This window comes from Rhodanobacteraceae bacterium (assembly GCA_016713135.1).
Lineage (GTDB): Bacteria > Pseudomonadota > Gammaproteobacteria > Xanthomonadales > SZUA-5 > JADKFD01.
In genome coordinates this window covers 1-115,343 of record JADJPR010000020.1, presented here as the reverse complement: position 1 = coordinate 115,343, position 115,343 = coordinate 1, and the positions used below count along the sequence as shown (strand labels likewise).

Here is a 115,343-nt window from a genome sequence, read left to right as displayed (position 1 = left end):
CGACCGGATCCAGCAGTTCGGCCGGTATACCGAGCTTGTCGACGCCGGTCGCGGCGCTGTCCGGCGCCTGCGCGAGCACATCGTTCATCTCGTGCAGCGCGATCAACTCGATGTCCGGGAAGCGTCCGTGCCAGTCGCGCATCGCCACCTGCCACAGCAGTTCGACGGCACGCGCGCGGTCCGGATTCCGCTGGCGCGCCAACGCGAGTGCCAGGTCGCGATAGCTTTGCGGCTCCTCCGGGCGCTGCTCCAGCGCGTATTCGAACTGTGGCACGGCCAGGTCGTGCAGCGTCCATTGCGCCAAGCGGTAGGCCAGCACGCGCGTCAGAGCGGTGTTGGCGACATCCAGTTCGGCCAAGTTCGACAGTACGCGCAGCGCCAGGCGCGGCGCCTTCGCCTGCTCGCGCAGGAAGTCGGCGACGTCGAGGTAGAAGGCCGGCATGCTGCCGTGGGTCTCGCGTGCCGCCAGATAAGCGCGATACGGGTCGGCGGCATCGCGGATGCCGTCGAGGTAGGGCGTGTCGGGGTTCCAGCCGGTCAGTTCGATCTGCGCCTGGGTGGCTTGCACCGCCGCGATGACATCTTCGCCATCGGCGGCTTCCTTGCGCTCGGCGCCCGCGCGTTCGCGGCTGTCCAGCGCCGCCCCGCCATTCGCGCCCACCGGGGCGGAACTGGCGACGGCCGCGGGTTGCGCCGACGCCTGCGGCGGCGGCGCGGGCGACGGTCGCGGCGCTTCCTCAGGCGCGGGTTCGCCCGCCATCTCGGCCGCGCTGACACTGTCCGCCAGGACCGGCGCATCGTCGCGCGGACCCGCTGAAATCTGCGGCAGCTCCGCGCGCCGCTGGCGCAGCGCTTCCATCGCGTACACCACGCGCGCCACCTCGCGTTCCCATTGCGCACGGCTCGCTGCCTGCGCGCCCGCGACGGGCCAGCGCTCGATCAGGCCGCGCGCCTGCTTCACCAGGGCGTCCGCCTCGATCCGTCCCTGGTCCCAGGCCTTGTCCCGACCCGCCGCCGGCCACGCGGCTGCCTCCGCCTCCACCATCGGCAGCAGCAGGCTCTCGATGCCCGGATAGCTCGCGCCGTGCCAGTCGCGGAACTCGCGCCAGCGGCGGGTGAGGTCAGCCAGGCGCGCATCGCGCCCGGGATCGGCGTCCACCTTGGGCTGGCTGCCCTGCAGGCGCCGGTATTCCGCCAGCAAGTCCGCTTCCTTCGGCTCGACGCCATAGCGGACATAGTCCTCGATGCGGTCCAGCACCAGCAGCGAGGTGGCCTCGGTGACCACGCCGTAGCGCTTGCCGATGACCGCCATCGCGGCGACATCGCGCTTCGCGGCGACCGCGAGTTCGGCCAGCCAGGCCTGGGCCCACAAGCGGTGCACGCTGTCCGCCAGCGCGCCGCTGGCGAGTTCCCCGCGGCCAAAGGCTACGCTGCGCTCGACCACCTGTCCGGCGCCATCGCCGAAGCGCAGCCGGAGCTCGCCCTGGCCACGGCAGCGGGCGGTCACGGTCACCCGGGCGTCGACCGGTGCCGGCGCTGTCGGGCTGATCTCGCGACATTCGCCGCCGGTCGCGCGCGCATCGAGCAGGCGCCAGTCGCGCCGGCGCAGCACCTCGGCGGCCGCCTCGGCGGTGACCGCTGCCAGGTCCAGCATGCGCCCGCCGCCGGCGCGCGCGATCCGCGCCAGCCGCGCCGGGTCCGCCTGTTGCGCGGAGTGCAGCACGAAGACCGGCGGTCGCGCGCCATCGGCGGCCCTCAGTTGTGCCTCGCCGGGTCCGAAGTTGCTCAATCCATCGCCGATCACCAGCACCTGGTCGATGCCTTCGAGTCGCGCCACATCGATCGCGCCATAGCTGCTGCCGCCATCCAGCGGCAGCGCCGTGATCGCATCGAGCAGCGGTGCAGCGTCGCCGCCGCGCAACTTGAAGCGCTGCGGGAGGTCGGCGTCGTTGCGGAAGGCGACCAGCAGCACCTCCACCTCGCCCAGCGCGCGGATATGGGCGCCAAGCACGGCCGCCTCGCGTGCACGGTTGCGCTCGCGCGCGCTGGCCGAAGCGTCGTAGAACAGCGCAATGCGCCGCGGCTTGAGGTAGCCGACTCCACTCGGCCGGCCGCTGTCGGTGAGCGCGATCAAGCTGCGCCAGGCGGGGTCGCGCAGGTCCGCCGCCTCGACCTGGGCGCGGTCGCTGTCCTTGGGAATGCGGAAGGCGAGTTCGCTGCGCGGCAGCACGTTCTCGCGGGTGAACTCGCTGATCCACGCCGAGCCGCTGCGGTCGAAGCGCAGCTCCGGATCGATCTTCAGATCGTCGCCAAGCGGTGCAGCCTCGGACAGCGTGGTCTCGGCGCGCACATGCAAGCGGCCGACGGGTTCCTTGAACTGCATCGGCAGCAGGTAGCGCCAGGAATCGCCATGGTCGGCGAGGGTGCTCTCCAGGTGCAGGCGCACGCGCTTGCTGCCGTTCGCCGGGATCGGGTACAGCCGCGTGCGGAACACATTGCCGGCCGTCAGTTCGGCCAGGCCCGGATCGATCTGTCGCCGCGAGGTTTCCTCGAAGGCGACGCGCGCAGTCTGCTTGTCGACCACTACACCCTCGCGCATCGAGCCGTTCACCTCCAGCGCATAGCCCGCCACGGTCTGGCCGGCTGCCAGCGGGAACACGAACTCGCCTTCGAGCACGCGCGCGTTCGGATTGTCGAAGCGCAGGTCCAGCGTGGTGCGCGCGATGAAACCATGGGTGCGGATCTGGATGTCCAGCTCGCCCAGGCGGATCGGCACCAGGCCCTGGCCGGGCGGGATCCAGACCTGCGGCGGCGGGGGCGGGGGCGGCGGCGGGAGCGGGGTCAGCGCCGCAGCGACGGCGGGCAGCGCGAGGGCCAGCAGCGACAGCAACAGGCGGTTCACCAGCGTTCTCCTTGGAAGCGATCGATCAGTCTGTTCCAGCGCAAACGCTGGAATGCGGCAAACGGGGTTGGCGTGCGAGGAAACTCAGCCCGCCGGGCGAACGCACAGCAGCGCCACGCCACCCACCACTTCCAGCGCGAAGAACACCAGCAGCGGCCCCTGCGGCCATCCATGCCGCGGCAGCGCGAGCAGCCGCCCGAGCGGCTGGCCAAGGACCAGCAAAGCGAGGATGTCGCCAAGCACCGCCTGCTCGACGTGCAGCATCGCCCACAGGCCCAGGCCTGCGTGCGCCAGCCACAGCCCCACGTAGATCGCATGCAGCTCGCTGTAGGCATTCGCGCCGTCGAGCGTGTAGCCGAGTTCGCGCGCCACGCTGTCGGGCACCCACGCGCTGCGCAGCGCGAGCAGCGCGAACACCGCCGCGGTCAGGCCGAGCAGGATCTGGCGCGCAAGATCGCTTTCGAACACGGCATGCTCCCGGTGCTGGCTTGGCCAGAGCATACGGCCGCGCCGGCCGCTCAGGTCTCGCCGAAGTCACCGCGGCGCAGGAAGCGCGCAGTCAGCGCCGCGGCGCGCTCGGAGAACAGCAGCGCAGTGTGTGCCGCATTGACGCACGCGTGGTCGGCAATACCCGGCAAGCGGGTTTCGGCCACCGCCACAGTGCCGTCGTTCGGGCGCGGCAGCGGGCCAAGCAGCAGGCTGAGGCCGAACGCCACCTCGCCCGCCACCACCCCCACCGCTTGCGGGCCGGTCCAGGGCGGCAGCCCGTCGACCAGCGCATCGCGGGCGTGGCCCATGCCCAGCCGGTCCAGGCGCACCTGGCGCAACCGGCGTGCGAGCGCGCTGCCATTGAGTGGCGATCCCAGGCAGACGACGCGCTCGACATCGGCGAGCGGCAGGCCGCTGCGCTGCAGGAAATCCACCGCGAGCACCCCGCCGAGACTGTGGCCGACCAGGTGCACCGGGCGCGGCAGGGTCTGGATGAGCGCGCGCAGACGTGCGTGGTGTGCGCTGAACGGCGCACGGATGCTCGGGTAGTCGAAGCGGGTGACCTCGAAACCGGCGGTTCCCAGCTGCGCGGCCAGGCGCGCGGTGATGCCGGCGCGCATCCAGATCCCGTGCATGAGCACGACCTGCGGCTGCGGCGGCGAGGGTTCAGCCACCGCAACTGCGCGGCTTGAGCGAGAGCAGCATCGAATCCGGCAGCGCGCTGTAGTCTGGCGCGCTGGCGTCCCTCTGCTCGAACTCGATCCAGTAGACGCGCTCGACCTCGGTGCGCTCCTCCAGCCGGGCCGGGAAGCCGAGCGCCGCGATCTGCGCCTGCCGCCGCGCGGCATTGTCGCGGTCGCGGAACAGGCCGAGCGAGACAGTGTTCTCGTGGTCGCCGGCGGTCACCACGTAATAGTCGCGCACATTCGCCGAGTTCAACTGGCGCGCCGATTTCAGCGCCGCATCGCGGCTCTCGAAAGCCGGCAGGTAGACCCAGTAGCCGCGCGTGGTGACGCTGCTGCTCTCCTGGTACTGGATGCGCGCCACCAGCGGCGTCAGCAACTGCATGCCGCGGTTGAGATCGGACTGGGTCTTGAACGGGCCGAGGGCAGCACAGATCGCGGCCGGAGCCGCAGGATCCCGCGGCGCGGCGGCGCTGGTCGCGGCGCTGGCGGCGTCCGACATCGCGTTGGCGTCACGCTCGCTCAGCAGCACCAGGGTCGGCGTGGTAGCTGCGGGCTTGGCCGGCGCTTGGGTGGGCGCCTGGGCACGCCAGTACCACCAGGCGGCGGAAGCCAGGTTCATCGCCAGCAGCAACATGAACAGGATGCGCGGCAGCATGCAGGCCTGGATCGGGGGCGGCCGCCGATTCTATGCGCTGCGCGACAAATTGCGACTCGAATCGCTGCGCCTCAGGCGCGCAGCAGCGTCACCGGGCGGGTGCTCTCGTGGACCACCTTGTACGCCACCGAACCGAGCATCGCGCTGCCCACCGGGCCATGGCCGCGCGTGCCCATCAGGATCAGGGCGGCGTCGATGGCGGCCGCGCGGTCGAGGATGCACGGCGCCGGGTTGCCCATCACCACGTGCAGCGTATGGCTGATGCCGGCCTCCTTGAGCCGGGAACGGCAGCGCAGGGTGTCGGCCTGCGAGACCTCGTCGAGCAGCCGTTCCGCGGCCTCCTTGGCCAGGAAGTCACGCACCAGCATCAGGTGCGGGTCGAAGTGCCAGCCAAAGTGCTGCTGCCACTCGACCACGCGCTCGACCAGCGCATCGCTGACCTCGCTGCCGTCGATCGGCACCAGGATGCGCGGCACCTCGACCGCCGCGGGCACGCCGCAGCGGCGGAGCACACCGACCAGGCGCTGGATGTCATCGCGTTGTTGCAACACTTCGCCGTCGGCGAGCGGCAATTGGATCGTCGGCTTGATCATCACGGGCGCGCGGCAGTCGATGCAGATGAGATCAAGTATGCCTGCCGGATTGTCGCGACGGCGTGGGGCGGTGTATCGCGCAGCGATTCAGTGCCTGCGGCTCCCCGCAAGCACCTGGGGAACGCGCTGCGCGCGTACCCCGGGCTACGCTACTGCACGCTGACGCGTTGCGCCTCCAGCAGCGCCTCCAGCTGGCGCACGCGGTCGCGAGTGAGCCGTGACACCGATTCTGCGTGCATGGGCTGGAACATCGTGCCCTGCATCAAGCCATAGGCCTCCAGCAGGGCGGAGAGCTCAGCATCGCGGAAGGCGATCCACTTGCGCTGCGACTCGCGCAGCGCGGCAAACGCGGCCGGCGGCAGTTCCTGGCGGAGTTCCTTCCAGACCCGGTTCAGCTCCCGGTCCCAGGCCGCGGTGGCGGCATCGATGCAGGCGCGGCCGCCGTGGGTGCTCATCCCTTCCGGCGACTCCATGCAGCGGTCGAGTTCCGCCTCGATCGGGTGGCGGTCGGAGGCGGGGAGGGGCGAAGCCAGCGCCAGCGCGCCGAGCACGAGGGCACGCAAACCGCCAACCCGTCGCGCCACGGGCAATGCTGCCGGGCCTGCCTGCCTGAAGTGTGTCCTGCGATTCATCGTCTCGTGCCCTCGTGCCCTCGTGCCCTCGTGCCCTCATCGCTTCTTCGGCACGTACAAATCCGTGATGGTGCCCTCGTACACCTCGGCCGCCATGCCCACCGACTCGCTCAAGGTCGGGTGCGGGTGGATGGTCAGGCCGATGTCGGCAGCCTCGCAGCCCATCTCGATGGCCAACACCGCTTCGGCGATCAAATCGCCGGCACTTGGGCCGACGATGCCGGCGCCGACGATGCGATGGGTCTCTTCGTCGAAGATCAGCTTGGTGAAGCCCTCGGTGCGGTCGATGCCGATGGCGCGGCCGCTGGCGGCGTGCGGGAACTTGCCGACGCCGACCTTCAGCCCCTGCGCCTTGGCCTCGGTCTCGGTCACGCCTACCCAGGCGATTTCCGGATCCGTGTAGGCCACCGACGGGATCACCCGGGCGACGAACTCGCTCTTGTGGCCGGCAGCCACTTCGGCCGCGACCTTGCCTTCGTGGGTGGCCTTGTGCGCCAGCATCGGCTGGCCGACGATGTCGCCGATCGCGAAGATTTGCGGCACATTGGTGCGCATCTGCTTGTCGACGGCGATGAAGCCGCGATCGGACACCGCCACGCCGGCGTTCTCGGCGCCGATTTTCTTGCCGTTCGGGCTGCGGCCGACGGCGCACAGCACGCGGTCGTACAGCGTCGGCGCCGGCGCCTTGTCGCCCTCGAAGGTGGCCAGCAGGCCGTCCGCCTGCGCGCTCACGCTGGCGACCTTGGTCTTCAGGTGGATGCCGCCGTAGCGCTTGCCCAGGCGCTGCGCCAGCGGGCGCACCAGGTCCGGATCGCAACCCGGCATCAGCTGGTCGAAGAGCTCGACCACGGTGACCTCGGAACCGAGCGCGTCGTACACGCAGGCCATTTCCAGGCCGATGATGCCGCCGCCGATCACCAGCAACCTCGAAGGGGTCTCGGCAAGCTCCAGCGCATCGGTGGAATCCATCAGGCGCGGGTCGCCCCAGGGCAGGCCCGGCAGCTTCACCGCCTGGGAACCGGCGGCGATGATCGCGTGCTCGAAGCCGATCACCTTCGTGCCGTCGGCGGTCTGCACCGTCACCGTGTGCGGCGAGCTGAACTTGCCCTCGCCCTGGACCACCCGCACCTTGCGCTGCTTGGCCATGCCGGCGAGGCCGCCGGTCAGCTTGCCGACGACTTTCTCCTTGAAGCCGCGCAGCTTGGCCAGGTCGATCTGCGGCTCGCCAAAGGAAATGCCGATGTCCGCCGCGTGCGCCGCCTCGTCGATCACCCGCGCCGCGTGCAGCAAGGCCTTTGACGGAATGCAGCCCACGTTGAGGCAGACGCCGCCGAGCGTAGGATAGCGCTCCACCAGGATCACGTCCAGGCCCAGATCCGCGCCGCGGAAGGCCGCGGTGTAGCCGCCCGGGCCAGCACCGAGGACCAGGAGCTGGCAGGAGAGGTCGGTGGAAGCCGGCGTAGCTGCAGGCGCCGGCGCACTGGCTGCCACGGGCGCAGCTGCAGCCGGCGCCGGTGCCATGGCCGAAGCGGCAGGCTGCGCGGCCTTGGCAGCGCTCGCGGCTTCACCGGCCTCCAGCACCGCCACCACAGTCCCTTCGGAGACACTGTCGCCCACCTTGACCCGGAACTCGACCAGCGTGCCGGCGGCGCTCGACGGCACCTCCATCGTTGCCTTGTCCGACTCCAGCGTCAGCAGGCCCTGGTCCACGCGAACCGCGTCACCCGGTTTGGCCAGCAACTCGATGACCGGCACGTCCTTGTAACTGCCGATGTCCGGCACCTTGATCTCGACCTTGGCCATGGCCTACTCCCTCGCTGCGTTGAAACGCGAGCATAGCCGCAGCTTTGGCCCGCATGCGCCGCAAGCCCCCGGCGGCGCATCGCTCCGAGACACACCGCCCTCGGCCGCAAGCCCCCCGCGTAGCCCGGGGTGCGCGCGCCGCGCGTTCCCCGGGTGCTTGCCGCAAGCCCGCGGCAGTGAATCGCAAAACAAAAAGGGCGGGCTCGCGCCCGCCCCTCTTGTTCGCCGCTTGCAGCCGCGGATTACTGCTTCGGCGGCTCGGCGGCCGGCTGCGCGGCGGCGGCGCAGGTCTTGTAGGCCTCTTCCAGGCGCGGGCCGAAGCCCTGGGCGATCTGGCCGGCCTTCTGCATGGTTTCCTGGCCCTGGGCCTGGGCGCCCTGCATCTTCTGCATCACTTCGGGCATGCGGTCGAGCATCTTGACGCCGGTTTCGGAGGCGAAGAACTTGGTCATCTCTTCCAGCTCGGCCTGGGTGAACACCTCGGTGTAGACCACGGCGACATCGCGGCGCACCTTGGCGATCTGTTCGTCGTTGAACTTGACGCCCTTCATTGCCGTCGCGAACTCGTCGAGCACCGGCTTGGCGGACTCGCAGCCCTGGAACTGGGCGATGGTCTGCTGCACCATCGGCGCAGTCGGGTCCTTCATCTGTTCGAACATCTGATCGGTGCGCGAGGCGGTGATCAGGTCGAGGGCCGCCTTCACATGCGCTTCGCTGGGGCTGGCGGTTTGGGCGGAAGACAGGCTGGCAGCCAGCAACAGGGCGGAAAGCATCGGGTGACTCCTGGAAACAGCGGGGGCGTGCCCGCCGGGCGGCGGGAAGGGGCGCGGAATATAGCGCGAAGCCCTTCGGACCGTGCCTCCCGCAAAAGGTTCCCAGGCCATCGCCGCTGCAGGAAATGCGGGCTAAACTCGCCCGACCCTCTTCCCGGTGCGTGAGCGATCGTGGCAGCCGCCCCGCAGATTCCCGGCTACCAGCTCCTGCGCCAGATCGGCGCCGGCGGCATGGCGACCGTGTACCTGGCGATGCAGATATCGCTGGAACGCAAGGTGGCGATCAAGGTGCTGCGCACCCACGGGGACGACGACCCGGAGCGCACCGAGAAGCGCTTCCTGCGTGAAGGCCGCACGCTCGCCAAGATCACTCACAAGAACGTCTGCGGGATCTACGACATCGCCAAAGTCGGTGACATCGCCTACATCGCGATGGAGTACCTCGGCGGCGGCACCCTGGTCGACAAGCTCAAGCAGGGCGTCGCGGTGGGCGAGTCGATCGCGATCGCGGTGCAACTGGCTTCCGCGCTGGACGAGGCGCACAAGCTCGGCATCATCCACCGCGACCTGAAGCCCGCCAATGTGATGCTGCGCGGCGGGCGCGTGCCGGTGCTGACCGATTTCGGCATCGCGCGCGAGCTGACGGCCAGCCAGACCCGCATCACCGCGGAGAACATGATCGTCGGCACACCGATCTACATGAGCCCGGAGCAGGTCTCCGGCGGCGAGGTCGACGGGCGCTCGGACCTGTATTCGCTCGGCATCATGTTCCACGAGCTGCTGACCGGCGAGCCGCCGTACAAGGGCGAGACGCCGATCGCCGTGTGCATGCAGCACCTGACCGCGCCGCTGCCGAAGCTGCCGCCGGAACTGGCCGATCTGCAGCCGGTGATGGATCGCATGCTGGCGAAGAAACGTGAGGATCGCTACGCCAACATGGCGGAGTTCACCCACGCGCTGCGCGATGTGTTCGTGGCGTCGGACGCGATGCGCCATATTGCAATGTTCAGCCCGGACACGCCGTGGTCAGAGCAACTGCGCGACCTGGGTTTTTCCTTCGACACCTTGCGCGATGCCGACGTAAAGGCCGCGCTGGAAGCGCAACGCAAGCGCAGCCAGCCGGCCGCCGCCCAGCGCAAGGTGGACACCGCGGCGCGCACCGGCATTTCTGCCGCGGTGGCTGGGCGTCGCCGCTGGCCGCTGTGGGCAGCGCTGGCGCTCACCTTGGTGCTGGTCGCCGGCGGCGTCGGCTGGTGGGCAATGCGCGTCCGGCCACCCACCGAAACCGAACGGTTGGCGCTGATGCAGCGGCAGCTTGAGTTCAGCAATCGCCTGGCGGCGGACCAGTTGCTGGAGCCGATAGGGCAAAGTGCGCTGGATTCGCTAGAGGCGATGCGCGATATCCACGCCACCGCCGACGAGACGGTGGCAGTGCTGGCGGAACTGCAGCGCGCCTTGCTCGAACGCGCGCGCCGCGAGATCGCGGCGCGCAACCTGATGGCGCTGGACGTGACCCTTGCGGCCATCGACGTGGCCCTGCCGAAGATGGCCGAGCGCGAGGAACTGCTGCGCCAGCGCACCGCACTGGCGACCGAGCTCGCCGGCGAGGATGCAATGCGCGGGCGCCTGTCACGGCTGCGCGCGCTGGTCGAAGGTGCCGCGCCGGCTGCCGGCGAATCGGTGCTCGGGCTCTACCTCGAGTTGCGCCCGGCGCTCGTGGACGACGCGGAGTTCCAGGCCATCGAAGCCGGCGCGCAGCGCGTGGCGCGTGCGGCGATCGAGGTGGCGCTGGCCAGCGGCGAGAACGCGCGCGCGCTGGCGGATGCGCGGCGACTGGCGCAGGTGCTGCCGCAAGACAAGGGCCTTGCGACCCTGGTCGAGCAGTTGGGCGCGAAGGTCGCCAGCAGCGAACTCAAGCGCGCCGCCGCCGAGTGGAGCGAAGCGGTCAAGGCCGAGGTGATCGACAGCAAGCGCCTGGCGCGCCTGCTGGTGGACCTGGCACGGCTTTCCGAGCTCGGGCAGCCCTCCGCCGAGCACGCGAAGATGCGCGAACTGTTGGCGAATGCGGTGTTGTTCGATGCCGACCGGCTGATCAAGGCCGGCGACCTCGACGGCGCGCTCGCCCTGCTGGGACAGGCGCGCGCCGGACTCGGCGACATGCCGCGGCTGGTCGAGACCCAGCAGGCGGTGAGCCGCAACCGCGACAGCGCCCTCGTCGCCCAGCGCCAGGCAGCGGAGAAGGCGCGTCAGGGACAACTGGCGATCAGCTCCGCGCCGTGGGCGCGGATCGAGAAGATCGTCGATTCCGCGGGGCGCCCGGTGGCACTCCCGCGGAATGCCAGTACGCCTTTCCTGGTCACCCTGCCGGAGGGCAACTATCGCGTCACCGTGGTTGCGGGCCAAGGCGGCGGGCGCCGCGAGGAGGGCGTGGTGATCGAACGCGGCAAACTCGCGACAATCAGCCTGCGCTTTCCTTGATTTGGCGCCGAGCAGTTCAAGTGCGAGGAGCCGTGGCGAGCCGCCTCGGGACCGCGGCCGCGGGAGTGCGAGGCCGACCTCGCGCAGTTCGAACGGATCCGGGCCGACGTGCGTTCCGCGCGCCAGATGGCGCCCTCCCTGGTGCCCTCCGAGCGTGCCTGTTCGCCGCGATTCCGTGCCCTGTTTGCTAGTACCCGCTGAATAGCCCCACCGGCACCTGGGTCCGCTGATTTCCGTATTCAGCAGGCGTCGGGCTAAAATCCAACGGTTTGCGGGGGCGGTGCGTCCCTGCCGAAGCCATGCAGCCCATTGGGAGCGACAGAACCTCATGCAGTTTCGTTCGGTACTGGTGACCGCCATCGCGCTTTCCGCGCTGGCCTCGGGCTCCGCGCCTGCCGCAGATAAATCGGTCACGGCCGGTCCTGTCGGTCTCGCGATCAACAATTCCGGGCGCATCGGCCTGGCCACGGCGACCAACATCGACTACCTCAATCGATCGATTGCCGATGGGCGCCGCAACATCTCCCTGCGCCTGTCGCAGCCGATGCTCTGCGTCGACTTCGCCGCCGCACCGGGCGGTGCAGTGAATCCGGTGTCGCTGACCTATGCCGACACCAATCTCGACAACTTCGGCCCGCTGTACGGCGGCATCTCGAGTTTCGACTACTACACCAACGGCGCGTCGGCAGGGCTGTTCAAGGTCAGCGCCAGCAGCGAGCTGGCTTGCTGCGTGATGTCGCCCGCGGCCAATGCCTCGTGTTTCCAGGGCGTCAACGGCGGCGCGATTGCCGAAGCGGTCTACGCCAATGGTTTCGAGGGCTCGAGCTCGGCGCAGGCTTCGTCAGTCAAGGGCAGCTCCGCCGCGAACCTCGAGGTCGCGGTCAACGGCGCCACGTCGGCGTCGCCGGGCAGCAACTTCAACTACTCGATCGTGGTCAGCAATACCGGCGGTACCAGCGCCAGCAACGTGCGCGTACGTGACTGGTACCCGAAGGTTGCGGGCGGATTCCAGGCACCGCTGTCTGCCGGCAGCTGGTCCTGCGCCGCTTCCGGTGGCGGCAGCTGCGGAACGCCTTCCGGCGTCGGCAACCTCGCACTGAATGCGGTGTCGCTGCCGGTGGGCGCCAGTGTCACTTTCAGCGTGTCGCGTCAGTTGAACGCTGGCGCCACCCTGGGCTCGCAGTTCTCGGTCAGCGCCGCCGCCTTCGCGCCGCCGGTTGCCGGCGAAACGGCGCTCGGAAACAACCAGGGCGTGCTGACGGCTACCGTGCAGCAGGCCAGCTTCAGCATCAACGACGTCACTCTGGCCGAAGGCACGGGCGGCAACACCACGTTCCAGTTCACGATCACGCGCAGCAATACCACCAGTGCGGCCAGCGTCGTGGTCAATACCGCGGATGGCACCGCCACTGCGGGCAGCGACTACACCGCGATCAGCAACCAGACGGTGAACTTCACCGCTGGCGGCAGCGCCACGGCGACGGTCAGCGTCACCGTCACCGGCGACGCCGTGCTTGAAGGCAACGAGACCTTCACCATCAACCTGTCGAACCCGACCGGCGCCGGCATCACCGATGGCACCGGCCAGGGCACGATCACGAATGACGACGCTGCCTCGCTGTCCATCAACGACGTCAACCTGTCGGAAGGCAACTCGGGCAGCACCAATGCCACCTTCACCGTCACGCTGAACTCGGCAGTGCAGGGCGGCTTCACGGTGCCGGTGAGCAGCGCCAACGGCACCGCGACCAGCGGTTCCGACTACACGGCGATCCCGGGCGGCACCACGCTGAGCTTCACCGGCACCGCCGGCGAGACCAAGACCATCAGCGTACCGGTGCTCGGCGATACCGTGCTGGAGCCGAACGAGACCTTCAATGTGACCCTCGGCACGCCGAGCAACGCGGCGGTGACGCTGGCAGACGGGACCGGCGTCGGCACCATCAACAACGACGACGCAGCGGCCCTGTCGATCAACGATGTCAGCGTCAGCGAAGGCAACAGCGGCACCACCAATGCCACCTTCACCGTGACCCTGGATGCAGCCGTGCAGGGTGGCTTCACGCTGCCGGTGACCAGCGCCAACGGGACCGCGACCAGTGGTTCCGATTACGACCCGATCCCGGGTGGCACCACGCTGAGCTTCACCGGCACCGCCGGCGAGACCCGGACGATCAGTGTCCCGGTCTTCGGCGACACCACGCTGGAAGTCAACGAGACTTTCACGGTCAACCTCGGCGCGCCGTCCAACGCAGCCGTCACGCTGGCCGATTCCAGCGGTGCCGGCACCATCAACAACGACGACAGCGCGTCGATCGCGATCAACGATGTCAGCGTCGCCGAAGGCAACGCCGGTCCGACCAATGCCACGTTCACGGTCACCCTGAGCGGCAGCGTGCAGGGCGGCTTCACCGTCCCGGTCAGCAGCCAGAGCGGCACCGCGACGGCGGATTCGGACTACACCAGCCTGCCGGGCGGACAGACCCTGAATTTCGCCGGCACGCCGGGCGAGACCCAGACCGTCACCGTGGTGGTGATCGGCGACACCATGCTGGAGCCGAACGAGGACTTCTTCGTCAACCTTGGCGTGCCCAGCAATGGCGCGGTCACGCGCACCGACTCGCAGGGCATCGGCACCATCACCAACGACGATGCCGCCTCGCTGTCGATCAACGACGTCAGCGTGACCGAGGGCAACACCGGGACGATCAATGCCACCTTCACCATCTCGCTGAACGGTTCGGTGCAGGGCAGCTTCTCGGTGCCGGTGAGCAGCAGCGACGACACCGCCACGGTCGCCAACAACGACTACGTGGCGATCGCGCCGGCGACCACGGCGATCTTCACCGGCGCCGCCAACGAGACCCGCACCATCAGCGTGGTCGTCAACGGCGATACGTCGGTCGAATCCGACGAGTTCTTCCAGGTGAACCTCGGCGCGCCGAACAACGCCCAGGTGACCGTGAGCGACAACCAGGGTATCGGTACCATCACCAACGACGACATTCCGTCGGGTGCCGCCAAGCGCCGCTGAAGCGGGCCGTACGGGCTGCCCGCGCCGGGATGCGCGGGCAGCCCGGCCCGATGCATGATCGGGACCCATGAAAGCCCGCAGCCCGCATCGCGCCGAAAACCTCCACGACTGGCTGGCCCAGCGCCACGGGCTGGGCGCCGGTATCGCGGCGCAACTCGGGCAGCTGCACCAGCACTGGGCCGACAGCCTGCGCGTCGGCGCGGCAGAGCAGGCGCTGGTGGCGCGTACGCTCGATGTGCTCTGCGAGCTCAAGGTCGACGACGAGACCTTGCTGGCTGCGGCGCTGTACCCGGAGGCGCGCGCCCAGCCGGAGCTGGTCGCGGAACTGGCGCGGCGTTACGGTCCCGCGCAGGAAACCCTGCTGCAGGGCCAGCTGGAAGCGGACAAGGTCTGGCCATTGCACGAACACAAGGCGGCCAACGCCAGCGCCGAGGGCCTGCGCCGTCTGCTGCTGGTACTGATCCGCGATCTGCGCGTGGTGTTCATCCTGCTCGCGCGCCAGCTGGTGCGCCTGCGCGAGGCGGCCTCCCTGCCGGAGGCCGAGCGCCGCCGGCTGGCGCAGCTGGCGGCGGACATCCACGGCCCGCTGGCCAATCGCCTGGGCATCTGGCAGGTCAAGTGGGAACTGGAGGACCTCGTCTTCCGCTTCCTGCAACCGGATACCTACAAGCGCATCGCCGGGCTGCTGGACGAGCGTCGCGAAGACCGCGAGCGCTACATCCGGCTGGTGCTGTCCGAATTGCGCCAGGCACTCGCCGCCGCCGGCCTCAAGGCGGATGTCGCCGGCCGCCCGAAGCACATCTACAGCATCTGGAAGAAGATGCAGCGCAAGGGCGTGGACTTCTCCGAGCTGTACGACGTGCGCGCGGTGCGCGTGCTGGTGCCGGACGTGCCTACCTGCTATGCCGCGCTGGGCGTGGTGCATGCGCACTGGACACCGATCCCGAAGGAGTTCGACGACTACATCGCCAAGCCCAAGGGCAACGACTACCGCTCGCTGCACACCGCGGTCATCGGCCCCGAGGGGAAGTCGGTGGAGGTGCAGATCCGCACCCACCAGATGCACGAGAACGCCGAACTCGGTGTCGCCGCGCACTGGCGCTACAAGGAGGGCGGCGGCGCCGGCGCCGACTTCGAGCGCAAGATCCAGTGGATGCGCCAGCTGCTGGAAGGCCGCGAGGAGGCTGCCGACGACGGTGCGCTGCTGGCCGGCTTTTCGACCGAGTTGCTGGAGGACCGCGTCTACCTGCTGACCCCGCGCGGTGAGGTGGTCGATTTGCCCAAGGGCGCGACGGTGCTGGATTTCGCCTACACCGTGCACACCGAGGTCGGCCATCGCTGCCGCGGCGCGAAGGTCAACGGCCGCATCGTGCCGCTCACATTCACCCCGCGCACCGGCGACCGGGTCGAGATCCTGACCGCCAAGGAAGGCCAGCCCAAGCGCGACTGGCTGCTGCCGCAGCTCGGCTTCCTCGCCAGCTCGCGTGCACGCCACAAGGTGCGCACCTGGTTCCACAAGCTGGATCGTGAGCACAACCTGCGCGAGGGCCGCGAGATCCTCGAGCGCGAACTGAAGCGGCTGGCGCTGACGCCGGCGCGCATCGAGGCGCTGCTGCCCAAGCTGCACCTGCCGAGCGTCGACGAGTTGTACCTGGCGGTGGCGCTCGGCGATGTGTCGCCGGCGCAGGTCGCGCGCCTCGTCCATGAGGCCGAGGCGCCGAAGGCCGACCCGGCGCAGATCCTGACTCAGCGCCTGGGCGCGCAGATCGGGCCGCGCAGAGACCGGGACGCGATTGTCATCGAGGGCGTCGGCAATTTGCTGGTGGCGATGGCCGGGTGCTGCAACCCGGTGCCCGGCGATCCCATCGTCGGGTTCATCACCAAGGGGCGCGGCGTCAGCGTGCACCGTGCTGACTGCAAGAGCTTGCTGAACCTCTCCGGTCATTCGCCCGAACGCGTGATCGACGTGCAGTGGGGCGGCCGCCGTGACGACAAGTACCCGGTGCGCGTGCGCGTCTCGGCCTACAACCGCACCGGCCTGATTCGCGACGTCGGCGCCGTGCTGGCCGCCGCCGAAATCAATATCGGCGCGATGGACAGCAAGGACGATGCGGCCACTGGCCTCGCCACGCTGCACCTGACGCTCAAGGTCGCCGACTTCGGCCAGTTGGCCAATGTGCTCGGCAAGCTGCGCGCGCTGAGCAACGTGACCGAGGCGGAGCGGGTGGGGTGACCGGGCGCAGCCGGGAACGGTTCAACGCGGAGACGCAAAGCACGCAAAGGAACGCAGAGGAGAGCAGAGGAAAGCAGGTGGAACAGAGAACGGCTTTCTTATGCCTTTCTCCGCGTCCTCTGCGTCTCTGCGTTGAACGGGGCTGCGTCATTACGAGTGAGTGGCACTCTATAATCGCGGGCGTCGTACCATCTGGTTGCCCGCATGCGGCTCGCTCCCCTGATGATCCTGTGCGCGGCGCTCTGCGCTGCGGCGCCGCTGGCGGCTGCGCGGATCGAACCCGCGCCGCTGCTGCAGCCGAGCACGCGCATGCCCGAGGGCAGCGGGCCCTGGGTGGTGCGCGCGCATTTCGATTCGGATCGCGCGCTGGCGCTGCTGCTGCGCCGAGCCGCGCCGTGGCGCGTGGACCGCAAGGCCGGCGTGTTGATCATCGAGGTCGACAACCGCTTCGAGTACCAGCGACTGCTCGACGAGGGCTTCCGCGTCGCGATCGATCCCGATCTGACCCAGGCGGTCTATGCACCCGTGGTGGTGTCGCCCGACCAAATCACCGGCATTCCCGGCTACACCTGCTACCGCACTGTCGAGGAGAGCATCGCCAGCGCACAGCAACTGGTTGCGCAGCACCCGGACGTGGCGGAACTGGTGGATATCGGCGACAGCTGGAAAAAAGTGCAGAACCCTGCGCTCGGACACGATCTGTGGGTACTGCGGCTGACCAACCGCAGCATCGGCGGGGTCAAGCCGGTGCACTACCTGCAGGGCGGACTGCACGCGCGCGAGTACGTTACCGCCGAAACCGTGCTGCGCTACGGCGAATGGCTGGCCGGCCAGTACGGCAACAACCCGGATGTCACCTGGGTGCTCGACCACCAGGAAGTGCACATCCTGCTGCACGCCAATCCGGACGGACGCAAGGTGGCCGAGATCAGCGCCACTCGGATGCAGCGCAAGAACCGCGACGAGAACTTCTGCCCCACCGGCGGCACATCGCTGGGTGTGGACCTGAACCGCAACTTCCCCTTCGACTGGGGCGGCTCCGGCAGTTCGGGCAGCGACTGCAGCGACATCTATCGTGGGCCCACGCCGTCTTCGGAGGTGGAATCGCAGGCGATCATTGCCTACCTGCGCTCGATCTTCCCCGACCAGCGTGCCGAAGGACCGGGCGTCGATCTGGTCACGCCGATTTCGCCGGACGCCACCGGCATCTACATGGACGTGCACAGCAATGCAGCCACCACCTGGTGGTCCTGGGGCAACACCAATGTGCCCGCGCCGAACGCCGTTGCGCTGCAGACGCTTGGGCGCAAGATCGCCTACTACAATGGCCTGACCCCGGAGCAGGGCAGCCTGGGCGGCGCGATTGGCGGAGCCACTGATGACTTCACCTACGGCACCTTGGGCGTGGCTGCGTTCACCATCGAAATGGCCGGCAGCAGCTTCTTCCCCAGTTGCACCACCTACGAGGCGAGCTTGGCGCAGCCGGTGATCAACGGCTTCTGGATGGCCTCCAGACTCGCCCGCGCGCCGTATCGTTGGGCTGCGGGGCCGGAGCTGACCAATCTCTCCGCGGCGTTGGCGGGTAGCACGGTGACCTTCAGCGCGCGCGCCGATGACGCACGCTTCAACAACACCGAAGGCACCGAGCCCGCGCAGTCCGTCACCGGCGTCGCGGTCTACCTGCAGCCGCCGTGGCAGCCTGGCGTCACGCCCCTGTCCCAGATGCAGCCGGTGGACGGGACCTGGAACGCGGCTGCAGAGAACGTCACCGTCGACGTGCCGGTCGCCGCGCTGCAGAACGGCCGCCAACTCGTGTACCTGCGCGCTACCGACGCCGCCGGCAACCAGGGCCCTGTCGCCGCTGTTTTCGTCACCGTCGGCGCGCCCGATCCCTTGTTCGCCAACGGCTACGAATAACCTGATCAAACGCGGAGACGCGGAGGACGCAGAGAAAGGAGATTCGCTCTCCGCGCCCTCTGCGTCTCCGCGTTGAACGGGCCAGCGAGTGCCTCAACCGCCTGGCACCACGAGCACCTTGCCGACCGCATGGCCGGCCTCGACGTGGGCAATGGCGGCGGCGGCCTCGCGCAACGGGTAGCGACGGTCGATCACGGGTTTGAGCGCGCCGCTGTCGACCAGCTTCACCAGTTCCCCGAGCAGCGCGCCATCCGGGCGCATGAACAGGTAGTGGTAGTGCACGCCGCGCGCCTTCGCGGCGGCGCGCTCCTTGCGGGTCATGAAGGCCAGCGCCCAGGTCAGCGGTGCACGCACGCCCCATTCGCGCGCCACTTCCGGAGTTGGCATCGCAGTGATCGAGATGACGTGGCCGCCGCGGCGGGTGATGCCGATGGTGCGCAGCAAGGTGTCGCCGCCCTGGGTGTCGAGGCCGACATCGATCTCGCCCGCGACGTCCTCGAAGCGTACGCTGCGGTAGTCGATCACCTCGTCGGCGCCGAGCGCGATGCAGCGCTCGCGGTTTTTCGCGCTCGCCGTGGTCAGCACCCGCGCGCCTTTCCAGCGACCAAGCTGCAGCGCGAAATGGCCCACGCCACCGGCACCGGCATGCACCAGCAGGCGCTGGCCGGGGCCGAGCTGGCCCATCTCGAACAGCGCCTGCCATGCGGTCAGTCCAGCCAGCGGCAGCGCGGCGGCATCGACGAGGTCGATTGACGTGGGCGCGATTGCGGCATCCGCCTCATCCACCAGCGCGCGCTCGGCGAAGGCACCGATGCGCGACTTGCCCAGCCGCGCGACGATCCGGTCGCCGGGCTTGAAGCGCGTCACCGCGGCGCCGGTCGCGCGCACGGTGCCCGACAGGTCATTGCCGAGAACCAGCGGGAAGGCGAAGGGCAGCATCGCCTTGGCCTTGCCATCACGGATCTTGAAGTCGATCGGATTGACGCTGGCCGCGGCCACGTCGACCAGCAGGTCGCGGGCACCCGGCACCGGCTCCGGGAGCTGATCGACCTTGAGGACCTCGGGGCCGCCGTAACGGCGGATGTGGGCGGTGAGCATGGGGCCGGGTCTCCAGGTGCCTGGCGTGCGCTGAGGTGGGAAGGTGAAACGTCAAACGTGAAACGTCAATTGTGCCTCGTACCGTTGACGTTTCACGTTTCACGTTTGACTGTGGGTGCACCGCCTGCTGTGGGGCTCGGAGGTGAAACGTCAAACGTGAAACGTCAATTGTGCCTCGTACCGTTGACGTTTCACGTTTCACGTTTGACTGTCGGTGCACCGCCTGCTGTGAGGCTCGGAGGTGAAACGTCAAACGTGAAACGTGAAACGTCAATGTGCCTCGTACCGTTGACGTTTCACGTTTCACGTTTGACTGTTCCTCGAACGATTCATGTTCCACCGCAGCTCCAGTAAAGTTCCCTCCCCCGAACCACGCGCGAGCTTGCCATGGCACTGGCTGAACTTTACGGGCAACACCTGGCCGAACAGATGCGCCGTGCCGATGCGGCGCTTGCGCGCGGGGGTTTCGAGCATTTGCTGATCCCGTCCGGGATGGAGCACTACGGCTTCCTCGATGACCAGAACTACCCCTTCCGGACCAATCCGCATTTCCTTGCCTGGGTGCCGCTGAATCACCATCCGGGCAGCTGGATCAGCTACACCCCAGGCCAGCGACCGGTGCTGGCCTACCACCAGCCGGAGGACTACTGGCACGCGCCGCCATCCGCGCCGTCGGGGTTCTGGACCGAGCACTTCGACCTGCGCGTGATCCGCAGGCCCGAGGATGCGCGCGCGCACCTGCCGGCAGATCTCTCTCGCGCCGCCATCATCGGCGAGGCCAACGCGGCCGTCGGCGATGCGCTGCCGAACAACCCCGAGGCGGTGATCCTGCACCTGCACTGGCATCGCGCGTGCAAGACGCCGTACGAGATCGCGCGCATGCGCAATGCCAGCCGCCGTGGCGCCAGCGGGCACCTGGCCGCGCAGGAGGCCTTCCGCGAGGGCGCCAGCGAGCACCAGATCCACCTCGAGTACTGCGCCGCCGCCGGCCACACCGAGCATGACCTGCCGTACCAGAACATCGTCGCGTTGAACGAGCATTCGGCGGTGCTGCACTACCACCACACGCCCGCCCCGCACCCGCACGAATCGCGCAGTTTCCTGATCGACGCCGGCGGCAGCGATGCCGGCTACGCCAGCGACATCACGCGCACCCACGCGCGCGCCCCCGGCGCCTTCGCCGACCTGATTGCCGCGGTCGATGCGATGCAGCAGGGACTGGTGGCGGAGATGCGCGCCGGGCGCGATTACCGCGACCTGCACGTCGAATGCCACCGGCGCATCGGCGGCATCCTGCAGCAGGCCGGCATCGTGCGCATGGACCCGCAGGCGCAACTGGAGCGCGGCATCACCAGCACCTTCTTTCCGCATGGCCTGGGGCATTTCCTCGGCCTGCAGGTGCACGATGTCGGCGGCTTCCAGGCCGGCCCCGAGGGCGGCACGATCGCCAAGCCCGAAGGCCACCCCTACCTGCGCCTGACGCGCACCCTGGAGCCGGGCCATGTGGTCACCGTGGAACCCGGCATCTACTTCATCCCGATGCTGCTGACGAAGCTGCGCCAGTCGCCCGACGCCGGCGCGGTGAACTGGGATGCGGTCGCGGCGATGCTGCCCTACGGCGGCATCCGCATCGAGGACGATGTGCACGTCACCGAGGGCGCGCCGGAGAACCTGACGCGCGATGCCTTCCGCGCAGTCGCTGCCTGAAGCGATTCGCAATTGCAGCATTGACCGGAGTCAACAGCCACCAGCCAGCCACCCGTTAACTTGCAGCCAGAGATCTTCGAACAGCCCGCCACGGTGCGGAGGAAGGCAAGGCGATGGACGGCTGGATGGCAGGTGGTGTACTCACGGTGTTCGCCGCGCTGGCGAGCACCGCGCTGTTCTTCTTTGCGGTGACGCGCGGCGCGCTGATCGTGCGCGCGCTGACGCCCGGCGGCGGTGGCGCCGGGGCGCACGTCTATCCGGTCTACTCGGACATGCGCCTGATCAAGCTGGTGGATTTCCAGCCGGTGATTTCGGCGATCCTGCTGTTCCAGTACGACCGCCTGGTCAGCCGCATCGTCGATGAGCTGCGCGCGATGGACCTCGGCGGCCGCGAGGTGCTGATCACCTCCTGCGCCTTCGGCAACGTGATCCCGCGGGTGGTGGGTGCCTCCCTGGATACCGGCGCGCGCCGTGTGCACGTGGTCGACCTGATCGAGAACGAACTGACGCATGCGCGCGGCAAGCTCGGCGAGCAGGCCGCGCGGGTGCGCTTTTCCACCGACGACGCGACCTCGATGCCGCACGCCGACGCCAGTGTGGCCGCCAACGTGATGTTCTTCCTGTTGCACGAGCTGCCGCACCCGCTCAAGGAAAAGGCCCTGCGCGAGGCGGCGCGCACCGTGGCGCCAGGCGGCAAGCTGCTGCTGGCCGAGTTTCACCGGCCCGACACCTGGTGGCTGCGCGCGTTGAGCTGGCTCTACTTCAAGGTCTTCGAGCCATACGGACTGGCACTGTGGAACCGCCACGATCCGGTCAAGTACCTCGAAAGCCTGGGTGGCTGGAGCTGCAAGCGCAGCACCTGCTGCCTTGGCAATTACCAGGTGATCGTGGCCACGCGCGAAGGGTGAACCCGCGTGGCCCGGGGCACGCGCTGGGCGCGTACCACCGGGCTACTGGCATCCGCTGTTCGATGCGCGAACTGGCGTGTCGAACGACGACCCTGTGATTGGGTACGCAAAGGACGCAAAGGGACGCAAAGGACGCAAAGACAGCAAGTGCCGAGAAGGGCAACGGTGAACCCGCTAGCCGGGGTATGTGGGTTCCCCGGGCACTTGCCGCAAGCACCCGGAGAACCGCTGCGCGGTACTCCGGGCTACGCCTGCTCGCGTGGGTGAAACTTGCGACTCAGCGCGCGATCGCGATCTGACCTTCTGCTTCCTCGCCACTCAGCGTGGCCGCGCGGTTGACCAGTTCGACGAACTCGGCGTGAAAGCCGTACGGATCTCTTCCCTCGGCGCGGCGGGCCAGCTGCGCGATCTTCTCGTAGCTGAAGCTGTCGAGGTACTTGCCGCCGCGCAGCGCCTCGCCGAAGGCGGCGACCGCTGCGGCGAACTGCAGCTGCACCGAGCCCTGGCCGATCTGCGCGGGCTTTGCGATGGCCTGTTCGATCAGTTCGCTCTGGTCGGCGTCCGGCTGCTTGAAGCGCAGCTTGAGGAAGGCGATCTCGCTGGCCTTGCCCTGGGCGGCGTCGGCATCGGCGTAGCGCAGCGGCGGCAGGCGGGTGGCCTGCGAACCCACCGGGGTCAGCTCGTACAGCGCGGTGACGGTGTGACCGGCACCGATCTCCCCGGCGTCGACCGCGTCGTTGTTGAAGTCCTCGCGCGCCAGCATGCGGTTCTCGTAGCCGATCAAACGGTACTCGGCGACCACCGCCGGGTTGAACTCGATCTGGATCTTGACGTCCTTGGCGATGGTCAGCAGGTTGGCGCCGAGTTCCTGCACCAGCACCTTGCGCGCCTCGCGCTCGCTGTCGATGTAGGCGTGGTTGCCGTTGCCCAGATCCGCCAGGCGCTCGGCGATCTCATCGTTGTAGTTGCCCTGGCCGAAGCCGAGCGTGGTCAGCGCGATGCCGCTCTTGCGTTCGCGCGTCACTAGGTCTTCCAGGTCCTGCTGGTCGACGATGCCGACGTTGAAGTCGCCGTCGGTGGCGAGAATCACGCGGTTGACGCCGCCGTCGACGTAGTGCTCGCGGGCCACCTGGTAGGCGAGCTGGATGCCCTGGCCGCCATTGGTCGAGCCGCCCGCTTCCAGCGCGTCCAGCGCGGCCATGATCGTGGCCTTCTCGCTTGCCGGGGTGGACGGCAGCACCAGGCCCGCGGCGCCGGCATAGACCACGATGGCGATGCGATCCTGCGGGCGCATCTGCTCGACCGCCATCTTCAGCGCGGTCTTGACCAGCGGGAGCTTGTTCGGCTCCATCATCGAACCGGACACATCCAGCAGGAACACCAGGTTGCTCGCCGGAATCTGTTCGAAGGGCACCTCGAAGCCCTTCAGGCCCACTTGCAGCAGCCAGCGCTGGCTGTTCCACGGCGCCGTCGCGAGTTCGGTGTTGACCGAGAAGGGGCGCTCCAGCGAGGTCGGGCGCGGATAGTCGTAGTCGAAGTAGTTGATGAACTCCTCGATGCGCACCGCATCCGTCGGCGGCAGCGAGCCCTGGGTCAGGAAGCGGCGCACATTGCTGTAGGCGCCGGTGTCGACGTCCACCGAGAAGGTCGAGACCGGCTGCTCGGCGGCGGCGATCACGGGATTCGCCTCGATCTCCGCGTACTGCTCCGTATCCGTCGGCTGGTTGAGGCCGAGGCGGTCAGCTGGGCCGCTGGGCGGGGCTGGCGAGGGCGCGATCACCGCCGGCGGTGCCGTCGGCGTCGCGATGGCGCCGCTGGCCACGGCTTCCTGGGACACGACGTTCAGGCGCTGGGCCTCGGCCCTGACCTTGGCCGCCACGACCTGGCTGGACTGCGCCCGGGCCACGTCCGCAAGCTGCGCATCCCCTTCCTCGCGGACACTGCTGGCGGTGCCCTCGGACTTCTGCGGCGGCGCCGACTGGCGCGCGCAGGCGCCAAGCGCCAGCGCAGTGCAGATCGCCAGGACCAACGGCAGCGGACGGATTGTGTTCATCGGGAAGGCTCCTCGGGTCAGGTCCGGCCGGAGTGGCCGGTGGTGATCCGAAGAACGTGGCGATGCGGGGAGTGGGGTTAGGAGCGGCAAAAAGTGAAAGGTGAAAGGAAGAGCCGGCACAGAGGGGGAGTGGCTTTTCCCTTTCACTTTTCACCTTTCACTTTTCATCGCTTCCCGCTCACTCCCACAAGGTCACCTTTTCCGCCTTCAACGTGTACGCCGCCTGGGCGATGTCGTTGTCGACTTTCTCGATGGCCAGCGTGCCTTCGATCCAGTAGGCGTCGTAGATCTCGGTGACCGGGATCGGCTTGGCGAGGCGGGCAAGGATGATCTGGTTCGGCGGCGGCGGCGGCACGTGGATGCAGGCGCCGAAGTAGGGGACGATGAAGAACTCGCTCATCTGACTGTCGCCGTCGACTTCCACCGGCACGATGTAGCCGGCGATCTTCGCCTGGATGCCGTCGAGTTCCGGCATGGTGCGCGCGCTGCCGGTCTGTTGCGCCTTCAGGTCCCCGCTGTGGGTCACTGCCGGTGCCTCCATCAGCTGGTCGACTTCGTCCTTCGGCATCAGCTCCAGCCAGTCCAGCTCGCGCGGCTCGGCAGCGTGCAGCGAGGTGGCGGTGCTGGCGAGCAGCAGGCCGGCGAGCAGGGAAAGCAGGCGCATGGGGGCTCCGGCAATGGATATCAGGTGCGCAGGGTGAGGCCGTCAGCGAGCGAGCGATGGTAGGCGAGCAGGGCGGGCACCAGTCCCGCGACCACGCCGCCGGCCAGCACCAGGCCGAGCAAGCCTGCCTCGCGCAGGCTGAACGCCAGCGGCTGCAGGAACAGGCCGTAGCTGGACGCCAGCCATGGCGCCAGCGCCGCCAGCAGGGCGGTCACCGCAAGTGCGCCGAGCAGCGTGCCGGCGAGCGCCAGGCTAGCCGATTCGAGCAGCAGCAGCGCGCCCACCTGCCACGGTCGCGCGCCGAGCGCACGCAGGATGGCCATCTCGCGCCGACGCTCGTTCAGCGTGGTCACCAGCGCGCTCAGCATGCCGAGCAGCCCGGCGACCACCACGCAGGCGCTCACCAGCAGCAGCGCGGACTCGGCCACGCCGGTCAGGCTCCACAGCTGGCTCAGGGTCATCGCCGGCAGGATCGCCAGCAGCGGCTCGCCCGCGTACTCGTTGATCTGGCGCTGCAGCCCGAAGGCGGCGGCGCGGTTGTTGAGTCCGAGGAACACCGCGCTCAACGTCTGCGGCGGCTTGGGCGGGTGCGCGTCGTGCGAGTCGTGGTCAGCCGAGTCGTGATTGTGCGAGTCGTGATCGTGCGCCGTGTGTTCGTCGGTTCCATCCGTGGGCGCCCGCCGCGGAATGCGCACGCCCGACTGCCAGTCGGCGTGGATCGCTTCGATGCTCTCCAGCGAGACGTGCAGCGTGCGGTCCACCGGTGTGCCGGTGGGCGCGAGGATGCCGACCACGCGGAACGGCGCGTCATCGTGTTTCATGATGTCGTGGCGTCCGCCGCCATGGGCCACGACTACGCTGTCGCCCAGGTCATAGCCCAGCCGGCGCGCCACCTCGTAACCGAGCACTACTTCCTGCAGCCCGTCGAAGCGCGTGCCCGCGGCGAAGGCCAGCGCTTGCTGGCGACCGTAGCGGAAGTGCTCGAAGTAGGCCGCGGTGGTGCCGAGCACGCGGTAGCCCTGATGCGAATCACCGAGGGAGATAGGAATCGCCCACTTGACCTGCGGCAGCGCTGCCAGTTCCTCGTAGCTGGCGTAGCGGATGTTGTTGGTGGCGTCGCCGATGCGGAACACCGAGTACAGCAGCAACTGGACCGGGCCGGTGCGCGCGCCCACGATCAGGTCCGTGCCGGAGATGGTGCTGGCGAAGCTTCTCCGGGTCTCGCTGCGCAGGCGCTCCACCGCCAGCAGCAGCGCCACGCTCACGGCGATCGTGAACACCGTCAGCAGCACGCTGAAGCGGCGGTTCCACAGGCTCGCGCGGGCGATCTTCAGCAACATCCGCTGGCCCCCGCCTGGTTGATCGCCGGCAGGTCGAGCACCCGGTCGAAGCGCGCCTGCAGGCTGCGGTCATGGCTGACGAACAGCAACGCGGCGCCGGCGCGCCGGCACTCCTCGAACAGCAGGCCGAGGAAGGCATCGCGCGCGTCGCTGTCCAGCGCCGAGGTGGGTTCGTCGGCGATCACCAGTTCCGGACCGCCGATCAACGCGCGCGCCGCGGCCACCCGCTGCTGCTGACCCACCGACAGCTCCGCCGCGGGGCGTCCGGCCAGAGCCTGCGGATCGAGATCCAGCCGTTGCAACAGGGCGCGCGCATGGGCGGCCGGATCGCCGACGACGCGCGCCGCGCGCCGCCGCGAAAAACCCAGCGGCAGCAGCACGTTGTCGACCGCATCCAGGTAGGGCAGCAGGTTGAACTGCTGGAACACGAAGCCGATGTGATCCGCCCGCAGGTGGTCGCGCGCGGCCGGGCGCAGGCGCTCCAGCGCGGTGCCGTCCAAGCGGATCGACCCGCGCTGCGGCAGCAGCACCCCGGCAATCAGGCTCAGCAGCGTGCTCTTGCCGCTGCCGCTCGGGCCGCGCAGGAACAGGCGCTCGCCCGCCGCGAGCTCAAGCGCGTCGATGCGCAGCAGGGGACGCGCAGGATCCCAGCCGAAGCAGAGATCGGTGATCGAAAGCAGAACGGACACGCTTGGGCTTGTGCACTGTCGATGTTATACAGTTACAATACCACCACGTTTCAACAGGACGCCGTCAATCCATGCACCGTCATCCCCATCACCGCGGAGCCGTCTACTGGGATGGCTTGGGCGCCAGCGTCTCGCTGGCGTGCGCGGTGCATTGCGCGGCCCTGCCGCTGGCATTCAGCCTGCTGCCGAGCCTGCAGTTGGCACTGACCAGTTGGGATCCGCAGTGGCACGGGCTGGCGCAGTGGCTGCTCTGGACCCACGAGGTCGAGCGGCTGGTCGTCTCCACCGTGCTGCTGTTTGCCGCCGTGGTACTCACCCGGGGCTTTCTCGCACACCGCTCGCGTATGCCGCTGGCGGTTGCCGCCGCTGCCGCAGTGATGATGGGCTTTGGTGCCTTCGGGCATTGGCATAGCAATGATTTGTGGCATGTGGGGCTGCAGGTGCTGGGCGGGCTGGGGATTGCCGCGGCACATGTGCTCAACTGGCGCAGCCTGGTGCGCCTGCCGGCGCGCGCGGGCACTGCCTGCGCGGCCCCCGCGTTGCCGCAGGCGCTCTGATTCCTGACGGGTTGGGCGCGCGGCGCGACGCTGGTCGCGAATCGTCTTGCTGATCGCGCAAGTGGCTCTGCCTGCGATCCTTTCGCCGTCGCCGTCGCCGTCGCCGTCGCCGTCGCCGTCGCCGTCGTAGCTGTCGCTGTCGCTGTCGCTGTCGCTGTCGCCTTGGCACTTGTAGGGGCGGGCTCTGCCGGCGATCCTTTCGCTGTTGCTGTTGTTTTTTGCTCTTAACTGAAGAGCAACAGCGTTTCGGCCTGACGGCCGAGTCACTTCTTTCTGGGCAAGCAGAAAGAAGTGACTCGGCCGTCAGGCCGAAACGCTTTGGCTCTTGATCTTGAAGCCAAAAGCCAGAAGCCAAAAGCCAGAAGATCCCGCCCGGAGCCCGCCCCCATAGACAGCGAACGCAAAGGCGAAAGACCGCGGGCGCCCCCAGAGCTACATCGGGAACTCCCGCGCCACGGCGAAACGCCGCGAGCCTTCCCCCGCGAGTCAATAACCCGGTTTCACCGGCAACGCCTCATAGCGTTCCACCGATTCCACGATCTCGCGCTTGGCGGCGTCCACGCCCTCCCAGCCGCGGACCTTGACCCACTTGCCCTTCTCCAGGTCCTTGTAGTGTTCGAAGAAGTGGCGGATGCGGTCGCGCGTGTGTTCGGGCACGTCGTCGATGACGTTCATGTGCGCGTAGGCCGAGTACACCTTGGCCGTGGGGACGGCAATCAGCTTGGTGTCCTCGCCGGCCTCGTCCTCCATCGACAACATGCCGATGGGGCGCACGCGGATGACCGAGCCCGGGATCAGCGGCAGCGGCATCACCACAAGCACATCGGCAGGATCGCCATCGCCCGACAGGGTGCGCGGGATGTAGCCGTAGTTGCACGGATAGCGCATCGGCGTGGTCAGGACACGGTCGACGAAGATCGCGCCGGACTCCTTGTCCACCTCGTACTTGACCGGCTCGGCATTCATCGGGATCTCGATGATGACGTTGACCTCGTCCGGCACGTTGCGGCCGGCAGGCACGCGTTCCAGGCCCATGGGCTGTCCTCGATATTGGCAGGGCCGACAGTATGACCGGCGTTGGCTGTATGAACCTTCGACCTTGGTGTGGGTCAAGGAGGTCGAGCGCGCGCCGGGCTAGCCTGCGCCAGCGACAACCGCAACACCCAAGCATTCCCACCGGCATAATCGCCGCTCTTCGCCATTCACCACCCGAGGCCCGCCATGCTCGATCCTGTGCTGCTGCGACAACACCTGGCTGCCACCGCCGATCGCCTGAAGGCGACCCGCGGGCTGGAACTGCCGATTGCCGACCTCGAAGCGCTGGAAGCCGAGCGCAAGTCGGTGCAGACGCTGACTCAGGATCTCCAGGCCAGTCGCAACCGGCTCGCCAAGGAGATCGGCATGCGCAAGGGCAAGGGCGAGAATGCCGACGACCTGATGGCCGAGAGCCAGGCGATTCCGGACCGGCTGAAGGCCGCCGAGGACCAGCTCGCGGGCTTGCAGGAGCGCCTGTATGCCATCGCGCTCAGGATCCCGAACATCCCGCACGAATCGGTGCCGCTGGGTGCCGACGAGACCGGCAATGTCGAGGTCCGCCGCCATGGGGAGCCGAAGCAGTTCGACTTCGAGGTCAAGGACCATGTCGAACTCGGCGCCCGCCACGGCTGGCTGGATGGCGAGTCCGGCGCCAAGCTCTCTGGCGCGCGCTTCACCGTGCTGCGCGGCGGCGTGGCGCGGCTGCACCGCGCGCTGGCGCAGTTCATGCTGGACACCCACACGGCCGAGCATCACTACCTGGAAGTCAATGTGCCGCTGCTGGTGAGCAGCGAGACCATGCAGGGCACCGGTCAGCTGCCCAAGTTCGAGGACGATCTGTTCGAAGTGCCGATCGGCAGCAATCGCTATCTGGCGATCGACGGCAAGGCCAAGGATGCGCTGCGTGGCGCCATCGTCCGGCGCGACCAGGAGGACGCGCTGGCGATTCTCAACGGCATCGCGAGCGATCTCGGCCTGCAGACGCTGGGCCGGATGCCGGCCTCGCTGTGGGACGATCTGCACAACGCCGATGCGATGGTCGGCACGCTGCATCGTTGGCTGTGGAAGCGCATGTACCTGATTCCCACCGCCGAGGTGTCGCTGACCAACCTGGTGCGGGACGAGATCGTCGACGCCGAGCGCCTGCCGCTGCGCATGACCGCGCATTCGCTGTGCTTCCGCGCCGAAGCCGGTGCGGCCGGCCGCGATACCCGCGGGATGATCCGCCAGCACCAGTTCGAGAAGGTTGAACTGGTCCAGATCGCCCGGCCGGACACCAGCTACCAGCAGCTGGAAGAGATGACCAGCCACGCCGAGAACATCCTCAGGAAGCTGGAGTTGCCTTTCCGTACCATGCTGCTGTGCAGCGGCGACATGGGCTTTTCCTCGACCAAGACCTACGATATCGAGGTCTGGCTGCCCAGCCAGAGGACCTACCGCGAAATCAGCTCCTGCTCCAACTGCGAATCCTTCCAGGCGCGCCGGATGCAGGCCCGCTGGCGCAACCCGGCCTCCGGCAAGCCGGAACTGGTGCACACCCTGAATGGCTCCGGCGTTGCAGTCGGCCGCGCACTGATCGCGGTGATGGAGAACTACCAGAACGCCGACGGCTCGATCACCGTCCCGGAAGTGCTGCGCCCGTACATGCGCGGCGCGACGCGGATCGTTTGACGCGCCCAGAAAGTTGTGGGTTGTGGGTTCTGGGTTGTGGGCAGCGAGGCATCGGATCTCGAGCTTTTGCCGCCCACAACCCAGAACCCACACCCCCCAACCAAAAAGAAGGCCCGCTCGCGCGGGCCTTTTTGCTTTCATCCAACACCAACACCATCAACCAAAACCGGCCTCTCAGTCCTCGCCGCTGAAGAAGGCGAACAGGCGCATCAGGTGCATGAACAGCACCCAGATGCTGCCGAGCAGGCTGGTGGCGATGACGATGTAGTTGGCTTCCGGATCGTGGATCAGTTGGCTGGTTTCCCACAGGATTGCGGCCGAGATCAGCAGCACCGCGGCGCCGGAGATCATCAGGCTCAGGATCGGCAGCTGCAGGAAGAGGTTGGCGACGACCGCCACCAGCATCACCAGGAATCCGACGAACAGGAAGCCGCCGAGGAAGTTGAAGTTGGTGCGCGAGGCCAGCGCGTAGCCGGACAGCGAGAAGAAGATCACGCTGGTGGCAGCCAGGGCATAGACCGGGATGTTCGGATCCATGCGGAAATAGATGCCGACGATCGGGCCGAGGAAGTAGCCCAGCAGCGCCGCATAGACGAACGACAGGCCGAGGCCGGCGATGCTGTTGCGCAGCGCGTTGATGGCGAACGGCATGCCGATCATGAAGGCCAGGAACAGCCACGGGCTGATCATCCCGGCGTTGCTGCTGATCGCATACCAGGCGCTCAGCGCCGACACGCCCATGATCATCGTGAGCAGCAGGTAGGCATTGCGGATGGTCTTGGTGGTGCCGATGGCAGCGACTTCGCTGCGGGTCATCACCGGTGTTGCGGTACTCATGGCGGAAGCTCCGTCGGGTCGTGCGGGGATTGTAGCGATATGTTGCTCGCGAGCGTACGCGAGCCATGTGTGTGCGCGGCGTCAATCCCGAACCATCTCCAGACGGCCGTTTAGCTGGTCGCAACTCCCGCCGCTAGCGCATCCCGGACGAGGTCCGCGAGCGCCAGGCAGGAGGTCAGCCCGGGCGACTCGATGCCGAACAAATTGACCAGGCCAGAAATGCCGTGTACCGAGGGGCCTTGCACGATGAAATCGGCGGACGGTTCGCCCGGCCCGTGGATCTTGGGCCGCACGCCGACGAAGTCCGGCAACAGGTCTTCGTCGCGCAGTGCCGGCCACCACTGGCGGATGGACTCGGCAAACTCGCCACGGCGGCTGTCGTCGAAGCGGTAGTCCGGTTCGTCCACCCAGCGCATGTCCGGTCCGAAGCGGCAGCGCCCGGTGATGTCCATGCCCAGGTGCACGCCCAGGCTCGCCGCGCCTGGCAGCGGATAGATCAGTCGCGAGAACGGCACCTTGCCGCGCGCGTAGTAGTAGTGTCCCTGGCCATAGTGCGGCCGCGGCACCAGCCCGGCAGGCAGGCCCTGGATCTGCCGTGCCAACGCGATGGCGCCGAGGCCTGCGGCGTTCACGAGTTGCCGGCAGCTCATGGCGCCGTCCGGGGTTTCCACGCTGAAACCTCCCTCGATCCGCGCCACCGTTTGCACCGGTGTGCGACAGACCAGACGGCCGGCGTGCGCCTCGATGTCGCCGAGCAGCGCGGTCACCAGCTCCGGCACATCGACGATGCCTGTACTCGGCGAGTCCAGCGCCGCCACGCAGCGCAGCGCCGGTTCCAGCCGCAGCGCAGCCGGACCGTCAAGCCAGTGCACCGGAACGCCATTCGCGGCGGCTTGCGCTTCAATCCGCCGCAGTCCGGGAACGTCCTGCTCGCGCGTGGCGACGATCAGCTTGCCGGTGCGCCGGTGCGCGATCCCGCGCTCGGTGCAGTACGCGTACAGCAGCTCCAGGCCGCGCACGCAACAGCGCGCCTTCAGCGAACCGGTCGGGTAGTACATCCCCGCATGGATCACGCCCGAATTGCGGCTGGAGATGCCCTCGCCGGCGCGGTCTTCGGCCTCCAACACCAGCACCTCGGCACCGGCCCGCGCCAACGCGCGCGCACACGCCAGGCCGACCACCCCGGCGCCGACCACTACGGTGTCGATGTCGACCGACATGCCCGCCTCCACCCGCTCGTTGCGGCCATTCTGCGCGAGCGGATGCCCGACGAACAGGCGCAGCCCGTGGCATGCTCGTTGCGCTCCCATCGCGACGACCCGCTGCCATGCCGCTGATCCTCTCGCTCGACCAGGGCACCTCCAGTTCCCGTGCGCTGTTGCTCGATGGCGATGCGCGGGTGCTGGCCAGCCACAGTGAGGCCTTCGACTGCAGCTACCCGCAGCCGGGCTGGGTGGAAGTGGATGCGGACCTGTTGTGGCAGACGCAGCTCAGCGCCATCCGCAGCGCCCTGGCGCAGGCGGAGGTTCAGGCGCACCAGGTCGACGCGATCGGCATCACCAACCAGCGCGAAACCGTGGTTGCCTGGGATCGCCAGTCCGGCGCGCCGCTGGGTCCGGCGATTGTCTGGCAGTGCCGGCGCACCGAGCCCTTTTGCGCAGACCTGCGGGCGCGCGGGCTGAATGACGAGATCCGCGCCCGCACCGGGCTGGTGATCGATCCCTATTTCTCGGCGAGCAAGATGCGCTGGATGCTCGATCAGTGGCCGCAGGCGCGTGCGCTGGCGGCGCAGGGGCGGCTGTGCTTCGGCACTGTCGACAGCTGGCTGGTTTGGCAACTCAGTGGCGGTGCCGCCCACATCAGCGATGCGAGCAATGCATCGCGCACGCTGCTCTATTCGCTGGAGGCAGGCGACTGGGATCCCTGGCTGCTGGAGTTGTTCGGGATTCCGCGCGACTGCCTGCCGACGGTGGTCGATTCGGCCGGTCGCCTGGCGCAGACCGATCCGGCGGTGTTCGGCGCGCAGGTGCCGGTCGCCGGGATCGCCGGCGACCAGCAGGCGGCGCTGTTCGGCCAGGCCTGCTTCGCGCCCGGCATGGCCAAGAACACCTACGGCACCGGCTGCTTCCTGCTGCTCAACACTGGCGCCACGCGTGTCGATTCGCGCCATGGATTGCTGAGCACGGTGGCCTGGCAACTCGGCGGCCAGCGCACCTACGCGCTCGAGGGCGCGGTGTTCGTCGCCGGGGCGCTGATCCAGTGGCTGCGCGATGGCCTCGGCCTGGTCGGCCACGCCGCGGAAACCGAGGCGCTGGCGCGCAGCGTTGCCGACAGCGCCGGCGTGCACGTGGTGCCGGCCTTCGTCGGCCTCGGCGCGCCGCATTGGGATGCGGATGCACGCGGGCTGATCTGCGGCCTGACGCGCGGCAGCACGCGCGCGCACATCGTGCGCGCGGCGCTGGAGGCGGTGGCGCTGCAGAACGTCGATCTGCTCGATGCGATGCGCGCCGACACCGGGTGCGACCTCGCCGAGCTGCGCATCGACGGCGGCATGAGCGTCAACGACCTGCTGTGCCAGTTCCAGGCCGATGTGCTCGGCGTGCCGGTATGCCGGCCGGCGCAGACCGAGAGCACCGCGCTCGGCGCGGCCCTGCTGGCAGGGCTGGGCATCGGGCGGTGGCAGGATCTCGACGAGGTGGCGGCCCGCTGGCACTGCGCGCGGCGCTTCGACGCCACGATGGACGCCGTCGAACGCGGGCGGCGCCTGGCCGACTGGCACCGCGCGGTGGCGCGGGCGCGGAGCGGCTGACAGAGCATTACTCGAAGCCGTTCCGGAACAACCCGATGCCGGCGCGCTGCTGCGCCAGCTGGTGCAGCCAGCATTCAAGGTTGGTGTAGCCGCTCACCCCGGTGCAGCCCAGCGACAGGCCGGTGCCGTTGCGGTCCGATGGGTTGGCTGGATTGAGGCCGTTGGCCTGTTCGAAGGTATCCGGCATGCCGTCGTGGTCGCCATCGGGCGGCGGGGCGGGTGGCGCTCCCGGCGGGAAGTCGAGGTCGAAAGTGTCGTTGGCCAATGGCGTGCCGTAGTCCGCGGAGGGCGGCAGCCCGGCCAAGGCGCTGTCGCGCCAGCGACGTTCGAGCGGATCAGCCGGCAGCGCCCCAACGCTGCGCGGCAGGGTCGCCGCCAGGCTGTCGCCAGGCTGGTAGGTGATGACGGGGAAGGCGTGGCGCACGGGCAGCCGGGTGGCGTTTCCGGGCGCCGTGTTCGGCGCATTCGCCGGAAAGTCGTTGCAGCAGTAGAACAGCTGGTAGTCGGCCCAGGCCGGGTGAATCGCGATCCGGTTGTCGCTGACATGCAACTGGTTGGCGGCGACATCGAGCAGATCGAACAGGAACAGGCCGTAGGGATAGCTGGCGCGGGTGACGAAGCGGTTGCCGACGGCGTTGAGGCGCACCGCGTAGGCACCGAGCGCCGGGTTCTGGTCGACGTCGCGGTTGTACCAGACCAGGAAGCCTGGATCGACGTAGAGGTTGTTGGCCAGTTCCAGCCGCAGCGGGGTCTGCTGGCAGCTCTGGGTCAGGCCGGGCTGGCCGTCGTAATTGCTCGCCTCGCAGGTGATCTCGGGGGTGCGCCCGCCGACCCGGAACCACAGGTTGCGCACCAGCGCGATCCGGTCCTGCGGGTGCTCCGGGTGCGAGTAGTTGAGCAGCGCGCCACCGCGGTCGGCGTGGTCGCCCACGGTCTCGCCGAGCATCGAATCCTGCACCGTGACGTCCGAGGCCCAGCTGATCTGCAGGGCCTCGTCGGTGGCATGGGCCAGGGTCACATGGTCGAAGATCGCTCGGTTGACGCCGTCCAGCCGCAGCGCATCGTCCAGGCGCTCGCCGCCGGCCGGCACGGGCAAGTTCCAGCCGGGCCGGATGCGCAGATGGCGCACGATCAAGTTGTCGCAGTCGTTGCGTTCGTAGTGGCCGTCGCACACCAGGCCGCGCACGATCACGCCGCCAGGCGAGGTCTGTCCGGCGATGGTGACATCGCCATGCACGACATTGGCAATGCCATGGATCACGCCGCTGACGCGAAAAACGATGGTCCGTGCGCCGTCCTGGCGCAGCGCGTGGTTGAGCGAGCCCGGCACGGTGCCGGCCGGGTCCGGGTCGAGGGTGGTGACTTCGAACACCGCACCGCCGCGGCCGCCGGTGGCAATCGCGCCAAAGCTCTCGGCGCCGGGAAAGGCGGGCGGGGTCTGGGCTGGCAGATCCCACGCCAGCGCGCACAGCAGGATCAGTCCGCACGGTCGCATGGTCATCACTCGAATCCGCTGGTGAACAAGGGGACGGTGCGCTCGAAGGCGCCGATGTCCGAGGCAGCGCCCTGCACCCTGGGCTCGCCGACGAAGTCCATGGCGGCCAGGCCCAGGGGCACCGCGTCGGTCCCCGCGTCGACGCCCGGTGAGCCGGACGGCAGGCGATAGTCGCCGGGTCCGGAGAAGCTGACCGGCGTGAGCAGCAAGTCCGCCCCCAGGTTGTGGTCGCCGCCTCCTACGGGCAGTGGAGACGTCAGCCCGTTGTCCTGCACGATGCTGTTGTGCAGCGTCAGGCTGCCCGCGGGGCCGAAAAAGGCGATTCCGCGAGCGGCGTGCTGGACGATCGTCAGGTTGTGCATGTGCACGCGCGCGCTGGCGCCGACCGAGGTGGCGCTGAGGGCGCTTTGCGGCCCGTCGCGCAGCAGACTCGAAACCAGCCGGATGGCCGCGAAGTCGCTCGCACTCAAGCCCAGTTGGGAGGTGGTCGATGCTGCCCCGGGTGCCAGGTTGTCGAAAACCTCCAGGCGCGAGAGGGTGGCTGTGGCACTGCCGGCCAGCTCCAGGGCCAGTCCGGATCCGAAGACCGAGGGTGCTGTGGTGCTGTTGCCGTGGATCCGGACATTGTGCAGGTCCACGTTCGACTGGCCGCTCCCATTGACCGATATCCCGGTGCCGGTGGTTTGCACGCTGGCCTGGGTCTGGTGCTCGTCGACCTTCACGTCATCCAGGCTCACCCGGCCGCGATCCAGGGTGACCACCCGGATCCCGGTACCGCCTGAACTGCCTGGAAGGGCTGACCCGCTGGTGCAGTGATGCACTCGCGACTGGCTCAGGCTGACCTGGCTGTCGTCACGGGCATTCAGGCCCACACAGCCGGCGCTTCCGCTCGTCACAATGCCGTCGGCAATGTCGACCTGGAAAATCTGCACTGTCGCGAATCCCGTCGCATTCACGTCGATCCCCACAGGCTGGCTGGGCAACGCGCCGTTGTGCATGCTCAGGCGCGAGATTTGCACGTTGCCGCCGGAGGGATAAACGCGCAGTACGGAACCCATGCCTGCGGCGTCGAGAATGGTCGGCGCAGAGCCCGTGCCTGCATAGCTGGCGTCCCAACCGCCGGAAACCGTGAGGTCATTGTTGCTGAGGTTGCCGTTGACACCCGTCACCCCGACCAGCGTGCCTTCACGCAGGCGCACCTCATCCGGCCCCGGGTTGAGGAAGGCGGCATCGACCGCCTCCTGAAGCGAGGCGTGGGTGCCGCCTGCGCCAACGGTGTAAACCGTGGCCTTCGACCCTGTCGCCAGCGCCACCGCCGCGACCACTGCCAGCCACCGCTGCCACATGCCCCTGGTTCCTCGCGTTGAGACAGGTGCAGCGTGCGCAAACGTCCGGCCGGCGCGTTAGAACGGCCGCGACATTGGTTTGACTGGACGCGCCAATCCTGTCGTGACGCGCGTCAGGCGCCCGTCGAGGTGCTCAGTCGCGCCGCGTGCCCTCCTCCGAGGGCGGGTGGCCGAAGGCCTGGCGGTAGCGCCGGGAGAAATGCGACAGGTCCTCGAAGCCCACCCGCGCGGCAACCTCGCCGACCCGCAAGCGCCCGTCGCGCAGCAACCCGCGCGCGGCTTCCAGGCGTGCGGCCAGCACCAGGTCCTGCGGGCTGGTGTCGAGTCCGGACTTCAGGCGCCGCTGCAAGGTGCGCAGCGACACGTGGAACTGTTGCGCAAGATCCGCGGGGCCGAGCGGCTGGTTGAGGTGCCGGCGGACATGGGCGAGCACCCGCTCGGCGAACTCGCGGTCGCGCGGGTCGCCGGCGCCTTGGGTATCGACGGCAGTGGATTCCGCTGCGGCATCATTCGGAACCTGCGCAGGGCCGGCGTCGACGGCGATGGGGCTGGCGGCCGCCGGCGCCATCGCTGCCAGTCGCGCCAGCAGATCGCGCAGGCGGCGACGATGCCATGCATGCACCATCAGCGTGCTCAGCAACCCCAGGCCGAGTCCGGCGGCGCCGATGCGGAGCAAGGCACGCGGGCCCAGCGCGCGCTGCAATCGCTCCAGCATGCCCGGCCCGCCCGTCAGTTGCAGCGGGCGCCAGCGCGCGGGATAGCCGAAATCACTGTCGCCCGACCAGGTTCGCGGCAGCAACTGGGTGCCGACCGCAGCATCCGGCCGCGGCGCATCGGGTGGTCTGCCGGCCAGGACGCGCACGCGTTCCGGAGTGAGCGCCTCGGATTCTCCCGGCGGGTGGTCGACCAGCCAGTCGTTGCTGGCGATGTCCATGCCTATGCGCGCCCCGGCGGCGGCCGGCAGGCCAAGACCGGCCCAGGGCACCTCAAGTTCCAGGGCCCAGCCGGTGGTGGTTTCGCGGGCGGCGTAGTCCGCGGCCAGGGGCGCGGCCGCGCGCTGGGGCACACTGGCGCTGGCGATGGCGCCGATCAGCGAATCGCCGCGCAGCACCCCGAGCCGGCCGTCCGGCAGCAGCAGCAGGTCGACATCGTCGTCGTTCATGCGCGGGCCGGCGTCGCCGCGCGGGTCGATGTAGACCTGCAGCGAGTCGTACTGGTGGTAGCGGTCCACGTCCAGAGCGGCGGGCGCGCGCACCGGATCGGAATCTTCGACCGTCATCGCCAGCCGAAGCGCGTCCAGATCCCAGCAGGCGCGAATGATTGTGTGGTTGCGCTGCGCGGGTGTGCCAGCCGGCTCGTCAATGCGAGCATGCAGCAACGGCTCGCGCCATTCGCCGGTATCTCCGTCAATATTCGCCGAGAAACTGCAATACGGAAGCGCTGTTGCGTCGGCGGAAATCGCGAACAACAGCATCCAGAGGCATGGAACGGTGATACGCATGCAGCGATGATGCCGCAGACCCGCCTCAGCGCAGGCGTTCGATCACCGCCAGCGTGGCCTTGGCCCGGTTCAGCGTGTAGAAGTGGAAGGCAGGCGCGCCGGCGTCGGCCAGGCGGCGGCACAGGCCGGCCACCGCTTCCGCACCCAACTCGCGGATCGCCTCGGCATCGTCGCCGTAGCTCAGCATGCGCCGCTCGATCCAGCGCGGGATCTCGGCACCGCAGGTGTCGGAGAAGCGCTTGAGCTGGCTGAACTGGCTGATCGGCATGATCCCGGGGACGATCGGCACCGTCACGCCGAGTCGGCGCACGTCCTCGACGAAGTGCACATAGGCATCGGCATTGAAGAAGTACTGGGTGATCACGCCGTTGGCGCCGGCATGGACCTTTTCGGCGAGGTGGCGCAGGTCCTCGTCGGCGCTGCGTGCCTGCGGGTGGAACTCGGGGTAGCCCGCCACTTCGATGTGGAAATGCCCGTCGAACTCGCTGCGGATGAAGCGCACCAGGTCGATGGCATGGCGGAACTCGCCCATCGTGGCCATGCCGGACGGCAGGTCGCCGCGCAGCGCGACGATCCGGCGGCAGCCGAGCGCCACATAGCGTTCCAGCAGTTCGCGCACTTCCTCGCGGGTGCCGCCCATGCACGACAGGTGTGGCGCCACATCAAGCCCGTGCTGCTTGAGCGCCACCACCGTGTCGTAGGTGTAGGACAGCGTGGAGCCACCCGCGCCGAAGGTGCAGCTGACGTAGTCGGGCGTCAAGGGCTTGAGCCGCTGCGCGGTGTGCTCCAGCGTCTCACGCTGCTCGGCGGTCTTGGGCGGAAAGAACTCGAAACTGAGCGGCAGCATGGGCGGTACAGACGTCCGGAGCGGGCAGGCCCCGGATACTCGCCGCAGCGGCATCGACTCGGCAACCCCGGCGCCGTGGCGGGTGGCACGCGGTCGCAAGCCCGGCGATGATCGCCCATCCGCCGCAGCCACTGCTTGCCGATGACCGAGCCCAGCCCCGCCGCGCCCGCCGACGCCGACCACGTGTTCGAGGTCCCGCGCGACACCACGCCCACCTGGGAGGTCGAACTGCTGCTGTCCGGCGCGCTGGTGTTCTCGATGCTGCAAGTGCCCGGGCTGCTGGACGATGCGCTCTATGCACTGCGGCCGCGGTTGACCGGCAACCTGAACTACGCCGTGTTCATGCTTTACTTCTACCTGAAGATCACCAGCTACGCGCTGATCTGCACCTTCGTGCTGCACCTCGGCTCGCGCGCGATCTGGGTTGCGGCGCTCGGACTGCGCTCGGTGTATCCCGGCGGCGTGGATTGGGAACAGCTCAAGCGCGGGCCGATCTACCGCGACTACGCCCGTTCGGCCATGCCCACGCTCGATCGCATGATCGACCAGGCCGACAACCGCGCCAGCCTGGTGTTTGCCTTCGGCTTGCTGCTGGCCCTGTTGTCGCTGTCGATCATGCTGCTGACCATGAGCGTGGTGGCGGTGGCCGGGTTGACCGCCTACTTCTGGATACCTGGCAAGGACAATTCCTGGCTGACATTCACGCTGGTGATGCTGGTGGTTGCGCCGATGATGCTGGCGACGCTGATCGACCGGCGCTATGGCGATCGCCTCGCACCGGGCCACTGGCTGCGCCGGGGCATTCACGGGATCTATCAGGTCAGCACCGTGACCACTGGCGGCCGGTTCACCGGCCCAATCATGTTGACCCTGTTCAGTCGCCTGGGAATGACCCGCGGCAACCTGCTGCTCATGGGGGCGCTGTACTCGCTGATGGCGCTGATCCTGGTCGAGGTGCTGCTTCGCTCTGGCGTGATTTCCCTGCCGGGCGAGCGTTACCTGCCGGAGGACGCCAACGGGCGCGAGTTGCGCGCTCAGCACTATGCCGACACCCGCAGCGAGCGCGATGCCCAGGAGGGCTTCCCCTTCATCCCGTCTGCCAGCGTGCGCGGCCCCTACCTGAGGCTGTTCGTGCCTTACCTGCCGCGCCGGGTGCAACAGACCATCGAAAAGGAATGCCCCGCGGCCACGGTCGAGGCCACCGGCGGGGACCACGCCGCGCGCAAGGCCGCCGAGGAAGCGCGTGTCGACTTGCTCCTGGATTGTGTGGCCACCCACGTGCATCCGGTGCTGCTCGACGGCCAGCAGCTGCCAGACCTGCGCTACGACCTCGGACGTGACCCCGACAGCGGTCTGCGCGGCTTTGTCGCCATGCTCGACGTGCGCGCGCTGCCGCCCGGACGGCACCGGCTGGAAGTGATCCGACCCCAGCGCGAGGGCGACGAGGAGCCGGCCGAGCCGTCGATCATTCCGTTCTGGCGTTGACTGGTGGGCCCCGCGTGCGTCCTTCCCGCCGCTTTTCAACCCCCTTGAACTGGATCAACGCAGCCGCAATCACTCCGCATCGACAATCACCGCAGCCTTCGCGCCCGGAGATCTCCCATGCGGATGGACAAGCTCACTTCCAAGTTCCAGCAGGCCCTGGCTGACGCGCAGTCGCTGGCCGTCGGCCGCGACCACAATGTCATCGAGCCGGTGCATGTGCTGATCGCGCTGATCGACCAGCAGGGCGGCTCGACCCGCCCGCTGCTGTCGCAGACCGGCGTGAACGTCGCCGCGCTGCGCAGCAAGCTCGGCGAGGCCTTCGACCGGCTGCCGCAGGTGAAGGGCAACGAGGGCAACCTGAGCATCGGCAATGACCTCAACCGCTTGCTGATGCTGACCGACAAGCTGGCGCAGCAGCGCGGCGATGCCTTCATCGCCAGCGAATTGTTCGTGCTTGCGGCGCTGGAGGACAAGGGCGAGGTCGGCAAGGCGCTCAAGGCCGCCGGTGCGGACAAGGCGCGAATCGAGCAGGCGATCGCCGGCATGCGCGGCGGCGAGAAGGTGCAGGACGCGAACGCCGAGGAGCAGCGCCAGGCGCTCGAGAAGTACACCATCGACCTGACCAAGCGCGCCGAGGACGGCAAGATCGACCCGGTCATCGGCCGCGACGAGGAGATTCGCCGCACCATCCAGGTGCTGCAGCGGCGCACCAAGAACAACCCGGTGCTGATCGGCGAGCCCGGCGTCGGCAAGACCGCCATCGTCGAAGGCCTGGCGCAGCGCATCGTCGACGGCGAGGTGCCCGAAGGCATCCGCGGCAAGCGCGTGCTGAGCCTGGACATGGGTGCGCTGATCGCCGGCGCCAAGTTCCGCGGCGAGTTCGAGGAGCGCCTGAAGGGCGTGCTCAACGACCTGGCCAAGCAGGAAGGCCAGGTGATCCTGTTCATCGACGAGCTGCACACCATGGTCGGCGCCGGCAAGGCCGAAGGCTCGATGGACGCCGGCAACATGCTGAAGCCGGCGCTGGCGCGCGGCGAGTTGCACTGCATCGGCGCGACCACGCTGGACGAGTACCGCAAGTACGTCGAAAAGGACGCCGCGCTCGAGCGCCGCTTCCAGAAGGTCTTCGTCGGCGAGCCGAGCGTCGAGGACACCATCGCGATCCTGCGCGGCCTGAAGGAACGCTACGCGCTGCACCACAAGGTCGAGATCACCGATCCGGCGATCGTCGCCGCGGCCACGCTGAGCCACCGCTACATCGCCGACCGCCAGTTGCCGGACAAGGCCATCGATTTGATGGACGAGGCCGCCAGCCGCATCCGCATGGAAATGGACTCCAAGCCGGAGGAAATGGACCGCCTGGAACGTCGCCTGATCCAGCTGAAGATGCAGCGCGAGGTGCTGAAGAAGGAGCGCGACGAGGCGAGCAAGCTGCGCCTGAAGGAGCTGGAAGACCAGATCGCCAAGCTCGAACGCGAGTTCAGCGACCTCGACGAGGTGCTGAAGGGGGAGAAGGCGGCCGTTTCCGGCGAAACCAGGCTCAAGGAACAGCTCGAACGCGCCCGCTACGAGTTCGAGGCGGCCAAGCGCGCCCAGGACCTGGCGAAGATGGCCGAGCTGCAGTACGGCCGCATCCCCGACCTGGAAAAGCAGATCGCCGCCGCGCAGGCCACCGAACAGAAGGGTTTCACCCTGCTGAAGAACAAGGTCAGCGCCGACGAGATCGCCGAAGTGGTGAGCCGTTGGACCGGCATCCCGGTGAGCAAGATGCTCGAAGGCGAGCGCGAGAAACTGCTGCGCATGGAAGACGAGTTGCACCAGCGCGTGGTCGGCCAGGAGGAGGCGGTGCGCGCCGTGTCCGATGCGATCCGTCGCTCGCGCGCGGGACTGTCGGACCCCAAGCGTCCGAACGGTTCCTTCCTGTTCCTCGGCCCTACCGGCGTTGGCAAGACCGAGTTGTGCAAGGCGCTCGCGAACTTCCTGTTCGACACCGAGGAAGCGATGGTGCGCATCGACATGAGCGAGTTCATGGAGAAGCACTCCGTGAGCCGCCTGATTGGCGCGCCCCCGGGTTATGTCGGCTACGAGGAAGGCGGCTACCTGACCGAGGCCGTGCGCCGCCGGCCGTACAGCGTGATCCTGCTCGATGAGGTCGAGAAGGCCCACCACGATGTGTTCAACGTGCTGCTGCAGGTGCTCGACGACGGCCGCCTGACCGATGGCCAGGGCCGCACGGTGGATTTCCGCAACACTGTGATCGTGATGACCAGCAACCTCGGTTCGCAGGTGATCCAGGAACTCGCCGGCGAGGACAACTACGCGCGCATGAAGAACGCGGTGATGGACATCGTGCAGCAGCACTTCCGTCCCGAGTTCATCAACCGCCTCGATGAACTGGTCGTGTTCCACCCGCTCAACAAGGCCGCGATCGGCCGCATCGCGAAGATCCAGACCCAGCACCTGGCTCAGCGCCTGGCCGAGCGCGAGATCCGCTTCGAGCTCGACGATTCGGCGCTGACCCTGCTGGCCAACATCGGCTACGACCCGGTCTATGGCGCGCGCCCGCTCAAGCGCGCGGTGCAGACTCTGATCGAGAACCCGCTGGCGCGCGAGGTCCTCGCCGGCCGCTACGCCCCGCGCGACACCGTGCGCGCGCAGGGCGGAGGGCGGGAAGATCGTGTTCGAGAAGGTGTAGGGCACCGCCGTTGGTGGGTCCATGCCCTGATTGTGGGTCCAGGCCCTGATTGTGGGTCCGGACCTCGTCCGGACGCTTGTCCCGCCACCGGCACTTGTGGGTCTAAGCGTCTGGACAAGGTCCAGACCCACAACGGCATCGGCAGCAGCGTCTGGACAAGGTCCGGAGCGTCCGGACAAGGTCCGGACCCACCTCAGGCGTTTCGACATAAAATGTCTTGACATGATATGTCGGACGGCGTTAGCGTGGTCGCCAACGCACATGGTGTCCGGCCCGCACGAGGAGGCGGGCGTGACCGATGGCCAGGCCGCGCAAGCTGGTGAGCTTGATCGAACGCTCGGTGCCGCTGCTGCGCAAGCAGCTTGGCGTGACCGATGTCGAGGTGTCCTCGATGCCTGGCGAAGTGCCGGTGATCGAGGTGGGGTTCCCGACTGCCGACCGCCTGCCGATTTATGTCACCGACGCCGGCAGTCAACTGTTGTGCATCAGTTATCTCTGGCGTGACGCGGACATCCGCCCGAAGCGCCGCGCGAAACTGCTGGAAACTTTGCTCGACCTCAACCCCAGCGTGCCGCTGTCCTCCTTCGGACGCATCGGCGAGCACTATGTGCTGTTCGGCGCGCTGAGCCCGGACGCCACGCCGGATGACTTGGCGCTGGAACTCGCCACCCTGAGCGACAACGGCCGCGACGCGCTCGCGACGCTGTCCGATTACCTGGTGTGAGGATGGCCATGGCCTGGTGGGACGAGATGCTCGGATTGCTCAAGGACGAATGGAAGGCGCTCGGCCCCAAAGGCAGCGCGCACGAGCCGCCGACCGTGAAACAGGCCGAGGCACTGTTGACGCGCACTGCGAAGGAACTGGCATCGGCCAAGGCGCGCGCGGAAGCGGCGCGCCGCCGCATGCTGCGCGCCCAGCGCGAACTGGAAGCGCTGACCCGCGAGCCCGCGCAGCATTCGAGCTACCGCGAACGCCTCAGCGAACTCGCGCGCGCGGTGGCCCACGAGGGCGACATGGCGCGCAGTTTCGATGATCACATCGCGACCCTGGCGCGATTGCACGCGGGCGTCGAGGCGCAACTGCGCGAGTTCCACCGCGACGTGACGATGGCGCGCACGATGATGGCCGCCGCCAACGCCACCGCCGCCGCCCCCGACGCGCCGCCGCGCAAACCCACCGACAAATCTCCCGGCTTCGCCCACCAGCGCCCGGAGAAGGTCATGGACCAGTTGAAGCGCGGGCCAAGGGGGAGGGGGTGATGGGCCGGAGGTCGCGAGAGTGCTTCGGGACGAGTGTGCGAGGGCACGAAGGCCTTTTTTGGAGGGCACGAGGGCACGAGGGCACGAGGGCACGTGAAGAGCGGTTCGTCGCAAGCAGTCAGGATTGTCGCAACGGCCGGAGCCAGGCTTTTGGGCTGGCGGGCGGCTGCTTGCGTGCCCTCGTGCCCTCGCGCCCTCGTGCCCTCCGATCGCTCTCGCCATGAACCCCAACCGCCTTCCCACCCGCTGGCAATCATCGGCTTCCGCACTGAAGGCGGTGCAGGTGGCCTTCGACGTCTCGGAGAGCGTTTTGCAGGCGGTGCGCCGCGCGGCCTTCGAGGCGAATCTGTCCAACTCGGACCAGATCCGCGTGGTGCTGGGGCTGCCGGTGATTCGCCAGGCCAAGCGGCCGCGGCTGACGGTGAGCCTGAGTCCGGAGGACTACCAACTTCTGGGTAAACGTTACAGACTGGATCCCGGGGAGCATCTGGCGATCAAGGAGCGTGTGAACGCGGAGCTGATCGCGTTTGCAGATGAATTCAACCAACCGACCACGCGCAAGGGTGCCAGGCGATGACCAGCTTTCTCGATCTGTTGACCCACTATCCGGGCTTCGTGCCCTCGGTGCTGATGGGCGCACTGCTGGTGTTCTGGCTGCTGGCGATCCTGGGCGTGCTCGACTTCGATTCCTTCGGCCCGCACTTCGACGCCGACCTGGACCTGCCGGAGCACGGCGGCGGCGAACACGCCGAGGCGCCGGAAACCTTGATGGCGCTCGGCCTGGACAAGCTGCCTTTCTCCATCGTCGTCAGCGGCATCGTGTTCTTCTGGTGGCTGTTCACGCTGCTGGCGGTGAGCCTCACGTGGAGCCTGATCCCGCTGCCGGCGTGGATCGCTGGCACGCTGATCCTGGTCGGCGCGCTGGTGCTGGCAGTGCCGGTCGCCGCGCGCGTGCTGCGGCCCCTGAAGCCGCTGTTCGTCGTGCATGTCTCGGCCAAGCAGGAATCGCTGCTGGGCAAGCCATGCAAGATCCTCACGCTCAGCGTCAGCGAGAAATTCGGGCAGGCCGAAGTGATCATCGACAGCGGCGCCCCACTCAACGTGCGCGTCTGCGCCGACACCCCGAACACCCTGACCAAGGGCTCGTCCGCCCTGCTGATCGATATCGAGCCGAAGACGGGGCGGTATCGGGTGGAGGCTTACGATGCGCCTTGATTTCTGCAAAGCCAGTTTTTGTCCGCAAAAGACGCAAAGGACGCAAAGAAGAGCCGATTGATGTAGCACAGGCCTGATTTCCACGCGCATCTGGCGTCCCCGAGTGCCGCCTGATTCTTTGCGTCCTTAGCGTCCTTTGCGGACCAAAGAATGCTCAACCCCAACCTGCAGCTGCCAGCCCGGAGCCACCCATGGACCTCGCCATCGTCACCCTGATTGCCGCCGTCATTGCGGTTGTCGTCTTCTTCTTCGGCTTCCTCGCGCTGATCGCGAAGTTCTATCGCAAGGTGCAGCAGGGCCACGCGATGATCGTGAACACCATGCGCGCGGAGCCGGAGGTCACCTTCACCGGGCGCCTGGTGATTCCGGTGCTGCACAAGGTGGAGGAGATGGACGTCTCGATGAAGACCATCGAGATCGAGCGCTCGGGCAAGGAAGGCCTGATCTGCAAGGACAACATGCGCGCCGACATCAAGGTCAAGTTCTTCGTGCGCGTCAACAAGACCGCCGAGGACGTGCTGCGCGTGGCGCAGTCGATCGGCTGCGAGCGCGCCTCCAACCAGGACACCCTGGAGGACCTGTTCAGCGCGAAGTTTTCCGAAGCGCTGAAGACGGTCGGCAAGTCGATGGATTTCGTCGACCTGTACCAGGCGCGCGACCAGTTCCGCGACGAGATCGTCCGCCAGATCGGTGACGACCTCTCCGGCTACGTGCTGGAGGACGCCGCCATCGACTACCTCGAGCAGACCCCGCTGGAGAAGCTCGACCCGAACAACATCCTCGATGCGCAGGGCATCAAGAAGATCACCGAGCTGACCGCCGAGGAAGCGATCCGCACCAACGAGTTCCGTCGCAACGAGGAAATGCGGATCAAGAAGAAGGACGTCGAGACCGCCGAGGCGGTGCTCGAACTGGAGCGCCAGAAGGCCTACGCCGAGGCGCACCAGCAGCGCGAGATCGCGATCACCAAGGCGCGCGAGGAAGCCGAGGCCGCCAAGGTGGCCGCCGAGGAACGCGCCAAGGCGGAACTGGCGCGCCTGCTGGCCGACCAGCAGATCGCGGTGCAGACCGAGAACGTCAAGCGCGAGACCGAGGTGGCGCAGAACAACCGCCTGCGCGCGGTCGCCATCGAAGAGGAAAAGGTCACGCGTGCGCGCCAGCTGGAGATCGTCGACCGCGAGCGCGAAGTGACGCTGCAGCAGATCGAGAAGGAAAAGGCGGTCGAGGTGCAGAAGAAGGCGATCGCCGACGTCATCCGCGAGCGCATCGTGGTCGAGCGCACGGTGGCCGAGCAGGAAGAAGAGATCAAGAACGTGCGCACGCTGTCCGACGCCGAGCGCACCCGCAAGAGCACCATCGTGCTCGCCGAGGGCCAGGCGCAGGAGAAGTACATCAGCGAGGTGAAGTCCGCTGAAGCCGACGAGCAGCGCGCGCGCCACAAGGCCAACGAGGAGCAGATCGCCGCCGAGGCGAAGCTGGTGGTCGCGGCCAAGATGGCCGAGGCGAAGAAGCGCGAGGCTGAAGGCATCGAGGCGGTGAGCGCCGCCGGCGGTCTGGCCGAGGCCAAGGTGGCCATCGCCAAGGCGGATGCGAAGGAGAAGGAGGGCATCGTTGCCGCCAAGGTCAAGCTGGCCGACGCCGACGCCGTGGTCAAGCTGGGCGATGCGCACGCGCAGGCGCTGCAGGCCAAGATGGAGGCCGAGGCCATCGGCCGCGAGAAGCAGGGTGTGGCCGAAGCCCAGGTCAAGCTGGCCGACGCCGACGCGGTGGCCAAGCAGGGCACCGCGCAGGCCGAGGCGTTGCGCCTGCGCCTGGAAGCCGAGGCGCTGGGCAAGCAGAAGAGCGGCGAGGCCGAGGCCGCCGCCATCGCCGCGCGCTTCGCCGCCGAGTCCGAGGGCCTGACCGCCAAGTTCGAGGCCATGAAGCACATGAGCCCCGAGACCCGCGCGCACGAGGAACAGCGCATGCAGCTGGATTACAGCCATGCCGAGACCCTGCGCGGCATCGAGGCCAACACCGCCATCGCCAAGGAACAGGCCACCGTGCTCGGCCGCGCGCTGCAGCAGGCCAAGATCGAGATCGTCGGCGGCGACGGCGACTACTTCGAGAGCTTCATGCGCAGCCTCTCGCTGGGCAAGGCGATCGACGGCACCGTCGGCAAGAGCCAGCTCCTCGCCAAGGCCTTCGCCGACCACAAGGCCGGCAAGCGCGATCTGATCCAGGACGCGAAGGAACTGGTGGCGGCCGTCGGCGGCGCGGACGCGGTGCGGGATCTGTCGGTGGCGGCGCTGATGCAGAAGCTGGTCGCGTCGGGGCGGACCAAGGACGTTGATTTGCTCCAGAAGCTGATCGGCGAGGGCACGAGGGCACGAGGGCAGGGAGGGCCGTGAGCAAGGCTCGCCTGAAACGACTTGCCGCGGGAGGGGGAGATGGTTACCAGCTATCGAGATCTCGTGGTGTGGCAGAAAGCGATGGAGCTTGCGGTTGCCGTGTATGCGGCAGCCGGGAAATTGCCGCGCGATGAAAAGTTCGGACTGGCGGCGCAAGTGCAGCGCGCAGTTGTCTCCGTGCCATCCAACATTGCCGAGGGACACTCACGCCAGTCCCAGCGTGAGTTTGCCCAGTTTCTGTCGGTTGCTCTCGGCTCGCTCGCTGAGTCGAGTACTCAAGTGGAGCTTGCCGGAAGGCTGAAACTTCTGGACGAGCTGACCGTGGTCGATCTGAACGAGCGCGCAGAGCACCTGCGCGCAATGCTCCTCAACCTTCTCTCGGCTGTTCGCGATCGGACCATCATTCGCGATGGCGAACCCCCCGAGTACCTGACCGAGCACTCCACATGACCGCACGCCCCGCTTTTTCCGTGCCCTCGTGCCCTCGTGCCCTCGTGCCCTCCAAATGACTTCCGCCACCTTCGACCTCCTGCGCAAGCGCCTCGCCGCCGCCGCCGAAACCCTGCGTACCAAGACCGAGGCGCTGAACGGCAAGCGCATCGCCACCTTTGGGCGCATCGAGCCGAAGCTGCTTGCGCGCCTGTCCGCGCGGACCGAGCACAACTGCATCGCGCGCGACATCGTGCGCGTCGGTGACTTGCTGCTGTTCGGCTACGAGGTCACGCTGGGGCTGAAGAAGGAGACCAAGGTCGACGACGTCTTCTGCCTGTACCGGCTGGCGGATGGCGCCGATGGCCCGGAACTGCAGACGGTGCCGGTGGCCGGGAGCTTCCTGGACGAGCAGCGCTTCGTTGCCGACTTCCGCGAGCTCTACACCTACTACAAGGCGACCACGCTCGACCAACTGAGGATCGCCGGCGAGCGCCTGCTGCTGATCTTCCGCACCGGCAGCCAGCCGGGTGACAAGCGGGTGTTCCGCTTCGCCATCGAGCGCGGCGGGGCGCTGTCCTACATCGACAACCGCGGCGAGCGCGACCATGTGCTGCCGTCGCCGCACAGTTTCGAGTGGGTCCAGGTCACGCGCGAGCAGCATGTGCTGGGCCGCCACCCGCACGTGAACATCCTCGACACCGTGTTCGTCGAGACCACCGGCGGCGACCTCACGGTCAAGATCGAGAACAACACCGAGACCGGGCTAGGCATCTACAGCGAGCCGGTGGACGACAAGAACCAGGCGCTGGCGGACGCCGAGATCAGCTATGCGGACCTGGGCACGCTGATCGTGCTGGCGATCCGCCCGTATCGCGAGAACGTGGTCCGCCACCTGGTCTACAACAAGCGCCTGAAACAGGTGCAGCGGATCGACGAGATCGGCGATTCCTGCGTGGAGCTGCCCGAGGACCACGGCATCGTGTTCCCCGGCGGCTACTATCTGGAGTCCGGCGACTTCAAGCATTTCAAGGACCTGGGGCACGATTTCCGCGGTTACCGGCTGAAGCGCACGGTGCGCGCGCCGAGCGGCGAGGATGTGCTCTACGTGTTCTACGACAGCGCCAAGGGCGACTACGCGCTGCTGCCGTACAACCTGATCGACCGCGCGATCGGCCAGCCGCTGCTGGCCAGCGGCTACGCGCGCTTCGACGATGGCCGCATCCTGCTGGTCACGCCCGAAGGCGCCGATGCCTCGCGGCTGCACACCATGCAGCTGTGGCGCACGCCGTTCGCGTCGGACGAGCACGCCAGCGCGCAGCCGAAGGTGGCGGGACTGCTCGGGCGGCTCGGCAATGCCAACGTGGTCCGCGCGCTGGCGGAACTGCGCGAGCTGTCGCGGCTGGCCGAGGACGCGCACAGCGAGGCCTCCTACGACCGCCTGCTCAAGCTCGCCGCGCGCTGCGTCGATGCGCATCCGTGGCTGGCGGAGGAAGAGGTCGGCAAGATCGCGGCGGATGTTGCGCTGCTCGGCCGCAGCGGCCGCGAGGCGCTGGACGCCTTCGAAAAGTTGGAGCGCAGCAAGCAGGCCGCGCGCCAGGCGGTGACGGCGGCCACGCAGCAGGTCGGTGAACTGCTGTCGAAGGTCGCCTCGCTGCTGTGGAAGGCGCCGGAGGACTTCACCGAAGCGATCCGCAGCCTCAAGCGCAAGCGCGGCGAGCTGACCGGATTGCGCGAGCAGGCGCATGTGGACATCCCGGCGGTGGACGCGCAGGACGCGCGCATCGTCGAGGAACTCAACCGCATCGGCGAGCGCGCGCTCAAGTTCTTTGCCGATCCGGCCGCCTTCGCTACCCTGCGCAAGGGCCTGGCCGAGGCTGCGGCCGCGGTCGACAGCGCCAAATCGACCAGCGCGCTGGCACCGATCGGCGAGAAGCTCGACGGCCTGGCCGAATCGCTGGACGGGCTGTCCGAGCTGATCGCCAGCTTCGAGCAGACCGATGCGCAGCAGCGCGCCACGCTGCTCGGCCAGACCTCGTCGCTGTACGCCGAGGTCAACCGCATCCGCGCGACGCTGCGCACACGCCGCGAGGGGTTGCTGGAGCAGGAGCAGGGCCTGGAGTTCGGCGCCCAGCTCACGGTGCTGGAGCAGTCGCTGACCAATTTGCTGGCGCGCGCCGATACGCCGGAGGCGATCGACGAAGCCCTTGCGCGCACCCTCGGCAGCATCGAGCAGCTGGAAGGGCGCTTTGGCGCGCAGCCGGCCTTCCTGGTCGAGCTGACCACCCGCCGCGAGGCCGCGCTGGAAGCCTTCGCCGCACGCCGCGAGCAGATCGCCGCGCAGCGCGAGAAGCGCGCCAGCGGCCTCACCGAGGCGATCAAGCGGGTGCTCGACGGTATCCCGCGGCGCGTCGCCAAGCTCACCCAGGCCGACGAGCTGCACGCCTTCTTCGCCGGCGACACCCTGGTCGAGCGCGCGCAGGCGCAGATCGCCGAACTGCGCGCGCTCGGCGCTGCGGTGCAGGCGGACGAACTGGCCGGCAAGCTGCGCAGCCTCAAGGAAGGCGGGCTGCGCGATCTGCGCGATCGCCTGGAACTCGGCACCGCGGGCGACTCGATGGCGCTCGGGCGCCACCGCTTCACCATCGAGCGGCGGCCGCTGGACCTGGCGCTGTTGCACGACGCGCGCGGGCTGTCGCTGCAGCTCACCGGCACCGACTACCGCGTGCAACTGGCTGAGCCCGCCGCCGAGCAGCACCGCGAGGTCTGGGGCCAGGTGCTGCCGAACGAGACCGACGCGGTCTATCGCGCCGAATACCTCGCGTGGCGCTTGTGGCGGCGCGCAGAGGCGGGCGACGCCGCATTGGCCGCGGCCCTGCGCGAGGGCGGCGCGGCGCTGGCCGAGATCGCCGCCGACGAGGCGCAGAAGCACCCGGCCGAGGATTACCAGCGCGGCGTGCACGACGCCGACGCCGCGCTGATCGTCTCGGCGCTGTCGAAGGTCGCCGCGCACGCCGGCGAGCTGCGCTGGCCGGCCGCCTCGCGCGTGCTGGCCCAGGGCTGGTACGCCAGTCTCGACGCCGCGGCGCAATCGGCCGCGCGCGCGCTTGCCGCGGGCCTGGCCTGGTTCATCGCGCGTGGCGAATCGATGCCGCTGCCGCCGTCTTGGCATTCCGCGCTGTCGGCGACGGCCACTGTGCTCGGAGTCCCCGGCGACGCCGCCGCGGTGGAAGCCGCGGCGCGCCATCTGGCCGCCAGCCTGGCGGCCGGGCAGGGCGCCTTTGCCGCCAGCGGCGCCGCGCTGGACTTGGCCGAGCGCGCCGCGCGCGAGTTGCCGAAGAGCGCGCTCGCCGCGCTGGACGCGCCGGTCGCCGCGGGCGAGCGCCTCGCGCTGGCGCGGGCCTGGTGCCAGCGACTGGCCAATGGCGCGCCGGACTCCAGCGTGCTCGAAGCTGCCGCGCTGCTGTGCTTCCCGGCGCTGCCGCGCGAACGCATCAATGTCGAGCTGCATGCGCGCATCGAGGGCCTGCGCGGCGAGCATCCGCGCGTGCAGGGTGGTGTGCTGCCGCTCGATTTCCCCGAGTTCCTGATCCGTTTGTCGCAGCACGAGCAGGTCGTGGCCCCCGAATGGCAGGCCTTCGCGCGCCTGCGCCACCAGGTCAGCGAGCGCGAGCGCAAGCGCCTGGGGCTCGATCGTTTCCTCGCCAAGCCGCTTGCCGGCTTCGTGCGCAACCGGCTGATCGACGAGGTCTACCTGCCGCTGATCGGCAACAACCTGGCCAAGCAGATCGGCACCCTGGGCGATGCGCGCTCGGACCGCTCGGGCCTGCTGCTGCTGATCTCGCCGCCGGGCTATGGCAAGACCACGCTGATGGAATACATCGCCGACCGCCTGGGCATGATCTTCGTGCGCGTCAACGGCCCCACGCTGGGACACGAGGTGCACTCGCTGGACCCGGCCCAGGCCGCGCACCGCGGCGCCGCGGACGAGCTGGTCAAGCTCAACCTGGGCCTGGCGATGGGCGTCAACGTGATGCTCTACGTGGACGACATCCAGCACTGCTCGCCGGAGTTCCTGCAGAAGTTCATCTCGCTGGCGGACGGCACCCGCCGCGTGGACGCGGTGATCGACGGCGTGGCGCGCACCATCGACATGCGCGGCAAGCGCTTCGCCCTGGTGATGGCCGGCAACCCCTACACCGAGACCGGCGAGGTCTTCCGCATCCCGGACATGCTGGCCAACCGCGCCGACGTCTACAACCTGGGCGATGTGCTCAGTGGGCGCGAGGCGCTGTTCGCCGACAGCTACATCGAGAACGCGCTCACCGCCAACCCGGCCAGCGCCCCGCTGGCCGAGCGTCCGCGAGAGGAAATCCTCGCCGTGCTGCGCATCGCCCGCGGCGACGACGAAACCCCGCCGCCGGGCCTGCCGGGCGGCGTCGAGCTGATCGAACTGGTGCGGCGGATGGTCAAGGTGCGCGACGTGCTCGGGCGCGTGAATGCCGCCTACGTCGCCAGCGCGGCGCAGGACGATGCCTACCGCACCGAGCCGCCGTTCAAGCTGCAGGGCAGCTACCGCAACATGGTCAAGCTCGCCGCGCAGCTCTCGCCGCTGATGACCGACGCCGAACTCGATTCGCTGATCCGTGACCACTACCGCGGCGAGGCCCAGACCCTGGGCGCGCGCGCCGAAGAGAACCTGCTCAAGCTCGCCCACCTGATCGGCCAGCCCAGCGCCGACGAAAAGACCCGCTGGTCCGCACTCGTCGACAACTTCCAGCGCCTGATGAAACAGGGCGGCAAGGAAGCCGACGGCGCCACCCGCGCCGCCCAGGTGCTGGCCGACATCGCCCTGCAACCAGAAACAGCACGGCGAGGCCGCCGCCACCCGCGAGGCGCTGGATGCGCTCAAGTCATTGGACCAGATCCGCGAGGCCCTCGCGCGCGAACCGCGCGAACCGAAGCTGGAACTCCCGTCCTCGCTCGCCGCGACCCTCGCGCGCATGGCCACCGCCTACGAGGAAACCCTGCTGCCACTGGTCTCCGCGCTGCACCACAAGATGACCCTGGACCATGACATCTGGCAGCAGGTGCGCGCCGTGCGCACGGAAGTCGATGCGCTGATGAAGCGGATCGGGCAGAAGAAGGGCTGAGCGGGGCGGCCCGCGCGCCGAATGGCTGCGTAGGGCGTTGTATCGCGCAGCGATTCAGCGCCGGGGCAATACCCGGGAACGCGCGCGCACCCCGGGCTACGCGTCGTCCCCGCGCTCAGACTCGTCGTCCGGCGAATCGGGCTCAATCTGCGCACGCACGAATTCGCCGAAGCCGGCGATCTCCTCGGTGGTGAACAGTCCCAGGCGATGCATCGCAAGGATGCTGTATAGCGCCGTGCTGCGGCGCATGTCGTTGAAAGCCTCGGCGATTTCCCGGTCGCGGCGCTGGATCAGGCGATACACCGCGAGATAGCGCTCGTGGTTGCTCTTGCCCGGCGCGCGGCTGGTACGGACGACCTCGTTCAATATCCGCTCGCAGAGTCGGTCCAGGACGACCGGCTTGAGGCTGCGCAGGTGTTTCCAGTCGGCTTCGGTGGACATCGGGATTCCCTGTCGGCGTGAGCCTGCAAGTTTCCTCGGATTTCAGGTATCCGCTCAACCTGGATGGTCGTCCGCAGCCCAGGCGGGCGACAGGCTCGGATGTGCGATCGATGCGAGCCTGGAGCAAGCGTCGCGGGCAGCGCCCGCGACGCCATTCCGCTCAGCGGTCGTCCAACTGCTGTTTCAGCAGATCGGCCATGCGCCCGCTGGACTGGTAGTCCTGCGCCGTGATGATCCGGCCGTCTACCCAGACATCATCCTGGGAATGGAGCGGATTGCCCACCGAATAGGCGGTCAGCATCGTGGCGCCATTCCTCTCGACCTGCCAGCGCGCCGGTTGCTGCGCATCGGGGTAGTCGATGCCGTCGTAGCGGAAGGCCGGGAGACCGCCGGCCGGGCCCACCACCACGTGACCGCGCAGCGGACTGGCGCCGTCGACGCGCGCCCAGGCCAGCACCGTGACGCCGTGGCAGACGCCGGCGACGGGCTTGTCCGACGCGATGAACTCGTTGATGAGACGATTCACCTCCCGGGTGACCACCGGGCGCGGCTGGTAGGCGATGTTGTAGTAATGGCCTTCGAATGCGTACTGGTAGGACGAGGCGCCCCAGCCGCCGACGAACACGACCGCTGAATAGTCATGCGCGCTGCTGTTGGACAGGAGCACGTCCGGCCGCACGGGAGAGCGGATGCCACTCTCCTGCGGCAGCGCGTCCCGGGCCTCGCCCGCCGCCACCACCACCGACAGTCCGCGGGCCTCCAGCGAGGTGCGGGTGGCGCGGTATTCGGCGTAGTAGAAGTCCTGGTTGGGGATCACCAGCAACACCGGCAGTGGTGCCGCGGCGGCGACCGCGCCCTCGGTCAGGGCGATGGACAGCGCAGCCAGCAGCATCGTATTGCGCGCCATGGCGCGCGGGTTTGCAGCGTTCACGAATTCCTCCAGACATTGATGGGGTATCGACCCGTTCCCGGGGCGGGATCCGCTGTCGATGTCCTGGAGTACGCAGCTGCGAGCGGAAAACGACATCGCCGCCCGGGATTCTCAGCGTCAGGCCGAAGCCGGCGGCGGCGATCCCCCGCCAGCCTGGCTGACAGGCCGGATTCGTATACTCGCCGGACACGCTGTCGGAACCGCTTGTGCCCGAACTGCCCGACGAAAACCCACCCCGGGTACTTGCCGCCAGGCGCCGGCGGTGAATCGCTGCGCGATACACCGCGCAAAACAATGCCTTGCGACATGTTCGGTGAGAGTTCCGGTCGCCCCTGCCGGTGCGCTTGTTCGCGCATCGAACTTCTTCGCGACCCGCGCCACTTTTCTTGTCCGCAAAGGACGCAAAGAACGCAAAGGAAGCGAAAGCGGTTTCCGCTCTTCTTTGCGTCCTTCGCGTCCTTTGCGGAAAAAATGCTCTTCAGATCAATGAGTTATAGGATGTTTGGTCAGAGGGCAGGAGGCCTTGGTGTCCGGCGATGTAACCAGGCCATCCGCCTGGCTCAGTCCGTCCCCTGTGCCAGCAGCAGGGCGCGGACTTGCTCGTACTCGCGCAGGCGGGCGTAGTCCTTCTCGGTCGGGTTCTCGATCCGCGAGAGGTCCAGGTTCTCCGCGTTGTCGGCCAGCTTGACCGCGCGGGCGACCGGATCGGCCGCGGCGCGGGCGGCGGCCTGCAGACGAGTCTCGCCCGGGCGCTTGGTCAGGGCGTCGACGGCGGTGAGCACGGCGGACGAGAAGCCGGCGGCGCGCAGATCGTCCAGGGTGATCGGCGTGTCCTCGACCACATCGTGCAGCACGGCGGCGATCCGCTCGTCAGTCGCCTGCAGCCGCAACATGACCTTCAGCGGGTGCAGGATGTACGGCTGGCGGGCCTTGTCGACCTGCCCGGCATGGGCGCGGGCGGCGATGGCGATGGCTTCTTCGAGGGAGGACATTGCAGCGTCACCGCTCCAGGTCGCAGGCTTTCCGGGATGGGCCTTGGCGGCCTCGCGGGCACCACATTAGCACGGGTGCCGCACCCGCTTGCCAGTGCGCACCCCGCAGCCACGGCGGCAGGACTTCCGGGACTTCGCGCTCGCGCCTGTATGGCCTAGCGTGCCGCGTCCGCCATGGCTTATGTCGCTGCAGAACTGATGAGACTCCCACTGCTGCTGCTCGCACTTGGGCTGGTCCAGGCCGCCCCCGCGGCGACCGTCAACTACACGCTGACACCCGTGCTGACCGATGAGGTACTGACGGCGGTGCAGATCGATGTGCGCTTCCGCGGGACGGAATCGGGGACGACGGGCTTGTCTTTGCCGGACGCCTGGGGCGGACAGGCGCAGCTGTGGCACGAGCTGGAAGACCTGCGGGTGGTGTCCGGGGCGCGGCTGGGCGCTGGCGCGAGCCCGGCGGAGCGCGTGCTGCGTCACCGTGCTGGCGCGTCGGTCCACATCCGTTACCGCGTGGTCCAGAACTGGAGCCGCGGGCCGGCCTTCGCCGAGGATGGCAATCCCTATCGTCCGATCATCCAGCCCGGCTACTTTCACCTGATCGGGTATGCCGCATTCGTCCTGCCGGAACTCGACGTGGACACGCCGGCCAGGGTCCGGGTGCGTGGGCTCCCGGCCGGCTGGCGTTTCGCGTCCGATCTCGAGCATGCTGACCTGCGCCTGCGCGAGGTCCGCGCGAGCGTCAGCGTGGGCGGCGACTTTCGCATCCTGGACCATGAAGCCAGCGGCCTGCGCGTCGCGATCCGCGGGCACTGGTCCTTCGACGATGCGCAGTTGATGGCGAGTGTCGCCCGGATCGTCAGCGGGCACCGGCGCTTCTGGAATGAAGCCGATGAGCCGCTGCTGGTCACCGCGATCGAGCTGACCCCGCCGGATCCAGGCATTTCCCGGTTCGGCGGCACCAGCCTCGATGGTTCATTCGCGCTGTTCGCGACGTCCGACAAGAGTCTGGAAGCCATCCTTCCCGTGCTCGCGCACGAAGACATCCACACCTGGATTCCGCGCCGGATCGGGGATATGCCGGAACAGGACGAAGCCGGCGACTACTGGCTGTCGGAAGGGTTCAGCGAGTTCTACACGGCGCGCTTGCTGGTCGCAGACGGTACCTGGGGGCCGAGGGAATTCGCCGACAACCTGAACCGCATGCTCGCCGACTACGCGAAGTCTCCTGCGCGCGCTTTCTCCAACGCGCGCATCCTGGCGGACTTCTGGAATGATCCGGCCGTGCAGCAGTTGCCCTATCAGCGCGGCAGGTTGCTGGCCACTGCCTGGGACGCGCGGCTGCGCGCTGGTGGGGAGCACGACTTCGACGAGGTGATCCTCAGGATGCGCGAGCGTGTCCAGGCAGGCGCCGCCGGCACCGCGGTCGAACTGCTGCGCGAAGTGACCGCGGCCATGGGCTTCGATCTGGCCGACGACCTGAGCCGGCATGTCGCGGCTGGCGAACCGGTGATCCTGCCGGAGGATGCCTTTGCGCCCTGCGGGCGGGTCGCCACCCGGCGGATCCCGGCGTTCGATCTCGGCTTCGACGTGGCAGCCACGAAGGCGAATCTCCAGTACATCCGCGGCACCGATCCCGATTCCCGGGCGTATGCCGCCGGACTGCGCGATGGGATGAAGCTGGTCCGCCGCATCAGCGGAAGAACCGGCCATTCCGAAACCGAGATGGCATACCTGGTCGTCGATGGCGAGCGCAAACGCGAGATCCGCTACCTGCCGCAGGGGAAGGTCGTCCACATCGTGCAGTCGCTTGAGATCGATCCCGGCCTGGATGCGACGCGACTGGCGCAGTGCAGGCGCGTGCTCGGCGGCTCCGGGCAATGCGCCGGATGCGCTGATTGAGGCATCGAGCGGGAGGCACCACCTCGGGGGCTGACGCGAGACTGCTGCGGCGGCTTCAGTCCGGTTCCGCCATCTGCCGCAATCGATCGAGGTCCAGCAAGTCGCGGCTGATGTCCACCTCCAGCGCGGCCAGGGCCTCGGCGGCCAGGTCGTGCACCTGGTCGGCCGGCGCGCCGGCGACCTGGAGCGCGCGGGCCCTGAGGTACAGCGCAGTCGCCAGTCCCAGCCGGGTCTCGTCCTCGGCGGCAATCTCCGCGGAAATCCGCGCGCCCTCGTCGGCGGCTGCGCGGGCGTCGCCTTGTTCCAGGCGCAGCAGCGCGAGGCCGAGCTGCGCCAGGCGATGATTGCCGGTCGCCGTGTCCGATTCGGCCCGCAGCACACTGGACCAGGCCGTTTCCGCCTCCGCCCAGCGGCCCAGCCGGTACAGGCACTTGCCGATGTTGTACTGCGACTGCGCCAGCGCCGGGTCGTCGGCGGGCAGGGTGCGCGCGCGGCGCTCGGCCACCTCGCGGTGCGCCGCCAGGGCGTCCTCGAAGCGGCCCTGCGAGTACAGGATGTTGGCCAGGTTGTTCTGCGCCAGCAGGGTGTGCGCGTGATCCGGGCCGCGCGCCAGGGTGAAGATGCGCATAGCCTCGCGCGCCGCGGCTTCGGCCTCGTCCAGGCGGTCGAGCGCACGCAGGTCCGCGCCCAGGTTGAGCTGCCCGACACCCACGCGCGGATGGTCCGGCCCCAGGACCCCAGCCAGCAGCGCGAGTACCTGGCGCGACAGTTGCAGCGCCGTTTCCGAGTCGCCCGCGGCAGCGCTGAGGTTGGCCATCTGGACCAGGGTGGATGCCTGCGCCGGGTGCTCGGCACCGTAGACGCGCTGCTTGAGTGCCAACGTCTGGCGGCAGATGGTCGCGGCCTGCTTGTTCTGGCCGCTGTCGACCAGGGTGCGGCACAGCATGTGTGCGACCTGGGACAGGGTCCCGCCCGGGCCGCCCGGCTGCGCCGATTGTGCCGCGGCCGCGAGGTCCGCATGCGCTCCAGCGGCCAGGTGCAGGGCGAGCGCCTGCTCCAGCGCCGCGACGGCGTCGGCATAGCGCCGTTGCGCCCGGCGCAGATCGCCCAGGCCCGCCAGCGCGGACGCGCGCGTGGCGTCGGCTGCGGCGCCGGTCTGCGGCGCCAGCGTCAACGCGCGCTCCCATTCTGTCGCCGCCGCGTCGAGCTGATCGTTCTCCATCAGCGCCTCGGCCAGGCGTTCGGCCGCGCGCGCCTGCAGCAGGGCGTCGCCGGGGCCTGCGCGCACGTCGGCATCGGCCCGTTGGGCAAGTTCGAGCGCTCCCGGGAACGAGCCGATCTGCAGGTACACCCGCGACAGGCTGAGCGCCAGTTCGGCGCGCACCAGAGGGTCCGCCAGTTGCCCGGAGGACAGCCGCTCGGCGCCGCGCCGGACCACCTCCTCGACGCTCGGCGGCTTGCCCGGGTGCAGGAAGGGATCGCCCTGGTCGAACAGTTCCACCAGGAAGGTGGTGACGGCGCGCGCCTTGTCGCGCTCGCTGGCCACCTGGTCGCGCTGCTGGCGCCACACCAGCGCAGTGGTCGCGGCTGCGAGCAGCGCCATCGCGGCCAGGCTCAGCGCCAGCCGGTGGCGCCGCGCGAACTTTCGCATGCGGTAGCTGCGGCTGCCCTGGCGCGCGTGCACCGGCTCGTCGCGCAGGTAGCGCTGCAAATCGTCGATCAAGGTGTCGACCGAGCCGTAGCGATCCTCCGGCCGCTTGCGCAGGGTCTTCATGACGATCGCATCGAGGTCCGCCCCGAAGCGCAGATCGTCCAGCCGGTTTCCGCCGCGCGACAGGCGCTCGCGACGCTCGCTGGGGCTGCGCGGATCCACCTCGCACACCTCCCGCACCAGGCCGATGGTGTCGCCGCCGGCCACCTCGTAGGGCGACACCCCGGTGAGCAATTCGTACAGCGTCACACCCAGCGAATAGACGTCCGTGGCGGTGGTGATCGGCTCGCCCTTGAACTGCTCCGGCGCGCCGTAGCGCGGGGTCAGCAGGCGCTGGTCCGCGTGCGTCTGCACCCCGCCGGCGTCGTCCAGCACCTTGGCGATGCCGAAATCCAGCAGTTTGGGTTCGCCGTGCGAATCGACCAGGATGTTGTCCGGCTTCAGGTCGCGGTGGACAATCAGATTGCGGTGGGCCGCCTGCACCGCGCGACAGACCTTGATCATCAGCTCGATGCGCGCGCTCACCGACAGCTTGCGCAGATTGCAGTGCAGGGCGATCGGCTCGCCCTCGACGAACTCCATGACCAGGTAGGGCAGGCCCTCCGGCAGGGTGCCGCCGTCCAGCAGGCGCGCGATGTAGGGATGGTCGAGCTGGGCCAGGATCTGGCGTTCGGAGCGGAAGCGCGCCGCGATCTCGGGCGAGCGGCTGATCCCGATGTGCAGCACCTTGATCGCGACATCCTGGTCGAAATCGCCGCTGACCCGGCGCCCCAGGTAGACCGCGCCCATGCCGCCGGCGCCGAGGATCCGTTCCACCCGCCACTGGCCCAACTGGCGTCCGATCAGGTTGTCGCGCGGTTCGTTGGCGGCGTCCCAGGCGAGCGTCCGCGACGGCTGCGTCGGGTTGTCGTGGGATACGCTGGTCGCCACCTTCAGCAGGGCCTCGACCTCGGCGCGCAGGGCCGCATCCGCGCCGCAGCGCAGGTCGAGGAAGGCGCTGCGGGCCTCCTCGGGCAAGGAAAGCGCCGCCTCGAAGGCCTCGCGCACGAGCTGCCAGCGGGTGTCGAAGACGGTCTCCATGGTCGGGATGCTACTGGACCGCGGTCAGCGCTGCCGGCGCAACCCGTAGAATCCGCGGCGCCCTCCCTTTGCCGACTGCCATGGCACTCAAGGCCACCGTTCACCGCGCGAGCCTGCAGGTCTCCGACCTCGACCGCCACTACTACGCCACTCACTCGCTGACGCTGGCGCAGCACCCTTCGGAGACCGACGCGCGCCTGATGGTGCGCCTGCTGTGCTTCGGCTTGTTCGCTGCCGAGCGGTTGGAGTTCGGCCGCGGAATCAGCAGCGACGGCGAGCCCGATCTCTGGCTGCGCTCGCTCACCGGGGAGATCGAGCACTGGATCGAACTCGGCCAGCCGGACGAGACCGCCGTCCGCCGCGCCTGCGGCCGCGCGCGGCGGGTCACGCTGGTCGCCGGTTACAGCGGGCGCACCTTCGGTCCCTGGTGGGAGAAGAACGCTGCGGCGCTGGCCCGCTGCGCCAACCTCGGTGTGGCGGAACTGCCACCCGATGCCGGCGAGCGGCTGGCACCGCTGCTGGCCCGCGGCATGGACCTGCAGTGCCTGGTGCAGGATGGCGAAGTTCAACTGATGAGCGAGGGCGCCAGCGTCAGCCTGGCGCCGGTGTGGCGCCAGCGGCCCGCGGACGGCTGATTCGCCTGCCGCCACAGCCGCCTGCGCCTGCACCGCGGGTCAGCGCCCGCTGCCCTCGAAGCCATTTGCGAAGATCATCGGCGGACAGACGCCCAGGGAGCTGGCATCGAAGATGGCCTCCACCTCGGTGGCGCCAAGGGCCCGTCCGAACACCATGACTTCGTCCAGGCGGCCGTTGAAGCTGGAATTGAAGCCGTGCGCGGCATTGGTCTCATCGGAGAAATTGCCGACGTTCCAGCCGCGCGTGTTCGCCACCGAACCGGCGAACCCGCGCGGTGTCGATCCACTCGGCTGGCCATCGAGATACAGCGCCAGCGTGTTGCCGTCGTAGGTCGCGGTCACGAAGTGCCAGCCGTTGCTGATCGGCGTCGACACCGAGGAGCCGGCCACCTGGCGCTGGTCGATGCTGAAACCGAGATTGCCATCGCCGATTCGCAGGTGGACCGAGAAGTTGCCGCTGCCACCCTGCTCGCCCATGTAGTTGCCGACAATGACCTGCACGGTCGTGGCGGCCACGTTCGCGGAATTGACCCAGGCGGCGATGGACAGCGGGTCCGTTTCCGTCAGGCCGATTCCGCCAAGCAGGCCTGCCCGCATCTGATCGTCGATGCCATCGAACTGGAAGGCGCGCCCGACGAAACCCGCGGCGAACCCGGTGCCGTTGGTCAAGATGGCGTGCTGGATGCCCAGTTGGTCGAGGGCGTTGTCCTCGCCCGCCCACCAGGCGGCCAGATCCGGTGGCTGCGTGGCGCATGCAGCCTGCGCCGCCGATGGCGTTCCGGCCAGTGGCAGGACCAACAGCGCCAGGACCGTGGGCAGGCGCCTTTCCCAGCCAATGCCGCGGGCAGGGCTCGCGCACCTCACCGCCTGGGTCTTCATGCTGATCTCCATTCACGATCGGAATGAGCCTGAAGTCAGCATGGGCGCACACCCGCAGCCTGCCTTGACAGCCGTCAATGCGGACCTGGCCCCCGCGGAAGCGCCGGGAAGGACCGGCGCCGGAAGCAGGCGTACTCCGCCGCGCCGACGGTTGCCAGTGCCACGAGCAGGCGGCGACGCCATGGCACTGGCTGGCTCATGCGCGGGTAGGCTCCGGATGGGTGGAATGGCGCTGGATCATCCGGCAAACCGGATGCGCTCGCGAGCCGCATCGGGCACGCCCGGACTGCGCGTGGACCAGCGATGCCCCGCTGCTGCTGCGTAGAATCGCGGCTTCCGCCGGCCAGGCCGGCCCGTATCCGGAGACTCCCGCATGCGTCGCACCGTTTCGCTGCTGGTCCTGGCGACCGTCCTTGCCGGCTGTGGCAGCAATGCTTCCGAGCCCACCGCGGTGGCGGCCATGCCGGCGGCGCCGCAGACGCCGGCGTCCGCTGCCGCGCCGATGGGCGAGAGCCTGAGCGGCCGCGTGCTCGAACAGATTCCCGCACCGCCATACCTGTACCTGCGGCTGCAGACCGCCGCGGGCGAGGTCTGGGCCGCGGTGTCCGCGGCGCAGGTCGAGAATGGTGCCGAGGTCACCGTGCACCAGGCCATGCGCATGCGCCAGTTCGCCTCCAGGACGCTGGGGCGCACCTTCGACGAGATCTATTTCGGCTCGCTCAGCGCGCCGGGTGCGGTCGCCGACGGCAACCTGCACGCGGCGCTCGCGCAGCCGACCGCCACCACCGCCGAGAAGATCGCCAAGGCCAGCGACAGCGATGCGCGCACGGTCGAGGAAACCTGGTCGCAGGGCGCGGGTCTGGCCGGCCAGCGGATCACCGTCCGCGGCAAGGTGGTCAAGTACAACCCCGGCGTGATGGGCAAGAACTGGGTCCACCTGCAGGACGGCAGCGGCGACGCGGGCAAGGGCACCAACGACCTGACCGTAACCACCCTGGACGAGGCCGCGGTGGGTGAGGTGATCACAATCACCGGCACGGTCTACGTCGATAAGGACTTCGGCGCCGGCTATCGCTACCCGATCATTGTCGAGGAAGCGACGGTGGCCAGGCAGTAGGTCGTGCAGGCGTGACGGTCGCCCCTGCCGGGGCGCTTATTCGCGCATCGAACGGTCGCGTACCCGTGCCTGTTTTTGTCCGCAAAGGACGCAAAGGACGCAAAGATGGCAAGAGCGTCTTGGGCTGCGCAGAGTCGCCATGCGCCCGCATCCGGATATGGATTTGGCTCTACTTTGCGTCCTTTGCGTCCTTTGCGGACAAACTGCTCTTCAGATCAATGAGTTATCGAATGTTCGGTGAGAGAGTTCCGGTCGCCCCTGGCGGTGCGCTTATTCGCGCATCGAACTTCTTCGCGACCCGCGCCACTTTTCTCGTCCGCAAAGGAACGCAAAGGAAGCGAAAGCGGTTTCCGCTCTTCTTTGCGTCCTTCGCGTCCTTTGCGGACAAACTGCTCTTCAGATCAATGAGTTATCGAATGTTCGGTGAGAGTCCGGGTGACCAGCATGCGTGATGGCGTGCTGCGCCATTTTGCCCGCTGCACGATGCTGGGCCTGCTGTGGTGCGCTGCGCTGACCGCGCAGGATTTCGACACCTCCAATCCCCGCGCGCTGGCCAGCGAGCGCTTCGAGCGTGCGCTGCGTGCTTCGAGGGATGCGCGCGAGGCGCTGCCGGGATTCCTCGCACGCTGGTCTGCGGCGGCATCGGAGCAGGAAATCGCCCTGCTGGGAAGCGGGAATCGAAACTGGAATTACGGTGACGGGCCGTTGTACCGCGCATTCCTGGCCGATTCGTCCTTCGAATCGCACCTGGACCAGGTGCTGCCGACGCTCGACGCGATGCTCCAGCGGGTGCCGGCGCTGGCGGCTGAGGCACCCTGGCAGAGCCTCTGGGCGCGGGCGCAGCTCAAGGCTGGCGAGCCGCAGCTGGCACTCGTCAGCGCGCGCCGCGCCTGGGCCCTGGATGCCCGGCTGTGCGCCAGCGACTGCGCGCCGCTGGTGCGCATCTGGCTGCAAACCGGAAGCGTGCCGGCGCCCTCGGAATGGCCCGCGGTGGCGATTGACCCCCTGTACCACCCCGGACGCACCGAGTGCAGCGTGGACAAGCCGCCTTCGTTACCGTGGTTGATTCCAGAGGTCGAACTGGTCGCCGCCACCCGCGGAAGTCAGGCTGAGCTGGCCTGGTTGCTGCGGCGAGGCTGGCAGGTGCACCTCGCGGGCTGCACCAATTTCCCCTACGGCCTGAGGCAAAGGCTGGACGACCTGTATCCGCGCGTGGTCGTGGAACAGGCCTGGGCGGAGCTGCAGCGCTCGCTGCGTGCCAGGCCGGGCAGTGCAGTCGATTTCCTCGGCGTGCGCCTGCCGCTGCCCGCCGTCGAGTGCGATTTCGTCGCCGACGCGAGTTGCCGCACGGGCCATCGGCGATTGCAGCCAACCAGTGCGCTGGCGCTAGCCGAAGGGCTGCGCGCTTTCAGCCGGCACCTGGCGGCGCCGCTCCAGTGCGAGGCGACAGGCGAGGGAGGCGGCAAGGACGAGTTCGCCGCGCTGCAGCGTCGAATGCGCGAGCGCCTGGAACAGATCGATGAAATGGACCCTGGCGCAGCCCGGGCAGCGCTGCGGCGATTGCTGGCGCAGCCGGATTGGCGCCCATTGTGGCGGTCCGACGTCCCGTATGAGTTGGTCGAGAGCCTGGCCCATCAGGCACGTACCGACGCGCCCGACGAGGTGCTGCAGATGGTGCAGTCCTTCATCGACCGCGCGCCGGAGCCATTGGCGCGCTCGGACAGCAGCGCGGAGTTGCTCGCCCTGGTCCTGTTGCGCGCGGGCCAGGCCCAGGCCGGGTTGCAGCAACTCGTGCTGGCACAGCAGCGCTACCCGCAACTGGAACGCGCCCAGCGGATCATGCAGTTGCGCGCCGGCCTGGCCGGCGCCGACCTCGATGCCAGCTTGCCGGTGGTCACCCTGCCGCGGCCCTGGATCCACGGGCAGCGCGAGAGCGAGGCCGCCGTGGACGATGCCTGGCCCGCGCCGTCCACGCAGAACCTGTACGGGGTGCTGGTCGGCGATGTCGTCTATGCCCTGGGCGGCGACCTCGCTGTGGCGCGCAGGGCGCTGAAGGCGCAGTGGGTCCCCACCTTGCTGGAGCGGCCGGATGACGGCGAAGAGCTGGCAAGCGCGCTGAGGCGCGCATACGCCGATCCCGAAGCGCGGGCGGGGCTGCTCGCGCAGGCGCAGTCGGGCTTTCGCCTGGCGCCCGAGCCGCATCTGGATCTCGATGGTGTCCGGCTGCTGCTCCCGGACCGCTACTGCGTCGATCCACGTTGCCGCAACACCGCGCCGGTGGACGCGGCGTGGGTGGTGCGGAAGCTGCAGGCACTGATTCCCTGACGGGATAGAACGAGGCTCGCGCTCAGCGCTGCATGGCTTCCCGCCGCGCGATCCACGCCGGATCGCGGTCGCGCAGGGGCGACTCGAACGCGGCGCGCGCAGCCTCCACGGCGGCGGCGTCGCCGCGGATGGCGCCCAGTTCCGCGTACAGCGTCCAGTAGCGGCTGGCATCGATGGCGCCGAGCTGCGACACGTTGGCTCCCAGCGCCTCGATGTCCTGCCAGGCCCCGGCCGCATCGCCCAGACGCAGCAGCGCGTCGGCGCGCAACAGGCGGCCGGCGCGGCCGGCGGCACTCTGGGGCTTCAGCTCGGCAATGCCGCGCTCGAATGCCGCCAACGCGGCGTCGCGCTCGCCGCGCAGCGCGGCCACCTGGGCCAGCACCAGGAACGGGCGCCCGACCTCCGCGCCATGCTCGCCATAAGTGGCGATGGCCTGGTCGCGCGCGCGCGCCGCGTGCCGCGCCGCCGCCTCCAGTTGCTCGCTCTCCAGCGCGATCCGCGCCAGCAGCAACGCGGTCTGCGCGCAGTAGGGGTGGTCGAAGCCCGGCGTCGCGCAGTTCTCCGCGGCGCGTTCTGCCTGCGCCTGGGCCGCGGCGAAATCGCGGGCAGCGAGATAGGAACCGGCGAGTTGGATGCGGGTGATCACCAGCAACGGATGCGGATCAGAGAACAGCGCCTCGCGCATGCCCAGGGATGCCTGCCGGTGCTCGATCGCGGCTGCGAAATCGCCTTGCTGGATCGCCAGCATGCCCAACGCCGAGAGCGAGTTGGCGATGCGGTCATGCGGCGCCACGAAGATCTGCTGGCGCAGTTGCAGCGAGCGCCGCAGGGCATGCTCCGCCTCCTGGTTGCGGCCCAGGCCCATCAGCGCGTAACCGTACTGGACCAGGTCGTTGGTGAAATGCGAGTTGAGCGGCAGGCCCAGCGCTTCCCAGCGCTGCAGCAACGGGGTCAGCAGCGCTTCGGTCTGCGCCCATTGCTGGCGCGAGGCATAGTGATTGGCCACGTCGGCGTGCGCCTCGATCGCCCTGAGGCTGTCCACGCCGTGGGTCTGTTCCAGGTGTTTCGCGGCCAGTTGCAGCAGGCGCAGCGCGGCATCGAAGTCGCCGAGGTCCCATTCGATGAACGCCAGGGTCTGCAGCGCATCGCCGCTTTCCGGCTGGGGCGCCGCTTCCAGTGTCGGCAGCCATTCGCGCAGCAGTGCCGCGGCGCGTTCGGCTTCGCCGTCCAGCAGCAGGCGCTGTGCCTCCAGCCGCGCGTGGCGCAGGCGGTCGCCATCCGCCAGCAAGGGCCGGGCGGCGTCCAGCGCCCTTTGCGCATCGGCCAACGCGCGCTGCGACAGGTGGATGTTGGCCAGCGTCAGCAGGATGTCCGCGCGCAGCTCAGGCGCCAGCAGCGGATCGGCGAGCACCTTCTTCTCCGCCATCGCCGCGAGTACTTCCGGTGTCGGCTTCTGGTTGGCGGGCAGATCGGCGCTGGAGGTTTCCAGGATGTCGATCAGCACATCGCGCACCGTCGTGGCGCGCTGCGCCTGGGCGCGCGCCTGTTCGGCCTCGAAGCGCGCGCGCCGGCCCTGTTCCAGCGCCAGGGCCAGGCTGAGCAGGGTGGCCAGCGTCAGCGTCAGGGTCACAGCGCTGGCCAGCCGGTGCCGCGCCACGAATTTGCGCAGCCGGTACCAGCGCGAGGGCGGATGCGCGCTCACCGGTTCGCCGCGCAGATGACGCTCGATGTCGTCGGCGAGGGCGGCCGCGCCGTCGTAGCGCGCGGCCGGCTCCGGCGCCAGCGCGCGCGCCAGGATGTTGTCGAGGTCGCCGCGCAGCGCACGCGCCAGTGCTGCCGGTGGCGACGGCAACCGGCCGCACTCGAACTCGCTTTCCGGGCGGGTGGTCGCCTGGGTCGATGGCCGCGCCTTGAGGCCTTCCAGATCGGGGCGCGATCCGAGCAGCAGCTCGTGCAGCAGCACCCCGAGCGAGTACACATCCGAATAGGTCGTCACGTTCTCGCCGCGACGCTGCTCGGGCGATGCGTAGACCAGCGTCATCAGCGCCCGCGCGGTCTGGGTGGCGAAATCGCTGTCGTCGAGCAGCTTGGCGATGCCGAAGTCGAGCAGCTTGACCTCACCTGTGGCACTCACCAGCACGTTGGCCGGCTTGATGTCGCGATGGACGATCAGCGCGGCGTGCGCGGCGGCCACCGCGCGACAGACCGACACGAACAGGCCCAGGCGGGCGCGCAGCGGCATCGCGCTGCGCGTGCAGTGTTCGGTGATCGCCGTGCCGTCGACATATTCCATCACCAGGTACGGCGTGCCATCGGTGACGCCGCCGTCGATCAACCGGGCGATGTTCGGGTGGTTCAGGCTCGCCAGGATCCGCCGCTCGCGCCGGAACAGCGAGCGCTGCTGCGGCGTGTGCAGCCCGCGGTGGAGGAATTTGATCGCGACCTGCTGCTGGAAGTCCTTGTCGGCACGTTCGGCCAGGTAGACCGCGCCCATCCCGCCGGAACCGAGCGCACGCAGCAGGCGATAGCCGCCGATTTCGCTGCCGATGGCGTCGTCGCCGCCGCCATCCTCCTCCAGCGCCAGCATCCACTCGCCGATGGGCACATCCAGCACGCCGCTGTGCTCGCTGGCGGCAATCAGGCGTTCAAGGTCGCCGCGCAGCGCCGGGTCCAGCGGCTGCGCAGCCAGCCAGGCGGTGCGCTCGCTCTGGGCCACTGCCCGGTAGCGGTCGAACCAGCTTCGCAGCGCATCGGTGGTGGTCTGCATGGCTCAACCGAGTTGCATCTGGAGAAAGGCCCGCGCGAACTGCCAGTCGCGGTCGACCGTGCGCAGCGACAAACCCAGCAATTCGGCGATGCGCGTCAGCGTCTGCCCCGCAAAATAATGCAGCTCGAAGACCTCGGCCGCACGCCGATCAGTCACTGCCAATGCATCCAGGGCCCGGTCGATTTCGAGCAGACGCCGCGGATCGGCGGCGAACTCGTTCTCGGACACCGCGTCCAGATCGACCCTTTGCAGGTCGCCGCCACGGCGCATGCGCTCGCGCGATCGGGCGCGGTCGATCAGCATGTGGCGGATGGCGCGCCCGGCGTAGGCATAAAACTGGCGCGGGTGCTCGAACTCCAGGTCGCCGCCATCGACCATCGAGAGGTAAAGCTCGTGGACGATGCCGGTGGTGTTGAGGGTCTGCTCGGACGCGATGCGTTTGTGCCGCGCCAGCCGCTTCAGTTCCTCGTAGAGGCGGGCGAAGCGCAGATCGACGGTGTGCTCGGGTTGCGTCATCAGCCAGGGTCGCGGCGTTGGTGCGTCAGGATGCACGTGCAGCGTGGCTGTGCGCCAGTCGCTCGCCGGGCCCGGTGCGGCGGGCCTGCCAGAAGCGTGAGCACTTACTCGAATCCGGTACGCAGCAGCAGATCGTCGATCACTTTCGATTCGTAGGCGCCGGCATCGTAGTTGCCGAATCCCTGCACGATCGACGGATTGGGCAGGCCACGCGAGGCAAGGTCCAGATCGTATTCCAGACCCTGACCGGTGGGCCCGTCGCAGTAGTCGATCTGCGGACCATTGGGGGCTGGACGGAAGTCGCCGTTGAGCGGGTCCACGAACACGGCCGGCAGGGAGGTCAGACGGGTCTGGTTGGGCAGTTCCCCGATCCTGCGCACCAGGGAGCAGTCGGCGGCGACCAGCATGGGGCTGCCGCCGTTCACGTCCAGCAGTTTGAAGTCCGTGTCGTCGAGGATCGAACTTCGGATGGTCACGCCGGTACCTGTGACCGGTCGACTGATCAGCGCGCCGCCATTGATGACTCTGGTATTGAGGATGTTGCGAGCGATCGTCACGTAGTCCAGCAAGGCATTCGCGCCGAGGTACAGGATCGAGGCCAACTCGCCGTCGCCGGTGTTCCCGGCGATCACGGCATGACGCAAGGTCAGCCTGGTGCAGTCGACCAATTGCAGGGCGGCGCCGTCAGCGCGGTCGTCGTTGGGAATCAAGGTCCCGTTGCGCGCGAGGGCACGGTTGCCCGTCAGCGTTGCGTTCTCGATCAGGCAGACAGATCCTGACTGCACCACGAGGCCGCCGCCCCTTGCTTCGAACCCCAAAGAGGCGTTCCCGGCGCTGGTGTTGTCGACGAGGTTGTCGTTGATCTGGTTGCAGGGTTCGTCGTCCGGGCAGCTGTCATGCAATGAGATCAGCAGTTGCGCATCGCCAGTGGTGGACTGCATCAGGATGCCGCCGCCGCCCTCGCTCCCGCAGGTGCTGGTGCCGATCGAAAGGTTGCCGCTGACCACCGCCCCCCGCAAGCGGATGCGGGCCGCACCGCTGGCTTGAATCCCCGCGCCGCCGCCGCAGGCACGGTTCAGGATGATCCGCGGTCCCGCCGATGCCGGAACTTGCACCAGCGGACCGCCCGGCGCGCTGCGATTCGCCATCAGCGTTGCCGCGTCGGCCAGCGCGGCGCCGCCGCCACGCGTCGCCTGGTTCGAAGCAACCAGGGTCGCGCCCGACAAGCTGAGCGTACATGCCTGTGCGCCGCGCATGCCGCCGCCATCGAGGGCCGCGGTGTTGCTCTGCACGCCCGAGTCGATCAGGTTGACCTGGCTGGGCGCCAACGTGGTCACGCCGCCGCAATAGATGCCGCCGCCATGCTCCGAAGCCGAGTTGCCGGAGATCAGCGTGCCCAGCCGCGCGCTCAGGCTGGAGTTCAACAACAGGAATGCGCCGCCTGACCCAATCGAGGTGTTGCCGGAAATCGAAACCGCGCTGCCACCGAAGAGTTCGACAGTGCATCCGTTGACTGCCGCCAGCGCACCGCCATCGCGACCGGCGCGATTGTTGCGCCAGGTGCTGGTCTGGGTGGTGTTGCCCTCGACGCCCTGGAGCACACGTCCGCCGTCGCAATAGATGGCGCCGCCATCGCCCCCGGCGGCATTGTTGTCCAGCAATGATCCGTGACCCAGGAGCAGCGTGGCCCCGGTGAGATGGATGGCGCCGCCGCTGCCGCTGGCGCTGTTGGTGAATGCACCGCTGTCCGGGCCGAACTCCACGACGGTTCCGGGACCGCGGGCCTCGATGGCGCCGCCCAGGCCATCGTCGCTGTCGTCGCCGTTGGTCAGTCCGACGCGCTCCAGGTACAGGCGCGGCGCGCTGATGAACTGCACGATGCGAAAGATCGAGCCGTTGAAATTGCCACCGTCGATTCGCGAAGTATTGGATGGCGTGCTGGCGGAGCAGTTGGTGTAGCCGCCGACGATGCGGACCTGGCCGGAGATCGACACCGGTTCGGCCAGATGTGTTCCGGTGCTGAGCTTGATCGTGTCCTCGCCGGGGCCGTTGCTCTCGGCACTGAGGATCGCGTCGTGCACCGTGGAATGGGTGCGTGCGGCATCACTGGCCGCGAAGTTGACGCAGTAGGTCGCGGCCATGGCGCATTGCGCGGGGCCGAGCAGGCCCAGCACAAGCAAGCGGCACAGATGCTTGAACATTTTCCAGTCTCCGGGACGTGTGCCCCAGACAAGCGGTCTTTGGCCGCGCAATACGCCATCGCTCTGGACGGAGGTCGCATCGGGGAGCCAGATCGTCCCCACGCAGATCGCGCGTGGCGTCCTTGCCTGCCGGAAGACGCCTTAGTCCTCGAAGCCGACGGCTTCCATCGCGGTCCACGCAGGCCCGCGTGTTCACTTCGACAGAGAGATCAGACATGAAACGAACGCTTGCCCTGCTCATCCTCGCCCTCGCGCTGGGTGCTCCGTCAGCGCCGGCTGCGCCCATCATCGGCCCCATTCTCGATGGACTCTGCGTGCTGGGATGTCTCTCCCGGTTTGGCGATTGCACCATCTCCGACCCACGCGATCCCAGCGTGATTCCTCTCAAGGACCCCTACTGCGAGGAAGAGCGGGCGCAGTGCATCAGCGACTGCCTCGGCAATGGTGGTGGTGGCAATGGCGGCATCACGGCAACTCATCCCCAGGGACTCCCGTTGCTGGCGCAGCCCAACGCGACGGCCTGTGGTCTCTTCCGGGATCTCGAGGCGGCGTCATTCCGGCGTCGACAGAGCTGAACCTGGCGCAGGCGTGATGGCCGCGGCTCGGCCGTGGTCCGGCCGAGCCGCGGCGTGGATCCCGTCCGGCGCCAACCTCGCGTCCTGGATGATCACCCCGTGATCGAATCCGATGGTCCGCGCCGCGTAGTTCAGTGTCGGACATTCCCGACCTATCGGAGTCATCCATGCATCACTACAAGCAGTCCCTGTTGGCCCTGTCCTTGGCGCTGGCCCAGTTTGCCCACGCCGCCCCCGGAGCCATGTCGGAGCGCTCTGAGGCCCACTTCCTGAAGTTTGCGGGCGCCCACGCCGTCGCGATCGCGCCGCACCTCTATCGCGTCGAAAAAGGGGGCAACGTCCGCATGTTTGCGTTCGGCCGCGACGCTGTCGACCAGTTGAACGCGATGGTGGCAGGCAACCTTCAGGCGGTCGATCCCGCCGCAGCCCGGCGCTTCTCGGAAAAGGTCGCGGAGGCGATTGGCAACGGTGAGAAGGACCACGACGGCCGCATCGTATCCTTGTGTGGTGGTGGCGTCACCGCCCAGGTCAGCGCGGACAGTTATCCGGGCTTCGCGTATCACGGCGCCAGTGCCACTGCGGTGCTGACGCACAACCAGGCGAACGAGAAGGCGTACTCGGGCAGCGTGTACACCGAAGCCCTGGCATGCCTGCCAATGAGCGGCGGCGGCGAGAGTTGCAGTTCGCCCTACGGTCAGTCGGCGTCCAACGGCGCATCTGGGTCATTGTCCCCGTGGCAGCCAGGTCTCTCGGTGGATGCCACTGTCTCCACCCTGTGGCCGAGCTTCAGCTTCTCGCGCCTGCTCGGCTACGCCCTGGCCAGTTGCGGGAGGTGGGACGCGACGGCCGCGTATGTGTGCCAGGGCGATGGCACCTTCAACACTTGTCGCTGAGGTAGCTGGCCGGCGGCTGGCGCGTGCGCCAGCCGCCTGGATGCATCGGAAATTTCGTCAACTTAATTACGGAACACCACACTAGGGGGCCTCGTGCCAGGGCATGCCGAGGGTTGCGGCTATCCACGCGCGCGCGAAACGCCACTGGCGGCCAACGGTCGCCACGGAGCTGCCGCAGGCCTCTGCCGTTTCCTCGATCGAGAGGCTGCCGAAGAGGCGCAACTCGACCACCCGCGCGGTCTCCGGCTGGACCCGGGCAAGTTCCGTCAGCGCCTGGTCGAGTTCGATCCAGTCGATTCCGCCGCTGTCGCTCGGGTGGTCCGATTCCGGCAGATCGTGCAGCGGCAGCGGCGCCTGGCCGCTGCCGCGCTTGTCGGCAGCGCGTTCGCGCAGACTGTCGATCAGCACGCGCCGGATGACCGTTGCGGCGATTCCGAAGAAATGGCTGCGATTGCGCCATTCTGCCTGTTGCCCCAGCAGGCGCTCGTAGGAAGCGTTTGCGAGTTCCGTCGCCCGCAGCGTGGCGCTGCCATTGCGCCGCAACTGTGCCCGCGCGAGTTCGCGCAGGACCGGATACACCGCTTCGATAAGCGCGGCTTCCGCCACCTTGTCGCCGCCGCGCCAACGACTCAGCAGTTCGGTAATGGGTGGATCCATGGTCTCCCTGTTCCCCGGGCTGCATGCGCGGCGGCGCAACGATCACAGCGCCCGCGGTGCCTCGCGCGGATGTCCTGAGCCAATCCTCCCCGGCGTTGCGCGTTGCTTGTCTGCAAGCAGGCATGCGCCAGGCATTTGATCCCAGATGATTCCATGCAGTGATTGGCACTCGCAATGTAACCACGCGCAACGAGCCTCCGCGCCCGGCAGGCAATGGCGCGTCGCCGACGGCAAGCGCGAGCGTCGAGCATTCGGGCCGGTGTCGCAATGGCGGTAGCGCTGGACGGCCGGCGTTGGCAGCAGGCGCATGAGATCTTCGACCGGGTGATCGACATGCCCGAGGTACCGCGTGCCAGCGCGGTCGCCGCAGCCTGCGCGGAGGACGTCATTCTGCGGCGGATGGTCGAGGAGATGATCGCAGCGGATTCGCAGGCAGCTCCCGATCCGCCCGCGGCACTTCAGGCCCTGGCGCAACTGGGCGATCCCGAGCTTGCGCCTGGTGCGCGCCTTGGCCCGTATCGCGTCGAGGGCGTCCTTGGCGTGGGCGGAATGGGTCGGGTGTATCTGGGCGCCCGGGTCGATGGCCGGGTGGACCAGCGCGTGGCGATCAAGACGGTCCGTGGTGTCCTGGCCGGACGCGACCTGCTGCAGCGATTCAATCGCGAGCGACGCATACTGGCCAGGCTGAACCATCCTGGTATCGCGCGTTTCATCGACGCATTCGAGTCCGCCGATGGCACGCCGGCGTTCGCGATGGAGTACGTTTCCGGCACCCCGCTGCTTGACTACACTCGCGCGCACCGCCTGGACCTGCCAGCCCGTCTGCGCCTGTTCCTGAAAATTGCCCGCGCCGTGGACTACGCGCACCGGCAGCTCGTCGTTCACCGCGACCTGAAGCCCGGCAACGTACTGGTGGAGAAGAGCGGCGAGCCGAAGCTCCTCGACTTCGGGATCGCCAAGTCGCTGCATCGGCATCCGGATCAGCCGCTGCCAGACGGTCACACTGCGCCCGAGTCGCGCTATCTGTCGCTGCCCTGCGCGGCGCCGGAACAGATCGAAGGCGAGGGTGACGGCGTGTCCATCGACATCTATGCGCTGGGCGCCCTGTTGTACGAACTGCTGGCCGACCGGCCCGCGCTTGAGCTGACCGGGGTCTCGCCTGCGGCTGCGCGGGCACGCATCCTTCACCAGATGCCGCGGCCACCGAGCGAGACCGCGACCGGCGTTCCCTATCCGGCGACCAGGTTGCGCGGCGATCTCGATCGCATCGTGCTGCACGCAATCAGGAAGGAGCCGGAGCGCAGATACGCCTCGGTTGCTGCTCTGGCGGACGACATCCACTCGGTATTGCAGCACCGGCCGATCAGCCTGCGGCGTTCGCACCGTTGGTATCTGTGGTCGCGCTTCCTGCGTCGCAACGCCGTTTCCACCAGTCTGGCGGCGACCATGGTGGCGCTCCTGTCAGTTGCGACCGTAGCCCTGTACCGGCAATCCGTCGAGGTTCGCCAGCAACGGGACGAAGCCCGCGGGGTCACTCAGTTCCTGGTCGAGACCTTTCGTTCGGCGGATCCTGCATACGCCGGCGGTCAGACGCGGGTTGCCACGCTGCTGGGCGGCGCGGCTCGCCGGCTGCGATCGCGCAGGGACATCGACGCGCATACCCGCCATTTGCTCGGACTGGCGCTCGCGGAGGCGGCACTCGGCAGTGGCACGCCCTCTGCCGCGGCAGACGTCGATGTCCTTGCCATCGCGGATGACCCCATCCTGTCGCTAGCCGAGCGCGCCCGGGCCAACCGGATCGCCGCGGCGATCATGCTCGGCGCTGATCGCTACGACGAAGCCGGACGACGTGTCGATGCCGCGCTGCGTGAGGAGCGTGACGCAAGCGCGATCGCCACCCTGCATGACTACCGTGCAAAGCTGCAGCAGCGGCGGGGCGACTACGCCGGAGCCGCGCGCACCATGGCCGACGCGGACCGGATGCTCTCCGAACGCCTTGCCGATGACTCGCCGGTGATCCACCGCACACGGCTGCAGCGTGCCCTGGCGATGGCTATCGCGGGTGAGCCGGCTGTCGCCCTGGAGCTGGCCGAAAGGGTGATCGCCCGAATGCGCGCAACCCATCAGCCTCCGGTGGAGATCGCGACCGCGCTGCGGACCTTGTCCTACCTGCTGGCCCGCGCGGGCCGCGGGCACGACGTCCTTCCGGTGGCTGAAGAGCTACTGCAGATCGTGGACGCAGAGTACGGTAGCCGTTCGGTCGCCTATGCAGGCGCACTGATGCAGAAAGCGGTCGCGCTGGCCAACACCGATCAGTGGCCGGCGGCGGTGGAACTGTTCCTGCAATCGCGCGGCCTGCTGATCGATGAGCTCGGCCCGGACAACCTTGCAGTGGCGAAACTGGAATACAGCCTGGCCAGCGGCTTCCTCGATGAGGGCGATGCGCAAGCGGCCATTCCCTACATCACCCACGCGGTGGAAGTTGCCCGTCGCACCTGGGGCGAGACCCATGACGACAGCGTGCGCTTTGCACTGACTCAGGCGCGTGCGTTGCGCCAGCTGGAGCGTCATCACGATCTGGTCCACCTCATCGAGCCGATTCTGCAGCAATACGCCCTGGAGAAGCCGGAATCGCTTCTACGCTCATGGCTGCAGATTGACCTGGCGGAAGCCCGTGCACAGCTCGGCGAAACCGGCGAGGCGCGCGCACTGCTCATCGCCGCCGTGCCCGTGCTGCAGGCGAACGGAGCCAGGAGCCAGACTCTGCGTGAGCGAGCCGATGCCGTGTTCAATCAGATCAACCACCCCTGATCACCCACCGGAGAATTGCACCATGCTCATTCGTGTCGCCGGCGCATCCGCCGCGCTCCTGTTGCCGGGCGCGACCGCAGCGGCCGCCTTCGTCATCAGCGATGTCGATGTCTGCCCGCCTGCCAGCTATGCCGGGATTGCCGTCGCCAACGTCGGCAACCCCGGCCTCGGCAGTGCCCACGGTCCGACGCCACGTGGCAGCGATGGGAAGTGCGGCATCACGGAAATGCGGGCTGCCGCTGGCGCTTGCCCGGTCGGCGTGCTGTCGCACTACGCGCATGACATCGTCGACTTCTGGTCCGACCCAAATCCACCCGTCAATCGCGTATTCCGCGAGTCCTTGCACATCAACAGCTTCGACGGGATTCCGGTCGGCGGCAGATTGAAGTTCGCCGAAGTGGTTTTTGGGCACGGGGAGCGGGTCAGTTTCCACTTCGACCGGGCGTACAGTTGGTACACCGACTTTGTCGTGACCCATCTTGCGTGCGAGTTCGGCTGCGCCGAACAGGAAGTCGGACGTTTCGAGTTTCCGATGGGGTTGACCGCAAGCGGGCCGGGTGCGGAAGCCGTGCCGATCACCATCGCGTGGTCGACCGGGCGACATCCCCAGGTCGGCCGGAACGTCAGCTGGACCTTGTCGACTGCGGTACCTGACCGGCCGATCCACATGGGGTGGGTCGAGCTTGCGCCGTGGGCCCGCGAGGCACGCTTCGACCACGGCATCGTCAATGCCAGTTGCGATGGCAGCGATGCCACGCGCATCCGCTTCGTCAAGCCGCGCTTTGATCCCTATTGATCCGGGCCTGCGAGGCGCGCAAGGCCCCATGCGGAAGCCTGGAACCTCGCCGCGCACTTGACCGCTCGCGCCGCGGGCGCAAGTCTTCGCGCCACGAGGCCCGTGGGTCCTCGCCTGCCACCGACTTGGACCCGAACCTGGCCCGATGACCGCACAGTCCTTGCCGCAAGCGATCAAGCTGATGAACCAGTCAATGGCCGCGCGCGACTACGCGCGCGCCAAGTTGACGGCGCTGCAGATCGTCGCCGCCGATCCGCGCCAGGCGGATGCGCTCGCCGTGCTTGGCGAGATCACCTTGATGCAGGGTCTGTGGGATGAAGCGAAGGCCTATGCCGAGCAGGCCGCGGCGGAGCGGGCAGGCGACGTCAGCCTGCTGTTGTTGTGCGCACGCGTGGCCCAGGCGCGCGGCGACAGCGCGGCGGCCCTGAACTGGTGCGACCAGGCCCTGGCGCGCAGAGCCGGGGACCTGTCCGCGCTGGTGTTGAAAGCCTCCGCCCTGGAGCGCGCCGGAGACTGGCAGCAGGCCGAGGCGATACTCGCGCGGGCAATGAACGCATCAGCGCCGACCGCTTCCGCCGCCCAGGTCTGGGCGCAGATCCTGTTGCGCAAGGGCGATGCCAAGGCCGCGCGCAAACTGGTCGACAAGGGTCTTGCACAGTACACGCCGCTGCGGCCTGCGCCGGCCCCGGTCAAGGCACGCCTGCTTTTCCTCAAGGCCAAGGCGCTCGACCGGATGCAGGACTACGATGGCGCGTTCCGCACCGCCCTGCAGGCCAAGGCCACCGCCGCCGTTCCCTTCGATCCTGCGGCCTTCGTCGCACGCATCGATTCGATCATCCGCACATTCGACCGCGAATCGCTTGCGACCCGGCCACGCGCGCGTCCTACCGGTACACGCCATGTCTTCATCGCCGGGATGCCGCGCTCGGGCACCACTCTGATCGAACAGATCCTGGATGCGCACCCCAGGGCCGCCGGTGTCGGCGAGGCCAAGGAGATCGACATCCTGGCCGCGCGATTGCCGGCGATCTTGTCCACCACCCTGGGCTATCCGGAATGCATCAAGCTGCTCTCGCAGCCGCAGCTGGATGCCCTGCGCGCCGACTACGAGCAGGCGCAAGTGCGCCACGGTTTCGGTCCTGCCGAGGTCTACGTCAACAAGAACCTGGAGAACCATGTCCATCTCGGACTGATCTCGATGTTGTTCCCGGATGCCGTGGTGATCGTCCCGCGGCGGGACCCGCGGGATCTTGCGGTGTCCTGCGTGATGAGCAATTTCAAGGCGGAAAAGCACCCGTACCTGTCGACGCTGGAGCACATTGCGCTCGCCTGGCGCCAATGGGAGCGCCTGATGGCGCACTGGAAGCGCGTGATTGGACCTGCGTTTCCTGGATGTTGCCTACGCGGACCTGGTCCGCGACCAGGACGGTTGGACCCGCCGGATGCTTGAACTCGCCGGGCTCGACTGGGACGAACGTTGCGCCAGCTTCTGGCAGTCGGGGCGCACCGTGATGACCCTCTCCTACGATCAGGTCAGTCGCCCGATCTACGACACATCCATTGGCCGCTGGAAGCATTACGAATCGCAGCTCGCGCCCTTCGTCCGCGCCATGGGTGGGCCGGACGCATTCAACTGAGCGCCACGCACCGTGCAGATCCCGGACATCCGCCAGCGCCTGGCCGCCCTCGGGGCCAGGCCCATCCACGAGCAGGCCGTGCTCAAGGCCTGGGTCCGCGGGTGGCCGCTGGACCGCTGCAAGGGCGAGCCCGAGAAGTTCTTCCCGGCGAGCTTGCGCGCGGCCTTGCCCGGTCTGGCCGTCGAGTTCGACGAGCTGGCGCGCGAGGTCTCGCAGCACCCGAGCGCCGATCGCTCGATGCGGCTACTGGTCAGGATCGGCGGCGGGCAGACGGTCGAAAGTGTCCTGCTGCCGCGCGACGGTGTGTGCGTTTCCACCCAGGTGGGTTGCGCGGTGGGCTGCGTGTTCTGCATGACCGGGCGCGAGGGACTCAAGCGCCAGGTGGGGAGCGCCGAGATCGTCGCCCAGGTGGCGCTGGCGCGGCGCTACCGCACGGTCCGCCGGGTGGTCTTCATGGGCATGGGCGAGCCGGCGCACAACCTCGACAATGTGATGGACGCCATCGAGCTGCTCGGGACGGTGGGCGACATCGGGCACAAGAACCTGGTGTTCTCCACCGTGGGCGATCCGCGGGTGTTCGAGCGCCTGCCGCGCGGCCCGGTCAAGCCCGCGCTGGCGCTGTCGCTGCACACCACCCGGGCCGATCTGCGCGCACGCCTGTTGCCGCGCGCCCCGCGCATCGATCCGGCCGATCTGGTGGAAGCCGGCGAACGCTACGCGCGCGCCACCGGCTACCCGATCCAGTACCAATGGACCCTGCTCGAAGGCATCAACGACAGCGACGAGGAACTCGCCGGGATCGAGCGGCTGTTGTCCGGCAAGTACGCGGTGATGAACTTCATCCCGTTCAATGCCGGCGACGGCCTCGAGTTCCGCCGGCCTTCGCTCGAACGCGCGCGCGAGATGGCGCGCCATCTGCATCGACGCCACATCCTGACCAAGCTGCGCCAGTCGGCCGGGCAGGATGTCGACGGCGGCTGCGGCCAGTTGCGCGCACGGGCCGAGCGCGCCGGCGCGATGCAGCCGGCGGCCGTCGGCTGACTCGTGTCAGTTGATCTTCAGCAGTTCCACTTCGAAGATCAGGGTCGCATTCGGCGGAATCACGCCGCCGGCACCGGCGGCGCCGTAGCCGAGCTGGGACGGAATCGTCAGGCGGTACTTCGAGCCGACCGACATCAGCTGCAGGCCCTCGGTCCAGCCCTTGATCACGCGATCCAGCGGGAAGCTGATCGGTTCGCCGCGGTCGTAGGAACTGTCGAAGACCTTGCCATTGGTCAGCGTGCCCTTGTAGTGCACGGTCACGGTGTCGCTGGCCTTGGGCTTCGGCCCGGTGCCTTCGGTCAGCACCTCGTACTGCAGTCCGCTGGCGGTGGTGATCATGTTCGGGTTCTCCTGGATGGCGGCGGACGTGGGCGCGGGGGCGGCGGGCGGGGTGGATGGGCTGCAGGCGGCCAGCATTGCGGCGGCGAGCGCTGCGGCGATCAGGTACTGCTTCATCGAGTCTCCGGGTTGATTGCTGGCGGCCCAGGATCGATCGCTTCGGGTGCCAGTGGCAAGAAGATCGAGGCGCCGCGGCCGGCGAGGTTGACGCTGCCGTAGCGCTCCGCGCACAGCGCGCGGTTGGCCTTGACCACGGCGTCCGCCTGGCGCTTGCGCTGCAGGCCTGCGCGGGCGGGATCGTTGTCGAGCAGCAGCCGTGCGTCCAAGCGGCCGCGGCCAGGCGTCGCCGATGGGGACAGCTCGCATTGTCGGTCACTGCGGCCGCGCGCCCTTCACCAGCGCCAGCTGGCCTGCGGATCAGCGCAACACGGCTTCAGCGCCAGGCCGCCCAGGCCACTGGCGGGCGCGCCGGTCCCGGCACGAAGTAGTCGACCAGCGAGGCGCCCGCCGCCGCGCCGCTGGTGGGCTCGATCGCGGTGACCACCAGTTGCGTGTCGATCGCGCCGGCGGCGGCATCCGGCTGCAGCCGGGCATGCGGCGCCAGCCCGAGGCAGGCCGAGCGCGCGGCATGGTTGGCGACCAGCGCCGCCTGTTCCGCACGATCCGGTCGCCATGCGCGTCCTCGGCCAGCCGCACCTGCGGCAGGCCCCGCCCGGCCCCGGCCCCGTCTGCCCTGGCGGTGGTCGCGGCCCGCCGCGGGGCCGGCCCGGGCCGGGGGCGCCGGGCCCCGGCCGCGGGGGCGCGCGGCGGCCCGCCCCCCGCCCGGCCACCACCCCCGCCCCCGCGCGGGGCCCCGCCCCGGGGCGGGCTCCCGCGCCGGGGGCTAGGGGGCGCACGGGGGGCCGCCGGGGGCCGGGGGGGCGGGGGGGGTGGGGGGGGTTTGGTCTGGGGCGCAAGGGCGCGGAGGCGCAAAAGAGGAGACAAACGCGATGCCGCGGAGATCCCGGCAGTTGCCGTCTTTGCGTCCTTTGCGTCCCTTTGCGTCCTTTGCGCTACTCAATCACAGGGTCGTCGTTCGGCACAGGGAACGGAATCCATCCACTCGCGGGTGGCGGGCGATCCCTACGCGGACGGATCTCATGCGCTCGCGGGTGGCGAGGGATGCGATCGCGCACGGATTTTCCTCCGCGCGGGGGTGGCGCGGGATGCGTTCGTGGGCTTGAGTGCATGCATTCGCGGATGGCACTGAACGGGTTCGCGGATCGATTTCACACGCCCGCGGGTGGCTGGGGATGCGTTCGCGGGCTTGAGTGCATGCACTCGCGGGTGGCGCGGAATGCGTTCGCGGATCGATTTCACCCGCCCGTGGGTGGCTGGGAATGCGTTCGCGGGCTGGAGTGCATGCACTCGCGGGTGGCGCGGAACGGATCGGCGGATCGATTTCACGCACCCGCGGGCGGCGAGGGATGCGTGCCCGGATGGGAAACGGTGCCCTTGTGGGTGGCGATGGACGCGCTCGCGGAGGGCGCGAGATGCGTCCGCGCACGTATTTCATGCGCTCGCGGGTGGCGGGAGATGCACCAGCCAGGTGCGATGCGCGCATGGCCGGGGTTTTCCCTTATCTTCGTCGCATCGCCGTCAGCCGCCGGCGGACAGGGGAGCAGCGTCGATGAGCGTGCCGGAGGATTCGGTCGAGTTGCAGGCGCGCCCGATGCGGGTGCCGCCGACCCTGACCAGCTTCGTGCTGTCGCTGGTGGTGATGCTGATGACCTGCGGCGTCGCCTGGTACCTGCATGGCCAGGCGCGCGTCGCCCTGATCGACGAGATCCAGGGCAGCCTGGCGCGCCTCGCACGGCTGACCGCCGCGCGCATCGACGGCGATGTGCACGACCGCCTGCGCCAGGGCGTGCGCAAGGACAGCGCGGAGTACTTCGCGCAGAACCGCTTCATGCTGCAACTGCCGGCGATCGACCCGGAGATCGCCTACGCGTACACCGCGATCGAACAGGACGGGAAGGTCTGGCTGATCCTCGACACCGAGCCGCCCGACGGTCCCGACGACATGGAGGTGATGCAGCCCTACGACGATGCCCCCGAAGCGCTGCGCACGGCGCTGCGCGAGCGCAAGTCGCTGATCTCCCAGCCCTACACCGATCAATGGGGCACCTTCATCACCGCCTATGCGCCGTTCAACAACCGCGCGGGCCAGTTCGCCGGGGTGGTCGGTGTGGACCTGGGACTGGCCCAGTACGAGGCGCGGCTGCAGGCGATGCAGCGGGCGACCTGGGCGATCTATGCGGCGGGCACCGTGCTGTCGATCCTGATCGGGCTGGCGCTCTACTGGTCGTACAAGCGCGGCGGCGCAGTCGAGCAACTGGGGCGGCAGCTCAATAACGTCAATGCGCTGCTGCAGGTGTCCAAGGTGCTGGGGTCGAACGTCGGCCTCGACAATCTGCTGCCGCAGATCGTGTCCAGCGCCACCTCGGTGATGCGCGCCGAGCGCTCCAGCCTGTTCCTTTACGACAAGGGCAAGCGCCAGTTGGTCGGGCGGGTCACCGAAGGCGCCGGGGCGGGGCAGGAATTCGTGATCCCCGACAGCCGCGGCGTGGCCGGGCGGGTGGTGCGCACCGGGCAGATGGCCAATGTCAAAGACCCGCGCCAGGATCCGGATTTCGACGATGCCTTCGACCGCCAGTCCGGCTTCCACACGCGGGCGATCCTCGCGGTGCCGATCCTCGATTCCAAGAAGAACGTCCTCGGCGTGCTGCAGGCGTTGAATCCGCGCGACAACCAGCCCTTCGACCACAACGACGAGCTGATGCTGACCGCGCTGGCGGCCCAGGTGCAGGTGGCGCTGGAGCGCGAGCGCCTGAACCAGACCGCCAGCGAGAGCCGCAAGGTGGACGATGCGCTGCGCTTCGCCCAGTCGATCCAGCTCGGCATGCTGCCGCAGCGCTTCCCGGATCCGGCCGTTTCCGGGGTGGAGCTGCACGCGCGCCTGCTGCCGGCCAAGGTGGTCGGCGGCGATTTCTACGACTTCATCTGGATCGACTTCAACCTGCTCGGCCTGGTGATCGCGGATGTGTCGGGCAAGGGCATCCCGGCGGCGCTGCTGATGGCCAAGGCGATGACCCTGATCCGCGCCCACCTGGATGCCTTGCAGAACCCCGCCGAGGCGCTGCGCAAGGCCAACGAGGAGCTGGCCAAGGACAACGACCAGGCGATGTTCGTCACCGCCTTCGTGGCCATGTTCGACGTGCACACCGGCGAGCTGACCTACAGCAATGCGGGGCACAACAATCCGCTGCTGCTGCGCGAAGGCGCGGCGCAGGAGATCGGCGGCGGCATGTCGGTGCCGCTCGGCGCCGACGAAGGCGCGGAATTCGGCAACTTGCAGGAACAGTTGCAGCCGGGCGATGTGCTGTTCCTGTTCACCGATGGCGTCAGCGAGGCGATGGACCCGGAGAACCAGGAATACGGCGATGCCCGCATGCGCGATTGCCTGCTGGCCAACTGCGCCCTGCCGATGGCGGGTCTGATCGATGCCTGTGTCGACAGCGTGCGCAGCTTCGCGCGCGGCGCGGCCCAGAGCGACGACATCACGGTGATGGCGATGCGCGTGCCGGCGGATTGATCCCGTTGCAAAAGGTCGCGAGCGTGGAGCGTGCACCGTGCCCCACGCAGACGGATATGATCGCGACAACTCCCGGCACGGCGGACGGCATCGATGGGCATGTTCAAGCGCGAACGGCTCGCCCAGGTCGAGGCGAAGGCAGCCAGCGATGGGCCGAAGCACACGGTCCTGATCGTCGACGACGAGGAAGGCAACCTCAAGGCGCTGCGCGGCGTGCTCGGCAGTGCCTTCAACATCCTCGAGGCGCGCGACGGCCAGGCCGCGCTGGAACTGCTGCAGTCGCTGCCGCCGGAGCAGGTCCCGAGCGTGATCCTGAGCGACCAGCGGATGCCGCGCATGACCGGCGTCGAGTTGTTCTCGCACTTGCGCGAGAGCCTGCCGGCGACCATCCGCATCATCATCACCGGCTTTGTCGACGTCGGCGCGATCGTCGATGCGATCAATCGCGCCGGCATCTACAAATTCGTGGTCAAGCCTTACGACCAGAATCAGCTGCGGCTGGAAGTGGACCGCGCCATCGAGGCCTCGGAGGAGCGCAAGCGCATCCAGGGGCAGATCCAGGACCTGGAATCGAAGGCGGGCGAGAGCCTGCGCAAGCTGGAACGCAACATCGAGGCGCTGCGCCGGGCGCATGCCGAGATCGCGCGCGCCGGGCTGGTGGACGAGCTGACCGGCCTGGGCAACCGGCGCTTCCTGATCAATGCCCTCGATGGGCGCGAGATCAGTGCGCGCCAGGCCGGCGCGGATCCGCAGGACACCGCCCGCAGCGCCTTCCTGGTGCTCCAGGTGGACGACTTCGCCGGGATCAACGATCGCCATGGCGAGGCGGCTGGCAATGCCGTGTTGCGCGGCGTGGCTGCCGTGCTGCGCGAGCGCGCCCCGCAGGGCGCGGTGCTGGTGCGCCTGGACGGCGCGACCTTCCTGCTGCACCTGCCCGCGGTGGACGATGCGCTGGCGCGCAGCTTTGCCCGCGGGCTGGCGAACGCGATCGGCGCTGGCGGAATCGACATCGGGACCGGTGAGCCCTTGCGCATCAGCTGTTCCATCGGTGTCGCCGGCCTGCCCTTCGTCGAAGGCCAACCGGCGCTCGCGGGCTGGGAACTGGCCTACGCGGTCGCCGGCGGTGCGCTCCGCCTGGCCCGTCGCGCCGGCCCCGGCAGCGTCGTGTCGCTGTCTCCCGCGGGCGCATTGCCGGACGGTTTCGCGCGCGCCGTCAGCAGCGATCCGCAGCCGCTGGTCGACGCCGGCGTGCTGCGCGCAGTGGGCGAGTCCTAGGTGTCGTTCTCAAGCTCTGCCAGCGGGCTTGCACGCGCGTTGACGGCGTGGTTCGCGGGCTTGCTGCTTGCGCTGTCGCTGTTGGCGGGTCCGGCACAGGCACTGCCGACGATCGAGGTGATCGAGAGCGAATCCGGCCGCATGCTGACGCCGGAGCTGGTCTACTGGCATGAGCCAGAGGGGACTGCGGATGCCGCGGCAGCGTTCGCACGGATCGCAGGCAAGGATTTTGCCCCTCTGACGGGCGGTCGCGCGAATTTTGGGTTCAAGCCAGGCGCGCACTGGTTCGCGGTGCGCATGGTCAACCTCGACATCGAGACCACGCGCTGGCTGTTGCTGGTGGAGTCGCCGCTGCTGGACCGGATCGACATCCACTTGCGCCACGCCGACGGTCGCATCGAGCACCAGGTGGCCGGTGACCACCTGCCGTTCTCGGCGCGCGCGCTGTCCTATCGTTATCCGAATGTCTGGCTCGACCTGCCGCGTGACGAGCCGGTCGACCTGCTGATCCGGGTGCAGAGCGGCAGCTCGATCCAGATGCCGCTGCTGCTGTACTCGCCCACTGCCTTCGCCGATGCCGCCGAAGACCAGGTCGTGGCCGGGCTCTACTACGGCTGCCTGGTGGCGATGCTGCTGTTCAACCTGATCCTGGGATACGGGCTGCGCGATTTCGGCTACGTCTGGTATGCGTGCAGCCTGATCGGCGCCGGCATGGCGGTGCTCAGCCTGTATGGCCTGGGCTTCCAGTACCTGTGGCCGGATGCGCTCTGGTGGCAGGAACGCGCGCCAGCCGTCAGCGCGGCGCTGGCGCATATCTTCGCCAACCAGTTCAACCGCAGCTTCCTCGATCTCGGCCGCCGCTGGCATTGGGGTGACCGCATATCGGTGGTGATCATCGGCGCGCTGGTCGTGCTCATGCTGTCCTTTTTCTGGTTGCCCAGCCAGATCTCCTATCGCGTGATCACCGCGCTGGCGCTGCCGAGTTCGCTGTGGCTGCTGTGGGTCAACATCAAGGTTCTGCGCGGCGGCTACAAGCCGGCGCGTTATGCCCTGCTGGCCTGGGTTGCGCTGCTCGCGGGTGCGATCAGCTATCCGCTCTACGCGATGGGCTTCCTCCCGCGCAACCTGCTCACCTACTACGGCGGGCAGATCGGTTCTGGCCTGGAGATGATCCTGCTCGCCATCGCGCTCAGCTACCGCTACGCCGCGCTGCGCAACGAGAACGAGCGCGTGGTGCGCGAGGCGAACGAGCAACTGGAAGCGCGCGTGACCCAGCGCACGGCGGAACTCAGTCGCGCAAACACCGAACTCAAGTCCACCCACGACCAGTTGGAGCAGGCGCACACCCAGCTGGTCGAGGCGCAGCAGCAACTGGTGCTGTCGGAAAAGATGGCTTCGCTGGGCACGCTGACGGCCGGCGTGGCGCACGAGATCAACAACCCGACCAACTTCGCCGACGTGGCCGTGCAGCAACTGGACCAGCGCCACGCCGAGTTCCGCGAATTCCTCAAGGAACTGGCCGGCGAGGACGCCGATGCCGAAGTCCTCGAAGCCTTCGACAAGCATTTCCGCGGCTTCGAGGAAATGACTGCGCTGGCGCATGAGGGACACAGCCGGATCAAGACCATCGTGCTCGATCTGCGCCAGTTCTCGCGCCTGGACGAGGCCGAGCGCAAGAGCGTGCCGGTGGCCGAGCCGATCACCTCGACCGTCAACCTGGTGCGCACGCGCTTCGGCGACATCCGCTTCGAGCTGGACCTCGACTACAACCCGCGTGTCGAATGCCACGCGGCCAAGCTCGGGCAGGTGTACATGAACCTGATCGTCAATGCCTGCCAGGCGATCGGCGATTGCACCGACGGCCGCGAGGGCCTGATCCGCATCCGCTCCGTCCAGGAAGGCAACCAGGTCCGCATCGACGTGATCGACAACGGCCCCGGCATGGACGAGGCCACCCGCCAGCGCGTCTTCGAGCCCTTCTTCACCACCAAGGACGTGGGCTCCGGCACTGGCCTGGGTCTGTCCATCGTGTTCGGCATCGTGCGCGACCACAAGGGCAGCATCGAGGTGGCCTCCACCCCGGGCGTGGGGACGACCTTCAGTTTGCGGTTGCCGTTGGGTTGAGGCGCGGGAAGAAGAAGCGGGATTGGGGGCTGGGGATTGGGGCGTGTCCGGGGAGGTTCCGCGCGAGACGCTGTTGAGCGCATGCGCCAAAACACCCGGCTGTAGAGTACGCCGCGCACACGCCCCAATCCCCAATCCCCAGCCGCCGCTTCTTCTCTCCCATTGCAGCCCCCGACCCACGGCTGCAGACTGCGACGTCTTCCACGCCGCCCCTGCCCGCCGATGGCGATCGCCAACGACATCACCAGCGCGCTCGCACGGCCGCAGACTTTGGCGGAGGACTGGCCGCAGCTCAGCCACAGCAAGGAATGGGCACCCGGTCAGCAGATCGGTCCGTATTGCCTGAAGCGCCGTCTGGGCGAGGGCGGCATGGGGGTGGTCTGGCTGGCCGAACAGTTGCAGCCCTTGCAACGCGAGGTTGCGATCAAGGTCATGTCCGGCGAAAGGCGCGACGCCTGGGCGGAGACCTGGTTCGAGATCGAGCGCCAGGCGCTGGCGCAGTTGTCGCATCGTGGCATTGCGCAGATCTACGACGCCGGCCGCTTGCCGGATGGCGCGCTGTTCTTCGCGATGGAGTATGTGCCCGGGGTGCCGCTGGACGAGTTCCAACTGCAGCACCCGCTGGATCCGCGCGCGCTGGCGGCGCTGTTTGTGCAGATCTGCGCGGCCGTGCAGCACGCCCATCAGCGCGGCCTGATCCATCGCGATCTCAAGCCGCTCAACGTGCTGGTGCAGATGGCGGACGGCGAGCCGGCAGCCAAGATCATCGACTTCGGCATCGCGGTGCGCGCACTGCCCGGCGTGGCCACTCCGTTCCGGGTCGACCGGGTGGTCGGCACGCCAGCCTACATGTCGCCGGAGCAGAAGCAGCCGGGCGCCGGCGGCATCGACGCGCGCTGCGATCTCTACGCGCTCGGCGTCATGCTCGGCGAGGCGCTGTGCCGCGCCGGCGGCCCGCCGACCGACCGCGAGTCGATCGACGTCACCGCCGTGCACGGGGCCGTGTGCCTGGAACTCGGCCGGAACGCCTTCGAGCGCAGCGTCGCGGCCGACGCGCTGCGCCCGCGCCTGAAGGCGGCTCCGCGGGAGCTGCTGGCGATCGCCGCGAAGGCGATGAGCGTGGATCGCGAAGCGCGCTACGAGTCCGCAGCGGCAATGGCCGACGACCTGGCCCGCTGGCTGTCCCGCCGCCCCGTGCTGGCGATGGGCGGCGGGCGCCTGTACGCCTTCCGCTGCCTGGTCCGGCGCAACCGCATCGCCAGCGTCGCCACGACGCTGGTGCTGGCGGCCATTCTCGGCGGCAGCGTTCTCGCCTGGACCGGCATGCGCGAGGCCCAGCGCGCCCGCGCGCTCGCCGAGCAGCGCCGCGACGACGCGGAAAAGCTGATCCAGTTCATGCTCGGCGACTTCGCCGACAAACTGAGGCCGATCGGCCGTCTGGATCTGCTCGACAGCATTGGCCAGGAAGCAATGAGCTACCTGGGAGATCGCGATGGCGTCGGCAATCTGGACAGCGCCATCCGGCGGGCCCGCGCCCTGCGCACACTCGGCGAGGTTCAGGTAACCCGGCAACAATTCGACATGGCTGAACGCACTTTGGCCACGGGGGCGGCATTGCTGGATCGATTTCGCGGGCAACCCAAGGCTCCAGCCGAACTCTGGTTCGAGCATGGAACGATCGCCTTCTGGCGCGGGTCGATCAGCTACCGGCGCCGGCAGCTCGAGACTGCCGAGCAGTTTTGGCTCGAATACTTGAGGAGCGCGGAACGCTTTTCGGCCGAGGCCGGAGGCGATCCCCGCGGTCTGGTGGAACGAGCCTCCGCTCTCAACAATCTCGGAACGCTTGCGCGCGAACAAGGGCGACTGAACGCGGCACTGGAGTTCTTTCTCAGGTCTGCGGAAATCAAGCGCTCCATGATCCAAGGTCCGAACGACCCGGCGATGGGCGATTTGGCAAATTCGCTGGCTTGGATCGCAAACGTGCGTGCAGCCAAGGGTGAACTGGCGGAAGCATGGAAGGGCGCATCGGATGCGCTGGCGATCGTTGCCGCACTGAGCAAGGCAGATCCCACCAACGGACGACTGCGACAGCGCGAAATCAACTACCGCTACATGCTGGCAGACTACGCCCAGCAACTCGGAGACGATGATCGGGCGGTCGAGTATCTGCAACCTGCCTTGGAACTGTCCCTTGAGGATGTGCAGGCAGACCCTTCCCAGCCTCGGCGTCACGCGATGCTTGCTCGGGTGGGATTCGCCTTGGCCCGTCTGGGTTCGGCGCCGCCAGCGCTACGGGCTGGTAGCGCGCAATCCGCGGATACCGCGATGCAGGCAGTGGCCGTAGATGCGGTATCCCAGGATGAGCGCCGTGAACTGGAATTGCTTCGTTGCCTTGCCATGGTTGCGCGCGCTGGGTCGGCCGAGCGGGTGCAATCATGGCGGGCATGCGCACCACCACTGTTGGTCCTCGAAGCGAGTGAGCTGAATTCGATAAGGCTGCAGATCGCGCTCGCGGACGTTGGCGAGGATGTCGCCCCGGGAGAAAATGCCGCGGTCTGGCCCTTGCTTGAAGGCCGGCTGGATGCCGTCAAGGACAAGGAAGAACAGTCGCTTCATGTCATTCAGTTGCGGTGGATCCTGGCCAAGGCCACCGGCAGCGAAACGGAAGCCCTGGAATGGCGTCGTCGTCTCGACGATGTGCGTGAGAGGTTGCGCTTGAAAATCAAAGAACTGGAGGCAGCATGAGTCTGGACAGCAAGCAGGTCACGATCACCGTCAGTCAGGATCCAAAAACTTCGGATTTGATCATCTCTGGCGACACGCCGGTTTCACTGAGTGGAAACGGAGTGGTTGTTTATGAGCTGGTGGACGAGACCGGGCTCGGTCTGGAGTGGGTCGGGATGTCGTTCTGCGTCGATGAGCCGTGGTGGAAGAACGAATTCCTGCGCGCGCAGCTGAGCGACGCCACGCATATCGAAGTCTTTTGCACACCAAATATTGGCCAGCCCAATCCGGTGTGGGGTGCCTATGTCTTTTACTTGACGTTCAAGGGAACAAAGAGGGGCGTCAGCGGGAAAATGTGGTCCTTCGATCCGGAAATCGACTGCGAAGAGCCGCTCTGATCGTCGCCTGGGGACGGGCCCGGCCAGTGCATGTCGCACGCTCGTTGCCGGTGCCTTCCCGCTTGTCGAAAAAGGCAAGGGCGCCTTCCGGCGCCCTTGTCGTATTTCGATCGAAAGTCTTCAGTTCAGGCTGAAGGTCAGCCGCTGGCGGGCCTTGGCGGCTACCGGCTTGCCGTTCTCGATGCGCGGCGAGAACTTCCACTGGCTGAGCGCGCGGATGGCGTCGCGATCGAAGATGCGGCGGGGCTCGGAGTTGACGACTTCCACGCCCTCGACATCGCCGTTGACAGTGATGGTGAAGGACAGTTCCACCCAGCCTTCGGTGCGTGCGCGCAAAGCCTGCGCCGGGTAGTTCGGGTTCACGCGCTTGACCAACTGGAAGTCCTTCACCTGGGGCGCGGTCGTGCTCGCCACGGATGGCGCCGGTGCAGCCGAAGCGACCTGAGTCGGCGGCGTTTGCGCAGGGGCTGTAGTCGGCGCGGCCGGCGGCGGGGCGGTGGCTGTAGCAGGGCGCGCCGGCGCGGGTTCGGCGGCCGGCGGCGGCGCTGCGGCCGCTGCCTGCGCAGCGGCGGCGCGCTCGCGCTCCTGGCGTTCGGCGAGGCGAGCCTGTTCTTCTTCCGCCTGCTGGCGCTGCTCCTCGGCGCGACGCTGCTGCACGATGCGCTGCTCGAGGTTGGTCACCACCACCGAGGTCGGCTGCGCGCGTTTCAGCAGGCGCAGGGTGTCCTGGGCTTCGTCGAAGCGGTTGGTTTCGATCATCTGCTCGGCCACGCCCTGCGCCAGCGGCATCAGTTCGAGGATGGCGAGTTGCGCATGGCGATTGTCCGGCTCCGCCTCGAGCACCTTGAGGTAGTACTCGATGGCGTTGTTGCCGGTCGGCTGCACCAGGCGCTGCTCTTTCATCGCAGTGCGTGCCGCTTCCAGCAGTTCCGCCACGGTCTGCGGCGCGGTTGGCTCCGCGGGCGCGGTGGCAGCCGGTTGTGCGGGAGTGGGCGCTGCGCCGGCAGGGGTGGTAGATGCCGCGGGTGCGGGCTCATCGCCGCCGCAACCGCCCAGGCCCATCGCGGCCAGCAACAGCAGTGCGGGCACCAGGCTTGCCCGTTGCGTGCGCTTGTCGTTCATTGCATTCACCTCGATCCCCGGAAGCCAGATTCGGACGCCTGCGCTGGCACCCCTGCGCCGCACTGCGAATCAGGTCACAGATCCGCGCGTCCAAGCCAAGGTTACACGAATAGGCCAGAAGTATGAAAAGCCGTTAACCTTTGGCTGCGCGTGTCCCGCGCCGTCTTCGCACAACGTTCCGAAATTTCCCAATTGCATGGCTCCGCGCGTGCTGGATCAGGCCCGCCCGAGCAGCGCTTCCAGCGCCTGCGCACGGTCTTCCTGCTGCAGCGGGCCGACGACGGGGTCGAGGTTTCCCTCCACGATGTCGCCCAGCTGGTAGAGCGTCAGATTGATCCGGTGATCGGTAAGCCGGCCCTGGGGGAAGTTGTAGGTGCGGATGCGCTGCGAGCGGTCCCCGCTGCCCACCTGCAGGCGACGGTCTTCCGACTGCTGTGCCGCCTGGCGGCTGCGTTCGGCGTCGGTCAGGCGCGCCTGCAGCAGCGAAAGCGCGCGGGCGCGGTTCTTGTGCTGCGAGCGCTCGTCCTGACACTCGACGACGATGCCGGAGGGCAAGTGCGTGATGCGGATGGCCGAATCGGTCTTGTTGACGTGCTGGCCGCCAGCGCCGGAGGCGCGAAAGGTGTCGACCTTCAGATCGGCTGGATTGACCGGGGTCGAGTCGACGTCATCCAGCTCCGGCAGGATCGCCACCGTGCACGCCGAGGTGTGGATGCGCCCCTGGGCCTCCGTGGCGGGGACGCGCTGCACACGGTGGGTGCCGGACTCGTATTTCAGCGCCGAGTAGGCGCCTTGCCCCTCGACGCGCGCGATGATCTCCTTGTAGCCGCCGTGCTCGCCGGCACTCTGGCTCAGGATCTCGACGCGCCAGCCGCGCGATTCGGCGTAGCGCGTGTACATGCGGAACAGATCGCCGGCGAAGATCGCCGCCTCATCGCCGCCGGTGCCGGCGCGCACTTCGAGAAACAGGTTGCGCTCGTCGCGCGGATCGGTCGGCACCAGGTTCAGCGCCAGGCTGTCGCCCAACTGGGTCAGGTGGGTGTCCAGCTCGGCGGCCTCGGCCTGCGCCAGTTCGCGCATCTCGCCACGCTCGGTCTCGGCCATCGCGCGCGTCGCCGCCAGATCCGCCTCCAGCCGCTGGTACTCGCGGTAGTCGCGCGCCAGCGATTCCAGCTGCGAGTACTCGCGCGACAACTCGCGAAAGCGCGCGCCATCCGCCAGCGTCTCCGGCTGCGCCAGCAACAGCTGGACCTCCATGAGGCGCTCGGACATTTCGTCCAGCTTGTGGCGGATGCGGGGGTTCATTTGAAAGCAGTAAGTAGTGAGTGGTGAGTAGTGAGTGGCAAAGGCAGCTTGAGGCAAGGTGCCGGCCCTCGGCTGGCTGTCGCCAGTTTGGCTCGGCCGCGGAAGATAGCAGGGCAGCGTGGGCGGGCAGGCTCTGGGTGCGGGTCAACAGCACTCGGAGCCGGCAAGCGAATCGGCTATCACTCAACGCCGACAAACATCAACCCGCCGCGCGCCGCTTCTGCCACTCACTACTCACCACTCACTACTCACGGCTTCCTCGCCACTCACCACTCACTACTCACCACTCACTGCTTCAAGCGCCAGCAACCGCGATGCGAACTCGAGGAACTCCTCGTCGCCGACGGCGGCGGCGCTGCGCAGGCCGACGGTGGGGCGGTGCAGCAAGCGGTTGGTCAGGGTGTTGGCGAGGAATTCCAGCGCCTGCTCGGGGGTGTCGCCGTGGCGCAGACGCTTGCGCGCGCGCTCAAGTACGTCCGCGCGGGCCTGCTCGGCGCGCTGGCGCATGCTGATGATGGCGCTGGCGGCGGAGCGTTCGCGCCACCAGGCCATGAACTCCTCGACATGCAGGGTGACCATCGATTCCGCCTGGGCGGCGGCCTCGCGGCGCCCGCGCAGGCCCTCCTCGACGATTCCGCGCAGATCGTCCACCGAATACAGGTAGACATCGTCGAGGTCGCCGACGCTCGCTTCGATGTTGCGCGGTACGCCCAGATCGACCGCGAAGAGCGGCCGCCGGCGGCGCCCGGCAAAAGCGCGCCGGACCATGTCGCTGCGCACCACCGGATCGTTGCCGTGGGTCGCGGTGACCAGGATGTCGCAATCGACCAGGTGGGTTTCCAGGTCCGCCAGCCGCGCAGCCTGGCCGCCGATGCGATCTGCCAGCGCATGCGCGCGTTCCAGTGTGCGGTTGACCACCAGGGTGCGCCGTACGCCGGCACCGACGAGGTGGCGCGCGACCAGCTCGATGGTCTCGCCGGCGCCCACCAGCAGGGCCTGGCGCTTGGGCATCTCGTCGAACACCTGGGTGGCCAGGCGCACCGCGGCGTAGGCCACCGACACCGCATTCGCGCCCAGGCGGGTCTCGGTGCGCACGGTCTTGGCGACCGAGAAACTGCGCTGCAGCAACTGTTCCAGCGGACCGGACAAGGTGCGCGCGTCCTGCGCAATCCGGTAGGCCTGCTTCAGCTGGCCAAGGATCTGCGGCTCGCCGACGACCAGCGAATCGAGGCCGGTTGCGACGCGGAACACATGCCGCACCGCCTGCGCATCCTGGTAGCGGTAGGTGGCCGGGTGCAACTCGGCCGGATCCAGCCCGTGAAAGCGCTCCAGCCAGGTCAGCGCCTTCTGCTCCGCGCCCGGCTCATGGTCGACATAGACCTCGGTGCGGTTGCAGGTGCTCAAGATCGCCGCGGCACCGACGCCGGGCAGCGCGCGAAGGTCGCGCAGCGCGTCGGGCGTGCGTTCGGGCGCAAACGCGACCCGCTCGCGCAGGGCGATCGGTGCGGTCGCATGATTGATCCCCAACGCCAGGATGGCCATATACAATGAAGAATGCGCCTTTCAACCGTGAGATTGTCCTTGGCCGGACCCCGTGAGATCAAGTTGCCTCCCGTGAGCCGCATTGGCCGCGTTGCCCGCTGGCGCGGATGGGTGCTCGCACTGGCGTGCACGGTGGGGCCGGCGATGGCCTCCAACCCGCCGGATGGCGATGTGCTCGGGCATGCGCTGCAGGCGGAATTCGCGCTCCAGGCCGGCGAGTTGCCGCAGGCCGCCGCTGGCTATGCGGCCGCCGCGGCGCACAGCCGTCGCAGCGACCTGATCGAACGTGCGGCCACCGTGGCGCTGTACGCCAAGGACTACCCGTCAGCGGAGCAGGTCGGGCGGCGCTGGCTGGAGATCGATGCCCAGGCGGTCGGGGCGCGGCGCACGCTGGCGTGGGCGGCAATGGCGCGCGGCCAGCGCGAGTTGGCGGAGGCGCAACTGGAGGCGTTGCTCGCCGCAGGTACCGTCGAGGCCCAGCGCGCGGTCGCCCAGGTGCTGGTCGCCGCCGAGAATCGCAAGGATTCCCCGGCGACGCTCAAGCGGCTGGCGGATGCCGGCGCGCTGGTGGAGATCGAGAACGGCCCGCACTGGTCGGCCGTGGCCAGCAACCTGGGCGAATACCCGACCGCTATCCGCCTGTCGCAGGCGGAAACGCGTGCCAGCCCCAAGGATGCCGAGGCCTGGCGCCGCAGCGCCCAGGTGCTGCTGGCGGCTGGCGAGAAGGAATCGGCGCGCAAGTCGATGGAGAAGGCGTTGGACCTCGCGCCGGAGGATTTCGATTTGCGCATCGCGCTGGCCGGGTTGCACGCCGAAGCGGGGAACGTCGCTCGCGCCGATCGCGTGCTGGCGCAGGCACGCCCGCAGGACGACCGCGTATACGCCGCGCGGCTGGCGAATGTCGCCGCAAAATCAGATCCGAAACTGCTCAAGCGCATCGAGCGCGGGCTGCTGCAGAGCGATTCCAGTGAGGTGCGTTCGCGCGCCTTCCTGCTCGGCCAGTTGTACGAGTTACGCGAAGAGCCGGACCTGGCCTTGTCCTGGTACGCGCAGGAGCCCAGCGGGCGGTGCCTGGGCCGAGGCGCAGCTGCGCCGCGGCGTGCTGCTGGCGCGCGACAAGCAGGATGTGCGTGGCGCCCGCTCGCTGCTGGCCGAACTGCGGCGCCGGGTGGACGATGCAGACCAGCGCGTGGATGCCTGGCTGCTGGAGGCGGAATTGCTGGCACCGGTGGACCGCAAGGCCGCCGGCCAGGTTTACGACGAGGCGCTGGCGCAGAACGGCCAGGACGTGCGCCTGCTGTATTCGCGCGCATTGTTCCGCATCGGCGACGACGATGTCGCCGGACTGGAGCAGGATTTGCGCAGCATCCTTGCGCTGGATCCGGAGAACGCGCAGGCGCTGAATGCGCTCGGCTACACCCTGGCGGATCGCACCGATCGGCACCAGGAGGCGCTGGGCTACATCGAACGCGCCTATGCCAGGCACCCTGACGATGGTGCCTTCATCGACAGCATGGGCTGGGTGCAGTACCGGCTGGGCAATCTGGACGAGGCGCTCAAATACCTGCGCCGCGCCTGGGAACTGGTGCCGGACGGCGAGGTCGGCAGCCACCTGGCCGAAGTGCTGTGGGTCTCGGGCCGCCAGGATGAGGCGCGCGCCCTGTGGCGCGAACTGCTCCAGCGCTTCGGCGACAACGCCGCGCTGCGCGAGAGCGTGCGTCGCCTGCAGCCGGAATTGCTGCCTTGAGCCGCCTCTGGTGGCTCTGCGTCGTGCTCGCGCTTGCCGCGTGCGCGCCCACGCGGGTGGTGCGCGAGGGCCCGCCGGCAGACGCGCAGGCCGGAGAGCGCCTGATGTCCGCGCGCGAATCGCAGCTGTTCGAGCGCAACCGCTTCGACCTCAATGGACGCATTGCCATCAGCGATGGCAACGACGGCGGCAGTGGCCGGTTCGAGTGGCAGCAGCGTGGCCTCGCGACGACTTTGCGCTTCTTCGCTCCGGTCAGCGCGCGCAACTGGCGCCTCGAAGTGCTGCCGGGACAGGCCCTGCTGATCGAATCGAACGGCGCCATTCGGGTGGCCAACAGCGCAGAAGAACTGCTCCGCCGCGAGGTCAAGCTGAACCTGCCGGCAGATGCCCTGCGCTTTTGGGTGCTCGGCATGCGCGCGCCGGGGGCCGAGAGCGAGATCGAACTCGACGAGCATGGACAGCTCGCGCTGTTGCGCCAGTCGGGTTGGGAGATCCGCTATGTCGGTTTCGACCAGGCTCAGGACCCGCCATTGCCGCGCAAGCTCTACGCGCGCGCTGGTGAGCATCAGGTCAGGATCTCGGTGCGCACCTGGAAATTCGGCGGCTAGGGAACCTCTGAACAAGAATCGCGAGCCGCGTTGCGAGTCAGAATCGTCTGCCGCTAGGCATCCGCACGGAGGCTATGGTCAACCCATTGCCGCTGCGCTTGTTCGCCTGTCAGGCTGCCCGTCATCCGCCGTCCCCGGTCTGGCCCGGCTATATTCCAAGCACCCGGCAGCCGGCAGCTCCCATGTCCATCGACGCCAGTCAACTCAAGCACCTGTACCCGCTCGATTCGCTGCGTCCGGAGCATCTGGATGTGGTCGCGCGCGAGGCCGAGTCGACCGAGTACGCCCACGGGCAGGTGCTGTTCCGCGCCGGCGACGAGGACGAGATCACGCACTACCTGCTCGGCGGGATCGTCAGCGGCGACTACCCGGACGGCAAGCGCAAGGACATCAGCGCCGACTCGCTGCAGGGACGCTACCCGATCGGCGATCTGATGCCGCGCCGGTTCACCGCGACCGTGCAGTCGCTGACGGCCATGGTGGTCTCGCTGGACCGACGTTTCCTCGAGAAGCTGATCACCTTCGACCAGCTCACGCGCAGCACCGGTTTCCGCCTGCTGGACAAGAACCCGGACGGCAATCGCTGGATCTTCCGCCTGTTGCAGAACAACGCCATGCGCCGGGTGCCCGCAGGCAACCTGGAACGCCTGTTCTCGCGCTTCGAGGAAATCGAGGTGCCCGCTGGCCAGACGGTGGTTCGCGAAGGCGACGACGGCGATTACTTCTACGTCATCAAGGATGGCGCCGCCTCGGTGACCCAGGCCGGGGACGGCGATCCCGCGGTGGTGGCTTACCTCGTGCGGGGCGACAGCTTCGGCGAGGACGCGTTGTTGTCGAACAGCGTGCGCAACGCCACCGTGACGATGATGAAGGCCGGCAAGCTGATGCGCCTGGGCAAGAGCGACTTCGGCGAGTTGCTGAAGCAGCCCACGGTCGAATGGCTGACCCCCGGCAAGGCCTCGATCCTGGTGCGCCAGGGCGCCGGTGTGATCGACGTGCGCCTGCCGGAGGAATTCGACGAGCGCGCGATCAAGGGCGCGGTGAACATGCCGCTCTACCGCCTGCGCGAGTACGCACCTGAACTCGACAAGGACAAGTCCTACGTCTGCTACTGCAACACCGGCGAGCGCAGCGCCGCGGCCGCCTTCATCCTGACCAAGCTCGGCTTCGACGCCTACGCGCTGGCGGGTGGGTTGTCGGGGATGGTGAAGCAGAAGGATCGGAAGTAGGGTTGTGGGTTGTGGGTTCTGGGTTGTGGGCAGCAGAGTCAAGAGCAGTCCCGGCCCGACGTAGCTCTTGCCGCCGACAACCCATAACCTACAACCCACAACCGGCGCAGCGCAGCGCAGCCTGCCGCGTGCGCTAGATTCCCCAATCCGGCGACGGCATCGCCCGGTGGGCATCGCGCAGGGCACTGGACCAGCGTTCGCGGATCATCTGGAAGTAGGGGTCGTGCTCGCCGATGCGGCGCACCGCGGGTTGAGTCAGGTCGTAGCGGCGGAATACCAGCAGGTCCAGCGGCAGGCCTACGCTCAGGTTGGAGCGCAGGGTCGAATCCATCGAGATCAGCGCCAGCTTGACTCCGTCGGCCAGCGCCATGTCCGGGCGCACCGCGCGGTCGAGGATCGGCTTGCCGTACTTGTGTTCGCCCACCTGCAGGAAGGGAGTGTCGCGGGTGGCTTCGATGAAATTGCCGGCGGCGTAGACATTGAACAGCCGCAGGGTGCGTCCGGCGAGTTGCCCGCCGACCAGCACCGACACGTCGAAGCGCACATCCTGCTTGCGCATCGCCTCGCCATGCACCTTGTGCACATGGCGCACGGCTTCACCGACCAGCGCCGCGGCGCGGAACATCGTCGGCACCGTGTAGATCGTCTCCTTCTCCCCCGACTCGGGCTCCGGCAAGCCCTCCTGCACCAGGTTGACCACGGCCTGAGACACCGCCAGGTTGCCGGCGGTCATCAGCGAGATCATCCGTTCCCCCGGCTTGTGGAACACATGCAGCTTGCCGAAGGTGGAAATGTTGTCCATCCCCGCATTGGTGCGCGTGTCGGCCAGCATCACCAGGCCAGGTTCCAGCATCAGTCCGACGCAGTAGGTCATGTCCGGGCTCCAGGTCGATGGGGCGAAGATAGCCGGGCTGCCGGGAGTGATTCATCGGAGCCGTGCCCGATTAAACGCGGAGACGCAGAGGACGCGGAGAACAGCCACAGAGAAATGCGCAGGAATAGTTGCTCCGGGACAGGATCGACTTTGTCTCAACGCTCTTCTCCGTGTTTCCTCTGTGCTCTCTGCGGCTCCGCGTTTAACGGGGCTAGGTTACTGCTCACTCACCCACACGGCGACTTCCATGCTCTCCGCCTCGCCGCCGAGCTGCACGCCGCGCACCGGGGCGGCGTCGCGGTAGTCGCGGCCGATGGCGATGCGCACGTAGCGCTCGTCCGGGCAGATCCGGTTGGCGGCGTCGAAGCCTACCCAGCCGAGGTCAGGGACGTGGATCTCGGCCCAGGCGTGGCTGGCGGCATCGCTTCCGGCGGAGGCGGCGAGGTAGCCGCTGACGTAGCGCGCCGGGTAGCCGAGCACGCGCGCGGCGGCAATCAGCACATGGGCGTGGTCCTGGCAGACGCCGGCGCCGTGCGCCAGCGCGTCCGCGGCGGCGCTGGCGACATGCGTGACCAGCGCTTGGTAGTCGACCCGCTCGCGCACCGTGTTGCACAGCCGGTGCAGGCGCGCCACGTCGCCGTCTTCCTCGGCGCGGCAGCCCAGCGCCAGCGCGCGGATCGCATCGTCGGGACGGGTCAGGTCGGTGGGATGGACGAAATAGGCCGGCGGCAACGGATCCTCGGTATGGCCGACGATGCCGTGGCGGTCGAGCGTTTCCACCTCGGCGTGCACCCGCACCACCAGCGCCTGCACCGGGCGGTCGACCACATGCGTCGCCACCGGGTTGCCGAAGCCGTCGCGGCTGCTCGGGCGGATCTTGCGGCCGTCGATGTCCACGCGCCAGTCGCGGATCACCTGGCCGACACCGGGGATCGGCCACAGCCGGAGGGCCTGGTGCACACGCCGCGCGGCAGCACCGTAGCGGTAGGTGGTCGAATGGTCGATGACGATGTGCATGCGTGCGATCCGCTCAGAACCCATGTCCGCTGGCGATCTCGCGGCCGACCTGGCTGGTGCGCCCGATCAGCTCGTCGAGGTAGCGGTGCAGGCCGTGGGTCAGGATGTGGTCGATCCGGCCGAAGCGCAGTTGCGCGTACAGCGAGTGCGCGAGGCGCTTGGCCTCCGCGCTGCGGTGCGGATCCTGCCCCGCGATCTGGTCCAGTTGCTGGGTGATCTGTTCGAAGCAGAACACCAGCGAGCGCGGGAACTCGGGCCGCAACAGGAGCAATTCAGCCACCTGCGCCGGCGCCACGCGGCCCTTGAACAGCACGCGATAGGCGCGCCGCGCGCCGACCACGCGCAGGATCGCCAGCGAGGGGTGGTCGTCGACTTGCGCGCCGCTGACATCGCCGTCCACCCGCAATCTGGCATCGAGCAGGCGCGCGCTGTTGTCGGCGCGTTCGAGGAACTGGCCCAGGCGGGTGAAACGGAAGCCATCGTTGCGCAGCATGGTGCTGGCGTAGACCCCGTGGAACAGCCCGGCGCGCGCCTGCACCCAGTCGAGGAAGGCGCGCAACCGGTCGTCATCCATCCGCGCGGGATCGAAGTGGCGCAGTTCCAGCCAGGTGCTGTTGACCGCGTCCCACATGTCCACCGTCAGCGCGGTGCGCACGGCGCGCGCGTTCTGCCTTGCGGTTTCCAGGCAGGAGACGATCGACGACAGGTTGGCCGGGTCGAAGGCGAGGTAATGGACCACCTCGCTGGCAGTCGTGGGCCATGGCCGCGCGAGCGTGTCCGGGCGGCTGCCCGAGGCCAGCAGGGCCGATTGCCACTCGCTGCTGCGGTCGGCATCCACGCGCACTGCGCTCATGTGCGCGGCGCCCTGCAGCAGCCGCGCGAGGAAATCGGCACGCTCGATGTAGCGCGCCAGCCAGTACAGGTTCTCCGCGGTGCGCGCCAGCATCAGACGTCCTCCGCCGCGTCGTTCTCCAGCACCCAGGTGTCCTTGGTGCCGCCGCCCTGCGAGGAATTGACCACCAGCGAACCCTCGCGCAGCGCCACCCGGGTCAGTCCGCCGGGCACGATGCGCAGGCGCTCGCCGTAGAGCACGAAGGGACGCAGGTCCACATGGCGCGGCGCGATGCCCTGCTCGACGAAAGTCGGCACGGTCGACAGCGCCAGCGTCGGCTGCGCAATGTAGTCGTGCGGGCGCGCCTTGAGCAGGGTGGCGAATTCCGCCCGCTGCGCGATGGTCGCATGCGGCCCGACCAGCATGCCGTAGCCGCCGGAGCCGTGCACCGCCTTGACCACCAGCTCGTCGAGGTGCGCCAGCACATGCGCCAGGTCCTCCGGCTTGCGGCAGTCGAAAGTCGGCACATTCGCCAGCAAGGGTTCTTCGCCGAGGTAGAAGCGGATCATCTCCGGCACGTGGATGTAGACCGCCTTGTCGTCGGCGATGCCGGCGCCGATCGCATTGGCCAGGTTGACGTTGCCGGCGCGGTAGGCGAAGTACAGGCCGGGCACGCCGAGCATCGATTCCGGGCGGAAGGCCAGCGGATCAAGGTAATCGTCGTCGATCCGGCGGTAGATCACATCGACGCGCTCCAGCCCGCGCGTGGTGCGCATGTAGCAGACATCGTCCTCGACCAGCAGGTCGGCGCCCTCGACCAGTTCGATGCCCATCTCGTCGGCGAGGAAGGCGTGCTCGTAGTAGGCGCTGTTGTGGATGCCGGGCGACAGCAGCGCCACGGTGGGCTCGCCGCGGCAATTCGGCGGCGCCACGCTGCGCAAGGTTTCCAGCAATTCATCGGGGTAATGCGCCACCGGCGCCACCGCGGCGCGGCGGAACAGGTCGGGGAACAGCCGCAGCATCACCTCGCGGTTTTCCACCATGTACGACACGCCCGACGGCGTGCGGCAGTTGTCCTCCAGCACGTAGTACTGGTCGGGGCCGGTGCGCACCAGGTCGATGCCGGCCACATGGGTGTAGACCCGCCGCGGCAAATCGAAACCCGCCATTTCCGGGCGGAACTGCGGGTTGCCCAGCACCAGCTGCTGCGGCACGCGCCCGGCGCGCAGGATCTCGCGCTCGTGATAGACATCGTGGATGAAGGCGTTCAGCGCCTTGACCCGCTGCTCCAGCCCGCGCTGCAGGCGCTGCCATTCCGCCTGGGCCAGCACCCGCGGGATCAGGTCGAAAGGAATCAGGCGCTCGGGGTCGCCGCCCTCGCTGTAGACCGCGAAGGTGATGCCGATGCGGCGGAACAATTCCTCTGCCTCGCGGCGCTTGAGATCGAGCACCTCCCTGGGCTGCGCGCGCAGCCAGGCGTCGACCAGCGCATACGGTGCGCGAGTCTCCCCGCTTGCGCCCATTTCGTCGAAGGCCATGCTTGCCGCGCTCGTTCCTGGTTTCGCGCCGAGCGTGCCGCCGGCATGCGGGGGAGTCAAGGAAAGTTCGCGCGTTGCACCGTGCTGGTGCGACGCGCCCGATTGCGCCCGGCGGCAGTGCATGCGCCAGGCGCTCGAGCCTTCCCAAGCTCTGCCAGTGCCGTCAGTTGGCGCGATCGGCAGGCCCCGCTCATCGCGGCTTTACGCATCCGGCGGCGCAAGTTTGCAGACTGCAACGCTCCGTCCAGACTCCGAAGCCGCCGATGAGAGCACTGCTGTTGCCGGGATTGCTGATGTCCCTGATGTTGCCGGCGCATGCCCAGGACGTTGCTGCCAACTCCACTGATGCAGGCGCACCGGCACAGGTGTTCGAGGCGGTGGTCGTCAGCGGCGTGCAGCCCGGCCCCGGGCTCTGGCGCGTGGCCAAGGGCGACAACGTGATGTGGATCCTCGGTACCTTGTCGCCCTTGCCCAAGCGGATCGAGTGGGAAGCGCGCGAGGTGCGCCAGGTCATCGCCGAGTCGCAGCAGGTGCTGACCGGCACGCGGGTCAAGCTGAAGGAGAAGATCGGCTTTTTCCGCGGCCTGACGCTGCTGCCGGCCGCCCTGTCGTCACGCAAGAACCCGGGCAAGGAAAAGCTGGCTGACCAGGTTCCGCCGGAGACCTACCAGCGCTGGCTGGCGTTGAAGAAGCGCTACATCGGGCGCAGTTCGTCGATTGAAAAGCAGCGGCCGCTGTTCGCCGCGCAGAAACTGTGGGAAAAGGCGGTCAAGCGCAACGGGCTGTCGTTCGACGGGGTGGTCGACAAGGTGGTCACCAAGACGGCCCGGCAGCACGATGTCCCGATGGTGTCGGCGGAGGTGGAAATCGACATCGGCGACCCGCGCCAGGCGATCCGCGACTTCGCCAACGACGACCTCGACGATCTGAAGTGCTTCACCCAGACGCTGGATCGGCTGGAGACCGACCTGGTGTCGATGCGCGAGCGCGCCAACGCCTGGGCCACCGGCGACATCGAGGCCCTGCGCGCGCTGCCCTTCGAGGACCAGAACCGCGCCTGCGCCGATGCCGTGCTGCAAGCCGGCGTGGCACGCAAACGCGGCCTGGACGATCTGCGCCAGCGCGTCGGCCGCGCCTGGATGGAGGCCGCGGAGAAGGCACTGGCGGAGAACCGCGTCACCTTCGCCATCTTGCCGATGGGCGAGTTGCTCAAGTCCGACGGCTACCTGGCGGCACTACGCCAGCGCGGTTACGAGGTCGAGGAGCCCTGACAGGCGTCGAAGAAGGCTGATCAGGGATTGATTGTCTGGTTGGCGAGTTGTCGGAAGAGCGTCCGGGGTCTATGTGCCCCCGATTCGTCCCGAGGCTGGGTGCATACTTTCGGGTAAGAAATCCGGAAAGGTTCCCCGGTCATGAAGCGCTTCGAGTTGAAGCCTCTCGTTCGCAATGAAGCGCCGCTGGTGTTTGACTGGGACGTGGCAACCGGTGAGGTGTCCGGCCCGGATGCCGCGCGAGTTCTGGAGATGGCGAAGTGGCCAAGCGTGAGCGCCCACCCGGTACCTTGGGCGTGGGACCTTGGGCCGGAGCCCACCAAGAGCCTGACCGACATGGCTGCAATCCTGGGCTGGTCGCATGACTTGCCGGATGAACTGGCGGCGCACTATCCGCGGCCGGAAGGCGACGAGATCGAAGCAACAGCGATGGGTGCTGACGGCAGCGAACATCCCGTTGAGCTTGTCCGGTAACACCCGTCAATGTGGTTCCGTTTTGGCGCGCATGGCCGAAATCTGCCATTCGATCTCTGCCCTCAAGAGCATGCGCGGCAAGTAGCGGGCACCCGGTCCGACCACAAGCGCCGCGCGCCTCAGCGCGATGCCGAAGCTATCCTCAGGCGCTCCCAACTCCGGCGCGCGCCTCACCCATGCCCCTGACGCTTCCCCAGCTCGAACGCCATCTGTTCAAGGCCGCCGACATCCTGCGCGGCAAGATGGATGCCTCGGAGTTCAAGGAGTACATCTTCGGGATGCTGTTCCTGAAGCGCTGCTCGGATGTGTTCGAGCAGCGCCGCGAGCAGGTGATTGCGCAGGAACTGGCGCGCGGGCTGGACCAGCCGGATGCGGTGTTCAGCGCGGAGAACAAGCGCTGGTACGGGCAGTCCTTCTACGTGCCGCCGACTTCGCGCTGGAGCTATCTGGTCAACGAGGCGCATCACGATGTCGGCGGCTTTCTGAACAAGGCGCTGGGTGGGCTGGAGAGCAACAACGCCAGCCTTTCAGAGGTGCTGGAGCACATCGATTTCTCGCGCAAGGTGGGCCAGAGCAAGATCCCGGACATCAAGCTGCGCCAGTTGATCAGCCATTTCAGCAACTACCGGCTGCGCAACGAGGACTTCGAGTTCCCGGATCTGCTCGGTGCGGCCTATGAGTACCTGATCGGCGAGTTCGCGGACTCGGCCGGCAAGAAGGGCGGCGAGTTCTACACGCCGCGCTCGGTGGTGCGGATGATGGTGCGGCTGCTCAAGCCGGAGCAGCAGCACAGCATTTACGATCCGTGCGTGGGTTCGGGCGGCATGCTGATCCTGGCGAAGGAGTACATCGACGAGCACGGTGGCGACGGCACGCGCGCGGACTTGTGCGGGCAGGAGGCCAACGGCACGGTGTGGTCCATCGCCAAGATGAACATGCTGCTGCACGGCATCAGCACCGCCGACCTGCGCAACGACGACACGCTGGCCGAGCCGCAGCATGTGGAAGGCGGCGAGCTGATGCGCTTCGACCGCGTGCTCTCCAATCCGCCGTTTTCGATCAACTGGGGCACGGCCGAAACCGGCCGCGACGGCCAGCCGGTGTTTCGCCCGAAGCACCCGGAGCGCTTCCGCTACGGCCAGGTGCCGCTCGGCAGCAAGAAGGCCGATCTGATGTTCCTGCAGCACATGGTCGCGGTCACGCGCGATGGCGGCATGGTCGCCACCGTGATGCCGCACGGCGTGCTGTTCCGCGGCGGCGAGGAACGCGCCATCCGCGCGGCGATGATCGAGGCCGACCTGCTGGAAGCGGTGATCGGCCTGCCCGCCAATCTGTTCTACGGCACCGGCATCCCCGCCTGCGTGCTGGTGATGCGCCAGCGCCGCGGCAATCACAGCGGCAAGACGGCGCAGCGCCAGGGCAAAGTGCTGTTCATCAACGCCGACCGCGAATACTTCGAGGGCCGCGCGCAGAACCATCTGCTGCCCGAGCACATCGAGAAGATCGTCCACACCTTCGAGAGCTACGCCGAGGTGCCGGGCTTCAGCGCCATCGTCAGCAACACCACGCTGCGCGAGAACGACTACAACCTCAACATCCGCCGCTACGCCGACAACGCGCCGCCACCCGAACCGCACGATGTGCGCGCGCATCTGCTCGGCGGAGTGCCCAAGGCCGAGGTGGCCGCCAAGTCAGCGCTGTTCGACGCGCACGGCCTCGATCCGCTGGCGCTGTTCGCCGAACGCGACGCCAGCTACTACGATTTCCGCCCGGAGATCGCGTCCCGCCAGTCGATCAAGGCCGCGGTCGAATCCAACGCGGGCTTGCGCGCTCGCGAGCAATCCCTGCGCGCAGCCTTCGATGCCTGGTGGCAGGCGCACAGCCCGCGCATCACCGCACTGGCCGGCGCGGCGAGCTTCGTCGGCCTGCGCAACGAGTTGCTGCACAGCTTCAGCGCCGCGCTGGAGCCGGTTGGCGTGCTCGGCCGCTTCCAGGTGCGCGGCATCGTCGCCGGCTTCTGGTCAGACGCCAAATACGAGTTCCTGACCCTGATGGCGCGCGGCGCCAAAGGCGTGATCGACGCCTGGCGCACCAGCATCCTGAACGCGCTGGACGACGAGCAAGCCAAGGACAATCCGCTCGACCACAAGTTGGTCCGGTTCCTGATGGCCGATTTCGTCGCCGCGCAGGCCGAACTGGAGTCCCGCAAGGCCGAACTCGACAGCCAGATCAAGGCCGCCACGCCCGACAAGTCGAGCGACGACGGCGACGATACCGAGGCCAGCGACGACGAGCCGGCCGTCGACGAGGCGCAGTTGAAGGAATGGAAGCGCCAGTTGGCGGCGCTGAAAAAGGACATCAAGACCGCGCAGCAGGGCTTTGCGCAGCGGCTGGATCAGGCGGTGGATGCGCTGGATGAGGCTGGGGCTGCGGCGCTGCTGCTGGCGATTCTGCGCAACGATATGCAGGTGATTCTGGAGAGGTATGTGAGTGCGCAGCGGCAGCACGTGGTCGCGGCGTTTGAGGGGTGGTGGGATAAGTATCGGGTGAGGTTGATTGACATCGAGCAGCATCGTGATGCGTCAGCCTCATCGCTACATCGACACCTGCAGGCCCTTGGCTATGGCAACTGAATCAGCCTACGGAGCCTTCTTGCGCGATCTGCCGACAGATTGGCAGGTCGAGCGAATCTCAGTCATGGCAAAGGTCGTGGGCGGTGGTACGCCAAGTCGAGACGTGTCCAGCCTCTGGGGCGGCGAGATTCCGTGGGTTACTCCCGGCGAAGTCAGCCGGGAAGGCTCTGCGTACCTCAGCGAGACACGGGAACGCATTTCTGAGCTTGGCCTTGCCGGAAGCGGCGCAACGGTTCTGCCCCCGGGCTCCTTGATGATCACGACGCGCGCCACTCTCGGCGCGCGCGCGATCAACGCGGTGCCGATGACGACGAACCAAGGCTTCAAGTCGCTGGTTTTCGTGAGCGGCGCTGACGCTCCGTTCTATTACTACCTCACGGAAAAGCTCAAACCCGAGCTCAAGCGCCGAGCATCAGGCACGACTTTTCTGGAGGTCTCAGGGGCTGAACTTGGAAAGATTGAAGTTCCGGTCCCGCCCCTCCACGAGCGCCGGTTGATTGCCGAAATCCTCGACAATCTCGACACCACCATTCGCCAGACCGAGGCGGTCATCGAGAAGCTCAAGCTGGTCAAGCAGGGGCTGCTGCACGACCTGCTGACCCGCGGCATCGACGCCAACGGCGAACTGCGCCCGCCACAGAGCCAAGCGCCCGATCTCTACAAGGTCTCGCCGCTGGGGTGGATTCCTACAGAGTGGTCTGCCGTGACTCTGAATGATCTTGTCGACCAGCGAAGGCCGATCGTCTACGGCATCCTTATGCCCGGACAGGGTCATGAGGGCGGCGTGCCGGTAGTAAAAGTCAAAGACATCGTCGGAGGGAGCATCCGCTTGGACCAGCTCCTGTTGACCAGTCCGGCGATCGACCGCGAATACAAGCGATCTCGGTTACGCTGCGGCGACCTGCTCTTCACCATCCGCGGGTCGGTCGGACGCACGGCTTTCGTCCCCGCGCAGCTTGATGGCGCAAACATCACTCAGGACACGGCGCGGATCGAAGTCTCAAGACTCGATTCGCGATTCGTCCGCGAATACTTGGCAATGCCAAGTCCCTCCAGCTTCATTGCAACCCACACTCTCGGCGTAGCGGTTCAAGGCATCAATTTGCGAGATGTTCGGCGTATCCCGCTCGCCGCACCTGAAGCGCATGAAGCCACGCGGATCGCCGACATCATCGAAACGAGCAATGGTCGAATTGCCGCTGAGAAGCTGACGTTGGAAAAGATCAAGCTGGCGAGGACCGGCCTCATGGACGACCTCCTGACCGGCCGCGTCCGCGTCACCCCACTGCTTCAGGCTGCCCCGGCCAGCGCATGACCACCCAAGCGCCAACCGCCATGACCGTCGACGCGCTGCCAGCCAAGGAAACGCTGACCATAGAGTTCAAGCGCGACTCGCATCGCCTTCCGGACAGCGAATTGGTCGAAGCCCTGGTGTGCCTGGCCAACACCGACGGCGGCGAGTTGTGGCGTGCAGCCTGTCGGACTTTCCGCGTGAGTGCGCCGGAAGTCCTTTTGGCGGTCGACTTCAACCTGTCTTCGGCTCGAACTTGGATTCGATTCAACTTTCCAGACGACGCAGCGCACCGGCCCCCTTTGCGTGGGGCGCTGGGGGCGGCGTCGCTGCGTTGCGACGCTTGCCAATGGAGGCCCCCGCTCCATCCGCCCATCCGCACAACGCATCTCACGCCGAAAGCCCGACAGGCTGCTGGGCGTCGAAGACGACGGCAGCGCCAGCGGCCTGCATACCGATCACCAATCCCTGACCGGCCTCGCCGCACTCGTCGCCGCGCGCACCTCGCCGTCGCTGGCGGTCAGCGTCGAGGCCATCGCCGTCAACGGCGTCACCGTCGCCCGCATCCGCGTCCCCAAGGCCAGCAGCGAAGTCGCCACCACCGCCGGCGTCTACCTCCGCCGCCGCCTCAAGGTCGACGGCACCCCCGAATGCGTCGCCATGCTGCCGCACGACCGCGCCAGCCGCGCCACCAGCTTCGGCCTGATGGATGCCTCCGGCGCAGCCGGTGGCCGGCGCCACGCTGGCCGACTTCGACCCGCTCGAACGCGAACGCCTGCGCCAGAGCGTGCAGCAATACGGCGGCGACCGCGTACTGCTGGAACTCGACGACGAAGCCCTCGACGGCGCCCTCGGCCTCACCGCCCGCCAACCCGACGGCGCACGCGTGCCCACGCTCACCGGCCTGCTGCTGATCGGCCGCGAACAATCCCTGCGCACACTGGTCCCCACGCACGAATTCGCTTTCCAGGTCCTCGCCCGCGAAGCCGTCCGCTTCAACGAGTTCCGCCGCTTCCCGCTGCTGAAGGCGCTGGACTGGCTGGAGACCAACTTCCGCCCTTACAACCCGGAAGAAGAACTGCAGGTAGGCCTGTTCCGCGTGCCGGTGCCGATGGTCGACATGGGCGCGTTCCGTGAAGCTGTCGCCAACGCGCTGATCCATCGCGACTACCACCGCCTGGGCGCCGTCCATGTGCGCCTGGAAGACGAGGCGCTGGTCGTCAGCAACCCCGGCGGACTGGTCGACGGCGTGACCCTGGCAAACCTGCTGACCATCGAACCGCACCCGCGCAACCCGCAGTTGGCCGACGCCATGAAGCGCATCGGCGTCGTCGAGCGCTCCGGGCGCGGTGTCGACAAGATCTACCGCGGGATGCACAAGTTCGGCCGACCGGCACCCGACTACAGCCGCACCAGCCGTCAGGACGTGGTGCTGCGCCTGCCCGTTGTCCCTGCCGATCTCGACTTCCGGCGCCTGGTGGTCGACGCCGAGCGAAATCGCGGCACCGAGCTCCCCATCGACAGCCTGATCGCGCTGGCTGCCCTGCGTGACCTGAAGCGTGTCAGCGCCGAAGAACTGGCGGGCCACATCCAGCGCGACGCAGCGCAGGCCAAGCGCACATTGGAAGCGCTGAGCGAGGCCGGCATGGTGGAAGCGCATGGCGCCAACCGAGGGCGCAGCTACACCCTGTCGGCCGACGTCTATCGACTGGCCGGCGACAAGGCTGCCTACACGCGACAGGCCGGCTTCACGCCGATCCAGCACGAACAGATGGTGTTGAACTACGCGCGGCAGCATGGCCTCATCAGGCGAGCAGACGTAATGGGGCTGTGCCGACTTTCTGACGGGCAGGCCAAGGACTTGCTCAAGCGCATGAAGGCATCCGGGCTGCTGGTGCTTGAAGGCGCCGGGCGGTCATCGGCCTATCGGTTGGGTCGGGCGCCGTAGTCGCAGTCAGCGCGGTTGTGACTGGAAAGAATCGGATGGGAATGGATGAAATCGGATGGGAACGGATGAAATCGGATCTGTACACCGCTCATCAGTTTCAGGTTTCACACGACAAATCAATCACCTAGCGCGAACACGGGACGCGAATGGGCTGGGAACTGGATGAAGTCGAGCGCCCCCTCATCGAACAGTTGCTGTCGATGGGCTGGTGCTACGTGGAGGGCGATCTAGACCTTCCTGCCCGCACCGGACGGACCAGCTTCACAGAAGTCATCCAGGAAGCCACGCTGCGGCGCCAGATGCGTGCGCTGAACCTGCGCGATGGACAACCCTGGCTGGATGACGAACGTCTGTCTCAAGCCGTGGGCGCGCTGACGCGAATCCCGGCGCATCGGCTGATCGAGGCCAACCGCGTCGCCACCGAGTTGCTGCTCGGCGGGATCACGGTTGAAGGGCTGCCGGGTTGGGATGGCGGCCGCGGCCAGACCATCCACTACATCGACTGGGAGCAACCGGAACGCAACGAGTTCACGGTGGTGAATCAGTTCCGAGTCGACTGTCCGCCCGGCTACAACCGCGGCAAGGCCTTCATCGTGCCGGACGTGGTCTTGCTGGTGAACGGCATTCCGCTGGTGGTGATCGAGTGCAAGAGCCCCAGCGTGCCCGAGCCGCTGGCCGATGCGATCGACCAGTTGCGGCGCTACAGCAACCAGCGGCGCGCCAATGGCGAGGTGGACGACAACGAGGGCAATGAGCCGCTGTTCCACAGCAACCAGTTGCTGATCGCCAGCAGCTTCGACGAAGCACGCGTTGGCACCATCGGCGCGGAGTTTCGTCACTACGGCGCCTGGAAGACCGTGATCGGCCCTGATGGCCACGGCACCGAAAGCGAGGTGGCCGCGGCATTGGGCAAGGATCAGTTGTCCGAGCAGGAGCGGCTGGTGGCTGGCCTGCTGTCGCCGGCGCACCTGCTCGACATCATCCGGCATTTCACGCTGTTCATGACCATCGAAGGTCAGACCGTGAAGTCGGTCTGCCGTTACCAACAGTACCGCGCAGTCTCTCGCGCCATCGAGCGCCTGCGCACCGGCAAGACCCGCGTGCAGGACGGCGAACACGACCGCCGCGGCGGCATCGTCTGGCACACCCAAGGGTCCGGCAAGAGCCTGACCATGGTGTTCCTGATCCGCAAGCTGCGCACGGATCCGCGGTTGCGACGGTTCAAGGTGGTCGTAGTCACGGACCGGACCGATCTGGAGGACCAGCTCTCCGAAACCGCGGCGCTGTCCGGCGAGACTGTCGAGATTGCGACGTCCACCCACGCCTTGCGCAATCAGCTGCGTCGCAAGAGCCCTGGCCTGGTGTTCGGCATGATCCAGAAACAGCGCGGCGATGCCGCCGGTGAGCCTGGATTGCGCAAGGAGGACCTGCCCGCTGCCGAGATCGGCGCGCCGAAGTCGCCGGGCTACGTCAGCGATGTACTGAACGACGACGACAGCATCCTGGTGCTGGTCGATGAGGCGCACCGCAGCCAGGCGGGCGATCTTCAGGCCGCGCTGCAGGCGGGGCTCCCCAACTGCGCGCGCATCGGGTTCACCGGCACGCCGATCCTGATGGGCGACAAGAAGCGCACGCACGAGATCTTCGGCGAGTTCATCGATCGCTACACGATCCGCGAAGCGGAGGCCGACGGCGCCATCGTCCCCATCCTCTACGAAGGCCGCACCGCACACGGCGCCGTGAAAGACGGCGCCAGCCTCGACGATCTGTTCGAGGACCTGTTTCGCGAGCACACGCCCGAAGAGCTGGAGGCGATCAAGCAGAAGTACGCCACCAAAGGCCAGATCTTCGAGGCGCCGGACCTGATACGGGACAAGGCGCGCGACATGCTGCGCCATTACGTCACCCACATTCTGCCGAACGGACTCAAGGCCCAGGTGGTGGCTTACAGCCGCCTCGCCGTGGTGCGCTACCTGAATGCGCTGCTCGCCGCGCGCGAAGAGTTGCTGACGGAAGCCCATGCCCTGAGCGGCGATGACAAGGCGCTCGACGACGAAGCTTTGTGCCGGCGCGCGCCGGTGGTGCAGGCGAAAGTGCAGGCTTGGCGTTACCGCGACCTGCTGGCCCGAATTGAATTTGCGCCGGTCATCTCGGGCGGCAACAACGACGATCCTGCAGTGGAAGCCCTGGACAGACGGTGCCGCGCAGGAATTTCGCATCAAGCGCTTCAAGAAGCCGCTGATCCACACCGATCCGGGCAGGGCGGACCCACTCGCCTTCCTGATCGTCAAGTCGATGCTGCTGACCGGTTTCGACGCACCCATCGAGGGTGTGATGTACCTCGACCGGCCAATCCGCGAAGCAGAGTTGCTGCAGACCATTGCGCGGGTGAATCGCACCGGAGGCGGCAAGAAGTTCGGCATCGTGGTGGATTACTTCGGACTGGCACACCACCTCAGGGACGCGCTCAAGGTCTACGCGGACGAGGACATCGAGGGCGCGCTGCAGAGCCTGAAGGACGAGGTCCCGGTGCTGCGCGACCGCCATTTGCGCGTGCTGGAGATCTTCCGCAGCCGCGGCATCGATGACCTCGGCGATCACGAGACCTGCGTGGAACTCCTGGTCAACGAACGCCTGCGTGCGGAGTTCGCGGTCAAGCTGAAGCAGTTCCTCGACATGCTGGATGTGGTGCTGCCGCGTCCCGAGGGCCTGCCCTTCGCGCCGGATGCCAAGCAACTGGCCTTCATCTACGCCCGCGCCCGTAACCGCTACCGCGACACGCCCGTGCTGGGCAAGGACATCGGCGCCAAGGTGCGCAAGCTGATCGACGACCATGTGGTTTCGATGGGTGTCGATCCGGAAGATCCCGCCGGTGTCGCTGACCGATGCCGATTTCGGCAGCAAGCTGGCGCGCGAGCCCAACGACCGCGCCAAGGCCTCCGAGATGGAGCACGCCATCCGCGCCCATATCCGCGAGCACATCGATCAGGACCCAGTCGCCTACCGCAAGCTCAGCGAGCGTCTGCGGGAGCTGCTGACGCGGCTGGGTGAGCAGTGGGACGAGCTGACCAAGGCGCTCCAGGGATTGGTCGACGAGATTCGCAGCGGGCACGTGACACCTGACCCGGATATCCCGGAACTGCCGGAGCACTATGGGCCGTTCCTGCGCCTGATCATTGATGCCGCCGCGGGTGACCGGGCGTCCAACGACACCGAGCGCAAGCGCCTGGTTGACCTTGCCGTGGAGGTTGTCGACATCATCGCCGCGGAACTGGTGCCGAACTTCTGGCGCCCGAACAGATTGCCCGCGCAGGAAGCGCTCGGATCGCGCGTTTTCGCGATCCTGATGGCGTCGAGGCTGCTGCCGACACCGCAGATCGAAGCGCTCGTCGACCGGCTGATGGAACTCGCACGCGCCAACCACGAACGGCTGATCAAGTCGTGACTACGCTGACCGTGCACGATCTGACCTTCGAACTGCGCCGCAGCAGCGGCGGCGCACTTGGAGATCACTGTCGATCGCGGCGGCGAGCTGATCCTGTCCGCGCCACCCGAGGTGCCAGTCGCCAAGCTGCGCGACTTCGTCCATCGCAAGCGCATGTGGGTTTACAGGCAACTGGCGAGGAAAGACGCACTGGGGCCGCACACCCGCACCAAGGAATTTGTCGACGGCGAGGGGTTTGCCTACCTCGGACGCAGCTATCGCCTGAAGCTGGTCCCCGAGTCCGATACGGCCGTGAAACTGCATGCCGGACGCTTCCTCATGCCGGCAGGTCTTGCGCGCGATGGACAGGTGCACATGGTGCGCTGGTACTGCCAGCACGCTCGCGCCTGGCTGACACGTCAGGTGGACGCCTACCAAGCACGGATGCAAGTTGAACCAACCGGCGTCAAGGTTCAAGACCTTGGGTCCCGCTGGGGCTCCTCCCGCAAGGGCGGGTGGCTCTGCTTCCACTCGAAAACGATCCTGCTGCCCGCGCGGATCGCCGAGTACGTCGTCGTGCACGAACTGGCGCACCTGCACGAGGCACACCACACTCCAGAGTTTTGGCGCCGGATTGAGAGGGCAATGCCGGACTACGAGCTGCGCAAGGGTTGGTTGGCCGCGCGTGGTGCGGAAGTGGAAAAGTGCTGATGGCCGGCGCGTTTACTCAAACCCACTCGCGAGGAGGTCATGCGACCGAGACTGCTGGGACCGACCTATTGGGCGCAGTCTCGAACGTGAATCGGTCTTTGGCACGGCAGCCGCGTGATCAGGGAAGGCGCTGTGCATGCACCCGGAACGCAATCATTTGCTGACTCCATGCTGACTCAGCAAAAGCCACGCTCTCTAAAAAAACGCTCCAAACCATTGATTAAGCTGGTGCCGGCGGAGGGAATCGAACCCCCGACCTACTGATTACAAATCAGTTGCTCTACCACTTGAGCTACGCCGCGGGGTTGGAGATTGTAAGCGCTGGTGGTGTGAGTGCGAGGGTGGATCAGGCGTGGCCGGGTGAGGTGGCGGCGGCGAGTTTCTTCGGCGCGACCGCGGGGCTGATCGTAGCCCCGGAAATGGTCGCAGCCGCCGCGCGCGCAGGAATTGAGCTGGCCTGGTCTCGACGCCTTCGGCAAGGATGTCGAGGTGCAGGGGTGGCTGAGCGCGATGATGGCGCGGCGACTCCCGCGCCGCCTTGTGGCTGGGGATGTCGGCCACGAAGCTGCGGTCGATCTTCAGCGTCCATGGCAGGCGCTTGAGGTAGGCGAGCGAGCTGTAGCCGGTGCCGAAATCGTCGATGGCGACGCGCACGCCCAGCCGCGCAGCGGCGCAGGGTGCCGATCACCATGGTGCCGTGGTCGATCAGGATGGGATTCGGTGATCTCCAGCTCCAACGCGTCTGGCGAGGCCGGTGTCGGCGAGCACACACGTCAGCCGGTCCGGGAACTCCGGTTGCGCAACTGGCGCGCCGACAGGTTGACGCACAGGCGCAGATCCGACGAGGCGCTGCGGCGCGCGCTGCAGGACCCGGGCGACAGGCGGTCTCCAGCACCCAGTCGCCGAGCGCGAAACCAGGCCGGTTTCTGCCAGCGGGATGAAGCGGCCCGTAGACCATCGGCTCGCCCGGTGGCTGCCAGCGCACCAGCGCCTCGACGCCCATGATGCGGGTGCTGTCGCAGTCGAGCAGCGGCCGGTAATGGATCTTTCGAACTCGCCGCGCGCGAGCAAGCGGCGCAGGCGGCCCTTGAGTTCCAGGCGGTCGCTGGCGGCGTCGACCAGCGCTCGGCGTGTGAAATGGGAAGGTGTTGCGGCCCAGGTCCTTGGCGATACATCGCCGTGTCGGCGCAGCGCACCAGGTCGGTGGCAGTGCTGCCATCCCGGGATACAGGCTGATGCCGATGCCGGCGTCGGCGAAGACCCCGTGACCGCTGGGCAGCAGGAAGGGCTACTCAGCGTCGAGAGCAGAGTGGCGCGCGAGAGACATCGCCGGCGGCGCGCGCGTTACCCACGCCTCGACGATCACCAGGAACTCGTCGCCGCAGGCGCGCGACCGTGTCGCTGGTGCCGCCGGTGGGCGGAAGCGCTCGCCGACGGCGCACAGCAGCTCGTCGCCCACCTGATGGCCGAGGCTATCGTTGACCGTCTTGAAGCGTCCATGTCGATGAACAGCGGGGCCAGCCGATGCCCGTCGTGCCCGGCGCGGCTGACGGCGTACTCCAGCCGTGTGTCTGCGCCAGCAGTCGATTGGGCAGCCCGGTGAGCGGGTCGAAGTGCGCCAGGCGCGCCAGTTCGGCCCTCGGTCTGCTTCCAGCCGCGAGATGCCTGGTGACCACGCCGACGTAGTGCCGCAAACGCCTGCCTCTCGTCGCGCACGGCGCTGATCGTCAGCCACTCGGGAAGACTTCGCTGTTGCGCCGACGGCTCCAGATCTCGCCCCTGCCAGCGGCCCTTGCCGCCAATGTCCGCCCACATGTCGGCGAAGAAGCGGTCGTCGTGGCGCCCGGACCGCAGTAGGCGGCGGGTTCTGCCCGAGCAACCGGACTCCGATAGCCGGTGATCTCGGCAATAGGCGCGATTGAACGTAATGATGCGAGCGCTGAGGTCGGTGACCACCACGCCATCGCGTGCTGTCGATCACCGCGGCCGACAGGCGCAGG

At 67.9% G+C, this 115,343-nt stretch carries 82 protein-coding genes and 3 pseudogenes (1 of these 85 running past the window's edge); 44 read left to right on the top strand and 41 right to left on the bottom strand.

Translation table 11 applies throughout. The features are described from left to right. From IPK27_15415 to IPK27_15380, 8 genes are all read right to left on the bottom strand, one after another. Positions 1-2,902 carry the 5' portion of a DUF2135 domain-containing protein gene (locus IPK27_15415; GenBank protein MBK8068951.1) on the bottom strand. 374 nt of this gene lie to the left of the window's left edge, so only the first 2,902 of its 3,276 coding nucleotides appear in the window; its start codon is at positions 2,900-2,902; its stop codon lies beyond the left edge, outside the window. An 84-nt stretch (positions 2,903-2,986) separates the two neighbouring features. Then, complete coding sequence (locus IPK27_15410) at positions 2,987-3,370, bottom strand: DUF4345 family protein (GenBank protein ID MBK8068950.1); 384 nt, start codon at positions 3,368-3,370, stop codon at positions 2,987-2,989. Positions 3,371-3,420: 50 nt separating this feature from the next. Further along, a complete protein-coding gene (locus tag IPK27_15405) occupies positions 3,421-4,026 on the bottom strand; it encodes an alpha/beta fold hydrolase (GenBank protein ID MBK8068949.1) in 606 nt (201 codons plus the stop codon). A gap of 31 nt (positions 4,027-4,057) precedes the next feature. Further along, entirely contained in the window at positions 4,058-4,732 is a 675-nt protein-coding gene (locus IPK27_15400; GenBank protein MBK8068948.1) for an SPOR domain-containing protein, read from the bottom strand. A gap of 71 nt (positions 4,733-4,803) precedes the next feature. Then, the gene (locus IPK27_15395; protein MBK8068947.1) at positions 4,804-5,328 is read right to left on the bottom strand and encodes a universal stress protein; all 525 of its coding nucleotides are present in this window, start codon (positions 5,326-5,328) and stop codon (positions 4,804-4,806) included. Between the two features lie 146 nt (positions 5,329-5,474). Further along, on the bottom strand, positions 5,475-5,888 hold the full coding sequence (locus tag IPK27_15390; GenBank protein ID MBK8068946.1) for a DUF1311 domain-containing protein: 414 nt from the start codon (positions 5,886-5,888) through the stop codon (positions 5,475-5,477). Positions 5,889-5,993: 105 nt separating this feature from the next. After that, the gene (gene lpdA / locus IPK27_15385) at positions 5,994-7,760 is read right to left on the bottom strand and encodes a dihydrolipoyl dehydrogenase (GenBank protein MBK8068945.1); all 1,767 of its coding nucleotides are present in this window, start codon (positions 7,758-7,760) and stop codon (positions 5,994-5,996) included. Between the two features lie 242 nt (positions 7,761-8,002). Further along, positions 8,003-8,533, bottom strand: coding sequence for a DUF2059 domain-containing protein (locus IPK27_15380; protein MBK8068944.1), 531 nt, complete (start codon positions 8,531-8,533; stop codon positions 8,003-8,005). Between the two features lie 171 nt (positions 8,534-8,704). On the opposite strand from IPK27_15380, the gene IPK27_15375 reads away from it, so the two are divergent. From IPK27_15375 to IPK27_15360, 4 genes are all read left to right on the top strand, one after another. Then, positions 8,705-11,011: a protein kinase gene (locus IPK27_15375; GenBank protein ID MBK8068943.1), complete on the top strand. Its 2,307-nt coding sequence runs from the start codon at positions 8,705-8,707 to the stop codon at positions 11,009-11,011. A 328-nt stretch (positions 11,012-11,339) separates the two neighbouring features. Continuing rightward, positions 11,340-14,045 (top strand): DUF11 domain-containing protein, encoded by a 2,706-nt coding sequence (locus IPK27_15370; GenBank protein ID MBK8068942.1) that lies wholly within the window; start codon positions 11,340-11,342, stop codon positions 14,043-14,045. 67 nt (positions 14,046-14,112) lie between these two features. Beyond that, a complete protein-coding gene (locus IPK27_15365) occupies positions 14,113-16,278 on the top strand; it encodes a bifunctional (p)ppGpp synthetase/guanosine-3',5'-bis(diphosphate) 3'-pyrophosphohydrolase (GenBank protein ID MBK8068941.1) in 2,166 nt (721 codons plus the stop codon). A 204-nt stretch (positions 16,279-16,482) separates the two neighbouring features. After that, the gene (locus IPK27_15360; GenBank protein MBK8068940.1) at positions 16,483-18,195 is read left to right on the top strand and encodes a hypothetical protein; all 1,713 of its coding nucleotides are present in this window, start codon (positions 16,483-16,485) and stop codon (positions 18,193-18,195) included. 93 nt (positions 18,196-18,288) lie between these two features. Here the strand turns inward: IPK27_15360 and IPK27_15355 are convergent, their stop codons facing one another. Next, positions 18,289-19,293 (bottom strand): NADP-dependent oxidoreductase, encoded by a 1,005-nt coding sequence (locus IPK27_15355; protein MBK8068939.1) that lies wholly within the window; start codon positions 19,291-19,293, stop codon positions 18,289-18,291. 387 nt (positions 19,294-19,680) lie between these two features. Here IPK27_15355 and pepQ point away from each other — a divergent pair, with 387 nt between their 5' ends. Next, the gene (gene pepQ, locus IPK27_15350; GenBank protein MBK8068938.1) at positions 19,681-21,000 is read left to right on the top strand and encodes a Xaa-Pro dipeptidase; all 1,320 of its coding nucleotides are present in this window, start codon (positions 19,681-19,683) and stop codon (positions 20,998-21,000) included. 113 nt (positions 21,001-21,113) lie between these two features. Then, entirely contained in the window at positions 21,114-21,908 is a 795-nt protein-coding gene (locus tag IPK27_15345) for a methyltransferase domain-containing protein (GenBank protein MBK8068937.1), read from the top strand. Between the two features lie 277 nt (positions 21,909-22,185). Here the strand turns inward: IPK27_15345 and IPK27_15340 are convergent, their stop codons facing one another. The 4 genes from IPK27_15340 to IPK27_15325 form a co-directional block, all read right to left on the bottom strand. Next, positions 22,186-23,961: a von Willebrand factor type A domain-containing protein gene (locus tag IPK27_15340; protein ID MBK8068936.1), complete on the bottom strand. Its 1,776-nt coding sequence runs from the start codon at positions 23,959-23,961 to the stop codon at positions 22,186-22,188. A 178-nt stretch (positions 23,962-24,139) separates the two neighbouring features. Next, positions 24,140-24,625 (bottom strand): DUF3299 domain-containing protein, encoded by a 486-nt coding sequence (locus IPK27_15335; GenBank protein MBK8068935.1) that lies wholly within the window; start codon positions 24,623-24,625, stop codon positions 24,140-24,142. Positions 24,626-24,645: 20 nt separating this feature from the next. After that, the gene (locus IPK27_15330; GenBank protein MBK8068934.1) at positions 24,646-25,965 is read right to left on the bottom strand and encodes an ABC transporter permease; all 1,320 of its coding nucleotides are present in this window, start codon (positions 25,963-25,965) and stop codon (positions 24,646-24,648) included. Continuing rightward, positions 25,956-26,654, bottom strand: a complete 699-nt coding sequence (locus IPK27_15325) for an ABC transporter ATP-binding protein (GenBank protein MBK8068933.1) — start codon at positions 26,652-26,654, stop codon at positions 25,956-25,958. The genes IPK27_15330 and IPK27_15325 overlap by 10 nt, the downstream gene beginning before the upstream one ends. A 71-nt stretch (positions 26,655-26,725) precedes the next feature. On the opposite strand from IPK27_15325, the gene IPK27_15320 reads away from it, so the two are divergent. Then, positions 26,726-27,211: a MerC domain-containing protein gene (locus IPK27_15320; GenBank protein ID MBK8068932.1), complete on the top strand. Its 486-nt coding sequence runs from the start codon at positions 26,726-26,728 to the stop codon at positions 27,209-27,211. A gap of 486 nt (positions 27,212-27,697) precedes the next feature. On the opposite strand, the gene ppa is transcribed toward IPK27_15320, so the two are convergent. After that, positions 27,698-28,246, bottom strand: coding sequence for an inorganic diphosphatase (gene ppa, locus IPK27_15315; protein MBK8068931.1), 549 nt, complete (start codon positions 28,244-28,246; stop codon positions 27,698-27,700). A 186-nt stretch (positions 28,247-28,432) separates the two neighbouring features. Here ppa and serS point away from each other — a divergent pair, with 186 nt between their 5' ends. Then, entirely contained in the window at positions 28,433-29,917 is a 1,485-nt protein-coding gene (serS, locus tag IPK27_15310) for a serine--tRNA ligase (GenBank protein ID MBK8068930.1), read from the top strand. A 174-nt stretch (positions 29,918-30,091) separates the two neighbouring features. Here the strand turns inward: serS and IPK27_15305 are convergent, their stop codons facing one another. Then, positions 30,092-30,754: a Bax inhibitor-1 family protein gene (locus IPK27_15305; protein ID MBK8068929.1), complete on the bottom strand. Its 663-nt coding sequence runs from the start codon at positions 30,752-30,754 to the stop codon at positions 30,092-30,094. Between the two features lie 110 nt (positions 30,755-30,864). Then, positions 30,865-32,064, bottom strand: a complete 1,200-nt coding sequence (locus tag IPK27_15300; GenBank protein ID MBK8068928.1) for an NAD(P)/FAD-dependent oxidoreductase — start codon at positions 32,062-32,064, stop codon at positions 30,865-30,867. 17 nt (positions 32,065-32,081) lie between these two features. On the opposite strand from IPK27_15300, the gene glpK reads away from it, so the two are divergent. Beyond that, positions 32,082-33,563: a glycerol kinase GlpK gene (gene glpK / locus IPK27_15295; protein ID MBK8068927.1), complete on the top strand. Its 1,482-nt coding sequence runs from the start codon at positions 32,082-32,084 to the stop codon at positions 33,561-33,563. 7 nt (positions 33,564-33,570) lie between these two features. On the opposite strand, the gene IPK27_15290 is transcribed toward glpK, so the two are convergent. The 4 genes from IPK27_15290 to metF all read right to left on the bottom strand — a co-directional run bounded on the left by IPK27_15290 (position 33,571) and on the right by metF (position 38,752). Further along, positions 33,571-35,064, bottom strand: a complete 1,494-nt coding sequence (locus IPK27_15290) for a hypothetical protein (GenBank protein ID MBK8068926.1) — start codon at positions 35,062-35,064, stop codon at positions 33,571-33,573. After that, positions 35,064-36,404 carry a right-handed parallel beta-helix repeat-containing protein gene (locus IPK27_15285; protein ID MBK8068925.1) on the bottom strand — a complete coding sequence of 447 codons (1,341 nt, stop codon included), beginning with the start codon at positions 36,402-36,404 and terminating at the stop codon, positions 35,064-35,066. The genes IPK27_15290 and IPK27_15285 overlap by 1 nt, the downstream gene beginning before the upstream one ends. Positions 36,405-36,537: 133 nt before the next feature. Then, positions 36,538-37,905: a helix-turn-helix domain-containing protein gene (locus tag IPK27_15280; GenBank protein ID MBK8068924.1), complete on the bottom strand. Its 1,368-nt coding sequence runs from the start codon at positions 37,903-37,905 to the stop codon at positions 36,538-36,540. Between the two features lie 25 nt (positions 37,906-37,930). Beyond that, a complete protein-coding gene (gene metF, locus IPK27_15275; GenBank protein MBK8068923.1) occupies positions 37,931-38,752 on the bottom strand; it encodes a methylenetetrahydrofolate reductase [NAD(P)H] in 822 nt (273 codons plus the stop codon). A gap of 141 nt (positions 38,753-38,893) precedes the next feature. On the opposite strand from metF, the gene IPK27_15270 reads away from it, so the two are divergent. The 9 genes and pseudogenes from IPK27_15270 to IPK27_15230 all read left to right on the top strand — a co-directional run bounded on the left by IPK27_15270 (position 38,894) and on the right by IPK27_15230 (position 53,303). Continuing rightward, on the top strand, positions 38,894-40,237 hold the full coding sequence (locus tag IPK27_15270) for a hypothetical protein (GenBank protein MBK8068922.1): 1,344 nt from the start codon (positions 38,894-38,896) through the stop codon (positions 40,235-40,237). A gap of 117 nt (positions 40,238-40,354) precedes the next feature. After that, positions 40,355-42,901: pseudogene (clpB, locus tag IPK27_15265) on the top strand (ATP-dependent chaperone ClpB). 329 nt (positions 42,902-43,230) lie between these two features. Next, positions 43,231-43,656, top strand: a complete 426-nt coding sequence (locus IPK27_15260; GenBank protein MBK8068921.1) for a DUF2170 family protein — start codon at positions 43,231-43,233, stop codon at positions 43,654-43,656. Between the two features lie 8 nt (positions 43,657-43,664). Next, complete coding sequence (locus IPK27_15255) at positions 43,665-44,192, top strand: hypothetical protein (protein MBK8068920.1); 528 nt, start codon at positions 43,665-43,667, stop codon at positions 44,190-44,192. 220 nt (positions 44,193-44,412) lie between these two features. Then, complete coding sequence (locus tag IPK27_15250; GenBank protein MBK8068919.1) at positions 44,413-44,769, top strand: hypothetical protein; 357 nt, start codon at positions 44,413-44,415, stop codon at positions 44,767-44,769. Beyond that, positions 44,766-45,407, top strand: coding sequence for a ubiquinone biosynthesis protein (locus IPK27_15245; GenBank protein MBK8068918.1), 642 nt, complete (start codon positions 44,766-44,768; stop codon positions 45,405-45,407). Before IPK27_15250 ends, IPK27_15245 begins: the two co-directional genes overlap by 4 nt. A gap of 191 nt (positions 45,408-45,598) precedes the next feature. Beyond that, positions 45,599-47,797: a hypothetical protein gene (locus tag IPK27_15240; protein MBK8068917.1), complete on the top strand. Its 2,199-nt coding sequence runs from the start codon at positions 45,599-45,601 to the stop codon at positions 47,795-47,797. Positions 47,798-47,836: 39 nt separating this feature from the next. Beyond that, positions 47,837-48,247, top strand: coding sequence for a four helix bundle protein (locus IPK27_15235; protein MBK8068916.1), 411 nt, complete (start codon positions 47,837-47,839; stop codon positions 48,245-48,247). Between the two features lie 55 nt (positions 48,248-48,302). Beyond that, positions 48,303-53,303, top strand: a complete 5,001-nt coding sequence (locus tag IPK27_15230; protein MBK8068915.1) for a DNA repair ATPase — start codon at positions 48,303-48,305, stop codon at positions 53,301-53,303. Between the two features lie 172 nt (positions 53,304-53,475). Here IPK27_15230 and IPK27_15225 read toward each other — a convergent pair whose 3' ends face one another. The 3 genes from IPK27_15225 to IPK27_15215 all read right to left on the bottom strand — a co-directional run bounded on the left by IPK27_15225 (position 53,476) and on the right by IPK27_15215 (position 55,743). Further along, positions 53,476-53,820, bottom strand: a complete 345-nt coding sequence (locus IPK27_15225) for a peptide ABC transporter substrate-binding protein (GenBank protein MBK8068914.1) — start codon at positions 53,818-53,820, stop codon at positions 53,476-53,478. Between the two features lie 160 nt (positions 53,821-53,980). After that, positions 53,981-54,751, bottom strand: coding sequence for a hypothetical protein (locus tag IPK27_15220; GenBank protein ID MBK8068913.1), 771 nt, complete (start codon positions 54,749-54,751; stop codon positions 53,981-53,983). Positions 54,752-55,311: 560 nt separating this feature from the next. Then, positions 55,312-55,743, bottom strand: a complete 432-nt coding sequence (locus tag IPK27_15215; protein ID MBK8068912.1) for an HD domain-containing protein — start codon at positions 55,741-55,743, stop codon at positions 55,312-55,314. Positions 55,744-55,941: 198 nt separating this feature from the next. On the opposite strand from IPK27_15215, the gene IPK27_15210 reads away from it, so the two are divergent. Continuing rightward, positions 55,942-57,642: a hypothetical protein gene (locus tag IPK27_15210; GenBank protein ID MBK8068911.1), complete on the top strand. Its 1,701-nt coding sequence runs from the start codon at positions 55,942-55,944 to the stop codon at positions 57,640-57,642. Positions 57,643-57,697: 55 nt separating this feature from the next. Here IPK27_15210 and IPK27_15205 read toward each other — a convergent pair whose 3' ends face one another. Further along, positions 57,698-60,433: a serine/threonine protein kinase gene (locus IPK27_15205; GenBank protein MBK8068910.1), complete on the bottom strand. Its 2,736-nt coding sequence runs from the start codon at positions 60,431-60,433 to the stop codon at positions 57,698-57,700. A gap of 80 nt (positions 60,434-60,513) precedes the next feature. On the opposite strand from IPK27_15205, the gene IPK27_15200 reads away from it, so the two are divergent. Further along, positions 60,514-61,068 carry a YaeQ family protein gene (locus IPK27_15200; GenBank protein ID MBK8068909.1) on the top strand — a complete coding sequence of 185 codons (555 nt, stop codon included), beginning with the start codon at positions 60,514-60,516 and terminating at the stop codon, positions 61,066-61,068. Positions 61,069-61,107: 39 nt separating this feature from the next. On the opposite strand, the gene IPK27_15195 is transcribed toward IPK27_15200, so the two are convergent. Further along, on the bottom strand, positions 61,108-61,947 hold the full coding sequence (locus IPK27_15195; GenBank protein ID MBK8068908.1) for a LamG domain-containing protein: 840 nt from the start codon (positions 61,945-61,947) through the stop codon (positions 61,108-61,110). Between the two features lie 373 nt (positions 61,948-62,320). On the opposite strand from IPK27_15195, the gene IPK27_15190 reads away from it, so the two are divergent. Next, positions 62,321-63,064, top strand: coding sequence for a hypothetical protein (locus IPK27_15190; GenBank protein ID MBK8068907.1), 744 nt, complete (start codon positions 62,321-62,323; stop codon positions 63,062-63,064). Positions 63,065-63,499: 435 nt separating this feature from the next. Further along, the gene (locus tag IPK27_15185; protein ID MBK8068906.1) at positions 63,500-65,389 is read left to right on the top strand and encodes a hypothetical protein; all 1,890 of its coding nucleotides are present in this window, start codon (positions 63,500-63,502) and stop codon (positions 65,387-65,389) included. 22 nt (positions 65,390-65,411) lie between these two features. Here the strand turns inward: IPK27_15185 and IPK27_15180 are convergent, their stop codons facing one another. The 3 genes from IPK27_15180 to IPK27_15170 all read right to left on the bottom strand — a co-directional run bounded on the left by IPK27_15180 (position 65,412) and on the right by IPK27_15170 (position 70,873). Next, a complete protein-coding gene (locus tag IPK27_15180; GenBank protein ID MBK8068905.1) occupies positions 65,412-68,156 on the bottom strand; it encodes a serine/threonine protein kinase in 2,745 nt (914 codons plus the stop codon). 3 nt (positions 68,157-68,159) lie between these two features. Then, positions 68,160-68,672 (bottom strand): sigma-70 family RNA polymerase sigma factor, encoded by a 513-nt coding sequence (locus tag IPK27_15175; protein MBK8068904.1) that lies wholly within the window; start codon positions 68,670-68,672, stop codon positions 68,160-68,162. A 104-nt stretch (positions 68,673-68,776) separates the two neighbouring features. Continuing rightward, the gene (locus IPK27_15170) at positions 68,777-70,873 is read right to left on the bottom strand and encodes a hypothetical protein (protein MBK8068903.1); all 2,097 of its coding nucleotides are present in this window, start codon (positions 70,871-70,873) and stop codon (positions 68,777-68,779) included. A 215-nt stretch (positions 70,874-71,088) separates the two neighbouring features. Between IPK27_15170 and IPK27_15165 the strand changes: the two genes are divergently transcribed. Both IPK27_15165 and IPK27_15160 read left to right on the top strand, forming a co-directional pair. Further along, positions 71,089-71,448: a hypothetical protein gene (locus IPK27_15165; protein MBK8068902.1), complete on the top strand. Its 360-nt coding sequence runs from the start codon at positions 71,089-71,091 to the stop codon at positions 71,446-71,448. A 167-nt stretch (positions 71,449-71,615) separates the two neighbouring features. After that, positions 71,616-72,341: a hypothetical protein gene (locus IPK27_15160; GenBank protein ID MBK8068901.1), complete on the top strand. Its 726-nt coding sequence runs from the start codon at positions 71,616-71,618 to the stop codon at positions 72,339-72,341. A gap of 81 nt (positions 72,342-72,422) precedes the next feature. Here the strand turns inward: IPK27_15160 and IPK27_15155 are convergent, their stop codons facing one another. Continuing rightward, a complete protein-coding gene (locus IPK27_15155) occupies positions 72,423-72,998 on the bottom strand; it encodes a sigma-70 family RNA polymerase sigma factor (protein MBK8068900.1) in 576 nt (191 codons plus the stop codon). A 267-nt stretch (positions 72,999-73,265) separates the two neighbouring features. On the opposite strand from IPK27_15155, the gene IPK27_15150 reads away from it, so the two are divergent. The 5 genes from IPK27_15150 to IPK27_15130 all read left to right on the top strand — a co-directional run bounded on the left by IPK27_15150 (position 73,266) and on the right by IPK27_15130 (position 79,283). Further along, positions 73,266-75,809: a serine/threonine protein kinase gene (locus IPK27_15150; GenBank protein MBK8068899.1), complete on the top strand. Its 2,544-nt coding sequence runs from the start codon at positions 73,266-73,268 to the stop codon at positions 75,807-75,809. Between the two features lie 22 nt (positions 75,810-75,831). Beyond that, a complete protein-coding gene (locus IPK27_15145) occupies positions 75,832-76,605 on the top strand; it encodes a hypothetical protein (protein MBK8068898.1) in 774 nt (257 codons plus the stop codon). Positions 76,606-76,750: 145 nt separating this feature from the next. Continuing rightward, complete coding sequence (locus IPK27_15140) at positions 76,751-78,055, top strand: sulfotransferase (GenBank protein ID MBK8068897.1); 1,305 nt, start codon at positions 76,751-76,753, stop codon at positions 78,053-78,055. After that, positions 78,048-78,242 carry a hypothetical protein gene (locus tag IPK27_15135; protein ID MBK8068896.1) on the top strand — a complete coding sequence of 65 codons (195 nt, stop codon included), beginning with the start codon at positions 78,048-78,050 and terminating at the stop codon, positions 78,240-78,242. Before IPK27_15140 ends, IPK27_15135 begins: the two co-directional genes overlap by 8 nt. 12 nt (positions 78,243-78,254) lie before the next feature. After that, entirely contained in the window at positions 78,255-79,283 is a 1,029-nt protein-coding gene (locus IPK27_15130) for an RNA methyltransferase (GenBank protein ID MBK8068895.1), read from the top strand. A gap of 6 nt (positions 79,284-79,289) precedes the next feature. On the opposite strand, the gene IPK27_15125 is transcribed toward IPK27_15130, so the two are convergent. Next, entirely contained in the window at positions 79,290-79,739 is a 450-nt protein-coding gene (locus tag IPK27_15125) for an FKBP-type peptidyl-prolyl cis-trans isomerase (GenBank protein MBK8068894.1), read from the bottom strand. Then, a complete protein-coding gene (locus IPK27_15120) occupies positions 79,736-79,948 on the bottom strand; it encodes a hypothetical protein (protein ID MBK8068893.1) in 213 nt (70 codons plus the stop codon). The genes IPK27_15125 and IPK27_15120 overlap by 4 nt, the downstream gene beginning before the upstream one ends. A 1,343-nt stretch (positions 79,949-81,291) precedes the next feature. Between IPK27_15120 and IPK27_15115 the strand changes: the two genes are divergently transcribed. The 5 genes from IPK27_15115 to IPK27_15095 all read left to right on the top strand — a co-directional run bounded on the left by IPK27_15115 (position 81,292) and on the right by IPK27_15095 (position 89,777). Next, the gene (locus IPK27_15115) at positions 81,292-83,256 is read left to right on the top strand and encodes a SpoIIE family protein phosphatase (protein ID MBK8068892.1); all 1,965 of its coding nucleotides are present in this window, start codon (positions 81,292-81,294) and stop codon (positions 83,254-83,256) included. A 99-nt stretch (positions 83,257-83,355) separates the two neighbouring features. Next, positions 83,356-84,531 carry a response regulator gene (locus IPK27_15110; protein ID MBK8068891.1) on the top strand — a complete coding sequence of 392 codons (1,176 nt, stop codon included), beginning with the start codon at positions 83,356-83,358 and terminating at the stop codon, positions 84,529-84,531. Positions 84,532-84,570: 39 nt separating this feature from the next. Next, positions 84,571-86,655, top strand: coding sequence for a hypothetical protein (locus tag IPK27_15105; protein ID MBK8068890.1), 2,085 nt, complete (start codon positions 84,571-84,573; stop codon positions 86,653-86,655). Between the two features lie 222 nt (positions 86,656-86,877). Beyond that, on the top strand, positions 86,878-89,400 hold the full coding sequence (locus IPK27_15100) for a serine/threonine protein kinase (GenBank protein ID MBK8068889.1): 2,523 nt from the start codon (positions 86,878-86,880) through the stop codon (positions 89,398-89,400). Then, a complete protein-coding gene (locus IPK27_15095) occupies positions 89,397-89,777 on the top strand; it encodes a hypothetical protein (protein ID MBK8068888.1) in 381 nt (126 codons plus the stop codon). Before IPK27_15100 ends, IPK27_15095 begins: the two co-directional genes overlap by 4 nt. 120 nt (positions 89,778-89,897) lie before the next feature. Here IPK27_15095 and IPK27_15090 read toward each other — a convergent pair whose 3' ends face one another. The 4 genes from IPK27_15090 to IPK27_15075 form a co-directional block, all read right to left on the bottom strand. Then, positions 89,898-90,899, bottom strand: coding sequence for an energy transducer TonB (locus IPK27_15090; protein ID MBK8068887.1), 1,002 nt, complete (start codon positions 90,897-90,899; stop codon positions 89,898-89,900). A 216-nt stretch (positions 90,900-91,115) separates the two neighbouring features. After that, positions 91,116-92,204: a peptide chain release factor 1 gene (gene prfA, locus IPK27_15085; GenBank protein ID MBK8068886.1), complete on the bottom strand. Its 1,089-nt coding sequence runs from the start codon at positions 92,202-92,204 to the stop codon at positions 91,116-91,118. A 276-nt stretch (positions 92,205-92,480) separates the two neighbouring features. Then, positions 92,481-93,746 carry a glutamyl-tRNA reductase gene (locus IPK27_15080; protein ID MBK8068885.1) on the bottom strand — a complete coding sequence of 422 codons (1,266 nt, stop codon included), beginning with the start codon at positions 93,744-93,746 and terminating at the stop codon, positions 92,481-92,483. A 317-nt stretch (positions 93,747-94,063) separates the two neighbouring features. After that, a complete protein-coding gene (locus IPK27_15075) occupies positions 94,064-94,537 on the bottom strand; it encodes a hypothetical protein (protein MBK8068884.1) in 474 nt (157 codons plus the stop codon). A 308-nt stretch (positions 94,538-94,845) separates the two neighbouring features. Here IPK27_15075 and IPK27_15070 point away from each other — a divergent pair, with 308 nt between their 5' ends. From IPK27_15070 to IPK27_15060, 3 genes are all read left to right on the top strand, one after another. Next, the gene (locus tag IPK27_15070) at positions 94,846-95,493 is read left to right on the top strand and encodes a tetratricopeptide repeat protein (GenBank protein MBK8068883.1); all 648 of its coding nucleotides are present in this window, start codon (positions 94,846-94,848) and stop codon (positions 95,491-95,493) included. Next, entirely contained in the window at positions 95,490-96,101 is a 612-nt protein-coding gene (lolB, locus tag IPK27_15065) for an outer membrane lipoprotein LolB (protein ID MBK8068882.1), read from the top strand. The genes IPK27_15070 and lolB overlap by 4 nt, the downstream gene beginning before the upstream one ends. Before the next feature lie 182 nt (positions 96,102-96,283). After that, positions 96,284-97,330: a cyclic nucleotide-binding domain-containing protein gene (locus IPK27_15060; GenBank protein MBK8068881.1), complete on the top strand. Its 1,047-nt coding sequence runs from the start codon at positions 96,284-96,286 to the stop codon at positions 97,328-97,330. 133 nt (positions 97,331-97,463) lie between these two features. Here IPK27_15060 and IPK27_15055 read toward each other — a convergent pair whose 3' ends face one another. The 4 genes from IPK27_15055 to IPK27_15040 form a co-directional block, all read right to left on the bottom strand. Further along, positions 97,464-98,204, bottom strand: coding sequence for a peptidase (locus IPK27_15055; protein ID MBK8068880.1), 741 nt, complete (start codon positions 98,202-98,204; stop codon positions 97,464-97,466). Between the two features lie 216 nt (positions 98,205-98,420). Beyond that, positions 98,421-99,221: a transglutaminase family protein gene (locus tag IPK27_15050; GenBank protein ID MBK8068879.1), complete on the bottom strand. Its 801-nt coding sequence runs from the start codon at positions 99,219-99,221 to the stop codon at positions 98,421-98,423. A 13-nt stretch (positions 99,222-99,234) separates the two neighbouring features. Further along, positions 99,235-100,167 carry an alpha-E domain-containing protein gene (locus IPK27_15045; GenBank protein ID MBK8068878.1) on the bottom strand — a complete coding sequence of 311 codons (933 nt, stop codon included), beginning with the start codon at positions 100,165-100,167 and terminating at the stop codon, positions 99,235-99,237. Further along, the gene (locus IPK27_15040) at positions 100,167-101,576 is read right to left on the bottom strand and encodes a circularly permuted type 2 ATP-grasp protein (protein ID MBK8068877.1); all 1,410 of its coding nucleotides are present in this window, start codon (positions 101,574-101,576) and stop codon (positions 100,167-100,169) included. Before IPK27_15040 ends, IPK27_15045 begins: the two co-directional genes overlap by 1 nt. A gap of 278 nt (positions 101,577-101,854) precedes the next feature. Here IPK27_15040 and IPK27_15035 point away from each other — a divergent pair, with 278 nt between their 5' ends. The 7 genes and pseudogenes from IPK27_15035 to IPK27_15005 all read left to right on the top strand — a co-directional run bounded on the left by IPK27_15035 (position 101,855) and on the right by IPK27_15005 (position 113,343). Continuing rightward, positions 101,855-102,862: a TraB/GumN family protein gene (locus IPK27_15035; protein ID MBK8068876.1), complete on the top strand. Its 1,008-nt coding sequence runs from the start codon at positions 101,855-101,857 to the stop codon at positions 102,860-102,862. A 141-nt stretch (positions 102,863-103,003) separates the two neighbouring features. After that, a complete protein-coding gene (locus tag IPK27_15030; GenBank protein MBK8068875.1) occupies positions 103,004-103,336 on the top strand; it encodes a hypothetical protein in 333 nt (110 codons plus the stop codon). Positions 103,337-103,512: 176 nt separating this feature from the next. Then, on the top strand, positions 103,513-105,969 hold the full coding sequence (locus tag IPK27_15025; GenBank protein ID MBK8068874.1) for an N-6 DNA methylase: 2,457 nt from the start codon (positions 103,513-103,515) through the stop codon (positions 105,967-105,969). A gap of 19 nt (positions 105,970-105,988) precedes the next feature. Next, positions 105,989-107,284: a restriction endonuclease subunit S gene (locus IPK27_15020; protein ID MBK8068873.1), complete on the top strand. Its 1,296-nt coding sequence runs from the start codon at positions 105,989-105,991 to the stop codon at positions 107,282-107,284. A gap of 282 nt (positions 107,285-107,566) precedes the next feature. Beyond that, positions 107,567-109,208 (top strand): annotated as a pseudogene (locus IPK27_15015) (winged helix DNA-binding domain-containing protein). Positions 109,209-109,354: 146 nt separating this feature from the next. Next, positions 109,355-112,653, top strand: a pseudogene (locus tag IPK27_15010) (type I restriction endonuclease subunit R). A gap of 57 nt (positions 112,654-112,710) precedes the next feature. Continuing rightward, on the top strand, positions 112,711-113,343 hold the full coding sequence (locus tag IPK27_15005) for a M48 family metallopeptidase (GenBank protein MBK8068872.1): 633 nt from the start codon (positions 112,711-112,713) through the stop codon (positions 113,341-113,343). A gap of 264 nt (positions 113,344-113,607) precedes the next feature. Here IPK27_15005 and IPK27_15000 read toward each other — a convergent pair whose 3' ends face one another. Both IPK27_15000 and IPK27_14995 read right to left on the bottom strand, forming a co-directional pair. Continuing rightward, a complete protein-coding gene (locus IPK27_15000) occupies positions 113,608-114,003 on the bottom strand; it encodes an EAL domain-containing protein (GenBank protein MBK8068871.1) in 396 nt (131 codons plus the stop codon). A 628-nt stretch (positions 114,004-114,631) separates the two neighbouring features. Continuing rightward, positions 114,632-114,802, bottom strand: coding sequence for a hypothetical protein (locus tag IPK27_14995; protein ID MBK8068870.1), 171 nt, complete (start codon positions 114,800-114,802; stop codon positions 114,632-114,634). Between the last annotated feature and the right edge of the window lie 541 nt (positions 114,803-115,343).

Coding starts and splice junctions, on each gene's coding strand:
- IPK27_15405 (MBK8068949.1), bottom strand. CDS start 4,026: ATGCACGGGATCTGGATGCGCGCCGGCATCACCGCGCGCCTGGCCGCG.
- IPK27_15400 (MBK8068948.1), bottom strand. CDS start 4,732: ATGCTGCCGCGCATCCTGTTCATGTTGCTGCTGGCGATGAACCTGGCT.
- lpdA (MBK8068945.1), bottom strand. CDS start 7,760: ATGGCCAAGGTCGAGATCAAGGTGCCGGACATCGGCAGTTACAAGGAC.
- IPK27_15380 (MBK8068944.1), bottom strand. CDS start 8,533: ATGCTTTCCGCCCTGTTGCTGGCTGCCAGCCTGTCTTCCGCCCAAACC.
- IPK27_15370 (MBK8068942.1), top strand. CDS start 11,340: ATGCAGTTTCGTTCGGTACTGGTGACCGCCATCGCGCTTTCCGCGCTG.
- IPK27_15365 (MBK8068941.1), top strand. CDS start 14,113: ATGAAAGCCCGCAGCCCGCATCGCGCCGAAAACCTCCACGACTGGCTG.
- IPK27_15360 (MBK8068940.1), top strand. CDS start 16,483: ATGCGGCTCGCTCCCCTGATGATCCTGTGCGCGGCGCTCTGCGCTGCG.
- IPK27_15355 (MBK8068939.1), bottom strand. CDS start 19,293: ATGCTCACCGCCCACATCCGCCGTTACGGCGGCCCCGAGGTCCTCAAG.
- pepQ (MBK8068938.1), top strand. CDS start 19,681: ATGGCACTGGCTGAACTTTACGGGCAACACCTGGCCGAACAGATGCGC.
- IPK27_15345 (MBK8068937.1), top strand. CDS start 21,114: ATGGACGGCTGGATGGCAGGTGGTGTACTCACGGTGTTCGCCGCGCTG.
- IPK27_15340 (MBK8068936.1), bottom strand. CDS start 23,961: ATGAACACAATCCGTCCGCTGCCGTTGGTCCTGGCGATCTGCACTGCG.
- IPK27_15335 (MBK8068935.1), bottom strand. CDS start 24,625: ATGCGCCTGCTTTCCCTGCTCGCCGGCCTGCTGCTCGCCAGCACCGCC.
- IPK27_15330 (MBK8068934.1), bottom strand. CDS start 25,965: ATGTTGCTGAAGATCGCCCGCGCGAGCCTGTGGAACCGCCGCTTCAGC.
- IPK27_15320 (MBK8068932.1), top strand. CDS start 26,726: ATGCACCGTCATCCCCATCACCGCGGAGCCGTCTACTGGGATGGCTTG.
- ppa (MBK8068931.1), bottom strand. CDS start 28,246: ATGGGCCTGGAACGCGTGCCTGCCGGCCGCAACGTGCCGGACGAGGTC.
- serS (MBK8068930.1), top strand. CDS start 28,433: ATGCTCGATCCTGTGCTGCTGCGACAACACCTGGCTGCCACCGCCGAT.
- IPK27_15305 (MBK8068929.1), bottom strand. CDS start 30,754: ATGAGTACCGCAACACCGGTGATGACCCGCAGCGAAGTCGCTGCCATC.
- IPK27_15300 (MBK8068928.1), bottom strand. CDS start 32,064: ATGGGAGCGCAACGAGCATGCCACGGGCTGCGCCTGTTCGTCGGGCAT.
- glpK (MBK8068927.1), top strand. CDS start 32,082: ATGCCGCTGATCCTCTCGCTCGACCAGGGCACCTCCAGTTCCCGTGCG.
- IPK27_15290 (MBK8068926.1), bottom strand. CDS start 35,064: ATGACCATGCGACCGTGCGGACTGATCCTGCTGTGCGCGCTGGCGTGG.
- IPK27_15285 (MBK8068925.1), bottom strand. CDS start 36,404: ATGTGGCAGCGGTGGCTGGCAGTGGTCGCGGCGGTGGCGCTGGCGACA.
- IPK27_15280 (MBK8068924.1), bottom strand. CDS start 37,905: ATGCGTATCACCGTTCCATGCCTCTGGATGCTGTTGTTCGCGATTTCC.
- metF (MBK8068923.1), bottom strand. CDS start 38,752: ATGCTGCCGCTCAGTTTCGAGTTCTTTCCGCCCAAGACCGCCGAGCAG.
- IPK27_15270 (MBK8068922.1), top strand. CDS start 38,894: ATGACCGAGCCCAGCCCCGCCGCGCCCGCCGACGCCGACCACGTGTTC.
- IPK27_15260 (MBK8068921.1), top strand. CDS start 43,231: ATGGCCAGGCCGCGCAAGCTGGTGAGCTTGATCGAACGCTCGGTGCCG.
- IPK27_15255 (MBK8068920.1), top strand. CDS start 43,665: ATGGCCTGGTGGGACGAGATGCTCGGATTGCTCAAGGACGAATGGAAG.
- IPK27_15250 (MBK8068919.1), top strand. CDS start 44,413: ATGAACCCCAACCGCCTTCCCACCCGCTGGCAATCATCGGCTTCCGCA.
- IPK27_15245 (MBK8068918.1), top strand. CDS start 44,766: ATGACCAGCTTTCTCGATCTGTTGACCCACTATCCGGGCTTCGTGCCC.
- IPK27_15240 (MBK8068917.1), top strand. CDS start 45,599: ATGGACCTCGCCATCGTCACCCTGATTGCCGCCGTCATTGCGGTTGTC.
- IPK27_15235 (MBK8068916.1), top strand. CDS start 47,837: ATGGTTACCAGCTATCGAGATCTCGTGGTGTGGCAGAAAGCGATGGAG.
- IPK27_15230 (MBK8068915.1), top strand. CDS start 48,303: ATGACTTCCGCCACCTTCGACCTCCTGCGCAAGCGCCTCGCCGCCGCC.
- IPK27_15225 (MBK8068914.1), bottom strand. CDS start 53,820: ATGTCCACCGAAGCCGACTGGAAACACCTGCGCAGCCTCAAGCCGGTC.
- IPK27_15215 (MBK8068912.1), bottom strand. CDS start 55,743: ATGTCCTCCCTCGAAGAAGCCATCGCCATCGCCGCCCGCGCCCATGCC.
- IPK27_15210 (MBK8068911.1), top strand. CDS start 55,942: ATGAGACTCCCACTGCTGCTGCTCGCACTTGGGCTGGTCCAGGCCGCC.
- IPK27_15205 (MBK8068910.1), bottom strand. CDS start 60,433: ATGGAGACCGTCTTCGACACCCGCTGGCAGCTCGTGCGCGAGGCCTTC.
- IPK27_15200 (MBK8068909.1), top strand. CDS start 60,514: ATGGCACTCAAGGCCACCGTTCACCGCGCGAGCCTGCAGGTCTCCGAC.
- IPK27_15195 (MBK8068908.1), bottom strand. CDS start 61,947: ATGAAGACCCAGGCGGTGAGGTGCGCGAGCCCTGCCCGCGGCATTGGC.
- IPK27_15190 (MBK8068907.1), top strand. CDS start 62,321: ATGCGTCGCACCGTTTCGCTGCTGGTCCTGGCGACCGTCCTTGCCGGC.
- IPK27_15180 (MBK8068905.1), bottom strand. CDS start 68,156: ATGCAGACCACCACCGATGCGCTGCGAAGCTGGTTCGACCGCTACCGG.
- IPK27_15175 (MBK8068904.1), bottom strand. CDS start 68,672: ATGACGCAACCCGAGCACACCGTCGATCTGCGCTTCGCCCGCCTCTAC.
- IPK27_15170 (MBK8068903.1), bottom strand. CDS start 70,873: ATGTTCAAGCATCTGTGCCGCTTGCTTGTGCTGGGCCTGCTCGGCCCC.
- IPK27_15165 (MBK8068902.1), top strand. CDS start 71,089: ATGAAACGAACGCTTGCCCTGCTCATCCTCGCCCTCGCGCTGGGTGCT.
- IPK27_15160 (MBK8068901.1), top strand. CDS start 71,616: ATGCATCACTACAAGCAGTCCCTGTTGGCCCTGTCCTTGGCGCTGGCC.
- IPK27_15155 (MBK8068900.1), bottom strand. CDS start 72,998: ATGGATCCACCCATTACCGAACTGCTGAGTCGTTGGCGCGGCGGCGAC.
- IPK27_15150 (MBK8068899.1), top strand. CDS start 73,266: ATGGCGGTAGCGCTGGACGGCCGGCGTTGGCAGCAGGCGCATGAGATC.
- IPK27_15145 (MBK8068898.1), top strand. CDS start 75,832: ATGCTCATTCGTGTCGCCGGCGCATCCGCCGCGCTCCTGTTGCCGGGC.
- IPK27_15140 (MBK8068897.1), top strand. CDS start 76,751: ATGACCGCACAGTCCTTGCCGCAAGCGATCAAGCTGATGAACCAGTCA.
- IPK27_15135 (MBK8068896.1), top strand. CDS start 78,048: ATGCTTGAACTCGCCGGGCTCGACTGGGACGAACGTTGCGCCAGCTTC.
- IPK27_15125 (MBK8068894.1), bottom strand. CDS start 79,739: ATGAAGCAGTACCTGATCGCCGCAGCGCTCGCCGCCGCAATGCTGGCC.
- IPK27_15115 (MBK8068892.1), top strand. CDS start 81,292: ATGAGCGTGCCGGAGGATTCGGTCGAGTTGCAGGCGCGCCCGATGCGG.
- IPK27_15110 (MBK8068891.1), top strand. CDS start 83,356: ATGTTCAAGCGCGAACGGCTCGCCCAGGTCGAGGCGAAGGCAGCCAGC.
- IPK27_15100 (MBK8068889.1), top strand. CDS start 86,878: ATGGCGATCGCCAACGACATCACCAGCGCGCTCGCACGGCCGCAGACT.
- IPK27_15095 (MBK8068888.1), top strand. CDS start 89,397: ATGAGTCTGGACAGCAAGCAGGTCACGATCACCGTCAGTCAGGATCCA.
- IPK27_15090 (MBK8068887.1), bottom strand. CDS start 90,899: ATGAACGACAAGCGCACGCAACGGGCAAGCCTGGTGCCCGCACTGCTG.
- prfA (MBK8068886.1), bottom strand. CDS start 92,204: ATGAACCCCCGCATCCGCCACAAGCTGGACGAAATGTCCGAGCGCCTC.
- IPK27_15080 (MBK8068885.1), bottom strand. CDS start 93,746: ATGGCCATCCTGGCGTTGGGGATCAATCATGCGACCGCACCGATCGCC.
- IPK27_15075 (MBK8068884.1), bottom strand. CDS start 94,537: ATGCGCAAATCGAAATCCTCCGGCGCGAGGTCCAACGCCTTCTCCATC.
- IPK27_15060 (MBK8068881.1), top strand. CDS start 96,284: ATGTCCATCGACGCCAGTCAACTCAAGCACCTGTACCCGCTCGATTCG.
- IPK27_15055 (MBK8068880.1), bottom strand. CDS start 98,204: ATGACCTACTGCGTCGGACTGATGCTGGAACCTGGCCTGGTGATGCTG.
- IPK27_15050 (MBK8068879.1), bottom strand. CDS start 99,221: ATGCACATCGTCATCGACCATTCGACCACCTACCGCTACGGTGCTGCC.
- IPK27_15045 (MBK8068878.1), bottom strand. CDS start 100,167: ATGCTGGCGCGCACCGCGGAGAACCTGTACTGGCTGGCGCGCTACATC.
- IPK27_15040 (MBK8068877.1), bottom strand. CDS start 101,576: ATGGGCGCAAGCGGGGAGACTCGCGCACCGTATGCGCTGGTCGACGCC.
- IPK27_15035 (MBK8068876.1), top strand. CDS start 101,855: ATGAGAGCACTGCTGTTGCCGGGATTGCTGATGTCCCTGATGTTGCCG.
- IPK27_15030 (MBK8068875.1), top strand. CDS start 103,004: ATGAAGCGCTTCGAGTTGAAGCCTCTCGTTCGCAATGAAGCGCCGCTG.
- IPK27_15025 (MBK8068874.1), top strand. CDS start 103,513: ATGCCCCTGACGCTTCCCCAGCTCGAACGCCATCTGTTCAAGGCCGCC.